Origin of the sequence: Pantoea sp. PNA 03-3 (assembly GCF_003201175.1) — a bacterium.
In the GTDB taxonomy this organism is placed as follows: domain Bacteria; phylum Pseudomonadota; class Gammaproteobacteria; order Enterobacterales; family Enterobacteriaceae; genus Pantoea; species Pantoea stewartii.
This window is the reverse complement of the sequence record NZ_QICO01000001.1, coordinates 115,344-230,686: the sequence shown is the minus strand read 5'-3', so window position 1 is coordinate 230,686 and position 115,343 is coordinate 115,344. Positions and strand designations below refer to the sequence as shown.

Genomic DNA, 115,343 nt, shown 5'->3' with positions numbered 1-115,343 from the left:
CACGACACGGTCCATAAAGCGGCGTGCCTGCTGTGCATTGACGCGGTCAATGTTGAGTTCGCCCGGCGTTTCAAACGCCTGGCGAATCGCATTTTTGGTGATCTCATTGAACACCACGCGGCTAAAGCGCTTATCGTCACCCCCGATCACTTCCCGCAGGTGCCACGCAATGGCTTCCCCTTCGCGGTCAAGGTCGGTTGCGAGATAGATATGGTCGGCGTTCTCGGCTAAAGCTTTAAGTTCCGCTACCACTTTCTCTTTATTGGGCAGGATTTGATAATCCGCTTCCCAGCCGTGATAGGGATCAACGCCCATACGACTGACCAGCGCGGCTTTCTCATCCTTCTTAACTTTTTTGGCTTTCTTATCTGTCGGGGTTTCAGCACTTTTTTTGGCGGTTGAACCACTGGTCGGCAGATCCCGGATATGGCCCACGCTGGATTTCACCACGTAGCCACTGCCGAGGTATTTATTGATTGTTTTAGCCTTTGCCGGGGACTCAACAATAACGAGTGCTTTACCCATATTTACCTTTACCTAATGAATACATCCTGCTCAACGGGAGAGGATTGGACGCCCTGAAAACCCATCGGGTTCAATATTGCTACGCCTGTTTGGTATTTCAAGACGTGGGGCTCAATCTCTGGTCAGTCGATTCTTTACAGTGCAACTTTATGATAAAAATCGCTTTTTCTGCCTGACTTAATCGCACTTCCCGGTGCAATATCCCTGGAATCAGAAACGCCCACACTGTACCTGATAAAATCTGTTACGCAACTTAATTAGCATCTGGTGTGAGGAAAGCCCTTTTTTTACTCCTGCTCACGATTTGTCGAACAGTGCAGTACGGAAGTAATATAGAAAGAATTATCAGACTGTCAAAAAGGCACAGACATATGCAGAATCTGACTGAGGGAGTGTCGTCCCAGGCACTGTTAGACATCGCTAACGCGATGCTCAGGGAACATGATGATTTTATCGCCGGTATGGAAGCTACTGCCGTCAGCCAGCAGGGCGACGTGCTGGTGTTTAAAGGGCCGTACTTTTTGGACGCGGAAGGCCTGCCGACCGCAAAAACCACGGCGGTGTTCAACCTGTTCAAACACCTGGCCGTTCTGCTGTCACCCCGTTATCACCTGGTATAAAAAACCCGGCCTGAGCCGGGTCGATGCATCACAAAAACCGTTTGTCGCTGCGCTGCCACCATTTAAGCATAATGCGCTCAAGCACCTGCCCTGCGCTTTGCGTCAGGCGATCGATTTTTGAACGACGGCGCACATACGTCACGCCCAGTACCGTGAATTTCGCCATATTCGCGATAATGAGATCGTCACTGGTCGAAATGCGATCGATCAGGCCCAGTCCAAGCGCCTGCCGGCCATACCAGTGCTCGCCGGTTGCCACCCGGTCAATGTCGAGGGAAGGACGCATTTCATGAACAAACTGTTTAAACAACAGGTGGGTTTCGTTCAAATCCTGCTGAAACTTTTCACGTCCTTCTTCGGTGTTTTCACCAAACAGCGTCAGCGTACGTTTGTACTGACCCGCCGTGTGTAACTCAACGTCAATGTCATTACGTTTCAACAGACGGTTGAAGTTAGGGATTTGCGCGACAACCCCGATGGAACCGATGACGGCAAAAGGCGCGGCCACGATGGTATTGGCCACACAGGCCATCATATAGCCGCCGCTCGCCGCCACTTTGTCCACGGCCGCTGTCAGGTTCAACCCGGCATCACGCAGGCGCTGCAATTGTGACGCCGCCAGGCCATAACCGTGAACCATGCCGCCCGGGCTTTCCAGACGCAGTAATACCTCATCGCCCGGCTGGGCAACCGCCAGAATGGCTGAAATTTCTTCGCGTAGCGATTTCACTTCACTGGCATCGATGCTGCCATTGAAATTAAGCACGTACAACGTGGGTTTAACGGTGTCGACATTGCCCTGCTTCGCGTCGCGTTTCTCTGCTTTCGCCTTCTGTTTTTCAGCCTTTTTATGGTTTTTTAACCACAGTTTTTGCGCCTGCGGTTTCATTTTCTCAAGCTGCAACGCCTCTTTCATCTTGTTGTAATCGTCATCTAACCGCGTTAATCGCAGTTGTCCGCCCGGGTGACGTTTACGCTGAGCGGCATGCACAACAATCATGACGATGGCAGCAATGGCAACGACCACCGTCACCGCTTTTGCTAAAAACAATCCATAACTCAAAAGAAGATCCATCGTGTCGCCTTATTAAACAGAGGATTACTGACAAACGCCTAGTTTAACGGGTTTATGCTACTGCGTCGCCTGAAATGCCAGCATCTGGCACAGATTGTCCCTATTGCTAATTGCGTCGTGCCCTGAATTAGGGCATAAAGCGAAAAACCCAGACGTTGCGGGAGGTTCCCAACATGCATTATCAACCGAAAGATGATCTACTTGCCCATCGTATTATCCTGGTGACGGGTGCTTCTGACGGCATTGGACGCGAAGCGGCCCTGACCTACGCACGCTTCGGCGCGGAGGTGATTTTACTGGGGCGCAGCGCTGAAAAGCTGCAGCAGACAGAAGCGTTGATAAACCAACTGAACAAGCGCCCTGCCCATTCGGTGGTATTGGATCTTTCAGACGCCACGCCGGCACGCTGTGCGCAGCTAGCGCAGGAACTGGCGCAAACATTCTCCCGTCTGGATGGTGTGTTACATAACGCCAGTATCTTAGGTGAGATTGTTCCGCTGGCCGACCTGGATCCGCAAATCTGGCAACAGGTCATGAAAATTAATGTTGATGCCACGTTTTACCTTACCCAGGCGCTATTGCCGTTGCTGCTCAAATCCGAAAGCGGCTCGCTGGTATTTACGACGTCAAGTGTGGGCCGTACCGGGCGCGCGGGTTGGGGTGCCTACGCGGTATCAAAGTTCGCCACAGAAGGCATGATGCAGGTGCTGGCCGACGAGTATAAAAATCAGGCATTGCGGGTTAACTGTATTAATCCTGGCGGTACGCGTACGAAAATGCGCGCCAGTGCGTTTCCTCAGGAAGACGCCGGTAAACTCAAAACGCCTGCCGATATCATGCCTCTTTACCTCTATTTAATGGGCGATGACAGCCGCCGTAAAACTGGTATGAGCTTCGATGCGCAGCCAGGCAGAAAACCCGGGGCCGCAGAGTAATGACCAGCGATCGTCATCAACAGCGGCAACAGCGTCTGAAAGAACAGGTGGATGCCCGCATTGCTGCCGCTCAGCAAGTCAGAGGCATTTTGATGGTGTTTACCGGAAACGGTAAAGGGAAAACCACCGCTGCGTTTGGCACGGCTCTACGCGCCTGCGGGCATGGCAAACGTGCCGCGGCCATTCAGTTCATTAAGGGAGAATGGCCCAACGGCGAACGCAACCTTCTGGCCCGGCACGGGGTGGAGTTTCAGGTAATGGCCACGGGTTTTACCTGGGAAACGCAAAATCGCCAGACCGACACAGCGGCCTGCCTGGCCGTCTGGGATCATGCCAGACGCATGCTGTCGGATGACACGCTTGATTTAGTGATTCTGGATGAAATCACCTACATGATCAGTATGGATTATCTGCCACTCGACGAGCTGGTAACCGCTCTGCAAGGCCGTCCTGCCCACCAAAGCGTCATCCTTACGGGTCGGGGTTGCCATCGCACCTTACTGGATATGGCTGACACCGTGACGGAAATGCGTCCGGTGAAACATGCCTTTGACGCCGGTATCCAGGCACAGCAGGGAATAGACTGGTAGCCTTTACCGCAGGCTGGCTGCCCTTATGCATCCGGCCTGCTTATCTTACGCTGTGCCCCCTCTGTACTTCCTTTTCCCTGTTTATCGGCCTGCATGCCCGCTTATTGTCATTGCAGCCTGGCACAGCTGGTCCTCAGGGCTTTTCCCGCTTTTATTTTCCATTCATGTTAATTTTGCGAAACGTTTTACGCGCCTTTTCCAGAAACCCTGCCTGAAAACCGGCGTCATCCGCCGCCGCCATGATTGATCTCAATCACATATTTTTACCGTTGAGAGACGTAAAACCGATCGGGATCACTCTTCAATGTTAAATAAATGATAAAAAATATTTAGCTTTAATATCATCCCATTGTGCGTGGTTAATCAAATCAACAGGTTAATCATTACCGTGCTAATCGATTCCATAATTAAATGTTCTTTCTGATAACAATTGAATAACTTTTGCCAATAAGAGGGCTCTTATTTTGCTGACCATACTGGGCTTTACGATGGTGGTTTGTTTCATGTATCTGATCATGACCAAACGCATGTCAGCGCTAATCGCGCTCATTCTTATCCCGACGCTTTTTGCGCTTATCGGCGGGTTTTATCACGGACTTGGGGAAATGATGCTGAACGGGGTCAAAACGCTGGCTCCGACGGGTGTGATGCTGACGTTTTCTATTCTCTATTTCGGCCTGATGATCGATGCCGGACTGTTTGATCCGCTGGTGCGTTTCATCCTGAAAATTGTGCGTGGCGACCCGCTTAAAGTGCTGGTCGGTACCGCTGTATTAACCTTGCTGGTCTCGCTGGATGGCGACAGTTCCACCACCTATATGATTGCCATTGCCGCGTTTCTTCCCCTCTACCGGAAACTGGGCATGAATGTGCTGGCAATGACCTGCCTGGTTAACCTGGCCAGCGGCATCATGAACCTGTCGCCGTGGGGAGGCCCCACAGCCCGCGCGGCGGCCGCGCTGCGCATTGATGCGCTGGATATTTTCATTCCCATGCTACCGGCCATCCTTATCGCCTGTGTTGCTCTTGTCGGTCTGGCCTTCATGTTTGGGCTACAGGAACGTAAACGTCTGGGCGTCATGCGCATTAGCGACGACCATCTGAATAATATCGAACTGGGCCTGGGTGATGCAGACGAATGCGCAGCAAATCGCCGGCCCAAAATGTTCTGGCCAAACTTTATTCTGACCACGGTACTGCTGGTGCTTCTGGTGGTGGGTGCCATGCCCATCCAGATTCTGTTTATGCTGGCTTTTGCAATTGCCGTCATGCTTAATTACCCCTCGCTTGAGGAGCAAAAAGCCCGTATCGGTTCACACGCCAGTAATGTGCTGGCGGTGACTGCCTTGATTTTTGCGGCAGGTATTTTTACCGGCATACTGTCAGGTACCGGCATGGTGGACGCCATGGCGAAAAGTCTGCTGGCCTTTATTCCGCACAGTTTCGGACCTTATCTTGCGCTATTTACCGCCCTGATCAGTCTGCCGTTTACCTTTTTTATGTCCAACGATGCTTTCTACTTTGGCATTCTGCCTGTCATCGCGCAGACGGCCGCCAGCTATGGCATTTCAGCAGAAGAAATTGCCCGAGCCTCCATTGTGGGCCAACCCTTCCATCTGCTGAGTCCACTGGTGCCGTCGGTCTATCTGTTAGTCGGTCTGGCCAAAGTGGATATCGGTGACCATCAACGTTTTGCCATAAAATGGGGGATTTTGATTAGCCTGGTGCTGATGGCGGGCGGCTTAGTAACCGGCGCGTTTCCCCTCTTCCACCGGTAAGATGTCCGGGAGCGTCAGCCAGAAAGTAAAAAGCCGCAACAGACGATGTTGCGGCTTTTTTATAGCCTTATATCAACCCGGCAGGCACTCAGGTTGCGTTGCGTTTGCTACTGGCATTACGACGAGCGGGTCTGCCACTGGCCTGGCTGTGACGTTTCACGGCCCGACGAATCTGATTGGCTTTTGTACGACGGCGATCTTTCTCAACCGCCAGTTTGGTGACGGTTTCGTCATCCATTCCTACCAGATTGCGCAGATAATTGACCGCTGGCAGATCCAGTTCCATCCAGCCACCGCGTGGTACACCTTTTGGCAAGGTGATGTCGCCATAGCGGACACGCATCAAACGGCTGACCTGCACACCCACGGCTTCCCATAAACGGCGAACTTCACGGTTGCGTCCTTCAGTCAGGGTGACGTTGTACCACTGGTTGATGCCTTCTCCACCCGCAAAACGCAATGTTTTGAACGCTGCCGGACCATCTTCCAGTTGCACACCTTTACTGAGCTGACGAATTTTGTCATCGTCAACCTGGCCAAACACACGCACCGCGTATTCACGTTCCACTTCCCGGCTGGGATGCATCAGGCGGTTAGCCAGTTCACCATCCGTTGTAAAAAGCATGAGTCCACAGGTGTTCACGTCAAGGCGGCCAACGGCAATCCAGCGTGAACCGCGCAGGCGCGGCAGACGATCGAAGACCGTAGGCCGCCCTTCAGGATCGCTGCGTGTGCAGAGTTCACCTTCAGGTTTGTAATACGCCAGCACACGGCACACTTCTGTTGCAGATTCAGCAATCGATACCAGATGGCCATCAATACGGATTTTCAGGGCTTTATTGTTTTCGATGCGATCGCCGAGTGTGGCAAGCTTACCGTCAACGCTCACGCGTCCGGCCGCAATCATCGCTTCAATTTCACGACGCGAACCGTGACCGGCACGCGCTAAGACTTTTTGTAACTTCTCGCTCATGGAGCTACCTCATTGTCGCCTTCCCAGGCGTCGGATGGATTAGGTAATTAAACCCTTAAAATCAATAGGTTATATTTTCCTGTTGGCCCCATTATACAGCATGTCTGAGGCATTGTAACCCGTAATGTGCCGCCCGGAAGCGGCGTACGGGGCCTGGCTGCTGACCCGTGCCTTACGACACCTGTCCCGGGCGTGACGATCCCTACGCGCTCACGCCTGGTCCGGTTAAGATCTGGTCGAATTAGATGGCTGCGTTGCGTCCTGGTGATCGCGCGAGAAGATCATTATAAGCACACACGTTTATTTAGGGTAATTAAGTCAAATGACACAATCGTAGCAGGGGAAAATATTATCTGAATGTCACACTTGGTTACTTCATTTTAATTAATGTTACTTATCGCAGCTATTGGCTTTATTTCCGTCTTTACTCCCTCTTATAAATCATCTCCTGCCAAAACCGGTAGCGCATTAATGATTAAGTCTCCAGGTATCTGGCCTGATACTTTTCATTAACGGCTCACACTCAGTCGGCGCGCTAAACAGTTTTATTTTTGTGGCTGTTTACAAAAAATAAAAACAAAACACCGCTACTTAAGTCAAATAAAATCATTGTGGGCCCCGCCAGCCCTCTGTTAGCCCGTCTCGCATCTTCAATGCATCCTGTTTACTCTATTATCAACAGGTTGCGTCGGGAAAAGCTATACAACATAAAAATCACTGTACAATTTTATTCATCAGCCGATAATGAAAGAATAAGAAGGTGGTCATCACCCTGTTTTTTATCATTAAGTCCGCAATGACTTTTTTTTCTACCCTCGTAAAGTTAAAAAAAATTGGACTATTGCAATCTATTGCCGATAACACATTATGCGACCGGACAGTGAGCAGATTTTAATCCGTACGGTGTCAGTTATTTCTGACCCAGGCATTAAATTGCAGCACGCTAAAGGGTTGTTATTAATCTTAATACTGGCGCATCGGGAAACGCTGCGTTAATACGGCTCACGATGAGCTTTAATTTGCATGTCCTTAATCTTCACCAGGGATTTTACTGGCATGCTTAAGCGAAGACACCACCATGAAAAAACGTTTTGTAAGTTCAGCGTTGATTGCGTTGGCGCTGAGCGGTTGTTCCGTGGGCCATACCGAGTACAGCCGAACGGCAATGCAGCACGTGGATATGAGCGTGACAGGCATTCCGACGATTCTGGGTTTAGGCACGCTGGGCACCACTATTCCGTTGACGCCTGAATACAGCCTGACTGCCGCGCATGTGGCAAAATTTGCCGTGCAGCGCGTGAAGTCTTATCACCCTTACTGCGACCTTGCGATTATTTATCACAAGAATCCGCCGGATACGCTGGCTCACTTCCGCAGCACCGATATTGGCGATCACGTAAAGATGTACGGTTACAGCTATATTTCGGCGCTACCTGTTGAATCAAAGGGTGTGAATCTCGCACGCACCGCCATTCGTAACCTCTGGAATAAAAGTCCGTGCATCGCGATGGCTTCCAATGCTGGCGTGGTTCAGGGGATGTCTGGCGGTGGGGTCTTCAATAGTGACGATACCATCGGCGGCGTGATCGTCGGGTATTCCGATTCAATTAAAAATGGCCGTAGCGGGAAAGTGATACTGAAAGATGTGTCACTCTATATCCCTTACGGCCAGTTTAAAAACTGGTTACAGGCGACGATTCCTGACACCCGTAAAACCTGACGGTCTTACATAAAAGGCGTTGTGTCGCCAGCGCCTTCACGGACAATTTCAGGGGCATCACTGGTCAAATCAATCACGGTGGTAGGCTGCTGTCCCAGCGTGCCGCCGTCAATGATTAAGTCCACCAGCTTACCAATACTGTGCTGAATGTCTTCCGGATCAGATTCAGTGAAATCATTGCCTGGCAGAATCAAGGATGTCGACATCATCGGTTCATTAAGCGCTTCCAGTAAAGCCAGGGCCACTGGATTCGACGGGACACGTAAACCAATGGTTTTACGTTTCTCGTTCATCAGACGGCGCGGGACTTCTTTCGTCGCCTTCAGAATAAACGTGTAATTGCCCGGCGTGTTATTTTTAATCAGGCGGAACGCGCTGTTGCCCACCTGCGAATACACCGACAACTCAGACAAATCGCGGCACATCAGTGTGAAATTATGATGGCCATCCAGTTGCCGTATACGGCAAATGCGCTCCATCGCGCCTTTTTCTTCCAGACGACATCCCAGGGCATAGCCTGAATCGGTCGGATAAACAATCACGCCACCTTTGTTCAGGTACTCCACAGCCTGGTTAATCAGACGCGGTTGCGGATTATCCGGATGAATATGAAACAGTTGACTCATAAAAACCTCTTGTCACCTTTCCGTGCATTCAGCAGCCGGAGCCAGTGCGGGAAAGCGTTCCCAGACGGGTTCTACGGCTGCGGGTAACCACAGTTTGCGGCCTAACTCAATCCACGGGCAGGGTTGATGAAAATCAGAACCTTGCGATGCGGCCAGATCGTTATCCCGGGCGTACCCGGCTAACGTGGTACGCTCATCGGGTGCCTGCTGACATTGTGCCACCTCGATAGCATCACCCCCCGCAGCGCGAAAATACGCGATCAGGCGTTTCAGCCATTTTGCCGACAATCCGTAGCGTCCCGGATGAGCCAGCACCGCACAGCCACCAGAATGGTGAATGGCATCAATGGCTTGATTAATTGTACACCATTGCGGCGGCACGTAGCCGGTTTTGCCTCTGGCCAGATAATTTTTGAATACCTGCGCCATAGTGCTCGCTTTGCCAACCTCAACCAGATAGCGGGCAAAATGTCCCCGCGTGATCATTCCCCCTTCGGCTAAACGCAGGGCGCCCGCCAGTGCATCGGGAATCTGGGCTTTTTCAAGCCGCTCAGCAATGCGTTGGGCGCGTTCCAGTCGCGTCGTATACTGACCAGCGAGGAACTGCGTCATGACGGGATGATGAATATCGATATTTAATCCAACAATATGGATCTCATGATTTTCCCACAGCGTGGAAATCTCGACGCCGGCTATGACATTGACTGGCAACGAAGCACGTAATGCGGCCTGCTGTGCCTCGGCGACGCCCGCCACGGTATCGTGATCGGTAATGGCCAGCACACCTACGCGCATTTCAACCGCACGCTCGACCAGCGCCTGCGGGGATAGCAATCCATCGGAAGCCCGTGTATGACTATGTAGATCGTAAAGCGGAAAACGGGCGATATCGCTCAAAACAACTCCTGCTGGCGATGGAACAGGTCAGCATGATAACGATTTTATGGGTCACTGAAAAAGTGTATTGACATTTTTGTCACGAACCAGTTAACTAGTACACAAGTTCACCGCAGACGGGTATGTGTTTATGAAAATGGTTATTACGCTTTTCACTGGTTGGTGGCGCAATGTTTCCCGGTCGGGCGGCGTTGTCGTGCACACTTAGCGTAAACCTGTGCAGATACCTGAGCCCGCCAACAAGCGGGCTTTTTTTTGGACGACATTCAGAGAAATCATCATGCTCAATGCAAAACCTACAGTGAAGTTAATTACCGGTAACGCCCCTTATCGGGAAGATCCCGCCGCGGTTTTTCATCAGTTATGCGGCGCACGCCCGTCAACGCTGCTGCTTGAATCTGCGGATATCGACAGCAAGGAAAATTTAAAAAGTCTGATGATCATCGACAGTGCCCTGCGTATCAGCGCGCTGGGTAACTGCGTCACTGTGCAGGCCCTGTCTGATAATGGTCGGGCGCTGCTGCCGCTGCTGGACGAGGCGCTTCCCGCCGAAATCAAAAATGAATCGCGCCCTGATGGCCGGGTGTTAACATTTACGACGACCCACGATCAGCAAGATGAAGACTCTCGCTTACGCGCCCTGTCGGTGTTTGATGCCCTGCGTGTGATTCCGCAGTTAGTGAACTCGCCCGCCGATGAGCGCGAAGCCGTGTTCGTTGGCGGCCTGTTTGCCTATGATCTGGTCGCGGGTTTTGAGGACCTGCCGACGCTCAGCAGTGAGCAGCGCTGCCCTGACTACTGTTTCTATCTGGCGGAAACCCTGCTGGTGCTCGATCACCAGGCACACAGTGCCCGCCTGCAGGCCAGCCTGTTTTGTCCGTCCACCCATGAATTCCAGCGTCTGCAAAGCCGTATTGAACAGTTACACGGACAAATGCTGCAACCTGCACCTGCGTTGCCCGTCAAGCCGGTCGAAACGATGACGCTGACCACCAGCCAGAGCGATGAGGAATACTGTAATGTGGTGAGGAAGATGCAGGATGCTATTCGTATTGGTGAGATCTTCCAGGTCGTGCCATCACGTCGCTTCTCACTGCCCTGCCCGTCGCCGCTGGCCGCTTACGATACGTTAAAACGCAGTAATCCCAGCCCGTATATGTTCTTTATGCAGGATCAGGATTTTTCGCTCTTTGGCGCCTCGCCGGAAAGCTCGCTCAAGTACGACGCCGCCTCACGACAGATCGAAATTTACCCGATTGCCGGAACGCGTCCACGCGGTCGACATGCGGATGGCTCGCTGGACCGCGATCTGGACAGCCGTATCGAACTTGAAATGCGCACCGATCATAAAGAGCTGGCCGAGCACCTGATGCTGGTCGATCTCGCACGCAATGACCTGGCGCGCATTTGTCGTCCCGGAAGCCGCTACGTTGCGGATCTGACCAAGGTTGATCGTTATTCCTTTGTTATGCACCTGGTCTCCCGCGTGGTGGGGACATTGCGTGAAGATCTGGATGTGCTACATGCCTACCGCGCCTGCATGAATATGGGCACGCTGAGCGGCGCGCCTAAAGTTCGCGCCATGCAACTGATCGCTGAAGCCGAAGGCACCCGACGCGGTATTTACGGCGGCGCTGTCGGCTATTTCACCGCCAACGGTGATTTGGATACCTGTATTGTCATCCGCTCAGCCTACGTGGAAGACGGCGTGGCCACTGTACAGGCCGGCGCGGGCGTGGTGCTCGACTCTAACCCACAGGCCGAGGCCGATGAAAGCCGCAATAAAGCCCGCGCGGTGCTGCGCGCTATCGCCACTGCTCATCACTGCAAGGAGATCTTCTGATGGCTGACATCCTGCTGCTGGATAACATCGACTCATTTACCTACAACCTTGTCGATCAACTGCGCACCTTTGGGCACAACGTGGTGATTTACCGCAACAACGTACCGGCCGCTTTGCTGACTGAACGTTTGCAGAGCATGGACAATCCTGTCCTGATGCTGTCACCCGGCCCTGGCGCGCCGAAAGACGCGGGCTGTATGCCCGAACTGCTGCGTGCGCTACGCGGAAAGTTACCGATTATCGGGATCTGCCTGGGCCATCAGGCGATTGTGGAAGCGTATGGCGGCCATGTCGGTCAGGCCGGTGAAATTTTGCATGGCAAAGCGTCATCCATTAACCATGACGGCGAGGCGATGTTTGCCGGACTGAGTAATCCTCTTCCCGTTGCCCGTTACCACTCACTGGTGGGCAGCAATACACCAGACGAATTAACGGTCAATGCCAGCTACAACGGCATGGTGATGGCCGTCCGTCATGAACACGATCGGGTTTGCGGATTCCAGTTCCATCCTGAATCCATTTTAACCACTCAGGGCGCACGTCTGCTTGAACAGACACTTGCCTGGGCGCTGGCGAAGTAACAGGGAGAACGCAATGCAACCGATTCTGGAAAAACTTTACCAGTCGCATAGTCTGACGCAGGCAGAAAGCCACCAGCTGTTCAGCGCCATTATTACCGGCCAGCTTGAACCTACCCAACTGGCGGCGGCGTTGGTTGCGATGAAAGTCCGGGGCGAGAATCCGGAGGAAATCGCCGGGGCAGCCTGTGCCTTACTTGAAGATGCCAAACCGTTTCCGCGTCCGGATTATGCGTTCGCCGATATTGTGGGCACCGGCGGGGATGGCAGTAACAGCATTAATATTTCAACCGCCAGTGCCTTTGTCGCCGCTACCTGTGGTCTGAAGGTGGCAAAACATGGCAATCGCAGCGTATCCAGCAAATCGGGGTCATCCGACCTGCTGGCCGCTTTCGGGATTAACCTGGATATGCCCGCTGAGCTGGCGCGGCGCGCACTGGACGATCTGAATGTCTGCTTCCTGTTCGCACCGCAGTACCACACGGGCTTTCGCCATGCTATGCCGGTGCGTCAGCAGTTGAAGACCCGCACGTTGTTTAACGTTCTGGGGCCACTGATCAACCCTGCGCGCCCACCGTTAGCCGTTATTGGCGTGTACAGCCCTGAGCTGGTCTTGCCGATTGCTAAGACGCTGAAAGTATTAGGCTACCAGCGTGCAGCCGTGGTACATGGCGGCGGCATGGATGAGGTTGCCCTGCACGATGTGACACAGGTGGCCGAGCTGCGCGAAGGGGAAATCACCCGCTATCAGTTAAGTCCGGAGGATTTTGGTTTCGGATTTCATCCTAAAGACGCGCTGGCAGGCGGCACGCCCGAAGAAAACCGTGACATTCTGACACGTTTACTCCAGGGTAATGGCGAGCAGGCCCATGAGGAGGCGGTTGCCATGAATGTGGCCATGCTCCTGAAAGTGTTTGGTAATGAAGATCTCCGTGAAAATGCACAGCGTGCGCTTAACGCCATCCGTAGCGGTCAGGCTTATGAGCGCGTGGTGGCTCTGGCATCAAGAGGATAATCATGCAGGGTACAGTGTTAGATAAAATCGTGAAAGACAAAGCCGTCTGGGTTGAAGCGCGTAAGCAGCAGCAACCGCTGGAGAGCTTCCAGCCGCGCATTGTTCCTTCCAGCCGTAGTTTTTATGACGCACTGCAGGGCACCCGCACTGCCTTTATTCTGGAATGCAAAAAGGCTTCGCCTTCAAAAGGGCTGATCCGCGATGATTTCGATCCCGAAATGATCGCCGGGGTGTATCGCCATTATGCTTCTGCCGTTTCGGTATTAACCGACGAAAAATATTTCCAGGGCGACTTTGCCTTTTTGCCCGTCGTCAGTGCTGCGATTACGCAGCCGGTGCTGTGTAAAGACTTTATCATCGACCCTTATCAAATTTATCTGGCGCGTTTTTATCAGGCTGACGCCATCCTGCTGATGCTGTCGGTCGTGGATGATGAGCAGTATCGTCAGCTTTCCGCCATCGCACACAGCCTGCAGATGGGCGTTTTGACTGAAGTCAGCAATGAGCAGGAGCTGGAACGCGCTATTGCGCTGGAAGCCAAAGTGGTCGGCATTAATAACCGCGACCTGCGCGATCTGTCGATTGATCTCAACCGGACGCGTCAGCTTGCGCCGCGCCTGGGGCAAGGTGTGACCGTTATCAGCGAATCGGGCATCAACAATTACCGCGATGTGCGTGAACTGAGTCATTTTGCAAATGGCTTCCTGATTGGTTCGGCATTGATGGAAGAAGAGGATCTTCATGCTGCGGTGCGACGTGTCACCCTGGGCAGCAACAAGGTATGCGGACTGACGCGCCCTGAAGATGCCTGCGCGGCCTGTGATGCCGGCGCTATTTACGGCGGAATTATTTTTGCCGAGGGCTCGCCGCGTCAGGTGGATACCGAGAAAGCACGTGCCGTGATAGCCGGTGCCCCGCTTAACTATGTCGGTGTGTTCCGCAATGCGGCAATAAGTGACATTGTCACTAAAGTGGAATCATTGCAGCTGTCTGCTGTGCAGTTGCATGGCGATGAAGACCACGCTTATGTGGCTGCGCTTTATCAGGCACTGCCTGAACAGGTACAAATCTGGAAAGCGCTCAGCATCAGCGACGCGTTGCCAGAACGTAACTGGCCGCATATTGACCGTTACGTTTTCGATAATGGTCAGGGCGGTTCGGGCCAGACCTTTGACTGGTCGCTGCTACACGGGCAGGACCTGAAGAATGTTCTGCTGGCCGGTGGGCTGAGCGCGGATAACTGTGTGGAAGCCGCACAGTTGGGTTGTGCAGGACTCGATTTTAATTCCGGTGTAGAAAGCGCGCCAGGCATCAAAGATGCCAGCAAAATTGCGGCGGTGTTCCGAACGCTTCGCGCCTACTGACTGGACTGGCCCGCCTGAAGGCGGGCACACAAAAGGATAGATCCATGACTTTACTTAATCCCTATTTCGGCGAGTTTGGCGGCATGTACGTGCCACAAATTCTGATGCCTGCGCTGAAGCAGCTTGAAGAAGCCTTTGTCAGCGCCCAAAAAGACCCTGAGTTTCAGGCTGAATTTACCGACCTGTTGAAAAACTATGCCGGCCGCCCGACAGCCTTAACCCTGTGCGGTAACCTGACCAAAGGCACTCAAACCCGCCTTTACCTGAAACGTGAAGATCTGCTGCACGGCGGCGCGCACAAAACGAACCAGGTACTGGGACAGGCGTTGCTGGCTAAACGGATGGGCAAAAACGAGATTATTGCGGAAACCGGAGCCGGTCAGCATGGTGTGGCTTCTGCCCTGGCCTGTGCGCTGCTGGGCATGAAATGCCGCATCTACATGGGCGCCAAGGATGTTGAGCGTCAGTCACCTAACGTCTTTCGTATGCGCCTGATGGGTGCCGAAGTGATTCCGGTTCACAGCGGTTCCGCCACCCTGAAAGATGCCTGTAACGAGGCGCTGCGTGACTGGTCGGGCAGCTATGAAACTGCCCACTATATGCTGGGCACCGCGGCCGGCCCGCACCCCTTCCCGACCATCGTGCGTGAGTTCCAGCGCATGATCGGTGAAGAGACGAAAAAACAGATTCTGGAAAAAGAAGGACGTCTGCCCGACGCCGTCATCGCCTGCGTCGGCGGCGGCTCCAATGCGATTGGCATGTTTGCCGATTTCATCGAGGAAGAGAGCGTCAAACTGATTGGCGTTGAGCCAGCGGGCCACGGTATCGAAACCGGTGAGCACGGCGCACCGCTGAAACACGGCCGGGTCGGCATCTACTTCGGGATGAAAGCCCCGATGATGCAGACCAGCGAAGGGCAAATCGAAGAGTCCTACTCGATTTCTGCCGGCCTCGATTTCCCGTCAGTCGGCCCTCAGCACGCCCATCTGAACAGCATCGGCCGCGCGGACTATGTTTCCGTCACCGACAATGAAGCGCTGGCAGCCTTTAAAACGCTGTGTCGTGCGGAAGGCATTATCCCTGCGCTTGAATCCGCCCATGCGCTGGCCCATGCGTTAAAAATGGCGAAGGCGGAGCCGGAGAAAGAGCAGCTGATTGTGGTGAACCTTTCTGGTCGGGGTGATAAAGATATCTTCACCGTTCACGATATTCTGACTGCGCAGGGAGAAATTTGATGGAACGTTATGATCGACTGTTTACGCGTCTGGCGGCGAAGAAAGAAGGTGTGTTTGTCCCTTACATAACGCTGGGTGATCCTTCTCCTGAGCTATCGCTACGTATTATTGATGCCCTTGTTGAAGGTGGCGCCGATGCACTTGAACTCGGTATCCCCTTCTCGGACCCTCTTGCTGACGGACCGACAATTCAGGGAGCGGGCCTTCGTGCTTTTGCCGCTGGCACCACCACTACACAATGCTTTGAGATAATTGCGAGCGTTCGCCAAAAATATCCTGACCTGCCGATTGGCTTGCTGATGTATGCAAATCTGGTCTTTAATAATGGTATCGACGCATTTTATCAACGCTGTGAACAAGCGGGCGTTGACTCTGTATTAATTGGCGATGTCCCTGTGGAAGAGTCTGCTCCCTTTCGACAGGCTGCTATGCGTCATAATATTGCTCCTATTTTCTTCTGTCCGCCAAATGCAGACGATGAACTTCTGAGACAAATTTCTTCACATGGTCGTGGATATATCTACGTGCTTTCACGTGCTGGCATCACCGGTGCTGAAAATCGTGCTAATCTGCCTTTGAAGCATTTGATCGATAAAATGCGTGAGTACCATGCACCGCCTTCTCTCCAGGGCTTTGGTATATCCGAGCCCTCTCAGGTAAAAGAAGTCATTGATGCCGGCGTGGCGGGGGCTATTTCTGGTTCTGCCGTGGTAAAAATTATTGAGAAAAATTTAGCGCAGCCCGAAGTGATGCTGACTGAATTAAAAGAATTTGTCTCCCGCATGAAAGCCGCCACCCGCTAACAGCCTTCACCTTATGCCTTACCGCCCGGTAAGGCATGATTTCGCTGTTTTTTTTCGCTGTCCGTTTGCCCATTTCGGATTTTCTGCACCACAATTAACAGGCGCCGTTATGGTAACGACGTATCCTATTTGTGACAGGGAGAGAAGCAATGAAATGGTTTAAAGTGCTGGCAAGTGCCATGGTCGCGGCTGTTGTTGCATTAACACTCAGCGCCTGTGCGCCAACGCCAACGAAAGAAGGCACCGGCGGTTACATTGATGACACCGTGATTACCACCAAAGTGAAAGCCGAATTGTTAAAAGATGAGTCGCTGAAATCAACCGAAATCAACGTTGAAACCTTTAAAGGTAAAGTGCAGCTCAGCGGCTTTGTCAGCTCACCACAAATGGCTAACCGTGCCGTTCAGGTGACCCGAAGCGTTGCTGGGGTAAGATCCGTCGTAAATAACATGCAAATTAAATAACGCCGTTTTAAACCCAAAAGGGCCACGCATTGCGTGGCCCTTTTTTCTTCAGAAGCGATAACCTGCGCCAAAGAAGAATACCCAGGGGTCAACACGCATATGAATATTTTGCTGCTGATCGCCCGATTTAAATTTCACGTTCGTATCAATATCCATGTACCACAATGATGCATTCAGCAGCCAGTCACGGTTAATCTGATAATCCAGCCCTACCTGACCGGCAATGCCCCACGAGTCTTTCACACTGAGATCACTTAATCCCGCATCACGACCGGTCTGATTAAACGTTGCATCGTAAAACGTCGTGTAGTTAATGCCGACGCCGACGTAGGGTCGCGCTTTGCTTTGGCTGTCAAAGAAGTAGTACTGTGCCATCAGCGTTGGCGGCAATTGCCGGACCGTCGCCAGCGTGCCCGTTGGGCCAAGGCCAACTTTATGGCGGAACGGTGTGGCGGCCAGTAGCTCGACGCCAATATTGTCTGTCGCCATATAGGTAAACGTTAAGCCCAGTTGGGTATCATTACTGGCACTGAATCCACCCATACCCAGTACGTTATCCGAGCCTTCGTTAGGTCGAACGGTGGCGCTACCTGCGCGAATAAAAAAATCACCTGCCTGGTGGGCCAGTGCCAGTTGAGGTAACGCAAGCGCCAGCAGCATGGCGCATTTAGCCAGTTTCATAGTCACTCCTGTGAGAAAGTAAGATGCCTGCACTGAATCATTTTTTTGTGCGCACAGGTTTAGCGCGATTTTTTTATAAATGCATCTAAATCAAGACGGAAAAATGATTTAAAAAACAATGGATTGACTCAGATCAATTTTATGCCCGTATCCCGGACACAAATAGTGCTTGCCGAAAAAATGGAGCGGCATTACTTTGCTCATCTCCCCCTGTGATTTTGGTTCGATGCCTTAGAGGTGGCGGGCGATCAAATGAGTGAAACTACAAACCCCTGTATTAGCTGTGGTGCCTGTTGTGCCCACTTCCGCGTCTCATTTTACTGGGCTGAAGCCGACGATGCGGGCGGCCCCGTTCCCACAGAATTAACGGAACCTTTAAGTCTGATGATGCGAAATATGCGTGGGACGAACGATCGTTCGCCGCGCTGTATTGCGCTTGAAGGGGAAATCGGCCACTGCGTGTCGTGCAGTATTTATGAGAACCGCCCCTCGCCCTGCCGGGAGTTTGCTATGTCCGGCGAAAACGGGATTGGGAATGAAGGCTGCGATCGGGCCCGGGCACGCTATGGCCTTCCCGCACTGTTTCACCCATCTTTACCTGTTATGACAGAAAGTTATCCGGTTGCGGGTGCCAGCGAGCCGCCAGAACATGTACAATCGACGGGTTAATTAACCCGGTTCTTTCAAGGAGTGTACATGTCTATCACGGCAAGCTCGTTATACCGTGACACAGGAAATTTTTTTCGTCATCAACTGATTACCCTGGTGCTGATGTCACTGTTGACCGCGTTTGTCACAGTGATGCTTTTACATGCGTTCACACCGGGTGACGATCAAATGGCGATCCTGCAGCAAGGCGATATCAGCAGTGCCTCGCTGTTTGAAATGGTGCAGAGCATGTCGCCCGAACAGCAGCAGGTTCTGCTGCGTGCGTCTGCTGCGGGTACTTTTGCAGGCCTTGTCGGCAATACACTGCTGTTGGGCGGTATGCTGTGCCTGATTCCGCTGGTATCGTCTGGCCAGCGCGTGAGCGCGCTGCGTGCCATTGGTACATCCGCGCCTTTATTACCGAAACTGCTGCTGCTGACCTTTTTGATCACCCTGGTCGCCCAACTGGGTTTTATGGTTCTGGTGGTGCCTGGCGTGCTGCTTACCATCGTGCTCTCGTTGTCGCCAATCATTCTGGCAAATGAAAAACTGGGCGTTATCGCCGCCATGCGCGCCAGCATGCGCATGGCCTGGAAAAACGTCAGACTGATTGCGCCAGCCATTATTCTGTGGCTGCTGGCAAAACTGGCAGTGATGTTTTTCTTTACCTCGTTAGTGGTGCTGCCGATGAACGTGTCGACGGTGATTTTCACCGCTATCGGGAATCTGATTTCAACCCTGTTAGTAATTTACCTGTACCGGCTTTATATGCTGTTACGTTGATTGTCCGTGCGCCTTCGGGCGCACTGGCCGGGAATACCGCCTTAACTGGAATGACTATGAAGCAGTTACTCGACTTTCTTCCCCTTGTGGTTTTCTTTATTTTTTATAAGTTGTACGACATCTTCATCGCCTCAGGAGCCCTGGTTGTCGCGACCGGTCTGGCGCTGGTGGCAAGCTGGGTGCTCTATCGCAAGCTTGAAAAAATGACCATTTTTACGTTTGTGCTGGTGGCGGTGTTTGGCACGCTCACCCTGGTTTTCCATAATGATGAATTTATTAAATGGAAAGTCACGGTGATCTACAGCCTGTTTGCGCTGGCGTTACTGTTCAGCCAGTGGTTTATGAAACAGCCGTTAATTCAGACCATGTTGGGAAAAGAGCTGGAGTTACCCAACACCGTATGGCGCAATCTGAATATTGCCTGGGCCCTCTTCTTTTTATTGTGTGGTCTGGCGAATATCTATGTGGCATTTTGGTTACCTCAGTCAGTCTGGGTTAACTTTAAAGTGTTTGGGCTGACCGGCCTGACGCTACTCTTTACCTTACTGAGTGGGCTCTATATCTGGCGTAAAATGCCGCAACAACAGCAAAAATAAACCTGCTGCCCGTCTGTGCGGGCAGACTTTCTTTCATTCATTACATAAGAAAACAACGCAATGGACGAAAAACATAAATTGCCCCAGGGCGAAATGGTCATGCGGACGCTCGCGATGCCTGCGGATACTAACGCAAACGGCGACATCTTCGGTGGCTGGTTAATGTCGCAAATGGATATGGGCGGTGCCATTCTGGCAAAAGAAATCGCCGAGGGCCGTGTCGTCACCGTCAGAGTGGATGGCATGACCTTTTTAAAACCCGTCGCGGTCGGCGATGTTGTCAGTTGCTACGCACAGTGCATTCGCACGGGCAACAGCTCAATGACGATCAATGTGCAGGTATGGATTAAGAAAGTGTCGTCTGAGCCTATTGGTCAGACCTATTGCGCAACCGAAGCGGTCTTTATTTATGTTGCGGTGGACAATGAAGGCCATCCCCGTCAGCTGCCTGCGGGACGGGATAATCAGTCAGCCCCTGCCTGAGTGCGGTTCAGCCTGACATCGCAGACAGGCTGAATCTGAACCGGACCCGGGCGGGTCCGGGCCCGCTTAGCCGACTTCACGTTGCTGAAAAGCCTCACAAGCCTTATTCAAGGCTGGCCCCGCCGTTAATTTTAAACACAATATTCATCGTCAGACCGGTACCGGGCTTACCGCTTTGATAGCGCCACGAACGCATGGCCTGTTTGACGCTGCGCTCAAACATGTTGCGCGGTTCCGCAGACAGAATATCAATGTTGTCGACCCGTCCGTCACTGTCCACATCAAATTTCACTCTGACACGGCCTTCTACTCGCAGGGCCGCCGCGCGTGGCGGATAGGCTGGCTTGCTGATATTCAGCGCTTTTGGGCCGGTTGAGGCCGTCTGCGCAGGTGTTGCTGACGGTGTCGCTTTCAGCGCTGTCGCAGGCTTAGTCTGTGTTGCAGGCGCATCCTGCTTAAAGGGGTTGGCCTGGGGCTTCGCTTCCTCACGCGGTTTTACTTCGCGTTTTGGCTGTGTATGTTTGGGCTGGTGCCGCGGTCTGGGTTTTGGCTCAGGTTTGGGTTCCGGTTTAGGAATCGGCACTGGCTCAGCTTTAGGCGGTTCCGGGGCAGGTTTCGGCTCGGCCACAGACTCGGGGGCTGGCTGGGGTTCCGGTTCCGGTTCCGGTTGCGGTGTCGGTTGTGTGATTGCGGGTTCAGGCTGAACCTCGGGCGCGACCATTGTCACACTGATTGGCTGGGATGCTTTGGGCAGTTCTCGGGTTTGATGAAAAGACGCATAGAGAATACCGGCAATGACTGCACCATGGAGCACAACGGACAACATCATGGCGACAGGCGTGCGTTTCGGTAAAGGCATAGTCAGCGTGGTCATAACAATCGCAGTAATCAAATGAAGCCCTGATTTTAAATGCAAATAGCAATCAGTTTCAATAATCACCTTAGTGCCGGGCGAAAAAAGCCCCTTTAGCCTAATATGCTCAGCACGTTATTGACGCAAGGTTTCGTTTGCACTCTACTTAACTATCCCTTACCGTGTTGCAAAATTTATAGAGTCAATGGGAGCGCCCTAGTGCTTTACGTCATTTATGCTGAAGATAACGCCGATTCTCTGGAAAAACGCAACGCGGTGCGCCCCGCTCACCTTGCGCGTCTGAAGCTGCTGCATGAAGAAGGCCGTTTGATCGTTGCAGGCCCCATGCCTGCGGTTGACAGTAACGATCCTGGCGTAGCCGGTTTCACCGGCTCCACGGTGATTGCAGAGTTCCCGTCACTGGAAACGGCCCAGGCCTGGGCAGCGGACGATCCCTATATTGCGGCGGGTGTTTACAAACACGTCAGCGTCAAGCCGTTTAAGCGGGTTTTCTGAGCCCGCCGACAACACTGACGCTTCTACAGAGATAGTCTGAATGCATGCCATTATCATGGCCCTGCTGCTGGTCATCACCCTGCTTGTGGGTGGCGCGTTGTATCTGTGGCGAAAGCACGGCTGGCGAAACAAAAAGCACTTGATCGTCATGCTGATTGTACTGGCGGCAGCCGTCCAGTTGGTTAACGTCAACTTATTGATGACCGGACAGTAATTTAACAGCCGCTTCGCGCGGCTGCGTCATCAGAGATTTTGTGTGATAAACAGAATGGAACGACGTTGCTGTTGCGCCAGTTGATGGCGAATCCCGTGGATGCGTTTATAGCGGCGTGACTGCCCTTCCAGCCAGCGCGAACGTCGACGCTGCACCTGACGCAACATTCTCCAGCGGGCCACTTCGTTTCTGCTTCGTCTCATAACTTCCTCTCTGACATCTGACTCACGCGCACGCATTATAGAGATCTCTGCGCTAATGCCAAATCGGATCTCGCATTGACATACCACGATGATTAAGGGTTTCACTCCCTACCATCTCCACGTAAACTTCTCAGATTCAAGCGCGAACAGGATGTCCACTTAATGACGACGTTTTATACGCTTATCAGTTGGTTATTGGTATTTGGTTACTGGTTATTGATTGCGGGTATTACCCTGCGCATTCTGATGAAGCGACGAGCCGTAACCTCGGCAATGGCATGGCTGCTGATTATTTTTATTCTGCCACTGGTTGGCATTATTGCTTATCTGTCGTTTGGTGAATTGCATCTGGGTAAACGCCGGGCTGAACGCGCGCGAACGATGTGGCCCTCTACCGCCCGCTGGCTGAATGATCTTAAAAAGCGTACCGAAATCTTTGCCACCGATTACAGCGATGTCGCGCAGGCGTTATTTCAGTTGTGCAACAACCGTCAGGGCATCGCAGGGGTAAAAGGGAATCAGTTACAGCTGTTGACCAGTTCGGACGATGTAATGAAAGCCCTTATCAGGGATATTCAGCTGGCCCGGCACAATATTGAGATGGTGTTTTATATCTGGAATCCGGGCGGACTGGCGGATGAAGTCGCCGAATCCCTGATGGCCGCGTCGCGGCGCGGTGTTCACTGCCGCCTTATGCTGGATTCCGCAGGGAGCGTCGCCTTCTTCCGCAGCCCGTGGGTCGGGATGATGCGTAATGCGGGTATTGATGTGGTTGAGGCGCTACAGGTCAGCCTGCTGCGTGTCTTTCTGCGTCGTATGGATTTACGTCAGCATCGCAAAATGGTGTTGATTGACAACTATATCGCCTATACCGGCAGCATGAATCTGGTGGACCCGCGCTTTTTTAAACAGGACGCGGGCGTGGGTCAGTGGGTCGATCTGATGGCGCGTATGGAAGGGCCGGTATCAACCGCCATGGGGATCGTTTACAGCTGTGACTGGGAAATTGAGACCGGCAAGCGTATTCTGCCCCCACCGCCCGACCGCAATATTATGCCGTTCGAACAGGAAAGTGGTCATACCGTTCAGGTGATCGCTTCCGGTCCCGGTTTCCCCGAGGATTTAATTCATCAGGCGTTGCTTACGGCGGTCTACTCTGCCCGCGAACAGCTGATCATGACCACGCCTTATCTGGTGCCCAGTGACGATCTGCTGCATGCCATCTGCACGGCTGCGCTACGTGGTGTCAATGTGAGTCTGGTGGTTCCCCGGCACAACGACTCTCTGCTGGTAAGCTGGGCCAGCCGCTCGTTTTTTAGTGAGCTGCTTGAGGCCGGCGTTAAGATCTACCAGTTTGAAGATGGCCTGCTGCATACCAAAAGCGTGCTGGTCGATGGTCAGTTGAGTTTAGTGGGGACCGTAAATCTCGATATGCGCAGCTTATGGCTGAATTTCGAAATCACACTCGCCGTCGATGATGCCGGATTTGGCAGCGATTTGGCCTGCGTCCAGGACGACTATATTGCCCGTTCGCGCCTGCTTGACGCCAGACGGTGGGCAAAACGTGCCTGGTGGAAGCGGATTGTCGAACGACTGTTTTACTTCTTTAGTCCTTTACTGTAAAACGAGCGAAATTACGAACCGCCCTCAGATAAACGGGACCGAAAATGGATCTGAACAACCGCCTGACAGAAGACGAAACGCTGGAACAGGCCTACGACATTTTTCTTGAACTGGCAGGTGACAACCTTGACCCTGCAGACATTATTCTTTTCAATCTGCAGTTTGAAGAGCGTGGCGGCGCAGAACTGTTTGATCCGGGCGAAGACTGGCAGGAGCACGTGGACTTCGATTTGAACCCCGACTTTTTCTCTGAAGTGGTCATTGGTCTGGGCGAAGCAGACGGCGAACCTATTACCGATGTGTTTGCGCGCGTACTGCTGTGTCGGGAAAAAGATCACAAGCTGTGCCATATTTTGTGGCGTGAATAGTCTTCACCTCGTAACGAAAACGCCGGGCAACAGCCCGGCGTTTTCGTTTAAAGCGGATCCACCTTCAGGCAGGACACCGCATGGCGGAAGCTGCCTTCGAGCAGCGGCCGCGTTTTGGCGCATTCCGGTCCGGCAATCGGGCAGCGGGTGCGGAAAACGCACCCGGATGGCGGATTGATCGGCGACGGTAACTCCCCTTCCAGCAACTGAATCTGCTTATTTTTTTCCAGATCCGGATCGGGAATCGGTACGGCTGACATCAGCGCTTTGGTATAAGGATGCTGCGGATGGGTATACACCTCATCGTAGGTGCCCAGCTCCACCGCGTGCCCCAGATACATCACCAGTACGCGATCCGAGATATGCTTCACCACCGCCAGGTCGTGGGCGATAAAGATCAGCGACAGCCCCATTTCTCGCTGCAGTTGCTGTAGCAGGTTGACCACCTGCGCCTGAATGGACACATCCAGTGCAGAGACCGGTTCATCACAGATGATCAGTTTAGGCTCAAGAATCAATGCACGCGCAATGCCGATACGCTGACACTGACCGCCTGAAAACTCGTGCGGATACCGGTTAATCAGGTTAGGCAACAAGCCCACTTTCATCATCATCGTTTTGACGCGATCTTTGATGTCCTGGCGAGAAAGCTCAGGGTGATAGGTACGTAAGGGCTCGGCGATAATATCGCCGATGGTCATGCGCGGGTTAAGCGAAGCCAGCGGATCCTGAAATATCATCTGGATATCGCTACGCGCTTTACGCCACTCTTCCTCACTCTGCCCCAGCAGGTTACGGCCAAGCCAGGTGACACGGCCTTCCGTGGCTTTCACTAACCCGATAATCGCACGTGCCAGCGTGGATTTACCGCAGCCGGATTCGCCCACCACACCCAGTGTTTCCCCTTCGTACAGGCGCAGACTGACGCCATCCACGGCCTTCAGCGTTTTTGGCGGCTGCCAGAACCACTGCTTGTCATCCTTGATGTCGAAATGAACTTTCAGATCGGCAATTTCGAGTAGGACTTTTTTTTCTGCCAGGCTCATACGAGTTCCTCCACCGGCTTAAAGCAGGCGCGTAAGCGCCCTTCTGCAAACGGTAACAGCGGCGGTGCTTTGGAACAGATATCCATGGCATGCGGACAGCGCGGCTGGAACGGACAACCCTGCGGCAGACGCAGCAGGTTTGGTGGATTACCCGGAATGGTGGTCAGGCTTTCACCTTCTGCATCCAGTCTTGGCACCGCATTCAGGAGACCAATCGAGTAGGGGTGAGCCGGCTGATAAAACACATCGCGCGCGCGACCGTATTCCATGGTGCGGCCTGCATACATCACCAGCACTTTATCGCAGATCCCCGCCACCACGCCCAGATCGTGGGTAATCATGATGATCGCCGTATTGAACTCGCGCTTCAGCTCATTCAGCAGCGTCATAATCTGCGCCTGCACCGTAACATCCAGCGCGGTCGTCGGTTCATCCGCAATCAGCAGCTTAGGCCGGCACAGGAGCGCCATCGCGATCATCACGCGCTGACGCATCCCGCCCGAAAACTCATGTGGGTACATCTTCATGCGTTTGCGGGCTTCGGGCATTTTTACCGCGTCCAGCATTTTCACCGACTCTTCAAAGGCCTGAGCGCTGCTCATGCCTTTGTGCAGTTTCAGCACTTCCATTAACTGTTCGCCGACCCGCATATACGGATTCAGTGATGTCATGGGATCCTGAAAAATCATCGCGATTTGTTCAGCGCGCAGCCGGTTTAACTGTTTTTCCGGCAGATTAAGAATCTCTTTACCGTTGAACAACGCAGAGCCGCCAATGCGGCCATTGCTGGCCAGCAGGCCCATCAGCGCAAACGCGGTTTGCGATTTACCCGAGCCTGACTCACCGACAATGCCCAGGGTTTCCCCGGCACGCAGTGAGAAATTGAGATCGTTCACGGCGGTGACATCACCGTCATGGGTGCCGAACGTAACACGTAAGTCTTTCACTTCAAGCAACAGGTCGCTTCCCGCGCGTGCAGCCTGAGCAGGCTGAAATTCATGAATAGTCATCGGGAAACTCCTTAACGATCTTTGGGGTCGAGGGCATCACGCAGGCCATCGCCAATAAAGTTAAAACAGAACAGCGTGACCACCAGGAAAATGGCCGGGAACAGCAACAGCCACGGCGAAACTTCCATGGAGTTAGCCCCATCGCTCAACAGCGCCCCCCAGCTACTCAGCGGCTCCTGGGTGCCCAGGCCGAGAAAGCTCAGGAATGATTCGAACAGAATCATGCTGGGTACCAGCAGCGAGGCGTAAACCACCACCACGCCCAGCACGTTAGGCACGATATGGCGCGTCACGATTTTCCAGGTCGAAACGCCGCCGACATGCGCCGCTTCAATAAACTCTTTGCGCTTCAGGCTCAGAGTTTGTCCACGCACGATACGCGCCATGTCCAGCCACGACACCATACCGATAGCAGCAAAAATCAGCAGGATGTTACGGCCAAAGAAGGTGACCAACAGAATGACGAAAAACATAAACGGGAAGGAGTTAAGGATTTCCAGAATACGCATCATCACGGAGTCGATTTTTCCACCAAGGTAACCGGCAATGGAACCGTAGAGCGTTCCCACCACCACGGCGATCAGCGCGGCGGCAATGCCCACCATTAACGAAATACGACCGCCAATGGCGACGCGCACCAGCAGATCACGCCCCGATGAGTCGGTGCCAAACCAGTGTCCGGACGTGGTATCTGGCGGCGATGACATCATTCCCCAGTCGGTATCGAAATAGGAGAACGGTGACAACATGGGCGCGAAAATTACAAACAGCGTGATTAACATCAGCACCATCAGGCTGATTAACGCGGCCCGGTTATGAATAAAACGGCGACGGGCATCCTGCCACAGGCTACGCCCTTCGACTTCCAGTTTTTCACTGAATGCATCAAGAGCTTCGCTATTTTTCTTACTTAACATCATGGCGAACTCCAGAATCAGTAGCGAATTTTCGGGTCGATAACGGCATAGAGCACATCGACGATCGCGTTAAACAGAATGGTCAACAGCCCCACCAGAATCGTCAGGCTCAGTACCAGCGAGTAGTCACGGTTAAGCGCGCCGTTGACAAACAGCTGACCGATACCGGGCAGTCCGTAAATAGATTCAATCACCATAGAGCCAGTAATAATGCCCACAAATGCCGGTCCCATATAGGAAATAACCGGCAACAGTGCTGGCTTGAGCGCGTGACGTAAAACGATACGACGTAACGGCAACCCTTTGGCTCGCGCGGTACGGATAAAGTTGGAATGCATCACCTCAATCATTGAGCCACGAGTGATACGCGCGATACTGGCAATGTAAGCCAGGGATAACGCCACCATCGGCAGCAGCATATAGTTCCACTGTCCACCGTTCCAGCCGCCACCCGGCAGCCATTTCAGCGTAATGGCGAAAATCAGGACTAACAGCGGGGCAACCACAAAACTCGGTATGACCACGCCGGTCATTGCCACCCCCATGACGACGTAATCCCACAGGGTGTTTTGCTTCAGCGCGGCGATAACCCCTGCCGTCACGCCCAGTACCACGGCCAGGATAAAGGCAGCCAGGCCCAGTTTGGCCGACACCGGAAAGGCATGACCAACCAGGTAGTTCACCGAATAGTCTTTATATTTAAACGAGGGGCCAAAGTCGCCATGGGCCAGTTGAATCAGGTAATCAACATATTGCTTGCCAATGGGATCGTTGAGGTGATATTTCGCCTCGATATTCGCCATCACCTCTGGCGACAGCGTACGCTCACCCGTGAACGGACTGCCGGGGGCCAGTCGCATCATAAAGAAGGAGATAGTAATAAGGACGAAAAGCGTCGGGATGGCTTCAAGTAACCGACGCAAAATGAATTTTAACATTGCCGTACCTACCAGGCTGGTGCTTCACATTGCATTAAAAAATACAGGCGGCGCTCATGGCGCCGCCGCTGTTCTTGGTGTTCTGTTAGTGCTTAATGATGTACAGGTTTCTGTCTGCGACGTTATCCAGCGGATCTTTACCGGTATAACCACCGACATACGGTTTCACCAGACGGGTGTTCACGTAGTAGTACAATGGCACGATGGCAGAGTCTTTATCCAGCTGCTGCTCAGCTTTTTCATAGTCAGCCGACCGGGCTTTATCATCGGTTGTGGCCAGGGCATCTTTCATCAGCTTGTCGAAGGCCGGGCTCTTGTAGTGCGCGGTGTTGTTACTGCTGTCAGACAGCATGGTATTCAGGAACGACGTCGGTTCGTTATAGTCTGCACACCAGCCTGCACGTGCAACGTCGAAGTTGCCCTGATGACGCGTATCCAGGAAGGTTTTCCACTCCTGGTTCTCCAGCTTCACTTTCACACCCAGATTTTTGGCCCAAATCGACGAGGCGGCAATGGCCAGTTTTTTATGCAGATCGGAGGTGTTGTACAGGAGCGTAAACGTTAACGGTTTGTCTGCCGTGTAACCGGCTTCAGCCAGCAGCTTTTTGGCTTCAGCATTACGTTTTTCCTGTGACCAGGTAAACCACTCTGGCTTCACCAGCTCCATACCATCTGTTGCAGGTGGCGTGTAGCTGTAGGCTGGCTTCTGGCCCTGCGCCAGCACTTTATCCACGATAATGTCGCGGTCGATACCCAGTTTCAATGCGGCACGTACGCGCGGATCGGTGAAAGGCGCTTTCTGGTTATTAATTTCGTAATAGTAGGTGCACAGATAAGGGTCAACATGCAGCTCTTTACCGTTGTCACGCTGTAATTTTTTGAACAGCTCAATCGGCAGATTGTTATAGGTCATGTCACTGCCGTTATCAGAGAAGTAACGGTTAACATCACTGACTTCTGACGAAATGGGCAGGAAGGTGACTTTGTTCAGCACGGTATGCGCGTTATCCCAGTAATCAGGGTTGCGCACAACGGTAATACGTTCGTTAATGACGTGAGATTCCAGCTTAAAGGCACCGTTGCTGACGATATTTTCAGGCTGGGTCCACTTATCACCGAATTTCTCAATAACCGCTTTGTTTACCGGCGACATTGAGGAGTGAATCAGTAATTTATAGAAATACGGAACCGGCTCGCTCAGGGTCACTTGCAGCGTATGATCGTCAAGCGCCTTCACGCCCAAATCTGTTGGCGGTTTCTTACCGGCGATAATATCGTCAACGTTGGCCAGGTGACCGTATTGCAGATAGCTGGCATAAGGAGACGCGGTTTTCGGATCGGCCAGACGCTGCCAGCTGTAAACGAAATCCTGAGCAGTCACCGGCTCACCGTTTGACCATTTGGCATTTTTGCGCAGATGGAAGGTCCAGACTTTAAAGTCTTTATTATCCCAGCTCTCTGCCACGCCAGGAATCGGATGGCCGTTGGTATCACTGATCACCAGTCCTTCAAACAGGTCACGGCTGACGTTCGATTCCGGTACGCCTTCAATTTTGTGCGGATCCAGCGACTGAACCTCGCTACCGTTTCCTTTTACCAGCTCTTGCTTCGCGGCCAGCTCAACACCGGCAGGGACCGTGGCGGCGATAACGCTGTTGGCTGTGAGCGCACTCATCGCTGCAAAGACGCTGGCAGCAATCAGGGTTTTCTTCGTGATGTTGTTCATTCTTAACTCCAGTTTTTTTATTTTCACCGAGGGTGTTTGCGACCTCAGTGTTCCCCGTATTCGGGCCCCGGTGTTTTCACCTGGGGAGCATTGACCCTGTAGCGTGGTCAGCACGGTAACGCCCTTCCCGGCTGTGCCGCCGGATAAGCGCGTTATCAGTGTTGTTTAATGAAATAATATTTCAGATCTGTCATGTCCTGCGGATCGTGGCCGGTAAACCCGCCAACCCAGGGTTTAACCAGCCTCACGCTGACGCGGTAGTAAACTGGCACAATTGCCGAGTCTTTGTCGAGTTGTGTTTCAGCCTGCTGATACAATGCCGCGCGGTCAGCATCCTTTGTGACGCTTAGCGTGTCTGCCATAAGCCGATCAAAGGCCGCACTACGATAAAACGCGGTATTGGTCGACGACTGACTCAGGAACATATTCAGGAAAGTAGAGGGCTCGTTATAATCCGCGCACCATGTGGCCCGCACCACGTCATACTGTGCCTGATGACGTGTTTCCAGCAGCGTTTTCCATTCCTGATTTTGTAAGGTGACCTGCGCCCCGAGGTTGCGCTGCCACATTGACGCTGCAGCAATCGCCTGGGTTTTATTTTGATCGGAGGTGTTATAAAGCAGCGTAAAACGCAAAGGATTTTTACTGTCGAAACCCGCTTCCGCCAGCAGTTTCTTTGCCGCCTCATTGCGCTGCGACTGGGACCAGGTCATCCATTCCGGTGTGGCTAACGCGGCCCCATTGGTATAGGGCGGTGTAAAACTGTAAGCCGGAATCTGGCCCTGCCCCATAATCTTTTTGGCGATAATGTCGCGGTCCAGCGTCATCTTTATAGCCGCGCGCACGCGCGCATCAGTAAAAGGCGGCTTTTTGTTGTTGATTTCATAATAAAACGTACACAACAAGGGGCTGACTTTGACTTCGTCGCCGATGTCCTTACGCAGCTTCGCGAACATATTGGGCGGGATGGCGCTGTTGGTCATATCCAGGCCACCGCTGCGATAGCGGTTGATGTCGCTGTTCTCAGAACTGATCGGCAGAAACGTCCCCTGCTCAATCACGGTTTGCGCGTTGTTCCAGTAAAGCGGATTGCGCTTCAGGACAATTTTTTCGTTGACGACCCAGTCACTTAAGGTATAAGCACCATTACCAACATAATGCCCGGGTTGAGTCCACGCCTCGCCCCATTTCTGGATAGCGGGCGCATACACGGGTTTCATGGCCGTATGCGCCAGCATGGCAATCAGATAGGGAACGGGCTCTGTTAAAGTGACCTGTAAATGGTGATCGTCAATCGCTTTTACGCCCAGTTGGTCTGGTGCCGCTTTACCCGCAATAATCTCGTCGGCATTGGCAATATGCGCCGCCTGCAGATAACTGGTGTAAGGAGATGCAGTTTTCGGATCGGCCAGGCGTCGCCAGCTGTAAACAAAATCGTTAGCCGTTACCGGTTCGCCGTTGCTCCATTTTGCATCGTTGCGCAGCGTGAAGGTCCAGATTTTTCCTTGCTGATTTTCCCAGCTCTCAGCCACACCGGGGACAACCTTACCGTTATTATCTGTATTAACCAGCCCGTCCAGCAGATTCAGGATAATATTGGATTCCGGCACACCTTCCGTCTTATGCGGGTCAAGCGAGGCCACTTCGGAGCCATTATTAATGACAATTTGCTGCTGTGGCGATAAGGTCACGCCGGCGGGTACGCTGGCCGCACAGACGGGTAAAGCAGTCATCACACCTAGTGCCAGACAAGACCAATATTGCTGAGCGTTCATTTACCACACCTTGTTGACCTGCCCGTTTTTATTCTGCAATCCCGTCTGCATCAAGAAAAAAATCTTGCTATTTCGACCTTCGGGAAAACATGCTCAATGCGCCGAAAATTAGCAGAAGCTGAATGACGGCGCCAAAACTAAATAGTTAAAATGTTATCTGTTTCTCTTTTATCATGAGATTTTTCCCAGTGGAAGTGTTAATTTTTAGCCTAAAAATACATTAACCTACTGAATTATAAAAATATTCATAGATTTGATGCTATTCTAACCAGAATATTACATTCACCGATTTTGACTGCGTTGTTGTAGCGTCATTCTTTCCCGGTGTGCCATTTAAAAAGGCATTAATGGGCCTTTACCAGCATTAATCATGCCAACATGCATCGTCAAAGCAGAATATAAGGTGAGATTGATGACAGGAAGGCCAGGCGCGTACTATCGGGACGCGCACTGAGTATTAGGGAAAGTGATAACCCGGAGGGGATATACAGCGGTGCAAATAATTGCCCGTTTAGAGTGCAATATTGTGTCGTATTGCACTCTTTTGATGCCTGCCTTTTTATGCTTGTTAAAATAAGTGGGTATTCAGCTTACCAGCCCTGGAAAAATCGCTTTAATGCCCGTTACCACAAATTCGATGCCCAGCGCCATTAACAGCAGCCCCATGATACGGGTGATGACGTTGATGCCCGTTTGCCCCAGTACTCTGACCATAATGGGGGCGGCACGAAACAGTAACCAACAGCTGAAGGCAAAAATGGCCACTGCCACGGTAAATCCCAGCAGATTAAGCCAACTGTGATAGCGCGTACTCCAGACGATGGTTGAGCTGATTGCGCCGGGCCCGGCCATCAGTGGTAAAGCCAGCGGAACAACGCCAATACTTTCGCGAATCGCAGTTTCTGTTTTTTCCTGCTTGTTTTGTTTATCTTCGCCCAGCTTTCCGCTGATCATCGACATCGCTATCGTGACAACCAGAATGCCCCCGGCAATACGGAAAGAATCAATTGAGATGCCAAACACATGCAGAATGGCATCCCCTAAAAACAGCGACGTCCAGAGAATAATGGCCACAGCAAGGTTTGCGGTGAGATTCGTTTTATTACGTTCTGCCACGCCCTGATAACGCGTCATGCTGATAAACACCGGAATGATGCCAATGGGATTCACCAGTGCAAACAGGCCTACGAAAAACTTGATATAGCCAGAAAGATCTAACAGCGCAGGATTCACGGTTCACTCCACATCCCAGATGAAAAACGCGCCTAATGTAAGGTAAAAACGCCGCGCACGCCAGTTGAAGCGAGAGTTATTTATTCTGTTAATTTACTTACAGTTTAGGGCGTTAAACCAGCCATTCCACAAAGGCTGGCAGATGTTACTTTTGTTACCGCTTTTAACCTCATCGCCCTCCCCCTCATGAACCGCAGGCTGAAAGGTGTCAGCTGTGGTTTAAATTGATTTGGATCATCATTGCTGTCCCCTAAACCCGATACTCTTTTGTTGTCAGCCACGATACCACCGGAGAAAAAGAATTCTTTTAGTAAACAACTGAAAAACGGCACTTTCACGCCCCGTGATTGAGCGGTTTTTACCCTGGCTATACTTTCCGTTCAGGCTTGTTTCCTAAAAAAGTTTAACTTCCTCAGGAGATCACAATGGCCGTTACTAATGTCGCTGAACTCAATGCACTGGTTGAACGGGTAAAAAAAGCCCAGCAAGCGTTCGCCAGTTTTTCTCAACAACAAGTCGATGCTATTTTCCGCGCAGCCGCACTGGCCGCTGCCGATGCCCGTATTCCCTTAGCGAAGATGGCGGTCGCAGAATCGGGCATGGGCATTGTCGAAGACAAAGTCATCAAAAATCACTTTGCGTCCGAATATATTTATAACGCCTATAAGGATGATAAAACCTGCGGCGTACTGGAAACCGATGATACCTTTGGCACCATTACGATTGCCGAACCCATCGGCCTGATTTGTGGGATCGTCCCGACCACCAACCCCACCTCTACCGCCATCTTCAAAGCTCTGATCAGCCTTAAAACCCGCAACGGTATTATCTTCTCGCCGCATCCTCGCGCCAAAGATGCCACCAATAAAGCCGCCGATATTGTGCTGCAGGCCGCGATTGCTGCTGGCGCCCCTAAAGACATTATCGGCTGGATAGATGCGCCCTCTGTTGAGCTGTCGAATCAGCTGATGCACCACCCGGACATCAATCTGATCCTTGCCACAGGTGGACCGGGCATGGTGAAAGCCGCTTACAGTTCCGGCAAACCGGCTATTGGTGTCGGTGCCGGGAATACACCTGTCGTGATTGATGAAACGGCAGATGTTAAACGCGCGGTGGCGTCCATCCTGATGTCGAAAACGTTTGATAACGGCGTGATTTGTGCCTCAGAGCAGTCCGTTATTGTTGTCGATGCGATCTACGATGCCGTTCGGGCACGTTTCGCCAGTCATGGTGGCTACCTGCTGCAGGGCCATGAACTTCAGGCGGTTCAGAATATTATCCTGAAAAATGGCGGCCTCAACGCCGCGATTGTGGGCCAGCCCGCAGTAAAAATTGCTGAGATGGCGGGCATTACGGTACCAACCGATACCAAAATTCTGATTGGTGAAGTTGAACGGGTCGACGAATCCGAACCTTTTGCCCATGAAAAACTGTCGCCAACGCTGGCGATGTACCGGGCTAAAGATTACGAAGACGCCGTCAGTAAAGCGGAAAAACTGGTCGCCATGGGCGGCATTGGCCACACCTCCTGCCTGTACACGGATCAGGATAACCAGTCCGCACGTGTCCACTATTTTGGCGACAAAATGAAAACAGCCCGTATCCTGATTAATACCCCCGCTTCTCAGGGTGGGATTGGCGATTTATATAACTTCAAACTCGCGCCTTCGTTGACGCTGGGTTGTGGCTCCTGGGGAGGTAACTCAATTTCCGAAAACGTCGGACCTAAACATCTGATCAATAAGAAAACTGTCGCCAAGCGAGCTGAAAATATGTTGTGGCATAAACTTCCGAAATCTATCTATTTCCGTCGTGGGTCATTGCCTGTCGCCTTAGAAGAGGTCGCCACCGACGGCGCGAAACGTGCATTTGTTGTGACTGACCGCTTCCTGTTCAATAACGGCTATGCCGACCAGGTTACCCGCGTCCTGAAATCCCACGGTATTGAAACGGAAGTGTTCTTCGAGGTCGAAGCAGACCCAACACTGAGCATTGTTCGCAAAGGCGCAGAGCAAATGCACAGCTTTAAACCCGATGTGATCATTGCGCTGGGCGGCGGCTCGCCAATGGATGCGGCGAAGATCATGTGGGTGATGTATGAGCATCCCGAAACCCACTTCGAAGAGCTGGCATTACGCTTTATGGATATTCGTAAACGTATCTATAAGTTCCCGAAAATGGGCGTCAAAGCCCGCATGGTAGCCATCACCACTACCTCCGGCACCGGTTCAGAAGTGACCCCGTTTGCGGTGGTCACGGATGATGCCACCGGTCAAAAATATCCGCTGGCAGATTATGCACTGACCCCGGATATGGCCATTGTGGATGCGAACCTCGTAATGGATATGCCGCGTTCACTCTGCGCCTTTGGCGGTCTGGATGCGGTTACCCATGCACTGGAAGCCTATGTTTCCGTTCTGGCGAATGAGTATTCTGATGGTCAGGCACTGCAGGCGCTTAAGTTGCTGAAAGAGAACCTGCCCGCCAGTTATGCCGAAGGCGCCAAAAATCCGGTTGCGCGTGAACGTGTGCACAATGCCGCCACCATCGCCGGTATTGCCTTTGCCAACGCCTTCCTCGGCGTATGTCACTCGATGGCCCATAAACTGGGTTCCGAGTTCCATATTCCCCACGGACTGGCTAACTCGCTGCTGATTTCCAACGTCATTCGTTATAACGCAAATGACAACCCGACCAAACAGACTGCATTCAGTCAGTATGATCGTCCACAGGCGCGTCGTCGCTATGCGGAAATCGCCGATCATCTTAGTTTGACCGCCACAGGCGATCGTACTGCTCAGAAAATTGAGAAACTGCTGGTCTGGCTGGATGAAATTAAAACGGAACTGGGTATTCCCGCCTCGATTCGTGAAGCTGGCGTGCAGGAAGCGGATTTTCTGGCGAAAGTGGACAAACTGGCTGAGGATGCGTTCGACGATCAGTGTACCGGTGCTAACCCACGTTATCCGTTAATTGCTGAACTGAAACAGATCATGCTGGACAGTTACTACGGCCGCAAATTTGTTGAGCCTTATGCCCAGGTTGAACAGCCGCTGAATCAACCCGTCAGCGATATCAAAGCCGCTAAAAAGGTCAAAAAAGCCTAATCAGGAACAAGCCCGTTAGCGCGGGTGCGCCATCCCCCTTGTGGCTCGGTCACAAGGGGGTTTTTTATGGCTGTTGAGGATAAGCAGGCTGTTCGGCCGCTGTCAGTGAATGTGCAATAGTGCAATCGCTACCACACATGGACAGACAGTCACCCAGGTCGCCATAAAGATAAAAAGACGAATGAGGTTCGCCAGGAAAGACTTTTGCGACCACGTGAACCTGAGGTGAGGAACAGGATTACGCGACTGGCGTTTGCGCGCCGTGGATAGCCTGCAAACAGCCCTGCTCAATCGCTTTTTTATAGTGCTTACGGCACACCGAGATATAGCGCTCATTGCCGCCAATCACCACCTGCTCCCCTTCCCGGAAGGGTTTGCCTTCGCTGTCGAGACGCAGCACCATGCCCGCTTTACGTCCGCAATGACATACGGTTTTAAGCTCCACCAGTTTATCGGCCCAGGCCAGCAGATACTGGCTACCGGTAAACAATTCTCCCAGAAAGTCGGTTCTTAACCCATAACACAGCACCGGAATATCCAGATTATCCACCACGTCAGACAAGGCCTTCACCTGTTCCCGGGTCAGAAACTGACTTTCATCCACTAACACACAGTGTACGGGCTGGCGCGCATGCTCTTGTGCAATTTCCACATCCAGCTGGCTTTCGGCATTATAAAGAACGGCCGGTGATGACAAGCCAATGCGTGAACTGACTTTACCGGTACCAAAGCGATTATCAATCTCAGCGGTATAAACCAGGGTCCGCATACCGCGCTCCTGATAATTATAGGAAGACTGCAAAAGCGCGGTTGATTTACCCGCGTTCATTGCCGAATAGTAGAAATAGAGTTGAGCCATTGGCACGGTATCCCGGTGTGGATGAAAAAAAATAAGTGCGATTTTACCATATCTGACCGGCAATGCCGTGTTGATTTTCAGCCCGTTACGTTCAGACGAGAGCCAGCGTCGGGTATTGCCTGTTCTGCAACGGCAGCGCATTATTTTTGACTATATGAATATTAAAGACAGTATAGCGTTAAGCTTTATTTTCATTGAACCGTGTCAGGGCTTTATAGGTTGCCGGTTAAACATCAACGTTTCATTGGTCCTTACATCGCGCTTTATCTGGCGGAATTTATAATTTAATAAATTCACCTTTGAACTTTTAAAGCTAAAAATTAATTTAATGTTGAAGTTATTTCCCCCCACCACTACTATTAGCGGGCAGAACAACTCTCCTATTCATTATTCAGAGATCAGGACAATGAGCGAAGCACTAAAAAATCTTAATAATATCCGCACGCTGCGTGCCCAGGCCAGAGAGTGTTCTTTGGAAACACTGGAAGAAATGCTGGAAAAGTTTGAAGTCGTAGTAAATGAACGCCGCGATGAAGCGTCACATTCTAAAGCAGAAACGGAAGAGCGTGCGCGTAAACTTGAGCAATATCGCGATATGCTTTTAGCGGATGGAATCGATCCCAATGAGTTATTCAACGCATTGTCAGAGTCCAAAACGTCTGGCAAAGCCAAACGTGCTGCCCGCCCTGCCAAATATCAGTTTGTTGATGAAAACGGGGAGACCAAAACCTGGACCGGTCAGGGACGTACACCAGCAGCAATCAAAAAAGCCATGGAACAACATGGTAAGCAGTTAGACGACTTTTTGCTGTAAATCCTGGCGTGCTTTAGGCTTTGCTGGCTTCATTTTAGCGACCTGATTACCAATACCAGAAAAAAAAGGAAGCGGTCGCTTCCTTTTTGTTTTTATACCGAATAAAAGTTTCGGTACCAGTCAACAAAACGTCTGACACCCTCATCCACGCCTGTTTGCGGTTTAAAGCCGACAGCGTTAAATAAATCGCTGGTATCTGCGCTGGTAGCTAACACGTCACCGGGTTGCATTGGCATCAGATTTTTATTTGCCGTTACACCTAATGCTTTTTCAATCGCTTCAATATAGCGAATCAGGCTCATCGGCTGGCTATTGCCTAAATTGTAAATACGATACGGCGCTGAACTCGACGCAGCAGACCCGCTCTCTACCGTCCAATTTTCATCCGGCTGCGGAATACAATCCTGCAGACGAATAATGGCCTCGACAACATCATCGATATAGGTGAAATCGCGTTGCATTTTACCCTGGTTATAGACATCAATTGCCTCACCCGCAATCATAGCCCGGGTAAATTTAAACAAGGCCATATCGGGGCGTCCCCAGGGACCGTATACAGTGAAGAAACGTAAACCGGTGGTGGGTAACTGATACAGATGCGAATAGGTGTGCGACATCAGCTCATTGGCTTTTTTGGTCGCGGCATACAATGACACCGGATGATCGACACTGTCTTCCGTAGAGAACGGCAGCTTACTGTTCAGTCCATAAACGGAGCTGGACGACGCATAGAGCAGATGTTCAACACGATGATGACGGCACCCTTCAAGAATATTCAGATGCCCAATAACATTGGCATCCACATACGCATGCGGGTTTTCAAGGGAATAGCGCACACCAGCCTGAGCGGCCAGGTGGATAACGCGCTGAAATTTGTGCTGTTCGAAAAGTGCTGCAATGGCCTGACGGTCGGCCAAATCGGTTTTAACAAACGTAAAAGATGGGTTGTCGCCGATCAAATCAAGACGGGCTTGTTTGAGGCTGACATCATAATAGTCATTCAGGTTGTCAATACCGACAACCTGGTGACCGGCGGCCAACAGGCGTTGGCTCACATGGAAGCCAATAAAGCCTGCTGCGCCGGTTACCAGAAAATTCATAAATCCCTCATTAATCACACAGCCTGGATGGACGCTCCGCGGCCAATAGCGTAATAAACGAAGCCGCGTTTGCTGAGACGCTCTGGATCATACAGGTTACGTCCATCAAAAATCACGGGTTGTTTCAGTGCATTTTTGATCACGTCGAAGTCAGGGGCACGGAAATTTTGCCACTCAGTGCAAATTACCAGGCCATCTGCGCCCTGTAATGCTGATTCTTTGGTGCCCATCAGCTTCAAATCGTCGCGGTGACCGTAGATGCGTTGTGCTTCATCCATCGCTTCCGGATCGAAAGCCTGTACAGACGCACCTGCTTCCCACAGCGCTTCCATCAATACACGGCTCGATGCTTCACGCATATCGTCGGTATTCGGTTTGAACGACAGTCCCCACAGCGCAAACGTCTTCCCTTTCAGATCGTCACCAAAATGACGTTTGATAAAGGCGGGCAGCTTAGTTTTCTGGCTGTCATTGACGTCTTCCACCGCTTTTAACAGACGTGGTGTATAGCCAATGGATTCCGCCGTACGAATGAGCGCCTGCACATCTTTCGGGAAACAGGAACCGCCATAACCGCAGCCAGGATAGATAAAGTGATAGCCGATACGTGAGTCAGAACCAATCCCCTGGCGCACTTTTTCGATATCCGCACCTAAACGTTCCGCGAGATTGGAAATTTCATTCATAAAGCTGATTTTGGTCGCCAGCATACAGTTGGCAGCGTACTTCGTCAGCTCTGCACTGCGAATATCCATCAGGATCATACGATCGTGGTTGCGGTTGAAGGGCTCATAGAGCTCACGCAACAGTTCCACGACAGCATCGTTATCCGTGCCGAAAACGATGCGCTCGGGACGCATACAGTCAGCAACCGCCGCCCCTTCTTTCAGGAACTCGGGGTTGGATACCACATCAAAGCTGATATTGGCATCACGCGCCTGCAGGGTTTCCGTCATGACCGCACGGACTCTGTCAGCCGTTCCAACCGGTACGGTAGATTTATCGATGACCACTTTATGATCGGTCATATGCTGAGCAATGGTGCGTGCCACGGCAGTAACATATTTCAGATCGGCCGAACCATCTTCATCAGGCGGTGTGCCTACGGCGATAAACTGCATCACGCCATGGTTAACGCCCAGTGCAGCATCGGTGCTGAACTTCAGGCGACCGGATTCATAGTTAGACTTAACCAGCGGCGTCAGGCCCGGTTCAAAAATAGGAATCTGACCCTTTTTGAGGTTCTCAACCTTTTTTTCATCGACATCAATACAGAGAACGTCATGTCCGACTTCGGCCAACACCGCAGCCTGAACCAGACCGACATAGCCGATACCAAATACAGTGACTTTCATTACGCTATCCTGTGTTTTAAATTTTTAATCGCTAACGGTTTTATTGAGCCACTCAGAGAACTCTTTGCCCAGCACCGGATGGCGAACACCATATTCGACGAAAGCCTGCATGTATCCCAGTTTGTTACCGCAGTCATGGCTGACCCCTTTCAGGTGGTAAGCTTCAACGGTCTCTTTTTCCATCAGCATGGCGATAGAATCCGTGAGCTGTACTTCACCGCCTGCGCCTGGAGGCGTTTTTGCCAGCAGTGGCCAGATATCTGCGGACAGAACATAACGCCCCACCACAGCCAGATTAGAAGGCGCTTCAGACGCTTTTGGTTTCTCAACCACACCGACCATCGGTGCGCTGTCGCCCGGGTTCAGTTCTGCGCCCTTGCAGTCAACAACACCATAAGCGGTTACATCACTGACAGGCTCAACCATGATCTGGCTGCGGCCAGACTCTTCATAACGGCTCAGCATTTCTGCCAGGTTATCTTTGGTTGGGTTTGACTCATATTCGTCGATGATCACATCAGGCAGGATGACGGCAACAGGCTCATCGCCGACCAGCGGGTGCGCGCACATTACCGCGTGGCCCAGGCCTTTAGCGATGCCCTGACGGACCTGCATGATGGTCACGTGTGGAGGACAGATGGACTGAATTTCATCCAGCAGCTGACGCTTAACGCGTTTTTCCAGCATCGACTCCAGTTCGAAACTGGTATCAAAATGGTTTTCAATGGCGTTCTTAGACGAGTGGGTTACCAGCACAATTTCATTGATACCCGCAGCAATACACTCGTTAACGACATACTGAATTAACGGCTTATCAACCAGCGGTAACATTTCTTTTGGAATCGCTTTCGTCGCAGGAAGCATACGCGTACCCAAACCTGCTACCGGGATTACCGCTTTTTTAACTTTGGTCTTATAGGCAGACATCAAAATACCTCTCTTATAGGCCGTTCAAGTTTTAATGCTTGATATGTCGGTTTAAATTCGGAAATGAGTATATCAGTTACTCGCGAACGGATTTATCCTGGAAGGCATCTATCCGTAGAATTTAAGACTATTACCCAAGTGTAAAGCTAACTTCTGGCACTGTCTTGCGGGTAAGTATAAATTACCCTTCGGTGTTTATTGCTCAGACGATAACATCAGTCGTATACGGCCCCCGGCGCCCCAAATATGGCACTGCCAGTCGTCCGCACGCTGGCTAATCTGGTTAATATGCGTACTGCCCATAGTGCCAAGCGGAACGCCATTACTGAGTTGAATTTGATGGGCCTGAACATGTAATGTGGCATTCAGGCCAGCAGAAACCAGCACCAGGTTTTTTAATCCGCGATGGTAGTACCCAACTAACAGAGGGAACTGTCCGGTTAAATTCGCCTGCCGTAGCAGCAGATTAACCTGTCTGAGTAAACTGCCTAACTCAGGTAATCGCTGTTTCTGTCCTGATAACTGTTCTTGTAATAATCCGTTAAACAGGGCGCGCAATAATAAAGCCGCCAGCACGCCGTTGTCGCCCGCACGGGTGACATCGAGACAATAAAAAGCCAAATCTTTGTCAGATAACGCCGCAATATCCAGCACCAGCCCGGGCTGCTCCGCCATGGTTAACTGGCGATAATTTACCCGACAATGGGCAATGCGCTGCTGGACCGGGGGCTGCAGTTCTTTCAGTAATTTTGCCGCAGCGGAAGGATCGCGCACCAATGCATCCCAGTCCTGAAACAGCTGTTCATCTTCCTCGACTTTAGAGGTAAACATCGACGGATAGAGGCATTCGTATACCGCTTCACGGAAACGTTCAAAATTCTTCAGGGGTTTTAGCAACACATCCTGTACGCCCAGACGTAAAACCTGCGCGATGTCAGACATATTTTCGGTCGCGGAAATTATCAGAATGGGCAGTGTATTGCCGTGGCTGCGCAGATGTTCGACAAACTGAATTCCGTTCATGCGCGGCATTTCCAGGTCACAAATCACCAGTTCGACGGCATGTTTATCCAGTTGCTCAATAGCTTCCAGACCATCTTCAGCCTCAACAGTGACAGCCCCCATTGATGTTAAAAACTGGTTTAAAAGCGAACGGAAAACGGCCTCATCTTCGACAATGAGTATCTTTTTGCCGATCAGTGGTTTTTCCATTCCATCCCCCTGCGTACCCGATAAATCAATAGTGGTTCATAAAACGCAGTTGCGCCTTTCAGAATAGACCGAAGTAACATCTGTGCGTGAACAACCAGATTATCTTCTACGGACCAGCGGTAATAATTCATCCATTTGTTTCTCAACGGCAACCTTCCCAGCCGCAATTGCTTCTTCCGCACGATGAAAATCCAACGTGGATATTTGTGGACAAAATGGCTGGATAAGCACATCAGGCGGATCGCCTGCCATCCGGTTTCGCTTCAGGCGATTTTCCAGCACCTGGATGGACGTGGCCATGATCTCCATGGCGCCCGGCATTTGCGAGGCCCGGCGCTGCGTAAAATTGACCAGACGCTGTCGCAGTTTCCCACGCCAGTCGAGATTGAGCGCCACAGCCGCCGCATGTTCTTCTGAACTCTGGGGCGTCAGCGCCATCGCATTCTGCGGCATCAGATGCGCGTCGTGCTGAAGATCGACAGCAATCACGACATCCGCCCCCAGCGCGCGCGTCAGGGAGATCGGTACCGGATTCACCACCGCACCATCCACCAGCCAATATCCATTGTAGCCGACGGGCGGTAATAAACCTGGCATACTGCAGGACGCACGTACCGCCTGATGTAATTCACCCTCGGTCAGCCACAGCTCGCGACCGGTACTTAAATTGGTTGCCACCACACCAAACGGCTTTCCGCACGATTCAATCGCGTCGTGCGTAATGAGTTGCCGGACATGGTTGAATACCCGTTCTCCGCGTAACAGTCCGCCTCGCTGCCAGGACAGATCCATCAGACGGATGACATCCCAGTAGCTAAACGCACTCACCCACTTTTTCATGTGCGGGAGACGATGATTGACGTAAGCTGCGCCCACCAGTGCACCGATGGAACAGCCTGCCACGACATCAATGTTGATACCTGCGCTCTCCAACGCTTCGATAACGCCAATATGCGCCCATCCTTTGGCGGCACCGGAACCCAGAGCCAATCCAATTTTTTGCTTTCTCATCTTACTCGGGTCCTGGCGTCAATACATGGCATCACACGCGTGGGTCGGATAAAGTAAACGATATCATTAACAATCACTGTTATTAACAGGAGAATGTGTGTCCGAATCTTGCCCATGCTGTAGCGGCAAGCAGTATAGCCTATGTTGTCAGCCCTTTGTTAAAGGAACAGAAATTCCCTTATCAGCTGAACAACTTATGCGCTCCCGCTACTGCGCTTATGTCAAACAAGACGTCGATTACCTCGTCGCCACCTGGCATCCCACCAGCCGCGTTCCGGCGCTGGCTGACTTAGTGACTGAAAGTTTCGCGGGTACTGAATGGCTCAGCCTGAACATCACACGTTGTGATGAGGGGCGCCACAAAGACGAATCTTTCGTCACTTTTTTTGCACGTTTTGCTGAAAACGGTGTTAATCGGGCGATGTACGAGCGTTCACGCTTTCTTCGCGAGGACAGTCGCTGGTACTATGTCGACGGAATGACGCCCGCCATCGGGCGCAACGATCGCTGTCCATGTGGCGCCGACAAAAAATACAAAAAATGTTGCGGTTAAGGCAGTTGCCTGCGTAACGGTTTTACCCTTAATGCTTTGACAGGACTCTGATTGAGATGCAAGCGCAAACCATGCAAAGAAAAGTTTTACGAACCATTTGTCCCGATGCAAAAGGTCTGATCGCCAAAATCACCAATATTTGTTACAAGCACGAACTGAATATCGTGCAAAACAATGAGTTTGTTGATCATCGCACCGGGCGTTTTTTCATGCGCACAGAGCTGGAAGGGATTTTTAACGACAATACTTTACTGGCCGATCTTGACAGCGCCCTTCCTCAGGGCTCGGTACGTGAACTGCACAGCGCAGGCCGTCGCCGCGTCGTTATTCTGGTCACCAAAGAAGCCCACTGCCTGGGCGACCTGCTGATGAAGAGCGCGTTTGGCGGGCTGGATATGGAAATAGCCGCCGTCATCGGTAACCATGAAACGCTGCGCTCGCTGGTCGAGCGTTTTGATATTCCGTTTGTGTTGGTCAGTCATGAAGGGCTTTCGCGTGAAGAGCATGATAATAAGATGGCGGACGAAATTGATCGTTACCAGCCAGATTATGTGGTGCTTGCCAAATATATGCGCGTGCTGACGCCGGGCTTCGTCCAACGCTACCCGAATCAGATCATCAATATTCATCACTCGTTCCTGCCTGCCTTTATCGGCGCACGCCCTTATCACCAGGCTTATGAACGCGGCGTTAAAATCATTGGTGCGACGGCGCACTACGTTAATGACAATCTGGATGAAGGTCCGATCATTATGCAGGACGTCATCAACGTCGATCACAGCTATACAGCAGAAGAGATGATGCGTGCCGGACGTGATGTAGAAAAGAATGTGCTGAGCCGCGCGTTAGATAAAGTGCTGGGTCAGCGTGTGTTTGTTTACGGCAACCGCACGATTATTCTTTAACCGCCACGGGCGCTGGACTGGCTGACATTCCAGCGCTACGCGTAAAAAGTGGGCAAACGGTTCGTGATTTGCCTGAGTCCGCTTTACAGTCTGAATCCATTTGGTATGATGCGCCCCGCTTCAGAGCACAACAATTCAGTCCCTGGTGGGATTCCCGAGCGGCCAAAGGGAGCAGACTGTAAATCTGCCGTCACAGACTTCGAAGGTTCGAATCCTTCTCCCACCACCATCTGAATCTGCTGCCTGAGCCTACAAATCATCCCCGGTGGGATTCCCGAGCGGCCAAAGGGAGCAGACTGTAAATCTGCCGTCACAGACTTCGAAGGTTCGAATCCTTCTCCCACCACCATCTCGCATTTAGCAACTTCATTCCGACATGCAACTCAGTCAGCCTGTTCTGCGAGGAAAGGGATAAGACCTTTGTTCAGCGTTCGCGTCGGGCACCGCGAGACAACGCGCATTAGCGCGGCCCGTAGGGTGAGGCGCAACGCGCCGAATCATCCTTATCCACCCCTCTCTTCCCTTTAGCACGTCATGCCGTTATAAAACTGTTCTGCGCGGAGAAAGATAAGAGCCTTTGTTCAGCGTTCGTGCCGGGCATCGCCTGAGAAAACGCCTCTGGAAACCACTCTGGTTTTCTGTTCCCGCTGACCATGGGTCGTGCTCTCTCGCCCGTGCTGTCCACCACTCGCTGAAATTGCCCTGCTCTGCCATGACATTTCCGGCAAAAATCGCTACCATCCTGCCTATCATTCGCTGAAGGTTATCTCATGAAATTTATTTCATTCAATATTAACGGCTTGCGGGCACGTCCCCATCAACTCGAAGCACTGGTCGAGAAGCATCAGCCTGACGTCATTGGTCTGCAGGAAACGAAAGTCCATGATGATATGTTCCCGCTCGAGGATGTGGCTAAGCTGGGCTACAACGTGTTTTATCACGGTCAGAAAGGCCATTACGGTGTGGCACTGTTGACCAAGGTTCAGCCGGTCTCCGTGCGTCGGGGGTTTCCGGGCGATGGCGAGGATGCGCAGCGTCGCCTGATCATGGCTGAAATCCCCAGCCCGATTGGCGATATTACCGTGATAAATGGCTATTTTCCGCAGGGCGAGAGCCGCGACCACCCGACAAAGTTTCCGGCCAAAGAAAAATTTTACCGCGATCTGCAAAGCTATCTGAGCGAGAGTCTTACGGCGGATAAGCCCGTGCTGATCATGGGCGATATGAATATCAGCAGCACCGACCTGGATATTGGGATTGGCGAAGACAGCCGTAAACGCTGGCTGCGTACCGGTAAGTGTTCTTTCCTGCCCGAAGAGCGGGAATGGATGGACAGGCTGTTAAGCTGGGGGTTGGTCGATACCTGGCGTGCGCATAATCCCGATACCTGTGACCGTTTTTCCTGGTTCGATTACCGTTCTAAAGGGTTCGATGACAATCGCGGTCTGCGCATTGACCTGCTGCTGGCCAGCACCGGGCTGGCCTCGCACTGCATTGAGAGCGGTATCGACTACGATATTCGTGGCATGGAAAAACCCTCTGACCATGCCCCGGTCTGGTCAACCTTCCGCTTCTGATAGCGCTGACGCGTGGTGCGCCCGCCCACCACGCGTTTTCTATTTCACTATTTTCCAGATCAGATTGTTCGTCCCCAGCGATTTTTCGTCACGCGCGCACTGTAACAGGACGCCTTCTGATTTCACGACTGCGCCCTCGGTATAATTACGGTTTTCGAAAATACAGCACTGCATACAGTTCTGCTGATTATTTTGTCCCTGAGTCCAGGCTTCCCGCGGCATATCAACAATCACATCCGTATTAGTTCCGCCTGTAGACGGATGATAATTCGCCTGGGCCGGCCCACAGACAATCAGTGCGGCCAGCATGAGCAGTGCAGTTTTACGCATTATTCGGTTTCCTTAGTTTTACGCCGTGCTTTGCGCTGCGGACGTTTTTGTCCGGTGGACGGTAACCCACGAAACGCCTGTCCCGACGGTTGCTGCCGTGCCTGATGAATAAGCCCACTCAGCGTGTGCACCAGCGGTTGCATAAACTCATCATAACGGCAGGCCTTTTCACTAATCCGTGTCAGTGTCGATTCCCACTGGGCGGTCATGTCCGGCCGGGCTGCCAGATCCGGTAACGAATGGATCAACGCCTTACCCGTGTCGGTAGAATGAATATAGCGCCCTTTCTTCTGTAAAAATGACCGGCGGAACAATAATTCTATGATCCCCGCGCGCGTGGCTTCCGTTCCTAAACCATCGGTCGCACGAAGCACTTTCTTTAATTCTTTATCCTGAACAAAACGCGCGATACCGGTCATGGCTGACAGAAGCGTGGCATCCGTAAAATGGCGAGGTGGCTGCGTTTGCTTGGCCAGCACTTCGCCGTGCTCACACAGCAGGACGTCCCCTTCCGCCACGACCGGCAGCGGCATGCCGTCATTTTCTTCATCACGCTCTTTACTGCCCAGCAAAGCACGCCAGCCCGCCTCAGCCAGAAAGCGGGCCTTCGCCACGAATTTACCGCCCGCAATATCCAGTTCAATAGTGCATTTACGAAACATCGCATCCGGGCAGAACTGCATCAGATACTGACGCGCGATCAGGCCATAAACCTGCTGTTCATTGTCATTCAGCCTGACAGCGCTGGCGCGTACTGTGGGAATAATGGCATGGTGCGCATCCACTTTTTTGTCGTCCCAACAGCGGTTTTTACGATCGGCATCAAACTCCGCAGGCGGCGTCAGATCGGGCTGGTGAACCTGAATGGCATTCAGCACTGCGTGACGACCAGCAAAATGCTCATCGGGCAAATAGCGGCTGTCGGAACGGGGATAGGTAATCAGTTTGTGGGTTTCATACAATCGCTGACAAATATCCAGCACCGCCTGCGCGCTCAGGCCAAAGCGTTTTGCCGCCTCAATCTGCAGTGCCGAGAGCGAAAACGGGAGTGGCGCAGTGTCGCTTTCGCGCTTATCACTGTATGCGGTGACACGCGCAGGTTGACCGGTAATGCGGGCAACCACATGCTCTGCCAGACTCCGCTTGAGTAAGCGCCCTTCTTCATCCTGCCAGGGCTCACAGGCTTCACTGGGGACCCAGTTGGCAACAAAGCGGATGTCATCTGGCGTCACGATATGCGCTTTAACTTCAAAATAGTCTTTCGGCACAAAGTTTTCGATCTCTTCGTCGCGGCGCACCACCAGCCCCAGCACGGGCGTTTGCACCCGCCCCACCGACAATACGCCATCGTAACCGGCATTACGGCCCATTAACGTCCAGGCGCGGGTCATGTTGATGCCATACAGCCAGTCCGCCCGGGCGCGAGCCAGGGCGGAAACACACAGGGGGATAAACTCACGGTTTTCACGCAGGCGACTGACTGCGCGTTCGACCGCCTGAGGATTGAGATCGTTGATCAGGCAGCGCTGCACCTTACTGCGTTTCTCGGCGGGCAGTTGCAGGTAATCCAGCACTTCGTCCACTAACAGTTGCCCTTCCCGATCCGGGTCACCGGCGTGAACCACTTCGTCCGCCTGCGCCAGCAACCCCTCAACCACTTTAAGCTGCTTAGCGACAGAGGGCCGCGGCTGCAGGCGCCACTTTTCAGGAATAATGGGCAGATCGGCCAGTGACCAGCGTGCATAACGGCCGTCATAAGCATCGGGCTGCGCCTGCTCAAGTAAATGCCCTACGCACCAGGTGACGACCTGATCATTGCCACAGGCAATGAATCCCTCACCGCGGCGGTGCGGTTTAGGTAACACATCGGCAATGGCCCGTCCAAGGCTGGGTTTCTCTGCTATAAACAAACGCATTAAATCGGGTAATCCTTAACGTCAGCGAACAACAATGATGGCAGCGCCTGCCCCGTGCACGACGACAGTGCAGGATCACGGCCTGGCGCCATCGGATGCAGGCAGCCGGTTTCCCCGGACACAGCACGCTGCGCTGCCAGTGAAGACAGCGCTATAGTAGCCTGGCGGCACGCTGCTGATAAGCGTGCCGGATCTGCGAGGAAACGCTTCGCTCATTACGTGCGCAGTTTACCGCGCATCGCGCGGTTCAGACAGGTTCAGAAATAGCGGACGAAGGGTGCCGTGTCGGGATGAACCACGGTGGTGCTGGACTTAAGCTGCGGCGTGCCCAGATAGAGGAAGCCCACAATCGCGTCCTGCTCACGGCAGCCGAACGCCTCACGCACCTGCGGATCGTCGGTCCAGACGCCGCTCCGCCAGATGCCATTAAAGCCCTGGGCGACAGCAGCCATCTGCATCGCCATCACGGCACAGCTGGCAGAGGCGATTTGTTCCCAGCGCGGTACCTTGTGATTGATCTCGCAGTGCGCCACGACGGTGATGATCATGGGCGCACGGAACGGCGCCTGACTGGCTTTATTGATGGCTTTCTCATCCATCTGGTTGTCCCGCGCCGCTTTTTCCAGTAGCTGACTCAGGCGATCGCGGCCTTCATTTTCAACAATAATAAATCGCCAGGGTTGCAGGCCGCCGTGATCGGGTGCGCGCATGCCCGCGCGCAGGATGTTATCCAGCGCTTCACCGCTGGGGGCCGGTTCCGCCAGACGCGAGGCCGAACGACGATTAACCAGTAATTCTAGTGCGTCCATGTTTTTCTCCTGACAGTAAAAGCACGGGTAATCCTGGCACAAGTGGATTTTTTGTAACAGTCCAGGGTGATTTCCTGCTGACTTTTGTTTCGCTGCTCTTTAGGATGAGGTCGTTAACGGAGACCTGGCCCGCCTGGTGGCTATTTCCGGCTATATCAAAATGGAGAATGTGATGCGCACACTGTGGCGAATAATTGCGGGTCTGTTCCGCTGGACCTGGCGAGTGTTGAATTTTATCAGGGAATGTATTCTCAACCTGTTTCTGGTTTTCTTAATTATTGTCTGTGTGGGGATCTGGCTTCAGATCAGCGGCTCAGGCAGCCGTTCCTCCGCCCCGGTACAGCAAGGTGCGCTAAAAGTGGATTTGACCGGTGTGCTGGTCGACAAACCCTCCGTCAGCAACCGTCTGAGCAAAATTGGTCGTCAGTTATTAGGCACCAGTAGCGATCGTCTGCAGGAAAACTCCCTGTTTGATGTAGTGGATGCTATTCGTCAGGCCAAAGGTGACAGCAATATTAAAGGTCTGGTTTTAGACCTGCGTGATTTTGCTGGCGGCGATCAGCCTTCTCTGCAATATGTAGGTAAAGCGTTACGCGAGTTCCGCGACAGCGGTAAGCCTGTTTACGCCTTAGGCGACAGCTATAGCCAGGCGCAGTACTACCTTGCCAGCTATGCGACGAAAATCTATCTGTCGCCACAGGGCACCGTTGATTTGCACGGCTTTGCCACCAACGGTCTCTACTACAAAACGTTGCTCGACAAGCTGAAAGTCAATTCACACGTTTTCCGCGTGGGCACCTATAAATCAGCCGTTGAGCCCTTCCTGCGTGACGATATGTCGCCAGCGGCGCGTGACGCAGATAGCCGCTGGATTGGCCAGCTCTGGCAAAATTACCTGAATACCGTGTCTGCTAACCGCCAGATTACGCCTGAGCAGCTGTTCCCTGGCGCTGCCGCTATTATCGCAGGTCTGCAGGCCGTTAAGGGCGATACCGGAAAATATGCGCTGGATAACAAACTGGTCGATGTGCTGGGCTCACGCGCTGACGCGGACCAGGCGCTTATCCAGGCATTTGGCTTCGATAAGCAAAACAACGATTACCGTAACGTCAGCATTTATGATTACAACGTTAAACAGGATGCCAGCCAGCAAAAAGGCAACATTGCCGTGATTCTTGCCAGCGGTGCCATCATTGATGGTGATGAAACACCGGGTAATGTGGGCGGCGATACGACAGCGGCGCAGATCCGCGATGCGCGACTGGATCCCAAAATCAAGGCCATTATTTTGCGGGTGAACAGCCCGGGCGGCAGCGTTACGGCGTCCGAAGCGATTCGTTCGGAACTGGCCGCAGCGAAAGCGGCAGGCAAACCGATTGTGGTCTCCATGGGCGGTATGGCAGCCTCGGGCGGCTACTGGATCTCGACGCCAGCCAGCTACATTATTGCCAGCCCCAGCACGCTGACCGGCTCTATCGGCATCTTTGGCGTGATTAACACGCTGGAGAACAGCCTGGCCTCGATTGGTGTGCATACCGATGGCGTCGCGACCTCACCCCTGGCAGACGTCGCAAGCACCAAAGCGCTGCCTGAGGTAGTGCAGCAACTGATGCAGTTGACCATTGAAAACGGCTACCACAACTTCGTGGGACTGGTGGCGACATCGCGCCATAAAACACCGGAACAGATCGATGCCATCGCGCAGGGGCACGTCTGGACGGGCAGCGATGCCAAAGCCAATGGTCTGGTCGATGCGCTGGGCGATTTTGACGATGCGGTGAAAAAAGCGGCTGAGCTGGCGAAGGTTTCCCAGCCAGAGCTTGACTGGTATCAGGAAGATCCCGGCTTCCTTGACGTGATGCTGAATCAGATGAACGCGTCTGTTCAGGCTGTGCTGCCTGACACGATGAAAGCCTGGCTGCCTGCGCCCATGTACGATGTGATGAGCGCGATGAAGAATCAGCCCGGCCTGTTTGACCATCTGAACGATCCGCAAAACCGCTATGCCTTCTGCCTGAACTGCGGCGAAGTGCGATAAACCTCTCAGCCCGACTGCTTGTCGGGCTGCTTTTCCCTGCTGTTCCCCTTATACTGCCCGTTTTACGGCAAGTCTGAGTTTACCTATGCAAAAGAAAAATATTTACGTTGCCTACACGGGCGGTACCATCGGTATGCAACGTTCTGCTCAAGGTTATATTCCGGTTTCTGGTCATCTGCAGCAGGAACTGGCGAAGATGCCTGAGTTCCATCGCCCGGAAATGCCTGACTTCACGATTCATGAGTATCAGCCTCTGATTGACTCTTCTGACATGACCCCGCAGGACTGGCAGTCGATCGCCGAAGATATCCGGCTGAACTATGATCGCTATGATGGTTTTGTCATTCTGCACGGCACGGATACCATGGCATTTACCGCCTCTGCCCTGTCGTTTATGCTCGAAAATCTGGCTAAGCCGGTCATCGTTACGGGCTCACAGATTCCGTTAGCCGAACTGCGTTCCGATGGCCAACAAAACCTGCTTAATTCCCTTTACGTCGCTGCGAATTATCCCATCAACGAGGTGACGCTGTTTTTCAACAACACACTCTATCGCGGTAACCGTACCACTAAAGCGCACGCGGACGGTTTCAACGCCTTTGCGTCCCCCAACCTGTCAGCCTTGCTGGAAGCCGGGATTCATATCCGTCGTCTTAATACGCCGCCTGCACCTCAGGGCAAAGGCGAGCTGATTGTTCATACCATTACCCCGCAACCTATTGGCGTGGTGACAATTTATCCGGGCATCTCTGCAGATGTCGTGCGTAACTTTTTACGTCAGCCGGTTAAGGCGCTGATTTTACGCTCGTACGGTGTCGGTAACGCGCCGCAAAACGCCGAGTTTCTGTCTGAACTTCAGCAGGCCAGCGAACGCGGCATTGTGGTCGTCAACCTGACCCAGTGTATTTCTGGCAAGGTCAATATGGGTGGCTACGCCACCGGGAATGCTCTGGAGCACGCTGGCGTCATCAGCGGCTTTGATCTGACGGTTGAAGCGGCGCTGACGAAACTTCACTATCTGTTGAGCCAGGATCTGTCCAGCGATCAGATCCGCGCCAAAATGCAGCAGAACCTGCGTGGCGAACTGACAGACGACTAAGATGGAGTCAACGGCAATGAAACGGGCATTAATCATTATCGACATCCAGAACGACTTCTGCCCCGGCGGCCCAATGGCCGTCAAAGAAGGCGATCATACGGTCGAGGTTGCTAACCGCTACGCCCGTGCTTTTCATGAGAATGGTGAGTGCGTCGTAGCCCTGCAGGACTGGCATCCAGCCGATCACGGTAGTTTTGCTTCCGTATCCGGCGAACCTGTCTATACCCTCGGTGAACTCAACGGCCTGCCACAGATCTGGTGGCCGGATCATGGCGTGCAGCATTCTGCGGGGGCTGATTTTCATCCCGGACTTGATCGCAGCCTGTTCGACGCGGTTTTCCATAAAGGGCAAGATCAGGACGTAGACAGCTACAGCGCCTTTTTTGACAACGGACACCGACGCAAGACAGAACTGGACAGTTGGTTACGCGCACGCGATATCACGCATCTGGTCATGCTGGGCCTGGCGACGGATTACTGCGTGAAGTACAGCGTGCTGGATGCACTTGAACTGGGTTATCAGGTCGAGGTCGTGGCGGCAGGCTGCCGTGGCGTTAATCTCAACCCAGAAGACAGCGACATTGCGCTGGCGCAGATGGCGGCTCAGGGCGCCGTCATTATCTGAAAAAGGGCTGGCGTATAGCCAGCCCTTTTTGCTCTTCCATACGATGCCCGCCTGCGCGTGGCTGACTGGCGACTTACCGCACTATTAATGCAGATGAATGTGCGTGACGTCCGGTTCGATACCAAACTCTTCTTTTAACTGCTTTTTCGATTTGGTCACCATTTCGCCATTTTTGCCGATGGTCATATGCTGTGGTGCATCATTATTGCGCGCCTGCCACATCATAACCAACTGCAGGCTGTTATCACGCTGTTGCTGCGTCAGCGCCACTCCATCCGGCCATTTTCCGGTTTCAACAGCCGTCATCAGGCGTTCATAAATTTCGGGTGTCATAGCATCAAGCATGGCTTCAAGTTGCTGTTTCATTGTTAGCCCTTAATCTCGTCGCCTTGTGGACTGGTGAAGTTCAGCGAGGCTGAGTTCACACAGTAACGCTCACCGGTCGGCTGCGGCCCATCAGGGAAAACATGGCCGAGATGAGAATCACAGTTGCCGCAACGGATTTCAATACGCTGCATACCGTGCGAGTTATCTTCCAGATAACGAATAGCCTCATCGCTGACGGGCTCATAAAAACTCGGCCAGCCACAGCCTGAATCGTATTTCGTCTCTGAAAGAAACAAGGGCGCGTTGCACACCAGGCAGTGATAAATCCCTTCCTGCTTGTTATGCAGCAGCGCACCGCTGTACGGCGGCTCCGTGCCACGCTGTTGCGTGACATAGCGCTGCATCTCAGTTAACTGGGCGATTTTTGCGTCGGGTGCGGTTTCTTTAGGCATTTGAGCAATTCCGGGATGTCATTCTGAAAAAATCGACTAGTATTCTAACAAATGATCAACATTAGTCGGGTCTTTTTTTGTGCTCTGCCCTTCGGTCCGTATCTTACAAGGTGGATTTGTGATTTTGATCACCTTTTCTCTGGCATATCCCTATATATTCGGCGAAGGTTTCAACAGAGCACGATGTTCGCGGAAGCGCGCAAGCGGTTGCGCGTCAAATAATTCCTGTTCGGTGGATTGACCTGTCGCAACAATTGACACGATTCCGCTTGACGCCTGGTAAGGTTTTTGTAATTTTACAGCCAACCTTTTATTCACTAACAACTAGCTGGTGGAATATATGACTATCAAAGTAGGTATCAACGGTTTTGGCCGTATCGGTCGCATCGTTTTCCGTGCTGCTCAACAGCGCTCTGACATCGAAATCGTTGCTATCAACGACCTGCTGGACGCTGACTACATGGCGTACATGCTGAAGTACGACTCTACTCACGGCCGTTTTGACGGCACCGTTGAAGTACAGGACGGCGCTCTGGTTGTTAACGGTAAGAAAATCCGTGTTACCGCTGAGAAAGATCCGGCTAACCTGAAGTGGGGCGAAGTGGGCGTTGACGTCGTTGCTGAAGCAACCGGTATCTTCCTGACCGACGAAACCGCACGTAAGCACATCACTGCTGGCGCGAAAAAAGTGGTTCTGACCGGTCCATCTAAAGATGACACCCCAATGTTTGTTCGTGGTGCTAACTTCGACAAATACCAGGGCCAGGACATCGTTTCTAACGCCTCTTGTACCACTAACTGCCTGGCCCCGCTGGCAAAAGTCATCAACGATAAATTTGGTATCGTTGAAGGCCTGATGACCACCGTACACGCCACTACCGCAACGCAGAAAACCGTTGATGGCCCGTCTCACAAAGACTGGCGCGGTGGTCGTGGTGCATCACAGAACATCATCCCGTCTTCTACCGGCGCCGCTAAAGCGGTAGGTAAAGTGCTGCCAGAACTGAACGGCAAACTGACCGGTATGGCATTCCGTGTACCTACGCCTAACGTTTCTGTTGTTGACCTGACCGTTCGTCTGGAAAAAGCTGCGTCTTACAAAGAAATTTGTGCCGCTATCAAAGCCGCGGCTGAAGGCGAGATGAAAGACGTGCTGGGCTACGTTGAAGATGACGTGGTTTCTACCGACTTCAACGGCGAAGTTCTGACCTCAGTATTCGATGCCAAAGCCGGTATCGCGCTGAATGACAACTTCGTTAAACTGGTTTCCTGGTACGATAACGAAACCGGTTATTCAAACAAAGTTCTCGACCTGATTGCGCTGGTTGCTGCTAAATAAGGCAGCCAGACACGAGACAATAAGGGTGACTTCGGTCACCCTTTTTTTGATCCCTTCACTATGGAGTCAGGCATGCAAGACAAACTCTTTTCCCTTCCCGTGGTTAAACAAATCACGCCTTATCTGTCGCAACGTCAGGTGGGTGAACTCCCGGTTATCATTGTCAGCCATCCGCGTGTACGGGCGGCCGTGACCTTACAGGGCGCGCATCTGATTGCCTGGCAACCGAGCGGTGAGAAGCCCGTCATCTGGCTGAGCGATAAGAGCCCTTTCCTGCCTGGTAAGGCGATTCGCGGCGGTGTACCGATTTGCTGGCCCTGGTTTGGACCGGCAGGAGAGCCTGCCCATGGCTTTGCCCGAAATCAGTCATGGACGCTCTCTGCGCATGATGAAAACGAAGACGGCGTGCTGCTGACATTTGTGCTGGAAAGTACCCCACAAACGCTGAAGCTGTGGCCGCATGACTTTACCCTTATTGCCCGCTTCCGTCTGGGCCAGCATTGCGAAATTGAGCTGGAAGCCTACGGTGATTATGAATCGACAGCCGCGCTACACAGCTATTTTAACGTGGCGGACAGTGCGAGCGTTGAGGTCACCGGACTGGGTGAACATTACATCGACAAGGTCAAAGATAACCAGCCGGGTCAGAGCGAGGGTAAACAGCGCTTTACCGAGCGCGTGGATCGTATCTTCACTGCGCCAAAAGACTGTTCAGTTATCAACGATCTGGCTGGAAAACGGCAAATTGAAGTGTACCACCATCACCATAGTGACGTTGTCACGTGGAATCCTGGTGTGGCGCTGTCGTGTAGTATGGCGGACATGCCAAATGAGGGTTATAAAACGATGGTGTGTGTTGAAACCGCGCGCATCAGCAAACCGTTGCGCAGTGCAGGCGACAAGCCTGCCCGACTGGCGACGACAATACGTTTGAAAAATAAGGCCTGAGGCGCGTTCAGACCACATCCAGCGGCAGTTTGTGTTGTGGCGGCGGAAAAACCCTGTCGAGTCTGAGACAGTCCTCCTCGCTCAGGGTAATGCCCAGCGCAGCCGCATTTTCACGAACATGTACCAGTGAACCGGCTTTAGGGATGGCAAGGACATCGCCATCCCGAATCGCCCAGGCCAGCAGAAGCTGTGCCACGGTGATGCCTTTTTGGCGGGCAATTGCGTTCAGAGCGGGGTCGGTAAACAGCTGACTGCGTAACCGACCGGCCTGTGCCAGGGGACAATACGCCATGACGGGCATCGCGCGCTGGCGACAGAGCGGTAGCAAATCGTATTCAATACCGCGGGAACCCAGATGATAAAGCACCTGATTGGTGGCACAATTTTCGCCACCCGTTTCGGCCCACAGGGCGTCCATGTCCTCGCTGTCGAAGTTTGAAACACCCCACGCACGAATTTTGCCCTGCTGCTGCAAGGTCTGCATCGCGCTGATGGTTTCGTCGAGTGGCACACTGCCGCGCCAGTGCAAAAGATACAAATCAATTCGATCCGTTTGCAGACGACGCAGGCTGGCCTCGCAGGCGGCGATGGCATCCTGTTTTCCGGCATTCCATGGATAAACTTTCGATACCAGCAGGGCCTCATCACGCCGTCCCTTCAGGGCATCGCCTACCACTTCTTCGGCGCCACCCTCTGCATACATTTCAGCGGTATCCACCAGCCGCAAACCGGCATCCAGCCCTGCCTGAAGCGCACTGATTTCCTGTTGCCGGCTGGCGGGATCCTCCCCCATATACCAGGTGCCAAGACCGATTGCCGGAATCTGACGCTGACCTGCAATATCGATATATTTTGTCATCGGGTTCTCCTGCACTGAATGGGGGCATATGCACCCTGAGAGCGCACAGCCTGCACTCGCGGGGTGCGCCGCATCAGAAGGTATAGCTGACGCCTGTCCAGACCGTAAACTGTCCGCTTTTATCAACCATCGGACTGTCTTTGATTTCGCTGGCAAAGCGGGTGTAACGCCCTGAAAGACTGGCATTCCACTGCGGGGTAATGCTGTAGCTGGCGTTCATTTCCACATAAGGCGACCAGCTGTCATCCGGATGATAACGACGAATTCCGGTCCGATCGCTTTCGTTACCCGATACGCCATAGTAGTAGCGGTTTTGATTCGCGCTGTTCCACAATGCACCAATTCCCGGCGTAAAGGTAAAGTCGCCAAAGCTGAAACGGTAAAGATAGGTCAAATCCCAGACGATACCGTTGCTGTTGTTAAGCACATCGCCTAACAATGAGGTCCGTATGATGCCCCAGTCATCCGTGTGCCGGTAAGTCACCCCGCCCATCAACGTCATTCGGCGCTTATCCAGCCCCTTCATATCCCCCAGATCGTTGTCATCCGGGTCGTATTGCTGCGGCGAACCCAACAGCGACAGAGAGAGCTGATCCTGTGGGTCTTTCCACACGTAATAGCCACCCTGCAGCGTGTTAAACCAGAATTTTTCCCCTTCGTAATTGATGATGGGAACAGGCAAATAGCGGTCCTGTCCACCACGATAAGGTGACTGCGCATAAATCACTGATGCACCGAGCGATAAGGGTGCGGCTTGTACTGACTGGCCCAGAAAATAACAAGGGATAAGTGCAATAAGCACGTTAAGTTTGAATTGGTTCACAATTTATTCATTCCATAAATATAACAATCACACATAGAGTCTAACGCTTTTTACAGACTGAATTAACCTTATATCAAAATCATCTACCGCGTTTGCCGCAGAATGTGGCATAACCGGGTTGAAGGCATCACAGAACGGGGGTTAACTGAGGAAAAACGTTTCGCAACAAAATGATTTTGTTATTGATATGTGGCTCACTAATCAAAAATCTATGATGAAATTTCCTGAATGCCTTCTACAGTTAAACTTAATACCCGAGTTTTTGTACTTACCAAGTAACCATAAAAGTTGTGCATCCCGATAAGAACGATCAGGTTGGCATAAGGGTTGCTGTAGTAAACAGATTAATATCTTCCGGGAGCTGTACGAGCACTGATTATTGCTCCTTTACCTGTGCTAAAAACGAAAGGACGGGCATCGCTATGAATATATTCGATCACTATCGTCAGCGTTATGAAGCTGCCAAGGACGAAGAGTTCACACTGCAGGAATTTCTGACTATCTGTAAACAGGATCGCAGTGCATACGCCAACGCAGCAGAGCGACTCTTAATGGCTATTGGTGAGCCAGTAATGGTCGACACTGCCCAGGAGCCACGCCTTTCCAGAATCTTTTCTAACCGGGTTATGGGACGTTACCCAGCGTTCGAAGAGTTTTACGGTATGGAGGAAGCGATTGAGCAGATCGTGTCCTATTTGAAACACGCAGCGCAAGGCCTTGAAGAGAAGAAGCAGATTCTCTATTTACTGGGTCCGGTGGGTGGCGGTAAGTCCTCCCTGGCTGAGCGCCTGAAATCGCTGATGCAACGCGTCCCTATCTACGTGCTCAGCGCCGACGGCGAACGCAGTCCGGTCAACGACCATCCGCTGTGCCTGTTCAATCCGCAGGAAGACGCTAACATTCTGGAAAAAGAGTACGGCGTACCGCGTCGCTACCTTGGCACCATTATGTCGCCCTGGGCCGCCAAACGTCTGCATGACTTTGGCGGGGATATTACACGCTTTAAAGTCGTTAAAGTCTGGCCATCGATTCTTGAGCAGTTAGCCATCGCCAAGACAGAGCCGGGCGATGAGAACAACCAGGATATCTCTGCGTTGGTCGGTAAGGTCGACATTCGCAAACTTGAAAACCACGCGCAAAACGATCCTGATGCCTACGGTTACTCTGGCGCACTATGCCGGGCCAACCAGGGCATCATGGAATTCGTTGAGATGTTTAAAGCGCCGATTAAGGTTCTGCACCCCCTGCTTACTGCCACGCAGGAAGGAAACTACAACGGTACGGAAGGGATTTCAGCCCTGCCGTTTAACGGCATCATCCTGGCGCACTCAAACGAATCCGAATGGGTGACCTTCCGCAACAATAAAAACAACGAGGCTTTCCTCGACCGTGTTTACATCGTTAAAGTGCCTTACTGCCTGCGCGTGTCAGAGGAAATTAAGATTTATGAAAAGCTGCTGAATCACAGTGAGCTGTCCACTGCGCCTTGTGCACCTGGCACGCTTGAGACGCTGGCGCGCTTCTCTATCCTGTCGCGTCTGAAAGATCCCGATAACTCGAGCATCTACTCCAAAATGCGCGTGTACGATGGTGAAAGCCTGAAGGATACCGACCCGAAAGCGAAATCCTGGCAGGAGTACCACGATTATGCGGGCGTGGACGAAGGCATGAATGGCCTGTCGACGCGTTTCGCCTTTAAAATCCTGTCACGCGTGTTTAACTTTGACCATGCTGAAGTTGCCGCCAACCCGGTGCACCTGTTCTATGTGCTGGAACAGCAGATTGAACGTGAGCAGTTCCCACAGGATCAGGCGGAAAAATACCTTGAGCATCTCAAAGGCTATTTAATTCCTAAATATGCGGAGTTTATTGGCAAAGAGATTCAAACGGCTTATCTGGAATCCTATTCCGAATATGGTCAGAATATTTTCGACCGTTATGTAACCTATGCGGATTTCTGGATTCAGGATCAGGAGTATCGCGATCCGGATACCGGACAATTATTTGACCGTGAATCGCTGAATGCCGAGCTGGAGAAAATTGAGAAGCCTGCCGGGATTAGTAACCCTAAAGATTTCCGTAATGAAATTGTCAATTTTGTGCTGCGTGCAAGAGCGCATAATAATGGCAGAAATCCCAACTGGACCAGCTATGAAAAACTCCGTACGGTCATTGAGAAAAAGATGTTCTCCAATACCGAAGAGCTGTTGCCGGTTATCTCGTTCAACACCAAAACCTCTACGGATGAGCAGAAGAAACACGACGATTTTGTCGATCGCATGATGGAAAAAGGCTATACCCGCAAACAGGTTCGCCTGCTGTGTGAATGGTATCTGCGCGTGCGTAAATCGTCCTGATCAAAGTCTGTAAGCAAACCGGTGCGGGACAGCACCGGTCATATTAAGGTCGGGCCAGCCCGGCCTGCTTGCAATGTAGTTTGGGGGAACATCATGGCCTATTTTATCGATCGCCGACTGAACGGTAAAAACAAGAGTGCGGTTAATCGCCAGCGCTTCTTACGTCGTTACAAGTCGCAGATTAAGCAGTCGATTTCCGAGGCCATTAACAAACGCTCGGTAACCGACGTCAGCAGTGGCGAATCCGTCTCTATTCCCGTAGATGATATCAATGAACCCATTTTTCATCAGGGGCGGGGTGGACAACGTCATCGCGTTCATCCAGGCAATGATCACTTCGTGCAAAATGACCGTGTTGAACGCCCACAAGGCGGGGGCGGTAGCGGTTCAGGTCAGGGAAATGCCAGTCAGGATGGTGAAGGTGAGGATGAATTTGTTTTTCAAATTTCCAAAGATGAATATCTGGATCTGCTGTTTGAGGATCTGGCGCTGCCCAATCTGCGGAAAAATCAGCACCGCCAGTTGAATGAGTACAAAACGCACCGTGCCGGATTTACCTCGAATGGCGTTCCCGCCAACATCAGCGTGGTCCGTTCTTTACAAAATTCCCTGGCCCGACGTACTGCGATGACGGCAGGTAAGCGCCGCCAGCTCCATGAGCTTGAGGATGCCCTCAGCGAAGTAGAAAAGTCAGAGCCCGCTCAGTTACTCGAAGAGGAACGCCTGCGCAAGGAGATTGCCGAACTGCGCGCGCGCATTGACAGAGTGCCCTTTATTGACACCTTTGACCTGCGCTATAAAAACTTCGAGAAGCGGCCCGAGCCTTCCAGTCAGGCGGTCATGTTTTGCCTGATGGATGTCTCCGGCTCGATGGATCAGGCGACGAAAGATATGGCAAAACGCTTTTATATTTTGCTCTATCTGTTCCTCAGCCGGACTTATAAAAACGTCGAGGTAGTCTACATCCGCCATCATACTCAGGCCAAAGAGGTCGATGAGCAGGAGTTCTTCTATTCGCAGGAAACCGGCGGCACCATCGTCTCCAGCGCACTGAAACTGATGGATGAGGTTGTGAAGGAGCGCTACGATCCGGCGCAATGGAATATCTACGCCGCGCAGGCGTCGGATGGCGACAACTGGGCAGACGATTCACCGCTTTGCCACGAGATTCTGGCAAAAAACCTGTTGCCGGTGGTGCGTTACTACACTTACATTGAGATAACACGTCGCGCGCATCAGACCTTATGGCGCGAATACGAACATCTGCAGTCAATGTTCGACAACTTTGCGATCCAGCACATCCGGGAGCCCGAAGATATTTATCCTGTGTTTCGTGAGCTGTTTCACAAACAGGCAATGGAAGCCTGAGACACTAAGCCGACGCCCAGTCGGCTTTTTTTATTGTATTTATAACCTCTTAAAATGCGGTCTTGCCTGCTGCAAGCTATCTAACTCCCCTATTAGCCTTGTTAACTGGGATTATCCAGTGCATTAGCAATTAAGATAAATTGCAAAATGACAATGACAACTCATTGATAAAACATTATCTTGCAGACATAGCATGGATGTTTCTACACCTTAGTTAACATTGTCTGCCGTATCTCAGGAGACCGCGTTTGAACCACACTATTGTTTATAGTCTTTTCATTATTGGATCCGTGCTGGTTGCGTCGAGTATCTTGCTCAGTTCCTTTTCGTCCCGATTGGGCATTCCTATCCTGGTGATTTTTCTGGCGCTGGGCATGCTGGCCGGCATTGACGGTATTGGCGGCATCGCATTTGATAACTATCCGGCGGCCTACCTGATCTCTAACCTTGCCCTGGCAATCATCCTGCTGGACGGCGGCATGCGCACCAAAGCCAGCTCCTTTAAGGTGGCGCTCGGACCGGCCTTATCACTGGCAACCGTAGGCGTGATCATTACGGCAGGCCTGACTGGCATGGTCGCAGCCTGGCTGTTCAGGCTCGATATGATGCAGGGCTTCCTGATTGGTGCGATTATCGGCTCCACCGACGCGGCAGCGGTATTTTCCCTGCTCGGTGACAAAGGTCTGAATGAACGTGTCAGTGCCACGCTGGAAATTGAGTCCGGCAGCAATGACCCAATGGCGGTGTTTCTGACCATTACGCTGATCGAAATGATTGAGCAGGGACGAACCGGTCTGGACTGGATGTTCGTGGTGCATCTGATTCAGCAGTTCGGTCTGGGGATTGTCCTCGGTCTGGGCGGTGGCTGGGCCCTGCAGCAACTGATTAACCGCATGAATCTGGCTCCCGGCCTGTATCCCTTACTGGCACTGAGCGGCGGCATTCTGGTCTTTGCGCTGACCACCGTGCTGGAAGGCAGCGGCATCCTCGCCGTCTATCTGTGCGGCTTCTTACTGGGTAACAGCCCTATCCGCAACCGTTTCGGCATTTTGCAGACCTTTGACGGTATGGCCTGGCTCAGCCAGATCGGCATGTTTATCGTACTGGGATTGTTAGTCACGCCCTCCGACCTCTGGCATATCGCTGTTCCGGCGATGATTCTGTCCCTGTGGTTAATTCTGGTGGCACGTCCGCTGTCGGTGTTTATCGGCCTGTTACCGTTCCGTGGCTTCACGGCGCGGGAGCGTATCTTTATCAGCTGGGTCGGTCTGCGCGGAGCAGTGCCGATTATCCTGGCCGTCTTCCCGATGATGGCCGGTCTGGAGAATGCCTCGCTCTATTTTAATATTGCGTTTTTCGTGGTGCTGGTGTCCCTGATGCTACAGGGCACCTCGCTGGGCTTTGCGGCGAAGAAAGCCAAAGTGGTGGTTCCGCCTACCGCCTCTCCGATTAGCCGTATCGGGCTGGATATTCATCCGGAGAATCCGTGGGAGCAGTTCGTCTACCAGCTCAGCGCCGACAAATGGTGCGTGGGCGCGGCGCTGCGGGATTTACAGATGCCACGCGAAACCCGTATCGCCGCACTGTTTCGGGATAACGTGTTAATGCACCCCAACGGCGCAACGCGTTTAAAAGAGAATGACGTGATTTGTGTGATTGGCCGTGAGCGCGATCTGCCTGCGCTGGGCAAAATGTTCAGTCAGTCGCCGCCTGTCTCGCTGGATCAACGTTTCTTCGGCGACTTTATTCTGGATGCCGACGCGCGACTTCATGATGTCGCGCAGATTTATGGCCTTGAACTCGACGAAGATACGAACGCGCAACAGTCGCTGGGTCAGTTGATGATGAGTATGTTAGGCGGGGCACCTGTGGTCGGTGACCAGATAGAATGGAATCAACTGACATGGACGGTAGCGGAGAAAGAAGATAATCATATTGTTAAAATTGGCGTGCGCCCCAATGAAGACAAAGAATAATCTTATTTAAATAGCGCGGTTTAATTAGCTGAATTGCACTACGCTTTTATAACATTCAGTTAAAACGGGAGTTATCCATGAGTCACGTGGTTAAAATTGGTCGCTATGAAATTGTTGATGCGGAATTCAGCAGCGAAGACCCGGTGACGGTGAGTATTCCCTGCCACACCAATCCCGGCCTGAGTTATCAGCTTGACGGCTGGGATCAGGAAACCAGCGTACCGGCCTGGATCGACGGTAAAGAAGTGATATTAGCGATCGGTCATTACGATAAACAACAAGACCGCTGGGTATTAAAAAAACCCGCGTAAGCCCGGAGGATTACCGCCAGTCAGCCCGTTTGGCGGTAATTCCTAAAAATGGACCTGAATATCTCCGTGCATCACGCTTATCTCTGATACAATATTCTGCATATCAATAACTTAAACAAAACCCGCGCGATTATCCCCTGACTTTTTAAGAATTATTCCGTATTAACTCTGTCAAACATCTCCTGCATACTCTTCTCCAGTGCTGCATTTTTACGTGACTTGTCTCACGTTTAGAGAATCTGTTTTTTGCAGCGTCAATGGCTCTAATGACTGTAACAAACTGAAAACGTCCCGGTTTCGGGTTTTCAGTCGTTAACCCCTGAACGCGTACTTGATTCTGGTCAGGCCATCTTTTACTTCATTAAAGAGAGCAGGTTTTATGGCAAGTACAATTGTAATGAACAATGCGACTCGCTCGTGGAGCGGTCTTCGTAAAAATATTCTTGTAAAGCTTGCGTTAAGTTTTTCAGATCTCATTGCGCTGAATTTAGCGTTGTTTCTCTCTGCCGCGACCGTGCAGGGAATTTGGGGCGACCTTGATGCCTTTATTCCACCCCATCAAATTGAGAACCGTTTTATTGCGCAGTTTATTATGTCGGTGCTTTGCACCGGTTGGTTCTGGATGCGCCTGCGTCACTATACCTACCGCAAACCCTTTTGGTTTGAACTGAAAGAGATTGTTAAAACCCTCGTCGTGTTCTCTCTGCTGGATCTGGCGTTAATCGCCTTCTCCAAATGGGACTTCTCCCGCATGGTCTGGGTGTTCAGCTGGAGCTATGCCCTGCTGTTGCTGCCGTTAATGCGTGCAGGCGTGAAAAGCGCGATTAACCGGGCCGGACAATGGCAAAAAGAAACCATCATCATTGGCTCGGGCCGTAACGCTACCGAAGCTTACGCCGCATTACAAAGCGAGGAGATTCTCGGGTATAACGTTCAGGCGTTTATTTCCGTTGAAGACGCACCGCTGCAGCAGAGCGTTAATGGTGTGCCTGTTATCTCCGCCAACGATATTAACTGGCAGACCATCGACCGTGACAATGTGCAGTTCATTGTGGCAATGGAATACGAACAGCAGCCTGAGCGCGACCGCTGGCTGAAATTCTTGTCCAAAATGAACTGCCGTTCCGTGTCGGTTATCCCAACATTACGCGGTGTACCGCTTTACGGCACAGACATGTCCTTTATTTTCAGCCATGAAGTGATGATTCTGCGCGTCAGCAATAACCTGGCGAAGCATTCGTCACGCTTCCTGAAACGGGGATTTGATATTGTGGTAGCTTCGCTGCTGCTGCTCTTCCTGGCACCGGTTTTTGCCTTACTTTGCTATATGGTGAAGCGTGATGGCGGTAATGCCATTTATGGTCACGAGCGCGTGGGTCAGGATGGCAAGAAATTTAAATGTCTGAAGTTCCGTTCGATGGTCACCAATTCCAAAGAGGTGCTGGAAAACCTGCTGGCGACCAGCGAAGAAGCGCGTCGCGAATGGGACAAAGACTTCAAGCTGAAAAATGATCCGCGCATTACCCGCATCGGAGGCTTCCTGCGCAAAACCAGCCTGGATGAGTTACCTCAGCTCTGGAACGTGATTCGGGGTGAAATGAGCCTGGTCGGCCCACGTCCGGTTATCGAAGCGGAACTGGAACGTTATGCCGGCGACGTGGATTACTATCTGATGGCGAAGCCCGGGATGACCGGCCTGTGGCAGGTGAGCGGACGTAACGACATTGACTACGATACCCGTGTCTACTTTGATTCCTGGTATGTCAAAAACTGGGCGCTCTGGACGGATATTGCCATCCTGTTTAAAACAGCCGGTGTGGTATTACGCCGCGACGGCGCGTACTGATTTAGCCTGCGATGCCTGTTTCAGACAGGCATCGCCATTTCCCTGGTAATTCGCTTTCCTTTTGCTTTATTAATCATTACCCTCTTCCCTCGCTTTATCGTACGTTTACCCTCTGGTTGCTATGCAAAAATATACCCTGTTGCTGTTAAGCCTGGTGCTCCTGGCGCCTTTAGGCATCGATCTCTATTTACCCACGCTGCCGCAGATCGCAGAAGGTCTGTCAACACCGGTGACGCTGATACAAACAACGATCCCCCTTTTCCTGCTGATAATGGGACTGGGTCAGCTGGTGAGCGGCCCGCTGGTCGATAACTATGGGCGTAAACCTATTGCGCTGCTGGGCCTGACGCTCTACATAGCGGGCAGCGCCATTGCGGCCACCGCCACCTCCTTCCCGCTGTTCCTGCTGGCCCGCGTCGTACAGGGCTGTGCGGTATGTTGTAGTGCCGTCGTTGCGTTCAGCGGCGTACGCGACCGGTTAAGTGGTGATGATGCCGCCCGGGCCTATGGCTTTCTGAATGGCGCACTGAATATCGTGCCCGCACTGGCACCGTTGCTGGGTGGACTGCTGGCCAGCGCCTTTGACTGGCGCGCGCCCTTCTGGTTCCTGTGTACTTATGCCGCCGTCGTGATGCTGATGGTCATTATCTGGCTGCCGGAAACCCGTCCGGCCGATACGCTGCGTGTAAAAGGGCTTCCCGTAAATCAGTATGCCGCCATTTTTCGTCAGCCGCGCTTTCTGGCCTTTGCCTTTGCGAATGCGGGCGCACTGGGTATGGTGCTGACGTATGTTTCGCTGGCCCCCCACATTCTGATGACCGAGGGCGGCCTGTCGCCTCTGGCATTCTCTTTTGCCTTTGGCGCGAATGGCTTTTGGATCATGCTGGTGAGCGTGGTGGTAAACAAGGCGATTCGTAAGGCGGGCAGGCCATTTTGCCTGGCGATGGGTTGCCTGACCATGCTACTGGGTGCTGGCCTGCTGCTGGCCGGTATGACACTGCTGCCTGACAGCCTGCAGTCACACTGGGCGCTGTATATGTTCCCTGTCGCCGTGGCCGTGGCCGGACTGGCCTTCACCGTCGGCCCGGCCACCAGCTATGCGCTGGAACCTTACCAACAGCAGGCTGGTGTCGCATCGGCGTTACAGGGTTTTATTCAGATGGCAGGCGGTGCAGCGGGGAGTTTGCTTATTGTCGCCCTGCCACTGGCAGAGAAAATGTCGCTGGCGTTGATGATGCTGCTGGGTGCAGCGCTGGCGTTCCTCGCCTGGCGCTGCAGTAAAAATATGCACAGCCGGATTACAGCGATTAAATAACGTTTACCGGAACGCGTGGGGCCAGGGCACACATCAGCTCATAACCTACCGTTCCGGCCGCTTTTGCTACCTGATCGATTTTGACATTGTTTCCCCACAGCTCAACAGGTGAACCAATGCCCGCCTGTAGGCAGGGTGTTAAATCAACGGTAATCATATCCATCGACACCGCACCCACGACCTGCGTCAGCACGCCATCAACAAAAACCGGCGTCCCGTTGGGCGCATGGCGAGGATAACCATCGGCATAGCCACAGGCGACAACACCTATTCGCTGCGGCTGGGATGCCCGGTAGCGATAGCCATAACCCACGCCATCTCCGGCCTGAAGCTGCTGCACACCAATGATTTCACTGGACAGGGTCATCACCGGCTGAAGTCCACTGCTGGCCACGTCCTGCCAGTCACCGCTGGGTGACGCACCATACAAAATGATCCCCGGTCGCACCCAGTCCCGGTGCGCCTCAGGATGCCACAACGTACAGGCCGAATTGGACAGCGAGACCGGGCTGTCCAGCCCTTCGGTGGCGTCGGCGATTCGCTGTAGCGGCGCTACAATGCCGTCGGGATTCTCGGCATCAGCGAAATGCGCCATCAACGTAATATCCCCGACGTTTTCCAGCGCACGCAGTTTATGCCAGATGCCATTTACCTGTTCAGGGCGAAAGCCCAGTCGGTTCATACCGCTGTTTATCTTCAGGTAAATATCGACAGGCGCCGAGAGCGTCGCATTGGCCAGGGCATGAATCTGCCAGTTGCTGTGCACGCTGGTCGTCAGACGGTAACGATCGATTAAGGTCAGATCGTCAGGGTGAAAAAAGCCTTCAAGCAGCAGGATGGGTTTCTTCCACCCCTGCTCCCGCAGCAGAATGGCTTCTTCCATATTCAGTAACGCGAAGCCATCGGTGCTGGACAGACTTTCCCACACGCGGGCAATGCCATGGCCGTAGGCATTGGCTTTCACCACAGACCAGACACGTGATGCGGGGGCCGCACGACGCACAATGGCCAGGTTATGTCGCAACGCCTGTTGATTGATGGTTGCGACAATTGGACGTGACATACTTCCTCTCCCTGAAGGCTTAACGTGTAGCGTTAACGTTACGAAGCGGTGATCGGCTGGCCGCAAAACCAGGCAAATAACGGAAGACCGTGAGATCGTCCGATGCAATCGCTGGCGACGTGCCGGAAATGACATCAGCCAGTAACTGACCGGAGCCACAGGCCATTGTCCAGCCCAGTGTGCCGTGTCCGGTATTCAGATAAAGATTGGACAGCGGCGTCGCCCCGACAACCGGCGTACCGTCTGGCGTCATAGGACGCAGGCCTGTCCAGAAACTGGCCTGGCTGACATCACCCCCTTCAGGATAAAGATCTGTAACCACCATCTCCAGCGTTTCGCGACGCGCTTCAGGCAGTTTGGTGTTAAAACCCACAATTTCTGCCATACCGCCGACTCGAATACGGTTATCAAAACGTGTGACGGCCACTTTGTAGGTTTCGTCCAGGATGGTGGAGACGGGTGCCGCATCGGCATTCGTCACCGGAATCGTTAAGGAATAGCCTTTCAGAGGGTAGACCGGGATATCCACAATATTTTTCATCAACGCGGTGGACCAGGAGCCCAGCGCAACGACGTAGCTGTTGGCTTTAATCACCTCATCGCCGCACTTCACACCGTAAATCCGGTTACCGTCGCGCAGCAGCTGATCGATGGGTGTATTGAAGCGGAAGACCACACCGGCTTCCTCGGCCATTTTGGCCAGACGCTGGGTAAAAAGCTGGCAGTCGCCGGTTTCATCATTTGGTAACCGCAGACCGCCGGTAAGTTTATGCTGCGTCGCCGCAAGGGCAGGCTCAACGCTGGCCAGCTGATGCGACTCCAGTAATTCATAGGGCACGCCGGCCTCGCGCAGAACGGCAATGTCTTTGCTTGCGCTCTCGAATTGCTGTTGCGTACGGAATAGCTGGAGCGTGCCGCCCTGTCGGCCTTCATAGGCAATGCCCGTTTCGGCGCGGAGGGCCTTCAGGCAATCGCGGCTGTATTCAGCAAGCCGGACCATGCGACTTTTATTCTGCTGGTAGTGCTGCATGTCACAGTTACGCAGCATATGCCACATCCACTCAAGCTGAAAGCGGCTGCCATCCAGCCGGATGGCCAGAGGCGCATGACGCTGAAACATCCATTTCATCGCCTTAAGCGGCACACCGGGTGCAGCCCAGGGCGCCGCATAGCCTGGCGAGATCTGCCCGGCATTTGCCGCGCTGGTTTCCATGGCGGGTTGAGGCTGACGATCGATCACGGTGACCTGATGGCCGGCGCGCGCCAGATACCACGCGCTGGTTACGCCCACAACGCCACTACCAAGAATAACTACGTGCATAAGTCCCCCGCGAAAATAAAAAGCATAATCCACTATTCACCGGTTAACATTCAGAGTGATCACAAAGTGGAAACATCCTTTACACAATCCATCCATTTCACCTCTTTTTGCGCCTACAGGTAACTAAAATCATTTCACGCCCTCAAATTCAGAGAATTATGCGTCCTTTATTAAAAAATCAGGCATAAATGACACCAGTTCTGGTTAATTATGCCTTTCACAGGAGAATCCTTCATAATCTCCCCCTCTGAAAAAAGTCAGCATTTAATGCTGAAAAGTGACAGCTATTCAGTGTGTGGAGCTATTTAATCCCAGCGCGGTAAACCTGAAATGATTTTTCTGCCAAAGAATTCGTTTGAGTTCCCGGATCGGATAAGCGACAGTGAACTATCATTGATCTGTTCACTCAGTTTTTTTGGGTTCCTTTCTCAGGAAGAGCCTTAAATAAATCGTAACGGACAACGCGTCAGGGTGAGTCCGTTCGCCAAAACAGAGGTGCGCTATGACAACAATCTTTGACGATTCCATCATGGACAGCAAACGACTCAGCGACGGGCCCGACTGGACATTCGAGTTACTGGATGTCTATCTCGCTGAAATCGACCGCGTAGCGAAACACTACGGTCTGGATACCTACCCGCACCAAATTGAAGTGATTACCTCCGAGCAGATGATGGACGCCTACTCCAGCGTCGGTATGCCCATCAACTATTCGCACTGGTCGTTTGGCAAAAAATTTATTGAGACTGAGCAACGTTACAAGCATGGGCAGCAGGGCCTGGCTTATGAGATCGTGATTAACTCTAATCCCTGCATCGCCTATCTGATGGAAGAGAACACCATGACCATGCAGGCGCTGGTTATGGCGCACGCCTGCTATGGGCATAATTCCTTTTTCAAAAATAACTACCTCTTCCGCAGCTGGACCGATGCCAGTTCCATTGTGGATTACCTGTTATTTGCCAGAAATTACATTGCCGACTGCGAAGAGCGCTATGGCGTTGAAGAAGTGGAGCGCCTGCTCGATTCATGTCACGCCCTGATGAATTACGGTGTGGACCGCTATAAGCGCCCGCAAAAAATTTCCCTGCAGGAAGAGAAGGCCAGGCAAAAAAGCCGCGAAGAGTATCTGCAAAGCCAGGTCAATACCTTATGGCGCACCTTACCGCGGCGTGAAAAAGAAGCCGCGCATTTTGAAGCGGCGCGCTATCCTTCTGAACCGCAGGAAAACCTGCTCTACTTTATGGAAAAGAACGCGCCGCTGCTGGAGCCGTGGCAGCGTGAAATTCTGCGCATTGTGCGTAAGGTGAGTCAGTATTTTTATCCGCAGAAACAAACTCAGGTGATGAATGAAGGCTGGGCGACCTTCTGGCATTACACCATCCTGAATCACCTCTATGATGAAGGCAAAGTGTCAGAACGCTTTATGATGGAGTTCCTGCACAGCCATACCAACGTAATCTATCAACCGCCCTACAACAGCCAGTGGTACAGCGGTATCAATCCGTATGCACTGGGCTTTGCCATGTTCCAGGATATTAAACGTATTTGTCAGTCGCCGACGGAAGAGGATCGCTACTGGTTCCCGGATATTGCCGGTTCTGACTGGCTGAAAACCCTGCATTTCGCGATGCGTGAATTTAAAGATGAAAGCTTTATCAGTCAGTTCCTGTCGCCTAAGGTCATGCGTGACTTCCGGCTGTTCACTGTGCTGGACGACGACCGCAACAATTATCTGGAAATCGCCGCGATCCACGACGAGTCCGGCTATCGGGCCATTCGGCAGCAGCTTTCGGCACAGTACAACCTGAGTAATCTGGAGCCCAATATTCAGGTTTACAATGTGGACTTACGGGGTGATCGTTCCCTGACGCTGCGCTACGTGCCACAAAGCCGTGCACCACTCGATAAGAGCCGTCGGGAGGTGCTTAAGCACGTGCACCGCCTGTGGGGCTTTGATGTGATTCTGGAACAACAGAATGAAGATGGCAGCGTCGAACTGCTGGATCGCAATCCGCCGCGCAATGTTCCCCTCTAAAACAGGCATAAAAAAACCGGACGCGCAGTCCGGTTTTTTTTAGCGCTTAGCGCCTAAGTCGTTCGGCATACTCTTTTGCATCGAATGCCAGATATCTCCACTCTGGCGTCCGTAATGCCGGACACACTCCACGATTTCATCCTGAGTGGGCTGTTTGTCACACAGGTCGAGCAGTGTCAGATAAAACTCGCGGGCGACTTTACGGGCTTCCGGATTGGAGAAATAGTGCCGCCCAACGCGCGTATACAGTCCTTTCAACCCATTCAGGATCAGGCCATAAATCGGATTGCCCGAGGCGAACGCCAGGCCGCGAAACACCCGATAATCGAGTTCCGTGTAGCTGTCCACCTGATCGTCGGTTTGCGCGACGGCCTGCAGCACCTCACGCGCCTTCTCAGGATAGTGGCGCAGCGCGCGGCTGATAAAAATAGAAGAAATATTGGTGCGCACCGACAACAGGTTATCGATCAAAGCCGGTACACTATCGTGGTCCAGACGCGCCAGGGTTTCCAGAATGTTCAGACCCGACGTTTCCCAGAAATCGTTAACGCGCGTGGGCTTGCCATGCTGAATGGTTAACCAGCCGTCTCGCGCCAGGCGTTGTAACACTTCACGTAACGTTGTACGCGTTACGCCAATCAGTTCAGAAAGCTCACGTTCGGCAGGAAGGATCGATCCGGGTGGAAAACGGCTGTTCCAGATGCTTTCAATAATATACTCTTCAGCAAATCCGGCTGGACTCTGCGCCTTAATAACCATAACTGTGTGTTCTCATTGCTTTCTGGATCGTAATGGGCACTCATCATACCAGAGCGCCTATAGCGGATATAGCCTTGTCAACGATTAAAAATGCGGTTCAGCACAAAAATAAGACAGATTACCGTGCTGCGCCATACGTGCGAGGATGTCTTAGGTTAAGCCCTGAAAACCGCCTCGGGCAGCAGCGCGTTGATGAATAATCCGCCGAATGAGGCAGAAGGTGCCAGCCGCATTCGCGAACAGACAAAGAATTAATCTGGATCAGGGCCAGGTTAGGTTTGCACACGATTTTTTCTTACCACAGGATGGCGCGCCGCGTCTTTTGGTTTACACTGCGGGGCATTAACGTTTACAGGGAATGCACTATGTTGCGATATTTAAACCAATGTTCGCGGGGTCGCGGTGCCTGGTTATTATTGGCCCTTTCCGCTCTGGCGTTGGAACTGACAGCATTATGGTTTCAGCATGGTCTGGGCTATAAACCCTGCGTCATGTGTATTTACGTGCGTTGCGCGCTTTTTGGCGTGATGGGCGCAGGCATCCTTGGCTTCCTGATGCCACGTTCGCCGGTTCGACTGGTGGCGATTGTGTTATGGATATACAGCGCATGGGAAGGCCTGCGCCTTTCTTACGAACACACCATGATCCTGCTGCATCCGAATCCCTTTGTAACCTGTGACTTTGCCGCCCGCTTCCCCGCCTGGTTGCCGCTGGATAAATGGTTGCCATCGGTATTTGTCGCCAGCGGCGATTGTTCGGAACAGGCCTGGCGCTTCTTATCACTCGCCATGCCACAGTGGATGATCGGCATCTTCGCGGCTTATCTGCTGGTGGGTGTGCTGGTGTTGCTTGCTCAGCCGTTTAAACCTAAACGCCGCGACTTATTCGGTCGTTAATCCGTTAAAAGGCTGCCAGGGGCAGCCTTTATCGTCAGGACTTAGCCATTCCGGTCAGGGCGATCGATAATATGATCTTCCCAGTCGCGCACTTCACTTTCCCGCACTGCAATGTAACGTACAGAAATTCGCTGCGCATGCATCGCATTTTTTGAGCCCGTCAGCAGCGGATGCCAGGCAGGCAGCGGCTTCCCCTCGCCCAGTAAACGGTAGGCACAGGTGCGCGGTAACCAGTCAAAGGTGGTCAGATTTTCGCGCGTCAGCTTGATACAGTCTTCTTCATATTCAAAGCGACGCGCATAGTTACGGCACTGGCAGGTTTTGATGTTGAGCTGATTACAGGCGACATTGGTGAAATAAATTTCATCCGTGTCCGCGTCCTGAAGTTTGTTCAGACAACACTGACCACAACCATCACACAAGGATTCCCATTCCTCATCGCTCATTTGTGCCAGGCGTTTGTGTTGCCAGAAAGGGGGTTCAGTCATGATGATTGTCCAGATTTAGCGTAAACCGCACCTTATAAAGCGATCAGCACGCTGATGCAAGTTTTACAGCACGCGCGTACTGATTCCGTGACCGGCAAAGGAGACTTCCAGCGTGTCGCCTGACCGCATTGGGCCCACCCCTTCTGGCGTACCGGTCAAAATGACGTCGCCAGCATGTAGCGTAAAATACTGACTCATATGGGCAATCAGCGGCAGGATTTTGTGAATCATATCTGACGTATTGCCATCCTGACGGACTTCCCCGTTTACCACCAGCTTCAGATCGGTATTCTGGGGATCGCCCGTAAACTCCGCGACCGGTATGAAACCTGACAGCGGACAGGCGTTATCAAATGCTTTTGCTTTTTCCCAGGGTTGTCCGGCTTTTTTTAAGCCCGCCTGCAGATCGCGCAGCGTCAAATCCAGCGCCACACCATAACCGGCAATGGCTTTCGCCACGTGCGCTTCGCTGGCCTGTTTTAGCGTGGTGCCGATCAACACCGCCAGCTCGACTTCATGATGCACTTCACCAAAGGCATCAGGAATGGATAAAGGCTGCCGCAGATCGCACAAGGCCGAAGCCGGTTTAATAAAGATAACCGGTTCGGTCGGCGTCGCACTGCCCATTTCTTTAATGTGTTTCGCATAGTTGCTGCCCACGCAAACCACTTTGCTGACGGGATAATCTAACAAAGCGCCTTGCCAGTTACGATGCTGATACATGCTAATCCCCTGTTTCATGATGCCGGACGGTCAGTCTTCGACGATTAAAAAGCATACAGGGCAGCACCGCACAGCGCTCCCCTGCGTAGCCATTGCGATGATTTAACCTGACAGATGCGCAGGAATTGTCAACCTGCCCGCCAGGCTATTTGTGCGTCAGTACAGGAAAACGCGGTGCGGCAGGTTACCGGGAAGGGGAAAACAGCAGCGCTGCACAATTAATATTCAGCGCGGATGCAAAATATAAATTTGCTGTTCACTGCCGCACATCAATAATATTAACGGAACAATCCGAGTTAATCTTTTTTGTCCGCCTCAAGATGGGTTTTTAACAAACTTTCAATCGGCGGAGGAATTTGCAAATAATATCCCTGCTCGCTTAACCCCTGCTTAACTTTATTGATGTCGGCGTTGGCCAGCTTGTCGCGTTGGGCAAGGTTAATCACCATGGCCAATTGCGGTTTACCAAAGCCTTTCAACAGCGCGTCAGGCACGCGCGAAAAATCGTCTTTTTTTTCAACATAAAGATAAGTCTGGTCACGGACGGGACTTCTGTAGATCACACAAAACATATTTTTTACTCGAATTAACCCGCGCTGAGGCTTGTTTGAATATAGCGCTAACTATAACATGCTTGCAGTACTTCGAATATTCGCCGATCGCGCTTTAACGATGCTTTTATCATCGCTTAGCACAGGGTAGTAAAACAGGACTGAGTCGGGACAGATGCCGCAATCGCCAATCGAATTTAAGGGAAGCAGTTTTACCTTGTCTGTTGTTCATTTGCATCACCATGAGCCAGAGGTGATCCGCAAAGCGCTTCAGGACAAAATTGACCAGGCACCCGATTTCCTGAAAAACGCACCAGTGGTGCTGAATGTTGCGGCACTCAATGCCGCCGTAAACTGGAAACAGATGCTGCAGGCGGTAAGCGCTACGGGACTGCGTATTGTCGGTGTCAGTGGCTGCAAAGACGAGGCGTTGAAAAAGCTGATCGCCCGTGCCGGTCTGCCGGTGCTGGCAGAGGGGAAAGAGAGCCAGAAACGTGAGGAGCCAAAACCTGAACTCAAACTGGTTGCTGCGGAACCTCTGGCCGCGAAGACACGCATCGTCAATACACCGGTCCGTTCAGGCCAGCAAATCTATGCCCGTAATGCGGATTTGATTGTGACCAGTAGCGTCAGTGCCGGTGCAGAACTGGTCGCTGACGGCAATATCCATATTTACGGCATGATGCGTGGTCGGGCGCTGGCAGGCGCCAGCGGCGACAGAGAATGCCAGATTTTTTGTACCAACCTGTCCGCAGAGTTGGTTTCTATCGCCGGGGAGTACTGGATTATGGATCAGATCCCCGAAGAATATTTTGCTAAAGCAGCGCGGCTTTGCCTTCAGGATGGCGCGCTGACTATCCAGACACTTAATTAGGCCCCTTTTCTTTCGTTAAGGAAATCAATATTTATGGCACGCATTATTGTAGTTACATCCGGTAAAGGGGGCGTTGGTAAGACCACGTCAAGCGCGGCCATCGCCACCGGTTTAGCGCAGAAAGGCAAGAAAACGGTTGTCATCGACTTTGATATCGGCCTGCGTAACCTTGATTTGATCATGGGCTGCGAGCGCCGGGTTGTTTATGATTTCGTGAATGTTATTCAGGGTGATGCCACGCTGAATCAGGCCCTGATCCGCGACAAGCGCACTGAGCAGCTGTATATTTTGCCTGCCTCACAAACCCGTGACAAAGACGCGCTGACCCGCGAAGGCGTCGAGAAAGTCCTGAATGATCTTGCGGAGATGGAGTTCGATTTTATTGTTTGTGACTCCCCTGCGGGCATTGAAACCGGTGCGTTAATGGCGCTCTATTTTGCCGATGAAGCCATCATCACCACTAACCCGGAAGTCTCTTCGGTTCGCGACTCTGACCGTATTCTCGGTATCATTTCGTCCAAATCACGCCGTGCGGAAACCAGCCAGGAGCCGGTTAAAGAGCATCTGCTGCTGACCCGCTATAACCCGGGTCGTGTTAACCGTGGCGATATGCTGAGCATGGAAGATGTGCTGGAAATCCTGCGCATACCGCTGGTCGGCGTCATCCCGGAAGACCAGTCTGTGCTGCGTGCCTCAAACCAGGGTGAACCCGTGATTCTGGACGCGGAGTCCGATGCGGGTAAAGCCTATGCCGATACCGTTGAACGGTTGCTCGGTGAAGTTCGCCCCTTCCGCTTTATTGAAGAAGAGAAGAAGGGTTTCCTGAAACGCCTGTTCGGGGGATAAACCATGGCATTACTTGATTTCTTTTTATCCCGGAAGAAGAACACTGCCAACATAGCCAAGGAACGGCTGCAGATTATTGTGGCAGAACGGAGAAGGGGCGACAGTGAGCCCCACTATCTTCCGCAACTCAAGCGCGACATTCTGGACGTGATTTGCAAGTACGTGAAGATTGATCCGGACATGGTGACGGTTCAGCTTGATCAGAAAGGAGATGATATCTCGATTCTGGAACTGAACGTCACCTTACCTGAAACGGAAGACGTAACGAAATGACGCGTCTGGTTTCCTGAGATTCCCCTGCGCAGTAGCAGGGGAATTTTTTTATATCTCGGCAAGTATCTCGCTAATGCCGGGTTTCAGAAGCGCACCGCGCCAGCCTGCCAGCAGTTCGGGCTCACGGTTCTGTGGCTTTAATCCCCAGTGCTGACTCAACACCTGATTAATCTGTCGACGTGATGCCAGCAGTTCCTGACTTAATCCGCTCTGTTCACTGACCTGCTGTACCAGTGCTTTAATCGCTTTAAAAGCCCGTTTGTAATGCACGTGATCCACCAGATTCGCTAACGGCGGTGGTAACGCACTGTCCTCCAGCGCGGCGGCTTCAGCAACCCGCGCCAGCATTGCCCTGCCGTGAAAACGGATCTCGTGACCGGACAGGCCCAGATGGTCTAACTCCCCTTGCGAGCCCGGCAAAAAGCGCGCCACTTTCCACAGGTTTTCTTCACGCACCACAAAATTGACCGCCATGTCTTTTTCGCGGGCAACGTTAAGCCGCCATGCCGCCAGGCGCTGCAGCGCGGCCAGTTGACGCGGACGCAGTTGCCAGGCGTTGGTGATGTCCCGCCATGCGTCCTCGGGATCAAGCACATCTAAACGGCGCTGACACAGGTTTTCACATTCGCTCAGTGCCGCCGTCACGTTCCCCACCTGCTCCACCTGCGCCATCAGCTGATGCGCAATGGGCAGCAGGTAATGCACATCCGCTGCGGCGTACTGACACTGCCGCTCAGTCAGCGGACGGGCCAGCCAGTCGGTCCGGGCTTCACTTTTGTCTAATTCCACCTGAGTGAAATGCGCCACCATTGAGGCAAAACCCCAGGAAAGTGGCTGACCGCTGAACGCCGCCAGAATCTGTGTATCGATCATGGGCTGTGGCAGTACCCCAAAGCGGTGCAGGAACACTTCCAGATCTTCCCCCCCGGCGTGCAAAAATTTGGTCACGCGGGTATCCGTTAAGAGCGCAATAAACGGTGACCAGTCACGGACAGGTAACGGATCGATCAGGACTAACTGCTCGCCATCAAACAGCTGGATTAACCCCAGCTGAGGATAGTAGGTCCGGGTACGGACAAATTCGGTATCCAGGGCGACAGCCGTATGCTGGCGTGCTTTTTGACACACCTCGGCCAGGTGATCATCGTTATCGATCAGAGAATAGTTCACGTTCAGTTTCCACCGCAGCTGACAACGTGCGGTGCTCCATGTTAAAAGCAATAAAAACGCCGGACAGTGCCGGCGTTCAACCTGAATCCTGACGGCGAATCAGCTTGCGCTGGTTTTCACCTCGTCGCGCAGTTCACGACGCAGAATTTTTCCTACATTCGTTTTAGGCAGTTCCTCACGAAACTCAACAATCCTGGGCACTTTGTAGCCTGTCAGTTGACGGCGACAGTGGTCCAGCAGCTCTTCTTTGGTCAGCGACTGATCTTTCTTGACCACACAAACCTTCACCGCTTCACCGGACAACTCACTCGGCACACCAATGGCTGCCGCTTCACGCACTTTCGGATGCTGCATCAGGACATCTTCTATCTCATTAGGATAGACGTTGAAGCCCGAAACCAGAATCATATCCTTTTTGCGGTCAACGATGCGGATAAATCCTTCGTGATCAACGGTAACAATATCGCCGCTGTGGAGCCAGCCATTTTTCAGGACCTCTGCCGTGGCCTCCGGATGCTGCCAGTAACCCAACATTACCTGCGGCCCACGAATGCATAATTCGCCGGGCTCACCAGTGGGGACTTCATTACCGTTTTCATCCAGAATAATGACATCCGTTGAGGGAACCGGCAAACCAATACTGCCGGTGTGGCAGTTAATGTCGTAAGGATTAACCGACACCAGTGGGGAACATTCCGTCAGCCCATAGCCTTCCAGCAGATAGTGCCCGGTCAGTTTTTCCCAACGTTCCGCCACTGCTTTTTGCACCGCCATCCCCCCGCCCGCGGACAGACGTAACGTCGAGAAGTCAAGTTTGTTAAAATTATCGTCGTTGAGTAAGGCATTGAACAGCGTGTTCACGCCGGTTATCGCCGTGAAAGGATACTTCGCTATTTCTTTCACAAAAGCGGGAATGTCGCGCGGATTGGTGATCAATACGTTTTGCCCACCCAGTTCCACGAACAGCAAGCCGTTCACGGTCAGCGCAAAGATATGGTAGAGCGGCAAGGCCGTCACGACGCACTCTTTGCCGTCGCGGAGTAACTTGCCATACGTCGCCTTGGTCTGCTCAAGGTTTGCCTGCATGTTTCGGTGCGTCAGCATCGCACCTTTCGCGACGCCGGTCGTCCCGCCCGTGTATTGCAGGAATGCCAAATCATCATTACTGACCTGTGGACGTCGATACGGCATTGACGCGCCCGTTTCCAGCACATGGCGAAACGATATCGCCCCCGGCAAATGATACTTGGGCACCAGCCGCTTCACATACTTCACCACAAAATTCACCAGCGTGGCTTTTACCGGTGCCAGTTGATCCCCCATCCGGGTCAGCACCACATGTTTGACCGCCGTATCAGCGACGACTTTTTCCAGCGTATGTGCAAAGTTCGACACGATGACGATCGCACTGGCACCGCTGTCATTTAGCTGATGCTTCAGTTCACGCGGGGTATAAAGCGGATTGACGTTAACCACGACCATGCCGGCCCGGAGCACACCAAACAGCGCGACCGGATATTGCAGCAGGTTCGGCATCATGAGTGCGACGCGCGCGCCCGGTTGTAACCTGAGTTCGTGTTGCAAATATGCCGCAAACGCCCGGCTTTTCTCGTCCAGTTGGCGGTAGGTCATTTTTTGACCCATGTTGTAAAATGCGGGCTGTCCGGCGTAACGCACGACAGCCTGCTCAAATAAATCGACCAGAGACGTATAACGATCAGCATTAATTTCGGCAGGGACGTCTGCCGGGTAGCGTTTCAGCCAAACCTTATTCAAGGATTCACCCCGATAATCTTGTTGTGTACTCATCGCCGCCTCAACAATCGTATTTGTTAACAATATTTTAACTGATTGTACCAGTTTGCTCTTATTGGCATGTTGAGGTTGCGAAGCCCATCACTAAATTTCGTGTTGGTTAATGATGCAAATAAAAAGCCCGGTTGCGAGCACCGCGACCGGGCCTGTTCAAAACGGATGTCACACTATTGCGTGAGGATGGTCTCGACCTGAGCCGGACCGGGGTTGTACATGCCCCAGTAAGGATTCGGACCCCAGTAACCACCACGATGGCGCGTGGGGCCATACCAGATCCAGGGATCGAGAGGCTCTGGCGGTGACACGACCTGACGGGTCAAATGCCAGCGCTGGTAACCCCGAACGTCAACGACCACAAACGAGTAGTTTGCTTCGCCGATTTTACCGGGCTCCGTTCCCTTAATCGTGCCGAGAACGGTGACGTACTGGTCTTTGACATCCGTCGGGTCAACAAAACCGGGAATGTCGGCATAGATACGCCCTACCGAGCTGGCCCCCAGCACCGGGCGCGCGCCGTCATCCAGCGGCTGGGTCGCAATTTCCAGCCGGGTTTTGCCATTGCGGTTAATTACGTTGACCACTTTACCGCCAAAGCGCGACTCCTGGCCGACATAGAGGGCCGGATTGCTCATCACCCGCAGTAAATCCTGCTGGGGCAACGCTGAGTGACCTTTAATCGTATCCGGTACGGAAACACAACCACTTAACACCAGGGCGCAGACCAACATCACACCGGCAACGCCTCTACGACACATTGACATAGACATTCTCCTGAAGGTTGATGTTTAGAGTGCCCCGATAACAATAAGTTGCGTTGCCTGTCAGCGGCCCGGCAGTTTTTTCCATGCCACTTCATTACGCAGATAGGTTGGCTCAGCCTGTTCGGGCAACACGGTTTGCCCCTGTGCTAAGGCGCGCGCCGCCAGGGGCAACATGTCCTCAGCCGCTGGCAGCAAAACGCCGCTGTCTTTGAGCTGGAGTGCATGGCCCTGCTGCAGTACCGGCCAGGCCTGCCATCCGGTACCGGCGGTATACCACTCCCCGCTCAGCGCCTGCATTCGCTCCAACGCGGCCTCGGGCGTAAGCACGCTTTCCGTTGCTTCACCTTGCCAGATACCGTCCTCATCGCGCTGATATTCTGCCCAGTACACTTCACCCATGCGCGCATCAATCGCGGTGAGTACCCGACAGGCACCGTGCTGACGCCAGGCGCCCTGCGCCAGCGTGGCCAGGGTGGAAATACCCGCCATCGGTAACGCCGCGCCGAGTGCCAGCCCCTGGGCAATACCAATCCCGATACGCACGCCCGTAAAACTGCCGGGCCCGCGACCAAAGGCCAGCACATCGAGTTCGGTGAGTTCCAGTTGCTGAGCCTGCAGCAGCTCGGCGACCAGCGGCAAAATGCGCTGTGTGTGATCGCGCGGCGCAATTTCAAAACGTGCGTCACTCTCTTGCCCGTTAAGCAATGCCGCAGAACAGGCTTCTGTCGCTGTATCCAGCGCTAAAATTCGGACCGACATATCGACCTCTGAAGATTCAAAACGGCGCGCATCTTAGCACACAATTACGCGCCAGGTTGCTGATGAATAAAGGCAATAGCTTGCGCAAGATCACGCGTGCGTGGTGTGGGCGGCAGACTGCTCAGAAAAAGTGCGCCGTAGGGCCGTGACACCAGCCGCTGGTCGCAGATGACCAGAACGCCGCGGTCGTCCGTATCACGAATCAACCGGCCCACGCCCTGTTTCAGCGTAATCACGGCATCCGGCAGTTGCACATCGCTGAAGGGATCGCCGCCCCGGATGCGGCAATCTTCCATCCGGGCCTTAAGCAGCGGATCCTCTGGCGACGTAAACGGCAGCTTATCGATAATGACCAGCGACAGCGCATCTCCCCGCACATCCACGCCTTCCCAGAAGCTGCTGGTCGCCACCAGCAAGGCATTCCCTTTATCGATAAACTCTTTGAGCAACTGTCCTTTGCTGGTTTCGCCCTGCACCAGCACCGGCAATGTCATGGAGGCCCGGAACTCGGCGGCCAGCTCACGCATCATCAGATGAGAAGTGCATAAAAAGAAGCAGCGGCCTTTGTTCGCCTCGATCAGCGGCTTCATCATTTTTGCCAGCTGACGCGCGCCACCGGGGCGATTGGGCTCAGGCAGATTGCGTGGCACACACAGCAGCGCCTGCCGCGCATAGTCAAACGGGCTGTTGAGAATCAGGTTTTTTGCCTGACTGACGCCAAGTCGCTCGGCAAAGTGATCCATCTTTTCATCTACAGCCAGGGTGGCAGAGGTAAAAATCCAGGCCGCTTTACGGTTATCCATGACCTCGCGGAAACGTTCGGCAACCGACAAAGGCGTCAGCGCCAGCACAAAGTGACGCGATGTACATTCATACCAGTAGCTAAAGCCCGGTTCGCTGATGGCACGAATCCGTTTCAGTCGCGTGCGATAGAGCGCCGCGCGCTCAAAGGCCGCATCCAGCAGGGCAGAACGCCCAAGCGAAAGTTTGATCACGTCGTAACAGAGTTCCAGCGCATCATCCAGCAGCGTAAACATGCGCATGATGTTGTTATCGCTGAGGAGGTCGCGCAGATTGCCGCGGTAGCCCGGTTCTCCCAGCGTCAGGCGAAAGTCCTGGGCACACTGGGCCAGACGGTCAGCGGATTTTTGCAACTGCTGAACGTCCCGCACTTCCGTGCGGTAGGCGATAATGATGTCTTTGGCGAGATCGGCTAACTGACGACTCGACAGCTGCTGACCAAAATACTGACTGGCGATATCCGGCAGTTGGTGCGCTTCATCAAAAATCATGACGTCCGCTTCAGGGATCAGTTCCCCGAATCCGCCCTCTTTTACCACCAGATCGGCCAGGAAAAGATGGTGGTTGACCACGACGACATCGGCGTCCATCGCTTTTTTACGTGCTTTAACGACGAAACAGTCTTTATAAAGGGGGCAGTCGCTGCCCAGACAGTTGTCGTTGGTGCTGGTAACCAGCGGCCAGAGCGGACTGTCTTCGGTGACGCCGGCACAGGTGCTGATATCGCCATCCGGGGTTTGCGAGGCCCAGCTGCGGAGCGTGACAAAATCCGTGAGAGCCTGAACGCTCATATCGGCCCCGGTCGCGGACTGCTGCTCCATACGCTCCAGGCACAGATAGTTTGACCGGCCTTTAAGCAGCGCAGTTTTACCGGTAAACGTAAGCGCTTTCGCAATGGTGGGAAGATCGCGCGCGTAGAGCTGATCCTGCAGGGCTTTTGAGCCCGTTGACACGATCACCTTTTTCTTCGCCCGCAGCGCCGGGGCAAGATAAGCATAGGTTTTACCGGTGCCGGTCCCCGCTTCGACGACCAGTTCCCCCTGATTCTGTACCGCCTCGGTGACCGCCTGCGCCATTTCACGCTGGGCCTCACGCGGTTTAAAGCCCGCAATGCCTTTTGCCAGCGCGCCATCAATTGCAAAATCGTCTGCCACGTACCCTCTCAATTACGGCCGAAAACACTGTATATTATGTCAGCATTGCAGCCCCGAAGGAAATCACAAACGGCAGCATTCTGCATGAAGTCTGCTGACCGGATGCGTTCAGTCAGTCTGACGGGCCAGGCCGCCCGTTATCGTCACGGGCTGATGTAGAGCGCACCCGCAACCAGTATCGCCATCAGGACGACAAGCGTAAAAAAACCGTGTTTTGCGGTACGCGACATACCGACAAACGTGGCGATCACAATAAACAGCAGCGTCAGTGCCCCGAACATTACCCAAAAGAGATAGTGCGTATTGGCCATGCGTTAATCCTGATTGTTCTGAACAAGTAAGCGACGCTTTATACCACTTTTCGCTGACGGTTGCGCGACTGACGGCGACCGTCTTCTGCAAGGGATGACAATCGTACCGGGAATATGTCAGGCTAGGCGTTCAGAAAATCAGGAGAAGAAAATGAGCATTACGCGCGTTGATCCCGAACACCGTATGTCCGAAGCCGTTATTCATAACGACACCATTTATTACACCAGTGTGCCCGAAAACCTCGACGCTGATGCCGAGGCGCAAACGGCTAATGCGTTAGCGGTGATCGATGCCCTGCTGACGCGCGTAGGCAGCGACAAAAGCAAAATCCTTGACGCTACCATTTTTCTGGTCGACAAGGCGGATTTTGCCGCGATGAATCGCGCCTGGGATGCGTGGGTTTCACCCGATAACGCCCCGGTTCGCTGTACGGTCCAGGCCGGGTTGATGAATCCGAAGTATAAAGTTGAAATAAAAATTATCGCGGCCCGCTGATCCCGAGCCCCGGGCGTCAGCCTTCATCGTCCTCTTCGAAGCGCGCCCGGATCATTTCACCTGTATGGCTTTCACGTATCTCCTGTGCCACAACGGTAATCGCTTCACCGCTGGACATCCCTTCGGCCATTAACTGTTGAATGCGCTCTACGGCGCGCTGCTGCTGATCGTGTGAGAGTGCGGGTAATCCTGTCATCATCATTTTCTCCTGTTAAGGGCTGTCATTATTTCATGGGGAACAAACAGGTGCCAGTCAGGGAAAAATATGTCAGTCTAACGGCCTTACTGATGTCAAATTTCGTGCTCAATGATCGTTCAAACTCATAACCTGTGTTATTCGTCCGACGCTATCACCCACTATTTCTCGCGCATTGCGCATTTACCCTGGGCGATGCTGCTTTCGTCCGGCCAGGCCAGTCACAGTGATAACCGTTTTGATATTTTGACGGCGGACCCGCTTACCACCCTGACAACCCGTTGCAGCATAACAGAAATTCAGCAGGGCGATCGCGTTGAAACGCGTACTGACGATCCGCTCTCCTTATTACAACAGGAGTGTGACGCGCTGGGCGCTAAGCCACCGCGTCACCCCGATTTGCCCTTTCAGGGCGGGGCGCTGGGGCTGTTTGGCTATGATCTGGGGCGACGCTTTGAAACGCTGCCCGACACCGCCCTTCACGATCTGACTACGGCAGACATGGCCGTGGGCATCTATAACTGGGCACTGATTGCCGACCATCACCTCGGTAAACTCACCCTGGTCGCCCTGGACGATATCGCCTCGCGCCTTGCCTGGCTGGAAAACTGGCCCGAACGTGACACGGCGGCGTTTTCCCTTACCAGTGACTGGCGGTCAAACCTCAGCATAGACGACTACGCGGAACGTTTTAATAAGGTACAGGCCTATATTCAGGCCGGTGACTGCTATCAGGTCAATCTGGCACAGCGCTTCAGCGCCAGCTATCAGGGGGATGAATGGCGGGCATTTTGTATGCTCAACCAGGCCAATCGCGCCCCGTTCAGCGCATTTTTGCGCCTGCCCGACAGCGCCATTCTGAGCCTGTCTCCCGAGCGCTTCCTGGCACTGGATCAGCAGGTTATCACCACCCGTCCCATCAAGGGTACGCGTCCGCGTGCGGCCGATCCTGAGGCGGATGCGGCCCAGGCTGAAAGTCTGCGCACGGCGGCGAAGGACCGCGCAGAAAACCTGATGATAGTCGACCTGCTGCGCAACGATATCGGTCGGGTCGCCGTCGCGGGCTCCGTGCACGTGCCCGAACTGTTTGTGGTCGAGCCGTTCCCGGCAGTCCATCATCTGGTCAGCACCATTCAGGCCACATTGCCGGATCATCTTCATGCCTGCGATCTGCTGCGTGCCTGTTTTCCCGGCGGCTCGATTACCGGTGCGCCTAAAATTCGCGCCATGGCGATCATTGATGAACTTGAGCCTCACCGCCGCAATGCCTGGTGCGGCAGCATTGGTTATCTCAGTGTCTGCGGCAGAATGGATACCAGCATCACCATTCGTACGCTGATTGCTGAGCGTCAGCATCTTTACTGCGCTGCGGGCGGCGGCCTGGTCGCCGACAGTGATATGGCCTCGGAATATCAGGAAACGCTGGATAAGGTCAGTCGCATTCTGCCTGCACTGAAAAAAGGAGCCTGAATGGCGCTGACGCTGGCTGATTTTCGCACCCGTTTTCTCCTGCAGCAGCCGCTGCATAACGCCCAGCCGCTGTCGGGGCGACATGCCGCTGTGTTAATCCCCGTCGTTGCCCGTCAACAGCCCGGCTTGCTGCTGACGCAACGTTCGCACGCCTTACGTAAACATGCCGGTCAGGTGGCCTTTCCCGGCGGGATGCAGGATCACGACGACAGCTCACTGGTGGCGACAGCGCTGCGAGAAGCGCAGGAGGAAGTGGGCATCGCACCCGATCGGGTTGAGGTGCTCGGCTGCCTGCCTCCGGTGACCAGCAGCACAGGTTTTCAGGTCACACCGGTGGTCGGCATTGTGCCTGCAACCCTCGAATTGCGCCTTAATCCTGACGAGGTTCAGAGCGCCTTCGAAATGCCCCTGACCGAAGCGCTTCGTCTTAGTCGCTACGCCGAACTTGACTATTATCGTGCCGGCATTCGCCACCCGGTGTGGCTTTCCCATTATCAGGGCTATCTGGTGTGGGGAATGACAGCAGGCATTATTCGTGCCCTGAGCCAGCAAATTGCATTTTAGTTGAGGGCGAGCCCATTTCTGCGTCTGAATTCAGCCTTTTGCGCCATGTCACACTATAATTTTTTCTGGTGGAGTTAATTAGTTTATTTCATGCGAAAAGCAGCACGTTTACCCTGCCTCGCCGTTTACTATTAGCGCCATTAACTGCCACGGCAGTCTGCAAGTTTTAGTGAGGAGTGTCACCCATGATTTCGGTTTTTGACATGTTTAAAGTGGGCATCGGCCCATCCAGCTCTCATACGGTCGGTCCGATGAAAGCGGGTAAACAGTTTGTGGAGTTGTTGTCTGAACAAGGCAAGCTGCATGAGGTGACACGCATAGCGGTCGATGTCTATGGTTCCCTGTCGCTGACCGGTAAAGGTCACCATACGGATATAGCGATTATTATGGGCTTAGCCGGCGAATCGCCTGACAGCGTCGATATCGACGCCATCCCCGCGTTTATTAAGGATGTTCAACAACGTGAACGCCTGCCCCTTGCCAAAGGCGCGCATGAAGTCGATTTTCCGCGTGAAGGCGGTATGGTGTTCCGTAGCGAAAATCTCTCCCTGCACGAAAATGGCCTGCGCCTGCTGGCGTTCTCCGGCGACCTGCTGGTGCTGTCTAAAACCTATTACTCTGTCGGCGGCGGCTTTATTGTCGATGAAGAGCATTTTGGTCAGTCGGCCCTGGACGAAGTCACGGTACCCTGGCCCTTCCACTCGGCCAAAGAACTGCTGGCCCACTGTCGCGAGACCGGACTTTCCCTGTCCGGGCTGGTGATGAAAAACGAGCTGGCACTGCACTCACGTGAAGAGATCAATGCATATTTTGCGACCATCTGGCAAACCATGCAGGCCTGTATTGACCGTGGTCTGAATACCGAAGGTGTGCTGCCCGGGCCGTTACGGGTACCGCGCCGGGCGGCGTCACTGCGGCGTTTGCTGATCTCCTCAGCCAAACACTCTAACGATCCGATGGTGGTGATTGACTGGATCAACATGTTTGCGTTGGCGGTTAATGAAGAGAACGCGGCGGGCGGTCGGGTGGTGACCGCACCGACCAACGGAGCCTGCGGTATCGTCCCCGCCGTCCTGGCTTACTATGATCACTTCATTGAACCCGTCACGCCCGACATTTTTATTCGCTATTTCCTCGCCTCCGGTGCCATTGGCATTTTGTATAAAATGAATGCCTCTATTTCCGGCGCGGAAGTCGGTTGTCAGGGGGAAGTCGGCGTTGCCTGCTCAATGGCTGCGGCAGGTCTGGCCGAACTGCTGGGCGCCAGCCCTGAGCAGGTGTGCGTGGCCGCCGAAATCGGGATGGAACATAATCTGGGTTTGACCTGCGATCCGGTTGCCGGCCAGGTTCAGGTGCCCTGTATTGAACGTAACGCAATCGCCTCGGTGAAAGCGATCAACGCGGCACGTATGGCCCTGCGCCGTACCAGCGAACCGCGCGTCTCACTGGATAAGGTCATTGAAACCATGTACGAGACCGGCAAAGACATGAACGCGAAATACCGCGAGACATCACGGGGCGGACTGGCGATAAAAGTTCAATGTGACTAATCATTCAGTCTGTTTATTTTTAAATTGCGCCCGTTAAACAGTGCATTAGCAAGTCCTGCCTGATATAAATATTAACAACGCTAAAGCGACCCGACAGTCGCTTTAGCGCGTTCTTCTCAGCCTTTCATTTTACGCACCGGTCCTAAATTTGCTCCAGGCCGTGCCGATAACAACCCAGCTATATCTATTTTTCTGGTTTTGGGAAGGTGATTCTTGATGTTCATGGCCCAGCAATATGTTGGACAGTACAGACGTAAGCGTTTGCTTATTGCTGTGGTGATTGCTTCTATTGTTCTTACGTTAACGCTGGCTTTGCGCTATTTCGAAGAAAAATCACGGATTCAGCAGCGTGCAATTAGCTTTGCCGATAACGCGATTACGCGTTTTGATCGCATGTTTTCTCCGCTGGATGTGGCAGCCAATAACACGCTGGGTTTAGTGGGCATGCCCTGTGAGGACGCGCGTTTTCCCTTAATCGAAAAGATTGCGTCCTTACAAACCGTGCGGGCGATTCTGCTGGTGAACGATGACTTACTGTACTGCTCCAGTATTTTCGGCTCACGGGATATCACCTTTAGTCAGACCTACCCTGAACTGGCGCTTAACGATAAGCGCATGATCCTGTCTACAGATGACTATCTGCTTAAAGGTTCGCCGGTCTTATTACTCTGGACGCCAACAACGCTGGATAACCGCTCAGGCATCCTGCAGGCCATCAACATTGAACTGATGAGCAGTTATCTGCTGGAACCGCAGTCGCCCTGGGTGGAACGCGCCATCTTTAACGTTAACGGCAAGAGCCTGGAATACGGCAATCCGCTTATTGAGTCGGCGGTCCCTTCGGAAGATGAAGTCACCTATAATGAAGCGTCACTGCGTTATCCCTACACGGTAACGCTTTATGGCCCTTCCCCATCCCGTCTGGCACTGGCCTCGTTGCCTTCTCAGTTGCCGCTGGCGCTAATGCTGAGTTTGTTAATAGGCTATGTCATGTGGCTGGCAACCGCCAACCGCATGAGTCTGAGCTGGCAAATCAGCTATGGCATCACCGCCAGGGAGTTTATTGTTTACTGCCAGCCGCTCATCAATGCCCGAAACGGTCAGTGTGACGGCATTGAAATCCTGCTGCGCTGGCATAACCCGCGCCAGGGCTGGATCCCGCCCGATGTGTTTATTCCGCTGACTGAGCGTCAGAATCTGATTAAGCCTTTAACCCGTTTCGTGTTAAATCGCGTTGTCGAAGCCTTGCCGGATCTGCCTCACAGCCCGGATTTTCACATTGCTGTGAACGTCGCCGCCAGTCATTTTCGTGACCGCGCCATTCTGGAAGATCTGCAAACTATCTGGTGGCCTGCCAATCCGGTGCCAAAGCTGGTCGTCGAGCTTACCGAACGTGATGCGCTGCCGGTGGTCGATCAAACGGTCATTTCACAACTGCATGAGATTGGCGTACGGCTGGCAATTGATGATTTTGGCACAGGCCACAGTTCACTGTCTTACCTGAAGGACCTGCAACCGGACGTGCTGAAGCTGGATAAAATCTTCACCGCCTCGATTGGCACGGATGCGATTAACGCGACCGTAACGGATATGGTGATCTCACTGGCGCAACGGCTGAATATCAGCCTGGTGGCGGAAGGCGTGGAAACCCCGGAGCAGGCTGACTATCTGCGCGACCGCGGCGTGGATCACCTGCAGGGCTACTATTTTGCCCGCCCCATGCCGCTGGAGGATTTCCCCGCGTGGCTACGGCAACATCAACTGACCAGCGACCTGTAGTGCCATGCCTGGGGTAAAAAAAACGCATCACAGTGTGTTGCGTTTTGCGTTTTCCGGGGAGGTTAACCTTCTTCGTCCTCGTCATGCTGCGGATCGCGCGTCACACGAACCAGATCAATGCGGTATTCTGTCGCTTCAATAATTTGGAAGTGAAGCGGCGCGATATCAATGACGTCACCCGGCTTCGGTAATTGTCCTTTCTGAGCAATCAGCAACCCTGCCAGTGACGCATGATCGTCGTCCGGTTTCACCAGCTCATGAAAATCAAGCAGCTGCTGGAGCGAGTGGAGATCGGTTCCCCCCTTCACTAACCAGCCGTCGCCGTCCATGATGATATCCGGCGTTTCGTCTTCATCCGGGAATTCACCTGCTATCGCTTCCAGCACATCCAGCGGGGTAATCAGGCCCTGTACCACACCAAACTCGTTGGTGACGATCACAAAGCTCCCTTTGGCACGACGCAGTACCCCCAGCAGGTTAATCGGATCGAGCGTTTCCGGCACCACGATAATCGGCGTGTTTGCCGCAAAGGTGGCAACATCCACACCATGATCCAGTGCGACCAGCAGCTCTTTGGCCCTGACAACGCCGATAATCTCGTCCAGTTCTCCCCGGCAGACCGGGAACAGGCTGTGCGGCGTGTCCAGCAACTGGATACGAATCTCGTCTACCGGACGACTGGCATCCACCCAGGAGATATCGCCACGCGGCGTCATGATGCTGCGAATTGAACGGGAAGCCAGCGTCAGTACGCCGTTAATCATATAGCGCTCTTCATCCTTAAAGGCTTCCTGTGGGATCGCGACGGCTGTCGCCTGCTCTTCAGGGCTGGCCGGGGCCGTCTGTACCCGGTTGCGGCCCCCCATCAGGCGCAAAATGGCCTCAGCGGTACGCTCACGCATAGGACGATGCGACTGATGGCGAAGAAAGTTGCGACGCGCAATCTGGTTAAACAGCTCGATCAGGATAGAGAAACCAATCGCCGCATACAGATAGCCTTTAGGAATATGGAAGCCAAACCCTTCCGCCACCAGCGACAGACCGATCATCAGCAGGAAACTGAGACACAGGACAACGACCGTAGGATGGGCGTTAACAAATTTTGTTAACGGTTTAGAGGCCAGCAACATCACAATCATGGCGATCACTACCGCCGTCATCATGACCGGCAGGTTATTCACCATCCCCACGGCCGTAATCACCGCATCCAGTGAGAAGACCGCATCAAGTATGACGATCTGTGCCACAACGGCCCAGAAGCTGGCATAGCTGCGGTTGCCGCTGTTTTCCAGCTGACGGTTTTCCAGCCGCTCATGCAGTTCCATCGTGGCTTTAAAGAGCAGGAAGATCCCGCCCGCCAGCAAAATAAGATCGCGTCCGGCGAAACTAAACCCGCCTACGCTAAACAGCGGGCGCGTCAGTGTGACCATCCAGGAGATCAGCGACAGCAGGCCCAGACGCATAACCAGCGCCAGCGAGAGGCCAATCAAACGCGCTTTATCGCGCTGCTTCGGCGGTAACTTATCGGCCAGGATGGCAATAAATACCAGGTTATCAATGCCGAGCACAATCTCGAGCACGATGAGCGTGAGCAATCCCGCCCAGATTGAGGGGTCGAACAGAAATTCCATTAGTGACTCCTGAAAAAGGATGTGATTACGCTAAAACGTACCAGCGTCTGATGACGTGACGATGAGCAAGGTGTAAAAGCAAAGAAAACGCGGTCTGGCGTAAATTGACGCGCTGAGGAGCGCAAAGACAAGGTTAAGCAACGTCGGTGACGGTCCATAAGGGTGGGCTGATGCCCATTACTCCTGAATAATTAACAGATCGCTAATGTATCAGTTCGGTCAACAAGGTCAAAAAATTTTCTTATTTTTACATTCTGTCATCACTTCGTTTATGCGCCATTAAAACGTAATTTCACGCTTTTATGCTGTAAATAGCCAACCGACATCACAAAATTTATTTTTTCGGTCACTAAAATAAATCCGGCATGCACGTAGTGAGTTGGTTATCCCTGCAATGTGGATATCGGGCCGGCAGGCTCAATAAAGAAGTCAGCATTGTTAACGCGATAATTCTTAACGGTTCCTCACCTTATGGAATCAACAAGCGAACGGAGGTAGCACGTGACCATTGCTCTGATCATTGGTACACACGGCTGGGCAGCAGAACAGCTGCTTAAAACGGCAGAGATGCTTTTAGGCGAACAGGAAAACGTCAAATGGATTGATTTTGTACCGGGCGAAAATGCAGAAACGCTGATTGAAAAATATCAGGCAAAGCTGGCCGAACTGGATACCTCAAAGGGGGTGCTTTTTCTGGTAGATACCTGGGGCGGAAGTCCTTTTAATGCGGCAAGTCGGCTGGTCATGGATCACGACAGCTATGAGGTCGTGGCCGGGGTGAATATTCCCATGTTAGTGGAAACCCTGATGGCGCGGGATGACAATCCAACCTTCGATGAGCTGGTGGCGATTGCGGTTGAAACTGGCCGTGAAGGCGTCAAAGCGCTGAAAGCCCAACCTGAAGTCAAACCCGCGCCCGTTGCTGCCGCACCGACTCCACCTCCCACCCCTGCCGCTGTCAGACCCCTCTCGCCTGACGAACACATGATTATCTGCCTGGCCCGTATTGATGACCGCCTGATTCATGGCCAGGTCGCCACACGCTGGACCAAAGAGACCAATGTCAGCCGCATCATTGTCGTCAGTGATGAGGTGGCAAACGACAATGTGCGCAAGACACTCTTAACCCAGGTCGCGCCGCCGGGCGTGACCGCGCACGTGGTTGGCGTCGATAAAATGGTGCGCGTCTGGAATAACCCCAAATATGCCCGTGAGCGCGTCATGCTGCTGTTCACCAATCCCACCGATGTCTTGCGGGTTGTGGAACAGGGCGTCGATATCAAAAGCGTCAACATTGGCGGCATGGCCTTCCGGCAGGGCAAAACGCAGGTCAACAATGCCGTGTCCGTTGATGAGAAAGATATCGCCGCGTTCCAAAAGCTCAATGAGCGCAATATCGAGCTTGAGGTACGCAAGGTTTCAGGTGATCCCAAACTGAAAATGATGGATCTGATAGCCAAAGTAGGCGCTTAACGGGCCAGCACTCTTTTCTATCCTGTAGAGGACACGAAGTATGATGGAAATAACCACACTTCAAATTATTTTGATCTTTATTATCGCCTGTATTGCCGGTATGGGATCCATCCTGGATGAGTTCCAGTTTCACCGCCCTCTGGTGGCCTGTACCCTGATTGGGATCGTACTGGGGGACATGAAGACAGGCATCATCATCGGCGGAACGCTGGAGATGATTGCACTGGGCTGGATGAACATTGGCGCGGCGGTCGCCCCTGATGCGGCGCTGGCGTCCATTATCTCCACCATTCTGGTCATTGCAGGTGGGCAAAGCGTCGGCGCCGGTATCGCGCTGGCTATTCCCCTCGCCGCCGCCGGCCAGGTGCTGACCATTATCGTGCGCACGTTGACCGTGGCATTCCAGCATGCGGCGGACAAAGCCGCAGAGAAAGGCAATCTTACGGCCATTTCGTGGATCCATGTCTCCGCCCTGCTGCTTCAGGCCATGCGCATCGCCATTCCTGCGTTGATCGTTGCGATTTCGGTTGGCACGGACGCGGTGCACTCTCTGCTCAGTTCGATTCCTGAAGTCGTGACGAACGGACTCAACATTGCGGGCGGCATGATTGTGGTAGTGGGTTACGCCATGGTCATCAATATGATGCGGGCCGGTTACCTGATGCCGTTCTTCTATCTCGGTTTCGTGACGGCGGCTTTCACCAGTTTCAACCTGGTGGCGCTGGGGGTGATTGGCGTGGTGATGGCCGTGCTTTATATCCAGCTCAGTCCGAAATATAACCGTACCGCCGGTGCGCCTGCGGCCTCGCCGTCAGCTAACGATCTTGACAACGAACTCGATTAAGGAACAGGTGACAACATGGTTGATATAACAAAAGTCGAAAAGAAACTGACGCCAGGCGATGTCCGTGCTGTTTTTGTACGCTCAAACCTGTTCCAGGGTTCCTGGAACTTCGAACGTATGCAGGCGCTGGGATTCTGTTTTTCTATGGTGCCGGTGATTCGCCGTCTCTATCCTGAAAACAACGATGACCGCAAGCAGGCGATAAAACGTCACCTTGAGTTCTTTAACACACATCCTTATGTTGCGGCCCCGGTCCTGGGCGTGACCATGGCGATGGAAGAGCAGCGCGCCAATGGTGCCGCAATTGATGATGGTGCAATAAACGGCATCAAAGTGGGCCTGATGGGGCCGCTGGCTGGCGTAGGTGACCCGATTTTCTGGGGAACGGTTCGTCCGGTGTTTGCCGCCCTGGGTGCGGGCATCGCAATGAGCGGCAGTTTGCTCGGTCCATTGCTGTTCTTCATCCTGTTTAACCTGGCCCGTCTGCTCACCCGTTATTACGGTGTGGCCTACGGTTACCGTAAAGGGATTGATATCGTCAGCGATATGGGCGGTGGCTTCCTGCAAAAACTGACCGAAGGTGCCTCTATCCTTGGGCTGTTTGTCATGGGCGCGCTAGTCAATAAGTGGACGCACGTCAATATTCCGCTGGTGGTGTCACGCATTACCGACCAGACCGGCAAGACCACAGTCACTACCGTCCAGTCGATTCTGGATCAGTTAATGCCCGGCATCATCCCGCTCCTGTTGACCTTTGCCTGTATGTGGCTGCTGCGGCGTAAGGTCAATGCCCTGTGGATCATCGTTGGTTTCTTTGCTATCGGTATCTTCGGCTACTGGATCGGCCTGCTTGGGCTGTAATCCTGACGCAATCGGGAGCAAGGCTCCCGATTTTTTTGGCGGTAACATCCACTGAAGCTCGAAAGGAAGCCCCATGTCATTGACGGACATCATCATCGCTCTCTGCATCGCTGCTCTGCTGGTGTTTGCGATCTACGACGAGGCGATTCTGCCACGACGTAAAGGCCCGACGTTGTTACGTGTGCCGCTGCAGCGCCGTCATAAAGCCGACAGCCTGATTTTTATTGGTTTACTGGTCATCCTGCTCTGGAACAACGTCACGCATCAGGGACCCGTGCTGACCACCACACTCTTGATGATGCTGTGCTTTTTGTCCTTCTGGCTGTTCTGGCTCCGCCGCCCCACGCTGGTCATGAAACGGGAGGGATTGTTCTTCGCGGGTATCTGGATCGCCTATTCCCGTATCCAGAGCATGAATCTGTCTGAAGACGGCATTTTAGTCATCCAGCTCGAACAGCGGCGCTTACTGATCGCCGTGCAGCAGCTTGACGATCTTGAGCGGATTTATCAAACCCTGGTCGAAGCGCGTTAGTCGCGTTGCCACAGGGTTATCACAAAATCCGCTTCGCAGTGAAACTGCGCGCTTTCGGCTAACGTCTGCCAGACGTCTGGCCGCGCGCGCCAGGCAAAGGGCGTCATCTGCAATAACGTGGTGGCGGCCTGTCCGGTAAGGGCCATCGGATAGGTTAACGCATGCCGGGCACGTTGCTGAAAGCCCTGATACACTTTCCCTTCCGGTGCGTGCAGCTGAACATCGCGATAGATCAGCGCTTTGAACTGCGCCAGATGGTGCGGGCCCGGCGTAACCGTTAACAGGTATCCACCGGGTTTGATGACGCGATTAAGCTCCGCTTCATTACAGGGCGCATAGATGCGAACCACTGCATCAAGGGAATGGTCCGCAAACGGCAGACGCTGACTGGAGGCGACACAGAACAGGACCTGCGGATAGCGCTTCGCCGCGAGCCGAATGGCCATTTTGGCCACGTCCAGGCCAAAGACCTTGCCCGCTGGCGCAAAGTTATCCGCCAGCGCACCGGTGTAGTACCCTTCCCCACAGCCTGTATCCAGGATCTGAGCGGCCGGTACCTGCAGATGCTGATTCAGCACGTCAACCACCTTGTCCCGCAGGGGCTGATAGTAACCGGCCTGCAGAAAGTCACGTCGCGCCTGCATCATCTCCGCGCTGTCGCCCGGCTCGCGGGAGCCTTTATGTTGAACGGGCAGCAAATTGACATAGCCCTCTTTCGCCTGATCGAACTGATGGCGATTTTCGCAACACCAGCTGCGTTCGGTCAGGTTCAGGGAAGAGTGACAAAGTGGGCAAATCAAGGACATAAGGCGCTCCGGCATCTATCGACGCGCAGCAGTGTACTCGACAGGGAACCCGAGCGAAAGCGTAAAAAAAGCCTCGGCCAGAAGGCCAAGGCTTTAATATCTGAGACCGGGCGCAGGGCACCCGTCTGAGGCGAAATCAGATAGCAGTAACGTTAACAGCTGCCGGGCCTTTCTGGCCGTCCTGAATTTCGAACTCAACGTTTTGGCCTTCGGCCAGCGTTTTGAAGCCGTTGCCCTGAATAGCAGAGAAGTGTACGAACACGTCTTTGCTACCGTCAGCTGGAGTGATAAAACCGAAGCCTTTAGACTCGTTGAACCACTTAACCTGACCTTTAATCTTTGCCATTTTACTAATTCCTTAAAGTGTTTATTTGCCCGGAGGCTAACCTACAGATAAAACAGAGACATTACTGAATGAGGCACTGATTAAAGTTCGGCAAGGAAGCGGTATTCAACGTCAACGTCTTTACTCGTAACTTCTTTACTGAAGATGCCATACATAAACAGAACTGTACCTCGTTTAACCCACGAATTGTTATCACATATCCGCTAAATAATGGCAAGCCATTTTTAATATGTCGATCGTTAGTTTTTGCATAATTGCAGGGTAGCTCCCAGAGAATGTACTTTATGGTACAAAATGCTGCGAACCGAAACCCAGCGACCGTCATAACTTCACGATAAAATAAAGGCTTCCTGCATCCCGGATGGGATAACGTACTACTTTTCCTGCTTTTATCATGATGTATGACAATAAATAAATTACATTGCACTAATATGGCAATAATGCACCAAATAAAGGAATGGATAAGGGGAACGGTAAACCCGGACGGCTTCATCTTGTACAGCTTTTATTATTTCGTACAAATATAAAAATTATTATTAGTAAAATCAAAAGTTGAGACTTCCCCTCCGCACTAATCATTTTCTTGACAGCTGACGTTTGAATTACCCCGCGCGCATAAAAGAAATAAAAAGCGAATACGCCGGAGCCTTGCCGTTTCACAAACACAGGGCCCCGTATTTCGGATTAGGTCGGATTGAGATCGCTCAGACTGTGGCTCGCCCCAATTTTCCAGGGCGCAAAATTTTGCTGACCCTCGCCGCTCTGCGCGAGTGCTCGCTGGAGTTCAGCCGGGGGCGCATCCAGTGACTCATCCGCCAGTTCGAAAACGCCCCAGTGAATGGGAAGGGTCAGTGGCTGACCTATCGCGCGCCACAACGCCACCGCCTGCTGGGGATCCATGTGTTGTGCCCCCATAAACCAGCGCGGAGCATAAGCGCCTATCGGCAAAGCGGCCAGATTAAAGGGGCCATAATGCTGCGCAATCGCCAGAAGACTGTCGCTGTAGCCGCTGTCACCGGAAAACCAAAACCGCAGCGAAGCGGTCCTGATCACCCAACCGCACCACAGGGTTCGGTTGCGATTAGTAACGGTGCGCATGCTCCAGTGGCGCGCAGGGACCGCATCAAACTGTATTCCCGCAAACACTTTATGTTGCCACCAGTCAAGCTCATGCACCTGTTTGACCCCATGACGCTTACACCACTCCGCCAGCCCCAGCGGCACCAGAAAAATAGTGTCCGGAAAGCGGCGCACAATCTGTTTGATGGTAGGCTTATCCAGATGATCGTAATGATTATGGGATATCAGGACGTAATCCAGCCGCGGTAACTGGTCAATGGCCAGCGGAGACGGCGTTTTACGTTCAGGCCCGATAAACGGCAAAGGGGAAGCCCGCCGGGACAGCGCGGGATCAATCAGAATATAGTGTTGGTTTATGCGCATCAGCAGCGCCGCATGGCCCAGCCACCAGAGACGGTCATCCTCCCCGTTCAGATCGGCAGGTTGCCACCACTGCGTAATAAACTGGTCATAGCCCTGACGAGGCGGATGGGGTAATCCCTGGGCTTTGCGTTCACGTCGCCAGCGCTGCAGGTCACCTTGCTGGCGGCTGTCGGGCTCAGGGTTACGAAACCCCTCAGCGGTGTGATGGGGTTTACTGCTGTCATACCAGGGATTTTTCCAGGCCATCCGGCCTCCATGCAGGGTTAACGTTCCGGGATTAAACGAATCAGTCCGTCGTTTTCCGACGGCGCTTCGGGGGACGGCTCATCTGCACCATTCTGCGCCTCAATCATCCGCCTCAGCAGTGCATTCTGTTTCTTTTGCTCTTCTAACAATGACGTCAATAACGCAACCTGTTCGTTCGCCCGAACGCTGGCGCGATTAACGTAAAACCACAGCATTAATGCCACAATCAGCGCCAGCAGAAAAACGCCGTAACTGATTACCGGTCCCGCATTCGCGGCTAACTCATTCATAACTGCCTCAAGATACCTGATGAAATCACAAAAAAAGAACGACCGTCTATTCTACTCCGCGCCGCCGCAAAAGATAATGGTGACGTCAGCGATATAGCGCTTTCTGCGCTTTCAGTTATCTCTGATCGCATCCTGCCTGAAAGCGAGGCATGCTAATCCTGTACATCATGTTAAGCAGCAGTCACTGGAACGCTGCGTGGGTATCATAAGGAGATACAATGAAACTCTTCATTCGGGCGATTATCGTTATCGGCATCCTCTGGCTGGCTATGCTGTTCACAGGTTACGGCGTGCTGGCGGGCAGCAACAAGAATGCCGCGGGACTGGGGCTGAAATGTAACTATCTGACCGCCAGAGGGATGGTGACCGCGCAATATCTGCATACAGACAGCGGCGTGGTGGGCGTGACGGATTGCCCGCTGCTAAAGAAAAGTAGCGAAGTGGTCGACAACGGATAACGGAGGAGCGGGCCAACTGGCCCGCTTTTTTTTAACCCCCGTCATTGCCGGTATAGCCCAGCTCTGACGAAAGACGTTGGCCCGCTTCACGTAACAGCGTCACATACTGTTGCTTGTTCGCGGCAGAAAAGCGCAGCGTGGGAAAGGAAAGGCTCAGTCCGGCGACGGCAACACCAAAGCGATCAAAAACGGGCACGGCGATGCAGCGCACGCCCACCTCCTGTTCTTCGTTATCCTCACCATAACCCTGTGCCCTGACCTGACCCAGTGCTTCGCGTAACGCGCCTGCGTCCGGTAAGGTGTTGGCGGTGTTAATAGTGAACGTCATACGCTCCAGAATGGCATTCACCTCCTCCCGACTGCGCCAGGCCAACAACACTTTTCCCAGTGCGGTGGAGTGCAGTGGATTGCGGTGACCAATACGTGAGGCCATACGCAGGTTATACAGCGAGTCAATTTTATGCACATAGACCACGCTGTCGTCATCCAGCGCGCCCAGATGGATTGTCTCTTTGGTCAGACGCGATAACTCGCGCATGTGTACATCGGCGCTGCGGATAAGATCGCTATGCTGCAACGCGTTGGATCCCACCTCAAACAGTTTCAAGGTCAGCGAATATTTCTCACTTTCCCCTTCCTGCGCGACATAACCTAATGCTTTCATGGTTTGCAGGAATCGGTAGACCGTACTTTTGGACATCATCAGCCGTTGTGCCAGCTCGGTAATACCGTGATCGCGCTCTTCGCTTAATGCCTGCAAAATCCCGAATACTTTTTGCACCGAAGAGACGGCATCCGGCTGTTTATCCTTTTCGTCAGCGGCCATTTGTCACCCTGAATACGTGTTTCAAAAAAACTGGAACAGAGTTGCAGTATAGAGTGACAGCGCCGATCCCGGCAATCTTCCGGGTTTGAAACATCTCTAAAATATATTTTTTCCGTGGGTACGATGCAATTTGGCGGCCAATTGATTAGCATGATGATATTCACACTCTTTAATATTAGCCTCTATGTCACTTTCCTCTTCTGACGGCGGACTCGCAGTACCCCAGCGCTACTGGGCTATTCTGACGATCGCCATCGGCCTTATCATGGCGGTACTGGATGGATCGATTGCCAATGTCGCGCTGCCAACCATCTCACGTGAGCTACAGGCCAGTCCGGCCCAGTCAGTATGGGTGATTAATGCTTATCAGATTGCCATTGTCGCCTCGCTACTGTCGTTGTCCTTTTTAGGCGATATCGTCGGCTACCGCCGCGTGTACCAGGCAGGGCTGGTGGTGTTTGCCATCACGTCGGTGTTTTGCGCCCTTTCGCCCTCCCTTCCCCTGCTTACGCTGGGCCGGGTGCTTCAGGGCCTGGGGGGTGCGGCGATCATGAGCGTTAACACCGCCCTGATTCGTATCATTTATCCCCCACGTTATCTGGGCCGCGGCATCGCGATCAACGCCCTGCTGGTGGCGATCTCGACGGCTGCCGGCCCCACGGTTGCGGCAGCCATCCTCTCATTTGCCAGCTGGCGCTGGTTGTTCCTGATCAACCTGCCCCTGGGCGTTGTCACGCTCTGGCTGGCGTTACGTTATCTGCCGGATAACCCGCAACGGGCCAAAACACAGAAGTTTGATGTCACCAGTGCGGTAATGAATGCGCTCTTTTTCGGCCTGCTTATTTCGGCGCTGGGTGGCTTTGCCCAGGGACAATCGATCTGGCTTATCGCAGGAGAACTTATCACGCTGCTTGTGGTGGGCTACTTTTTTATCCGACGCCAGCTGACGATGGCCGTGCCGTTGCTGCCGGTTGATTTGCTGCGCATCCCTATTTTTGCCCTGTCGATGTGCACCTCCGTCTGCTCTTTCTGCGCGCAGATGCTGGCGATGGTATCACTGCCCTTCTACCTGCAAAGCGTGCTGGGGCGTACAGAGGTCGAAACCGGTTTATTGCTTACGCCGTGGCCGCTGGCCACCATGCTGCTCTCACCGGTCGCGGGACGTTTAATTGAACGAGTGCATGCGGGCTTACTCGGGGGATTAGGGCTGGCCCTGTTTGCCATCGGGCTTTTTCTGCTGGCTCACTTACCTGCGAAGCCAGACGACATGGACATTATCTGGCGCATGATGCTGTGCGGGGCGGGCTTTGGCCTGTTTCAGTCCCCGAATAACCACACCATTATTACCTCCGCTCCGCGTCAACGCAGCGGTGGTGCCAGCGGTATGCTGGGCACGGCACGGTTGCTGGGTCAGAGCAGCGGTGCCGCACTGGTGGCGCTGATGTTCAACTGGCTGGGCAATGACGGCACCCATGCGGCGCTGTTACTGGCGGCTGGATTCTCAACCGCAGCGGCCCTGCTCAGTCTGTCGCGCATAAAAACACCGCGCGTACAGTGATAAAAAAAGGCGACTTCTCAGTCGCCTTTTTGCCGGGTTACTTCAGGTATTCGCCGCTACGCAGCGCTTCAATACGTTTATCTAACGGGGGATGCGACATAAACAGCTCGCTGAATGACTTCCCTTTACCGTTGATACAAAACGCCATCATGCTGCTGGGCTCCTGCGGCTCGTAGCTGGTTTTCAGGCGCTGCAGTGCCGCAATCATCTTCTCACGGCCCACCAGTTTCGCTGAACCGGCATCCGCATGGAACTCACGGTGACGAGAGAACCACATGGTAATGATGCTGGCAAGGATACCAAACACCAGTTCCAGCACCATAGAAACGGCAAAGTATACCAGCGGATTACCGTTGCTGCTTTCTTCCCCATCGCGGTTACCAGACATGAAGCCTGCCGCAATCTGCGCCAGAATACGCGAAACGAAAATCACAAAGGTGTTCACGACGCCCTGAATCAGGGTCATGGTGATCATGTCGCCGTTGGCAATATGCGCGACTTCGTGCGCCAGCACCGCTTCAGCCTCGTCGCGGCTCATGTTTTGCAGCAGCCCGGTCGATACAGCCACCAGTGACGCATTACGGCGGGCACCGGTTGCAAAGGCGTTGATGTCAGGCGCGTGGTAAATCGCGACCTGCGGCATCGCAATACCAACCTGCCGGGCCTGCTGGCTAATGGTCTCTAACAACCAGCGCTCGGTTTCGTTGCGTGGTTGTTCAATCACTTCACCGCCGACCGAACGCAACGCCATCCACTTCGACATCAGCAGTGAGACAAACGCACCGCCGAAGCCAAACAGACCTGCCATAATCATCAGGCCCTGAACACTGCTTGACTGAATTCCTGTCAGGCTGAGAATCAGCCCGAATACCAACATCACTGCCAGGTTGGTCAGCAGGAAAAGAGCAATACGCATCATAACGGTTAATCATCCTCAGTAGTTCATGCGCTCATGCGCGGATACATATCCTATGAGCATTGTGCGGGTTTTCAAGCGACCTTAACGTTTAAGTGCCTAAAAAGACATAACTTTACAATATGACATAACCTTTACCGCAACCCTACTGAATGCGCGCAGTACAACACATTAACGTAACGCATCCTTGCCAGACTTATCATAAAAAAAGCACCGCAGTGCGGTGCTTTTTATTAAACCAGAACGTATCAGTTGCTTTTCGCTGCGGACGCGTCGGGAAGCGTCTTTTCCAGCTGCGCCAGATCGTTGGCAATCTTGACGGTTTCATCCAGATAAGGATCGGGTTCTTTGTAATCCTTAGGCAGGTCATCCAGGCTCTTCAGCGGCTTTTTGCCTTCGGCCTGATAGCGCGCATTAATGCGTTCCAGACGCAGCGCATCGTCTTCGTGGTTCTCTTTCTCGCGTTGAGCAAGATTGAGCGACACGATATTGCGCTTGTCCTTCATGGCATTAAAGCGGGCAATGTCCTTCATGATGTACTGGAACTCACGATCTTTCGCGATACGTTCATCATGTTCTTTCGTCAACTGCGGCACCAGCGCTTTCACATCCCCGGTTTTCGCGTAGGTGGCAGCCGTGATGCTGTCCCACGGTAAGGCGTTATCTTCAAACTTCTCGCCTGTCTCCGCCGCTTCAACGCCGGTAGGCATCAGCAGATCGGGGGTGACGCCTTTACGCTGTGTACTGCCACCGTTAATACGGTAGAACTTCTGAATCGTGTACTGAACCGATCCCAGCGCAGGCCATTCCGGACGCAGCATCTGATCGTAAATGCGGTTCAGCGAGCGATACTGCTGAACGGTGCCTTTACCAAAGGTCGGCTCGCCAACAATCAGCGCACGCCCATAGTCCTGCATTGCCGCCGCAAAGATTTCAGAGGCAGACGCACTGAAGCGGTCAACCAGCACCACCAGCGGCCCTTTATAGTACACAATGCCGTCGTTATCGCTGTCCTGACGTATGCGACCGTTATTGTCGCGCACCTGCACCACGGGGCCACTTGGGATAAACAGGCCAGACAGTGAGACCGCCTCGGTCAGTGCGCCACCGCCGTTGGTCCGCAGATCAATCACGATGCTGTCGACATTCTGCTTTTGCAGTTTCTGCAACTGCACTTTGACATCATCGGTCAGGCCCACGTAGAAGCCCGGAATATCCAGTACGCCGACTTTCTGTTTGCCCACATTGTGAATACTCATCTTAACGGCGCGATCTTCCAGACGGATTTTCTCACGCGTCAGTGTCACAATGCGGGTTTTAGTACCTTTACCGGCAGGCAGGATTTCAAGGCGAACCTTACTGCCTTTCGGTCCTTTAATTTTGGCGACGACATCATCCAGACGCCAGCCAATCACATCTTCCATTGGCTTGCCTGGCTCACCGACGCCGACAATACGATCGCCAACGGTGATGGCTTTACTTTTCGCCGCCGGGCCACCTGCGACCATAGAATTGATCACGGTATAATCGTCATCCATCTGCAGTACGGCGCCAATCCCTTCGAGCGACAGGCTCATTTCAGTATTGAACTGCTCGGTATTGCGCGGCGACAGATAGTTGGTGTGCGGATCGATTTCGTGGGCAAATGCATTCATTGCCAACTGGAACACATCTTCGCTGTTGCTCTGTGCCAGGCGACGGATGGCGAAGTTATAGCGTTTGGTCAGCACGTCACGAATTTCTTTTTCGTCTTTACCGGCCAGCTTCAGGCTCAACTCATCGTATTTCACCTTGGCATCCCACAGCGCATTTAATTCGTTCTGGTCTTTCGGCCAGGGCGCTTTGGAACGGTCAATATCGATGGTGTCATTACCGGTAAAGTTCATCGGGCGAGCCAGGACCGTGAGCGCGTACTGATAGCGTTCGAAGCGGCGTTTCTGGGCCAGATTATAAAGATCGTAAAAAATATCCAGCTTACCGCTACGCAGTTCGTCACCCAGCTGTGTTTTCTTGCTGGCAAACTGTGCTACATCCGACGCCAGCAGCACGTTGTGGCTGTAGTCGAGCATGTTGAGGTAGCGGTCAAAAATTTTGGCGGAAAACGCCCCGTCCAGATCGAACTGACGATAGTGAGAACGCGTGAACCGTGAGGTGACGCGCTCGCTGACGGTAGGATCCTGGGGATCTTCATGCAACTGAGGAATTTGATCGGCACGAGTGATGTTCTCGGCGGCAAAGGAAGGGCCTGACAACAGCAGGCCCGCGATCAATCCAACTTTTAACAAGGTGTTCATGCCGGGGTCAGCCTCCGTTTCAGAACTGCAGGTGTTCTGCGCGCACAATCATTGCCATGCCGGAAGCGAGCTGTACCCGGACGCCGTCTTTAGAAACTTCCAGAACGGTTGCGTCCATTGCACTTTTGCCTGCTTTAACTTTAATACTCTGGCCGGGTTGCAAAGTTGAGGTATCAGTGATGGGTTTAGCCTGCTGCTGCTCCGGACGGGGTGCCGGTTTGCGATGCTGCGATGCAGTAGGACGCTCAGCAGACTGCGGACGCGGCTTACGCGCGGCGTCACCCTCTGCGGCTTTACGCGGAGCAGGTTTGCGTGGACGACGTGGCGCGCTGGCCCCTTCTTCGCCCTCACCGGCTTCACGACGCGCGGCCCGCTGCTGATCGCGTTGCGCCTGAACACGCGCTTTCGCGTCTTCCAGCTGCTTGCGGGCATGCTCAACGTGCTGCTCATCGAGAACACCGCACGGATTGCCGTCGAGATCCACGCGGGTCGCACTCGCTTTAATACCGTACAGATAGCGCCAGCTGGAGGTATAAAGACGTAATGCTGAACGTAACTGTGTTTTGCTCAGGTTCATTTCGCCCTGAACGCGCTCGACCAGATCCTGAAAGATACCGATTTTGAGCGGACGCGCTTCACCTTCAGCGCTAAAGCAGTGCGGAAAGCGCTCCGCCAGAAAGCTAATGACTTCTTTACTGCTATTCAACTTAGGTTGATTTTCCATGAAATTTCCTGATTACTACGGGTTTGCCGACCAGAGCAGGCATGAACAGGCGACATTATAATGACAACATCGCTAAATGCCATGCAATCCAGTCGATTAGCTACGCGTCAGCTGCAAATATTTTTCTAAGTCCGTGTTCGCGAGCACGTCGCAAAGCCCGTCAGTCAAGGCTACCAGCCCTTTTTCATCATCACTATCAAAGCGATTGTATTCCACACTGTCGATATCCAGCACGCCCACAACGTGACCGTTTACTTTCAGAGGAATCACAATTTCAGCATTACTGGCCGCATCGCAGGCGATGTGCCCCGGAAACGCATGCACATCATCTACACGCTGGACCTGATTTTGCGCCAGCGCTGTACCACAGACACCTTTACCCACGGGGATGCGCACACAGGCAATTTTACCCTGGAACGGGCCAAGCACCAGTGTGTCTGCTTCCGTCAGCAGGTAGAAGCCTGCCCAGTTCACGCCTTCGAGACGTTCATACAACAGCGCGCTAAAGTTACCCATCGCGGCGAGGAACGCCGTTTCTCCCGCCAGCAAGGCGCGCATATCGCGATCTAAATCGGCGTAAAAGGCAGTTTTGTTCATTATTCAACCGTTACCAGTGACATCCGGGCGGCTAACCACTCCGCCAGTTAAAAATAAGCACTAAAAATCCATAGCCATAAGGTGAATCATAGCGTTAGTTACTATAACCTTAACATTCTGTGGATCGAAGCGTGATACCCGAAACAGGTACACAGCAATGTCTTAACAACCCTTTGCGTAAATAACAATAAGCGAACCCTGCACTCTTTATGAAAATTCACGCGATTAGCGAGACATTGCCCCACGCACGTTATCAGCGTTGTCCGCAATGCGATACCCTTTTTTCCTTACCAGATGTGAAATCGCATCAGTCGGCACATTGCCCCCGTTGTAATGCGCAAATTGTCAGCGGCTATGACTGGTCGATGACGCGTCTGCTGGCGATGGCGGCCACCATGCTGGTCCTGATGCCGTTCGCCTTCAGCATGCCGTTGATTGATATCCGGCTGCTGGGTATGCGCATTAACGCCAGCCTGCTGGAAGGCATTGTGCAGATGACGCTGCAGGGCAACGTGTTAACGGCCTCCATGGTGGCGTTCTGTACTATCGGTGCACCCGTCACGCTTGTGGCCGGCATTGGCTACCTGGCGCTGGGCCAGCGTTTGGGCATGAATCTGCGCCCGGTTCTGCTGATGCTGGAGAAGCTGAAAGAGTGGGTCATGCTGGACATTTTCCTGATTGGCATCGCGGTGGCGTCGATTAAAGTTCAGGAATACGCCGATCTCGAAATGGGCTACGGTCTGGTAGCCTACATTGCCCTGACCGTCCTGAGCGTGATGACGCTGATTCATCTCAATATTGAGCAGCTATGGGAACACTTTTATCCGCAACAGCCTCAGGTGACGCGACGGGAGGATCTGCAGGTTTGTCTCAACTGCCATTATACCGATGTTCCCGACGCACGAGGCCGTTGCCCCCGCTGCCATACACCGCTCGACTTCCGTCGCCGTCACAGCCTGCAAAAATCCTGGGCTGCGCTCATCGCCTCCATTGTGCTGCTGATCCCGGCCAATCTGCTGCCCATTTCGGTGGTGTACCTCAATGGCTCGCGGCGGGAAGATACGATCTTCTCCGGCATTCTTTCCCTCGCATCCGGTAATATTCCGGTCGCCGCCATCGTCTTTATCGCCAGTATCTTAGTGCCCTTTACCAAGGTTCTGGTCATGCTGGCGCTGCTTCTCAGCATTCATTTTCGCTGCGAGCAAGGCCTGAAAACCCGCATCCGTCTCCTGCGTTTTGTAACCTGGGTCGGTCGCTGGTCTATGCTGGATCTGTTTGTCATTTCGTTAACCATGTCACTGGTCAATCGTGACCAGTTACTGGCTTTTACCATGGGACCTGCCGCGTTTTACTTTGGCGCGGCTGTGATCCTGACCATTATGGCCGTTGAGTGGCTGGATAGCCGCCTGCTCTGGGATGCACATGCAACAGGAAACGCCGACTACACCGACTAATGCTACGCTGCGTAATAAGCGTAAAATTTCCCCTTTTTGGCTGCTGCCCGTTATCGCCATGCTGATTGCGGGCTGGCTGCTATGGACGAATTTTCAGGAGCGCGGCACTACAATCACCATTAATTTCCAGACGGCAGATGGGATTGTGCCCGGGCGCACGCCTGTGCGCTATCAGGGCGTGGAAGTCGGTACCGTGCAGGGCATCAACCTGAGCGACGACTATCGCAAGATACAGATCAAAGCCAGTATCAAAAGTGATATGCGTGATGCGCTGCGTGAGAATACGCAATTCTGGCTGGTGACACCGAAAGCCTCGCTGGCCGGGGTTTCCGGCCTTGATGCGCTGGTCGGCGGTAACTACATCGGCATGATGCCGGGCGATGGTAAAGAGAGCGACACCTTCACCGCCCTGGATACGCAACCGAAATACCGTGTTAATACCGGCGAGCTGATGATCCACCTTCATGCACCGGATCTGGGCTCGCTGAATACCGGCTCACTGGTCTATTACCGCAAAATTCCGGTAGGCCGCGTGTACGACTACAGTATCAACGGTCAAAACAACGGCGTGTCAATTGACGTGCTTATCGAACGTCGCTTCGTCAACCTGGTGAAAACCAACAGCCGTTTCTGGAACGTGTCCGGCCTGAACGCCGATGTCAGCCTGAGCGGTGCCAAAGTGCAGCTGGAAAGCCTGGCGGCGCTGGTCAATGGCGCGATTGCCTTTGACTCGCCCGAAGGCGCGGAAGCCGCAAAGAGCGACCAGAATTACACCCTTTATCCTGACCTGGCTCACAGCCAGCGCGGTGTGCTGATTAGCCTCGACCTGCCCAACGGCGATAACCTGTCGGCTAACCGAACGCCGCTAATGTACCAGGGTCTGGAAGTCGGGACGCTCACCAAACTGAATCTGCAGGACGGCGGCAAAGTCACCGGCGAGATGACGGTTGATCCGTCTGTGGTCGGCCTGATGCGCGAAGGCACACGCATTGAAATGCACAGTCCGAAACTCAGCCTGACTGACACCAGCCTGAGCAGTCTGCTGACCGGCAATACCTTTGAACTGGTGCCCGGCGACGGTCCACCCGCACAGCATTTTACCGTGGTTGCGCCTGACAAAACGCTGCTACAGCAACCCAATGTGCTCACCGTAAAACTCAGCGCGCCGGAGAGCTATGGCATCGATGCGGGGCAACCGCTGATGTTATACGGTATGAAAATCGGCCAGGTCATCTCGCGCGATCTGGATGAAAATGGGGTGAATTTTGTTGTGGCAATTAATCCTGACCACCGGCAACTGGTGCACAGCGACAGTAAATTCATCGTGAACAGTCGTCTTGATGTGAAATTCGGTCTGGACGGCATGCAGGTGCTGGGAGCCAGCGCACGTGAATGGGTCGATGGCGGTATTCGTCTGGATCCCGGCAAGCGCGGCGCGCCAAAAGCCACCTATCCGCTGTTTGCGGATGCGGAACGTGCGGAGGAAGGTATTGTGGGTGACGGTCCGTCGACCACGCTGATGCTGACCGCGAAAAGTCTGCCGGATGTTCAGGCGGGATCTGTCGTGCTGTACCGCAAGTTCCAGGTGGGCGAAATCACGAAAGTCACACCGCGCGCGGATGCGTTTGATATCGCCGTTCATATCAAACCGGAATACCGTAAGCTCCTCACCAACGAAAGTGTCTTCTGGGCGGAAGGCGGCGCACGCGTGCAGCTTAACGGCAGCGGATTAACGGTGCAGGCCTCCCCGCTGAACCGGGCTTTAAAAGGCGCGATCAGCTTTGACAACCTGACCGGGGCGAAAGTGGATAAAGGCGTAAAACGCGTGCTTTATCCGTCCGAAACGGCCGCTCGCGCGGTGGGCAGCCAGATTACCCTGCACACTTATGATGCCAGCAAACTGTCCGCGGGCATGCCGATTCGCTATCTGGGCATTAACGTGGGTCAGATCGAATCGCTGTCGTTGAGTGATGACAATAATCAGGTGGTGGCCAAAGCCGTACTTTACCCTGAATACGTGCAGAACTTCGCGCGCGTCGACAGTCGTTTCTCCGTGGTGTCGCCCGAGATTTCGGCCGCCGGGGTGAATCATCTGGAGACGATCCTGCAGCCTTACGTTAACGTTGACCCGGGTAAAGGACGCGGCGCGCGGACCTTTGAGCTGCAGGAAAGCACCATCACCGACTCGCGTTACCTCAACGGCCTGAACATCTATGTGGATGCCACCGAAGCGGGTTCTCTGTCATTAGGGACGCCGGTCCTGTTCCGGGGCGTCGAAGTCGGTACCGTGACCGGCACCTCGTTGGGTAATATGGCGGATCGCGTGCAAATCGCCCTGCGCATCAGTAAGAAATATCAGCATCTGGTACGTAATAACTCGGTGTTCTGGCTCGCCTCCGGCTATAACCTGGACTTTGGGCTGATTGGCGGTGTGGTGAAAACCGGTACCTTCCAGCAATTTATCCGCGGCGGCATTCAGTTTGCTACGCCACCGACGGTCCCGCTGGCCCCGCAGGCGAATGCGAACAAGCACTTCCTGCTGCAGGACGAACCGCCGAAAGAGTGGCGTAACTGGGGTACGGCCATTCCTGACCCGAACCAACCTTAATCCTTCCAAAACGGGCAGCCAGGCTGCCCGTTTTCTTTCCGCGTGTTACACTCCCGCCTTTGCCTCAAAGAGAACTTATCCGTGTCCGACGCCGCTTCACGTTTTCCTGCCGATTTCCTTGACCTTATGCGCCAGAGCCTGCCCGATGAGGCCAGCCTGCAGCAGTTTATCGACATTAGCCAGCAGCCGTTACGCCGCAGCCTCCGAGTCAATACGTTAAAAATCAGCGTCAGCGCGTTTCTGGCCCAAACGGCTCAGTACGGCTGGCAGCTTACGCCGGTGCCGTGGTGTGAAGACGGCTTCTGGATCAGCCGGGAGGATGAAAGTTTACCGTTGGGTAGCGTGGCAGAGCATCTGAGTGGCCTGTTTTATATTCAGGAAGCCAGCTCGATGCTGCCGGTGACGGCGCTGTTTGATGCCTGTCCCGATGCACAGCATGTCATGGATATGGCGGCCGCCCCCGGCTCGAAAACAACACAGATTGCCGCCCGAATGCACAACCAGGGAATTGTCCTTGCTAATGAGTTCTCTTCCAGCCGGGTAAAAGTGCTGCACGCGAACATTACCCGCTGTGGCGTGACCAATACCGCGCTGACTCACTTTGACGCCCGCGTCTTTGGGCCTGCGCTGCCGGAACAGTTCGATGCGATCCTGCTGGATGCGCCCTGCTCTGGCGAAGGCGTGATACGTAAAGATGCGGATGCGCTGAAAAACTGGTCGCTTGCCAGCACCCACGATATCGCCCAGACCCAACGCGATCTGATTGACAGCGCGTTTCATGCCCTGAAGCCTGGCGGTACGCTGGTGTACTCCACCTGCACACTCAATCCGATCGAAAACCAACAGGTTGTGGCCTGGCTGCTGGCGCGCTACCCCGCAGCCGTCGAGGTTGCGCCGCTGACGACGCTGTTTCCAGGCGCAGAACAGGCAGCCACGCCCGAAGGTTACCTGCACGTCTTTCCTCAGCTATTTGACAGTGAAGGCTTCTTTGTCGCGCGGTTACGCAAAATCGCCTCTGTTGAGCGGCTGCCTGCGCCGACATACAAAGTCGGCAAGCTCCCGTTTACCCCCGTAAACCGCAAACTGGAAAACGATATTGTTCAGGCGGCCGCGAAGGTGGCGCTTCAGTGGGATGAGCGCCTGCAACTGTGGCAACGCGATAAAGAGATTTGGCTGTTCCCCGCCGACATCGTCCCGCTGTTAGGGCAGGTCCGTTTTTCGCGGATTGGCCTGAAACTGGCTGAAACCTTTGCGAAGGGTTATCGCTGGCAACATGAGGCCGTTGTCGCGCTGGCGTCACCACGTCCAGCGCAGACAGTCGAACTGAATGAGGCGGAAGCGGAAGCGTGGTTTCGCGGTCGCGATATCTACCCTGAAAACCCGCCCACCGTTGATGAGATGATTGTGACCTATCAGGCTCAGCCGCTGGGGCTGGCAAAACGGGTTGGTAGCCGGATTAAAAACAGCTATCCGCGCGAACTGGTGCGCGACGGTCGGCTATTCCGTTAAGCCGTCACATCCTGCAAGTGACACTGTCACGCATGCGGCTCTGTTTTGCTGATAGCAGCGCCAGAACCGTCGTTCAGCCCGGACGGACCTGCACAAGCGGCAGGCATCGCGCCGGCGCATTCTGGCGCGATGCATGCTGATAACTCAGGCGGTGCGCGCTTTCGCCGGATGGGTCAGCAATTTGGCGGCGGGCCGGATGGGACGTCGCACTAATTCTCCCCCGCAGTTGGGACAATGCCCCTGCAGATGCTGCTCAGCGCAGGTCGCGCAGAAGGTACATTCGAACGAACAGATGCGCGCATCACGCGATGCCGCAGGCAGATCGATATCACAACGTTCACAGTTTGGGCGCAGTTCTAACATGACATTCCCCCTTGCGGTAACGGCTTTCAGCGTGGCAAAACCCATACTGCTTGTCGAGGATTTTCATCGCCCGTAACGCTTATCCGTCAGAAGATGTGGAACCTGACGTGGCCCTGCTGCGGCTTTCATCGTCGCGCGCCTGGGTCACGTCGCCTTCGTCCTCATTCTCACCCTCGTCCTCTGCGCCCTCCTCATCACTGGTGACCATCGCCGCCTGAATCGCCTCGTCTTCCAGCACCGGGTTAAGCGCCGCGCCTAAAGGCGAGGTAGCCAGGCTGTCCGGTAACACCACGTGGGGCAAAGGTACCTCGGTAGTCGGTAACGGAAGCGGCGCTTTCTTCACATAGCTCAGCACAGCAATCAACAGGGTGCACACCGTGAAGAACAGATAAAGCATGTTACTGCCGAAAGGCTGCATCAGCGAGCCCACCAGCAACGGGCCGATACTGGCTCCGATACCAAACGCCATCAGCAGACAGGCCGTCAGTGAAACGCGCTGCTCCGCCGCCACCTGATCGTTTGCCAGCGCCACCTGCAAAGGATAGAGGGCAAACTGCACCATGCTGGCAAGAAAGGCGATGCCGAGCACCCAGTGAAATGACAGCCTGGGCAGCAACACCAGCGGCAAACAGGCCAGCGCCAGCAGCGCCGCAATATAAAACAGCAGCCGCTGACGATCGTAACGGTCGGACAGCCAGCTTAAAGGAAACTGCGATACCAGCCCGGCAAAGATCGTCAGGCTCATAAAAATACCGGTCTGCGCATCGCTGAATCCCTTGCTGCTGGCATACACCGGCGCCAGGCCATAAAAGGCGCCGACGACCATACCGGTTAATAAGGTGGTGCTGAGTAATTTAGGGATGGTGCGAAGAAAGTAGCCCAGTTCCATCGGCGCAGGTGACATCGCGCGAACATGCGTGCGCGTCGTCAGCGCAATCGGCACCAGACAGAGGGCAAAACAGAGCGCCACGATTAACAACGTCTGAAGACCAAAGTCACTTTGTAAGGTCAGCACCACCTGACCGCTACTTAAGCCAAGGTAGGTCGCCACCATATAGAAGCCAAAGATTAGCCCACGCTGTGACGATTCCGCCTGGTCGTTAAGCCAGCTTTCCAGCACCATATACTGGCACATCATGCACAGCCCGATGATCAGGCGCAGGAAAACCCAGAGGGGGATAAAATCTGTCAGCCCGTGTCCGATCACTGACGCCGTAATAATGCCGGCACAGGCTACATAGGCACGAATATGACCGACGCGCGCAATCAGGTTGTGGCCCACCTTGCCACCGATCACCAGGCCAATATAGTTTGCCGCAATGATGGCCCCAATCAGCGCACCATTAACCTGATCATGGGCCAGACGCAGTGACACGTAGGTAGTGAGTAACCCTGAGCCCAACAGCATCAACAACGTGGTGGTGTAAAGCGGCAGAAATGTTCTGAGAATTTTTCGCATACGACTCCCTGTCCACAACAGTCATTGGTGTCCTGTAAAGTTTAAAGATAGTTGAATTTGCCCCGCTTTAGGTCGGGACAATTCCGACAGTAAACTCCCGTTGTCACGTGGACGGCAGTGATGACACATTTCCCTGTCCCCGGATGTATCGTAGGCCTCCGGCAAAACCTGACTGGCTGTGGACCATGTTTACGCGGCCGGGTTTTCCGTCAGCCATAAAAAACCCGTTAACCTGGCGGCTAACGGGCTGTGGGTTCAGGCGCTGGGGAACGTAATGTTGCTGCCCGGTGCCTCTCGATGCAGATGAATAAAGTTCAAGTGGCGCTCATACTGATCGAGTATATCGATGATCACCTGCTCTTTGCTGTAATCCATCAGGTCATTACCCTGACTGCCCTCCAGCAGGAACGTCTCCAGCCGGTAATAGGTAGATTTCCCGCTGCGCGCGCGGTAGGTAAAGCCCGGAATGGAATACTGCTGTGGCCAGACCTGATAGAGGAAATCCTGCTCCTCGCCCAGTTGTACGCGCAGGTCCAGATAACCCAGAGGATGCTCCCCGTCGGCGGCCACGCGGTCCAGCGTGACGCGCGCGCCACGCAGCTCCAGCTCTTTTGCCACGTCCTCCATGGCGGGAAAGATCGTGTCATCCATCATTTTCAGGGTGTAGCGCGAGCCAGGATAGTTCATCAGACGCGACAGACGTTTTTTCCAGGTCAGGCGGTCAGTGGCATGTGCCAGATAAGGCGCCGTATCCCGCGTCGCACTCACGCGGCGATAATCTTCCACCTTGAGCGATTTATACAGCCCTGCCATCACGAAGAAGATGACGAAACTGAACGGCAGCCCCATGATGACCGTGGTATTTTGCAGCGCCGTAATGCCGTTGGTCATCAGCATACTCAGCGTCAGGACGCCGATGGCGACTGACCAGAATATACGCAGCCAGTTCGGCGCATCACTGTTGATGTCTTTCAGTTTGGAGGTGAAATTACCCAGCACTAGCGAACCGGAATCCGCCGAGGTCACATAGAACAGCATACCGGTAATGGTCGCGACGGAAGCACTCAGCTTGAAGGCCGGGTACTGCGCCAAAAGACTGTAGAAACCGCGTTCCGCATGGCCCATCACTTCCTGTGCAAAACCCGCATCGCCATGAAGGATTTCATACAGGGCCGCGTTACCGAAGACCGACAGCCACAGTAGCGTAAAGGTAAAAGGAATCACCAGCGTACCGAGCACAAACTCACGGATGGTACGGCCACGGGAGATACGTGCCAGAAACAGGCCCACGAACGGCGACCAGGCCACCCACCAGGCCCAGAAAAACAGGGTCCAGCTGTTCATCCACTCTGTTGGCCGGTCAAAGGCAAACGTATTCAGCGTCATGCCCATAAAGCGATTGATGTAATCCCCTACGTTGAGCACCAGTGCGTTAAGCAGGAAGCCGGTATTGCCAGCGAACAGGACGAACAGAATCAGGCCGAGAGCCAGCGCCACATTCAGTTCCGATAAAATACGAATGCCTTTGTCAACGCCCGACGTCACGGAAATGGTGGCAATAATCACCGACAGAATAATCAATGCCGTCTGCGCCGTTAATCCTTCCGGAATATCGAACAGGACCTTCAGCCCATAGTTTAACTGCACCACACCAATTCCCAGCGTGGTAGCGATACCAAAGATCGTCCCAATTACCGCGGCAATGTCTACGCTGTGGCCGATGGGACCGTTAATGCGTTTACCAAAAATGGGATACAGGGCGGAACGGATGGTTAAGGGCAGATTGTAGCGGTAGCTGAAATAGCCAAGGGCAATCCCCATCAGGGCGTACATTGACCAGCCGGTTAAGCCATAGTGGAACAGAGTCCAGACCATCGCCTGACGGGCCGCTTCAAGCGTTTGCCCTGCCCCTTCCGGCGGCTGCATATACTGCGAAACCGGTTCCGCCACCGAGAAAAACATCAGGTCTATCCCGATACCGGCGGCAAACAGCATTGCCGACCAGCTCAGTATGCTGAATTCCGGTTTCGACTGCTCAGGCCCGAGTTTAATGGAGCCAAAACGGGAACAGGCGATATACACCACGAACACGATGTAAAGCGTGGCGGCCAACATGTAATACCAGCCAAACGCTTCGGACACCCAGTTTACCGCCCTCAGTATCCAGTTGGCGGCTTCGCTGCTGAATAAAATAGTGATGAGTGAAAAGGTCAGAATCAATCCTGCGGAGGTGTAGAACACCACGGGGTTGATTCTGTCTTTTTCACTCGCTGGTGGACTCATCATCGTTTACCTCTGGTTGTTGGCTTATCAATTTTGCAAGAGTTCAAACCGGTAAAAACATCCGGTGTCCCGAGGGGTAAGTGTTTTTTACGCTTCGTTTCCTGCCGTTACATTCTGGTCAAAACTAACGAATCTGCCACACTTACCGCTTCACTTACTCAACTTTTAAGACACAGCATCCTAACAAGGTTTCTATTTATATTGAACATCCAATCAAAAAAAGATTAAATAGGGGACTGATTTTGGGTGGGAGCGAACGCAATGCCAAAGGTAGGGATGCAGCCAATACGACGTCGACAGCTGATCGATGCGACGCTGGCAACGATAAATGACGTAGGTATTAATGATG

109 protein-coding genes, 2 tRNA genes, 1 other RNA gene, 2 pseudogenes and 1 other annotated feature (2 of these 115 cut by a window edge) are annotated in these 115,343 nt (G+C 53.1%); of the genes and pseudogenes, 58 read left to right on the top strand and 56 right to left on the bottom strand.

The features are described from left to right. Positions 1 to 525, bottom strand: the beginning of a protein-coding gene (gene topA / locus C7433_RS01070) for a type I DNA topoisomerase (RefSeq protein ID WP_006119337.1). Its footprint begins 2,073 nt before the window's first position; 525 of the gene's 2,598 nt are visible here — the first part of the coding sequence; its start codon is at positions 523 to 525; the stop codon falls past the left edge of the window. A 371-nt stretch (positions 526 to 896) separates the two neighbouring features. Here topA and C7433_RS01065 point away from each other — a divergent pair, with 371 nt between their 5' ends. Further along, positions 897 to 1,145: a DUF2498 family protein gene (locus C7433_RS01065; protein WP_039340191.1), complete on the top strand. Its 249-nt coding sequence runs from the start codon at positions 897 to 899 to the stop codon at positions 1,143 to 1,145. 28 nt (positions 1,146 to 1,173) lie between these two features. Here C7433_RS01065 and sohB read toward each other — a convergent pair whose 3' ends face one another. Continuing rightward, positions 1,174 to 2,220 carry a protease SohB gene (gene sohB, locus C7433_RS01060; RefSeq protein ID WP_006119340.1) on the bottom strand — a complete coding sequence of 349 codons (1,047 nt, stop codon included), beginning with the start codon at positions 2,218 to 2,220 and terminating at the stop codon, positions 1,174 to 1,176. A gap of 173 nt (positions 2,221 to 2,393) precedes the next feature. On the opposite strand from sohB, the gene C7433_RS01055 reads away from it, so the two are divergent. The 3 genes from C7433_RS01055 to C7433_RS01045 all read left to right on the top strand — a co-directional run bounded on the left by C7433_RS01055 (position 2,394) and on the right by C7433_RS01045 (position 5,523). Further along, complete coding sequence (locus C7433_RS01055) at positions 2,394 to 3,155, top strand: YciK family oxidoreductase (RefSeq protein WP_006119341.1); 762 nt, start codon at positions 2,394 to 2,396, stop codon at positions 3,153 to 3,155. Next, the gene (gene cobO, locus C7433_RS01050) at positions 3,155 to 3,745 is read left to right on the top strand and encodes a cob(I)yrinic acid a,c-diamide adenosyltransferase (RefSeq protein ID WP_039340187.1); all 591 of its coding nucleotides are present in this window, start codon (positions 3,155 to 3,157) and stop codon (positions 3,743 to 3,745) included. The genes C7433_RS01055 and cobO overlap by 1 nt, the downstream gene beginning before the upstream one ends. A gap of 464 nt (positions 3,746 to 4,209) precedes the next feature. Beyond that, the gene (locus C7433_RS01045; RefSeq protein ID WP_039340186.1) at positions 4,210 to 5,523 is read left to right on the top strand and encodes a CitMHS family transporter; all 1,314 of its coding nucleotides are present in this window, start codon (positions 4,210 to 4,212) and stop codon (positions 5,521 to 5,523) included. A gap of 88 nt (positions 5,524 to 5,611) precedes the next feature. Here the strand turns inward: C7433_RS01045 and rluB are convergent, their stop codons facing one another. Then, positions 5,612 to 6,496: a 23S rRNA pseudouridine(2605) synthase RluB gene (gene rluB / locus C7433_RS01040; protein ID WP_006119347.1), complete on the bottom strand. Its 885-nt coding sequence runs from the start codon at positions 6,494 to 6,496 to the stop codon at positions 5,612 to 5,614. A 1,078-nt stretch (positions 6,497 to 7,574) separates the two neighbouring features. Between rluB and C7433_RS01035 the strand changes: the two genes are divergently transcribed. Further along, the gene (locus tag C7433_RS01035; protein WP_006119348.1) at positions 7,575 to 8,216 is read left to right on the top strand and encodes a hypothetical protein; all 642 of its coding nucleotides are present in this window, start codon (positions 7,575 to 7,577) and stop codon (positions 8,214 to 8,216) included. Positions 8,217 to 8,221: 5 nt separating this feature from the next. Here the strand turns inward: C7433_RS01035 and C7433_RS01030 are convergent, their stop codons facing one another. Together C7433_RS01030 and C7433_RS01025 are read right to left on the bottom strand one after the other, a co-directional pair. Further along, complete coding sequence (locus C7433_RS01030) at positions 8,222 to 8,842, bottom strand: L-threonylcarbamoyladenylate synthase (protein ID WP_039340183.1); 621 nt, start codon at positions 8,840 to 8,842, stop codon at positions 8,222 to 8,224. A gap of 12 nt (positions 8,843 to 8,854) precedes the next feature. Next, positions 8,855 to 9,739, bottom strand: a complete 885-nt coding sequence (locus tag C7433_RS01025; protein ID WP_006119350.1) for a PHP domain-containing protein — start codon at positions 9,737 to 9,739, stop codon at positions 8,855 to 8,857. Between the two features lie 154 nt (positions 9,740 to 9,893). After that, positions 9,894 to 9,996, top strand: a sequence feature (Trp leader region). Between the two features lie 23 nt (positions 9,997 to 10,019). Between C7433_RS01025 and C7433_RS01020 the strand changes: the two genes are divergently transcribed. The 6 genes and pseudogenes from C7433_RS01020 to C7433_RS00990 all read left to right on the top strand — a co-directional run bounded on the left by C7433_RS01020 (position 10,020) and on the right by C7433_RS00990 (position 17,041). Continuing rightward, entirely contained in the window at positions 10,020 to 11,582 is a 1,563-nt protein-coding gene (locus C7433_RS01020; RefSeq protein ID WP_054633693.1) for an anthranilate synthase component 1, read from the top strand. After that, positions 11,582 to 13,175, top strand: a pseudogene (gene trpD, locus C7433_RS23805) (bifunctional anthranilate synthase glutamate amidotransferase component TrpG/anthranilate phosphoribosyltransferase TrpD). Before C7433_RS01020 ends, trpD begins: the two are co-directional and overlap by 1 nt. A gap of 2 nt (positions 13,176 to 13,177) precedes the next feature. Further along, positions 13,178 to 14,539, top strand: coding sequence for a bifunctional indole-3-glycerol-phosphate synthase TrpC/phosphoribosylanthranilate isomerase TrpF (gene trpCF, locus C7433_RS01005; protein WP_033741841.1), 1,362 nt, complete (start codon positions 13,178 to 13,180; stop codon positions 14,537 to 14,539). 44 nt (positions 14,540 to 14,583) lie between these two features. Next, positions 14,584 to 15,774, top strand: coding sequence for a tryptophan synthase subunit beta (gene trpB / locus C7433_RS01000; RefSeq protein ID WP_033741842.1), 1,191 nt, complete (start codon positions 14,584 to 14,586; stop codon positions 15,772 to 15,774). Continuing rightward, positions 15,774 to 16,577: a tryptophan synthase subunit alpha gene (gene trpA / locus C7433_RS00995; protein WP_054633692.1), complete on the top strand. Its 804-nt coding sequence runs from the start codon at positions 15,774 to 15,776 to the stop codon at positions 16,575 to 16,577. Before trpB ends, trpA begins: the two co-directional genes overlap by 1 nt. A gap of 149 nt (positions 16,578 to 16,726) precedes the next feature. Further along, on the top strand, positions 16,727 to 17,041 hold the full coding sequence (locus tag C7433_RS00990) for a BON domain-containing protein (RefSeq protein WP_006119359.1): 315 nt from the start codon (positions 16,727 to 16,729) through the stop codon (positions 17,039 to 17,041). Between the two features lie 48 nt (positions 17,042 to 17,089). Here the strand turns inward: C7433_RS00990 and ompW are convergent, their stop codons facing one another. Continuing rightward, on the bottom strand, positions 17,090 to 17,722 hold the full coding sequence (gene ompW / locus C7433_RS00985; protein ID WP_039342995.1) for an outer membrane protein OmpW: 633 nt from the start codon (positions 17,720 to 17,722) through the stop codon (positions 17,090 to 17,092). 252 nt (positions 17,723 to 17,974) lie between these two features. Between ompW and C7433_RS00980 the strand changes: the two genes are divergently transcribed. Genes C7433_RS00980 through yciA form a run of 4 tightly spaced genes read left to right on the top strand, consistent with a single transcriptional unit; the run spans position 17,975 to position 20,232 of the window. After that, positions 17,975 to 18,391 carry a YkgJ family cysteine cluster protein gene (locus C7433_RS00980; RefSeq protein WP_033741845.1) on the top strand — a complete coding sequence of 139 codons (417 nt, stop codon included), beginning with the start codon at positions 17,975 to 17,977 and terminating at the stop codon, positions 18,389 to 18,391. Between the two features lie 27 nt (positions 18,392 to 18,418). Then, positions 18,419 to 19,153: a YciC family protein gene (locus C7433_RS00975; protein ID WP_039342998.1), complete on the top strand. Its 735-nt coding sequence runs from the start codon at positions 18,419 to 18,421 to the stop codon at positions 19,151 to 19,153. Positions 19,154 to 19,209: 56 nt separating this feature from the next. After that, positions 19,210 to 19,749, top strand: coding sequence for a septation protein A (locus C7433_RS00970; RefSeq protein ID WP_033741849.1), 540 nt, complete (start codon positions 19,210 to 19,212; stop codon positions 19,747 to 19,749). Between the two features lie 60 nt (positions 19,750 to 19,809). Next, positions 19,810 to 20,232, top strand: coding sequence for an acyl-CoA thioester hydrolase YciA (gene yciA / locus C7433_RS00965; RefSeq protein ID WP_033741850.1), 423 nt, complete (start codon positions 19,810 to 19,812; stop codon positions 20,230 to 20,232). A gap of 103 nt (positions 20,233 to 20,335) precedes the next feature. On the opposite strand, the gene tonB is transcribed toward yciA, so the two are convergent. Continuing rightward, positions 20,336 to 21,106 (bottom strand): TonB system transport protein TonB, encoded by a 771-nt coding sequence (gene tonB, locus C7433_RS00960; RefSeq protein WP_110267804.1) that lies wholly within the window; start codon positions 21,104 to 21,106, stop codon positions 20,336 to 20,338. A gap of 198 nt (positions 21,107 to 21,304) precedes the next feature. Here tonB and C7433_RS00955 point away from each other — a divergent pair, with 198 nt between their 5' ends. Together C7433_RS00955 and C7433_RS23690 are read left to right on the top strand one after the other, a co-directional pair. Next, on the top strand, positions 21,305 to 21,601 hold the full coding sequence (locus tag C7433_RS00955; RefSeq protein WP_006119366.1) for a YciI family protein: 297 nt from the start codon (positions 21,305 to 21,307) through the stop codon (positions 21,599 to 21,601). 40 nt (positions 21,602 to 21,641) lie between these two features. Continuing rightward, complete coding sequence (locus tag C7433_RS23690; protein ID WP_006119367.1) at positions 21,642 to 21,815, top strand: hypothetical protein; 174 nt, start codon at positions 21,642 to 21,644, stop codon at positions 21,813 to 21,815. Between the two features lie 29 nt (positions 21,816 to 21,844). Here the strand turns inward: C7433_RS23690 and C7433_RS23495 are convergent, their stop codons facing one another. Next, a complete protein-coding gene (locus C7433_RS23495; RefSeq protein WP_006119368.1) occupies positions 21,845 to 22,018 on the bottom strand; it encodes a YciY family protein in 174 nt (57 codons plus the stop codon). 162 nt (positions 22,019 to 22,180) lie between these two features. On the opposite strand from C7433_RS23495, the gene cls reads away from it, so the two are divergent. Both cls and C7433_RS00945 read left to right on the top strand, forming a co-directional pair. Next, the gene (gene cls / locus C7433_RS00950) at positions 22,181 to 23,641 is read left to right on the top strand and encodes a cardiolipin synthase (RefSeq protein WP_033741857.1); all 1,461 of its coding nucleotides are present in this window, start codon (positions 22,181 to 22,183) and stop codon (positions 23,639 to 23,641) included. 44 nt (positions 23,642 to 23,685) lie between these two features. Next, positions 23,686 to 24,009 (top strand): HI1450 family dsDNA-mimic protein, encoded by a 324-nt coding sequence (locus C7433_RS00945; protein ID WP_006119371.1) that lies wholly within the window; start codon positions 23,686 to 23,688, stop codon positions 24,007 to 24,009. Between the two features lie 47 nt (positions 24,010 to 24,056). Here C7433_RS00945 and oppF read toward each other — a convergent pair whose 3' ends face one another. The 8 genes from oppF to C7433_RS23610 form a co-directional block, all read right to left on the bottom strand. After that, positions 24,057 to 25,055, bottom strand: coding sequence for a murein tripeptide/oligopeptide ABC transporter ATP binding protein OppF (oppF, locus tag C7433_RS00940; RefSeq protein WP_039343011.1), 999 nt, complete (start codon positions 25,053 to 25,055; stop codon positions 24,057 to 24,059). Continuing rightward, positions 25,052 to 26,065: an ABC transporter ATP-binding protein gene (locus tag C7433_RS00935; RefSeq protein WP_006119374.1), complete on the bottom strand. Its 1,014-nt coding sequence runs from the start codon at positions 26,063 to 26,065 to the stop codon at positions 25,052 to 25,054. Before C7433_RS00935 ends, oppF begins: the two co-directional genes overlap by 4 nt. A gap of 11 nt (positions 26,066 to 26,076) precedes the next feature. Then, positions 26,077 to 26,985, bottom strand: coding sequence for an oligopeptide ABC transporter permease OppC (oppC, locus tag C7433_RS00930; protein ID WP_006119376.1), 909 nt, complete (start codon positions 26,983 to 26,985; stop codon positions 26,077 to 26,079). A 14-nt stretch (positions 26,986 to 26,999) separates the two neighbouring features. Further along, on the bottom strand, positions 27,000 to 27,920 hold the full coding sequence (oppB, locus tag C7433_RS00925) for an oligopeptide ABC transporter permease OppB (RefSeq protein WP_006119378.1): 921 nt from the start codon (positions 27,918 to 27,920) through the stop codon (positions 27,000 to 27,002). An 85-nt stretch (positions 27,921 to 28,005) separates the two neighbouring features. Next, positions 28,006 to 29,646 (bottom strand): oligopeptide ABC transporter substrate-binding protein OppA, encoded by a 1,641-nt coding sequence (oppA, locus tag C7433_RS00920; protein WP_039343014.1) that lies wholly within the window; start codon positions 29,644 to 29,646, stop codon positions 28,006 to 28,008. A 155-nt stretch (positions 29,647 to 29,801) separates the two neighbouring features. Continuing rightward, complete coding sequence (locus C7433_RS00915; protein ID WP_039343018.1) at positions 29,802 to 31,421, bottom strand: ABC transporter substrate-binding protein; 1,620 nt, start codon at positions 31,419 to 31,421, stop codon at positions 29,802 to 29,804. A gap of 585 nt (positions 31,422 to 32,006) precedes the next feature. Then, entirely contained in the window at positions 32,007 to 32,654 is a 648-nt protein-coding gene (locus C7433_RS00910; RefSeq protein ID WP_006119393.1) for a YchE family NAAT transporter, read from the bottom strand. 104 nt (positions 32,655 to 32,758) lie between these two features. Continuing rightward, on the bottom strand, positions 32,759 to 32,986 hold the full coding sequence (locus tag C7433_RS23610; RefSeq protein ID WP_158281335.1) for a hypothetical protein: 228 nt from the start codon (positions 32,984 to 32,986) through the stop codon (positions 32,759 to 32,761). Positions 32,987 to 33,079: 93 nt separating this feature from the next. Between C7433_RS23610 and adhE the strand changes: the two genes are divergently transcribed. Continuing rightward, entirely contained in the window at positions 33,080 to 35,764 is a 2,685-nt protein-coding gene (adhE, locus tag C7433_RS00905; RefSeq protein WP_110267449.1) for a bifunctional acetaldehyde-CoA/alcohol dehydrogenase, read from the top strand. A 238-nt stretch (positions 35,765 to 36,002) separates the two neighbouring features. Here the strand turns inward: adhE and tdk are convergent, their stop codons facing one another. Next, entirely contained in the window at positions 36,003 to 36,623 is a 621-nt protein-coding gene (gene tdk, locus C7433_RS00900) for a thymidine kinase (RefSeq protein ID WP_006119396.1), read from the bottom strand. Positions 36,624 to 37,029: 406 nt separating this feature from the next. On the opposite strand from tdk, the gene hns reads away from it, so the two are divergent. Further along, positions 37,030 to 37,437 carry a histone-like nucleoid-structuring protein H-NS gene (hns, locus tag C7433_RS00890; protein WP_033741865.1) on the top strand — a complete coding sequence of 136 codons (408 nt, stop codon included), beginning with the start codon at positions 37,030 to 37,032 and terminating at the stop codon, positions 37,435 to 37,437. Positions 37,438 to 37,529: 92 nt separating this feature from the next. Here the strand turns inward: hns and C7433_RS00885 are convergent, their stop codons facing one another. The 5 genes from C7433_RS00885 to rssA form a co-directional block, all read right to left on the bottom strand. Beyond that, positions 37,530 to 38,537, bottom strand: a complete 1,008-nt coding sequence (locus C7433_RS00885) for an NAD-dependent epimerase (protein ID WP_054687697.1) — start codon at positions 38,535 to 38,537, stop codon at positions 37,530 to 37,532. A 14-nt stretch (positions 38,538 to 38,551) separates the two neighbouring features. Then, positions 38,552 to 39,892: a UDP-glucose/GDP-mannose dehydrogenase family protein gene (locus C7433_RS00880; RefSeq protein WP_110267448.1), complete on the bottom strand. Its 1,341-nt coding sequence runs from the start codon at positions 39,890 to 39,892 to the stop codon at positions 38,552 to 38,554. A 24-nt stretch (positions 39,893 to 39,916) separates the two neighbouring features. Next, complete coding sequence (galU, locus tag C7433_RS00875; protein WP_006119401.1) at positions 39,917 to 40,819, bottom strand: UTP--glucose-1-phosphate uridylyltransferase GalU; 903 nt, start codon at positions 40,817 to 40,819, stop codon at positions 39,917 to 39,919. Between the two features lie 195 nt (positions 40,820 to 41,014). Further along, complete coding sequence (rssB, locus tag C7433_RS00870) at positions 41,015 to 42,031, bottom strand: two-component system response regulator RssB (RefSeq protein ID WP_110267447.1); 1,017 nt, start codon at positions 42,029 to 42,031, stop codon at positions 41,015 to 41,017. Positions 42,032 to 42,130: 99 nt separating this feature from the next. Then, positions 42,131 to 43,042, bottom strand: coding sequence for a patatin-like phospholipase RssA (gene rssA / locus C7433_RS00865; protein ID WP_039343037.1), 912 nt, complete (start codon positions 43,040 to 43,042; stop codon positions 42,131 to 42,133). Between the two features lie 97 nt (positions 43,043 to 43,139). Here rssA and C7433_RS00860 point away from each other — a divergent pair, with 97 nt between their 5' ends. The 6 genes from C7433_RS00860 (at position 43,140) to xthA (ending at position 46,077) form a co-directional block, all read left to right on the top strand. Next, positions 43,140 to 43,595, top strand: coding sequence for a YchJ family protein (locus C7433_RS00860; RefSeq protein WP_006119404.1), 456 nt, complete (start codon positions 43,140 to 43,142; stop codon positions 43,593 to 43,595). Between the two features lie 56 nt (positions 43,596 to 43,651). Continuing rightward, the gene (gene purU / locus C7433_RS00855; RefSeq protein WP_006119405.1) at positions 43,652 to 44,500 is read left to right on the top strand and encodes a formyltetrahydrofolate deformylase; all 849 of its coding nucleotides are present in this window, start codon (positions 43,652 to 43,654) and stop codon (positions 44,498 to 44,500) included. Between the two features lie 144 nt (positions 44,501 to 44,644). Continuing rightward, positions 44,645 to 44,729, top strand: a tRNA-Tyr gene (locus C7433_RS00850). Between the two features lie 35 nt (positions 44,730 to 44,764). Continuing rightward, positions 44,765 to 44,849: transfer RNA gene (locus C7433_RS00845), tRNA-Tyr, on the top strand. Between the two features lie 41 nt (positions 44,850 to 44,890). After that, positions 44,891 to 45,017: non-coding RNA, RtT sRNA (locus C7433_RS00840), on the top strand. 253 nt (positions 45,018 to 45,270) lie between these two features. Then, the gene (gene xthA, locus C7433_RS00835) at positions 45,271 to 46,077 is read left to right on the top strand and encodes an exodeoxyribonuclease III (protein WP_054633684.1); all 807 of its coding nucleotides are present in this window, start codon (positions 45,271 to 45,273) and stop codon (positions 46,075 to 46,077) included. Positions 46,078 to 46,116: 39 nt separating this feature from the next. Here xthA and C7433_RS00830 read toward each other — a convergent pair whose 3' ends face one another. The 3 genes from C7433_RS00830 to C7433_RS00820 all read right to left on the bottom strand — a co-directional run bounded on the left by C7433_RS00830 (position 46,117) and on the right by C7433_RS00820 (position 49,132). Further along, positions 46,117 to 46,407, bottom strand: coding sequence for a YnjH family protein (locus C7433_RS00830; protein WP_006119407.1), 291 nt, complete (start codon positions 46,405 to 46,407; stop codon positions 46,117 to 46,119). Next, on the bottom strand, positions 46,407 to 48,323 hold the full coding sequence (locus tag C7433_RS00825) for a DNA topoisomerase III (RefSeq protein WP_110267446.1): 1,917 nt from the start codon (positions 48,321 to 48,323) through the stop codon (positions 46,407 to 46,409). The genes C7433_RS00830 and C7433_RS00825 overlap by 1 nt, the downstream gene beginning before the upstream one ends. Positions 48,324 to 48,580: 257 nt before the next feature. Continuing rightward, entirely contained in the window at positions 48,581 to 49,132 is a 552-nt protein-coding gene (locus C7433_RS00820; protein WP_006119410.1) for an NAD(P)H nitroreductase, read from the bottom strand. Between the two features lie 172 nt (positions 49,133 to 49,304). Between C7433_RS00820 and sppA the strand changes: the two genes are divergently transcribed. The 3 genes from sppA (at position 49,305) to pncA (ending at position 52,894) form a co-directional block, all read left to right on the top strand. Continuing rightward, a complete protein-coding gene (gene sppA, locus C7433_RS00815) occupies positions 49,305 to 51,170 on the top strand; it encodes a signal peptide peptidase SppA (RefSeq protein WP_110267445.1) in 1,866 nt (621 codons plus the stop codon). An 85-nt stretch (positions 51,171 to 51,255) separates the two neighbouring features. Continuing rightward, on the top strand, positions 51,256 to 52,269 hold the full coding sequence (gene ansA / locus C7433_RS00810; protein ID WP_033741878.1) for an asparaginase: 1,014 nt from the start codon (positions 51,256 to 51,258) through the stop codon (positions 52,267 to 52,269). Positions 52,270 to 52,285: 16 nt separating this feature from the next. Beyond that, entirely contained in the window at positions 52,286 to 52,894 is a 609-nt protein-coding gene (gene pncA / locus C7433_RS00805) for a bifunctional nicotinamidase/pyrazinamidase (protein WP_006119415.1), read from the top strand. Between the two features lie 84 nt (positions 52,895 to 52,978). Here pncA and C7433_RS00800 read toward each other — a convergent pair whose 3' ends face one another. Further along, complete coding sequence (locus tag C7433_RS00800; protein WP_110267444.1) at positions 52,979 to 53,260, bottom strand: YeaC family protein; 282 nt, start codon at positions 53,258 to 53,260, stop codon at positions 52,979 to 52,981. A gap of 2 nt (positions 53,261 to 53,262) precedes the next feature. Continuing rightward, the gene (gene msrB, locus C7433_RS00795) at positions 53,263 to 53,673 is read right to left on the bottom strand and encodes a peptide-methionine (R)-S-oxide reductase MsrB (RefSeq protein WP_006119417.1); all 411 of its coding nucleotides are present in this window, start codon (positions 53,671 to 53,673) and stop codon (positions 53,263 to 53,265) included. 340 nt (positions 53,674 to 54,013) lie between these two features. Here msrB and gapA point away from each other — a divergent pair, with 340 nt between their 5' ends. Further along, positions 54,014 to 55,012 (top strand): glyceraldehyde-3-phosphate dehydrogenase, encoded by a 999-nt coding sequence (gene gapA, locus C7433_RS00790; RefSeq protein ID WP_006119418.1) that lies wholly within the window; start codon positions 54,014 to 54,016, stop codon positions 55,010 to 55,012. Positions 55,013 to 55,084: 72 nt separating this feature from the next. Beyond that, a complete protein-coding gene (locus C7433_RS00785; protein WP_039343042.1) occupies positions 55,085 to 55,960 on the top strand; it encodes a D-hexose-6-phosphate mutarotase in 876 nt (291 codons plus the stop codon). Between the two features lie 7 nt (positions 55,961 to 55,967). On the opposite strand, the gene C7433_RS00780 is transcribed toward C7433_RS00785, so the two are convergent. Both C7433_RS00780 and C7433_RS00775 read right to left on the bottom strand, forming a co-directional pair. Next, positions 55,968 to 56,819, bottom strand: a complete 852-nt coding sequence (locus C7433_RS00780) for an aldo/keto reductase (RefSeq protein WP_110267443.1) — start codon at positions 56,817 to 56,819, stop codon at positions 55,968 to 55,970. Positions 56,820 to 56,892: 73 nt separating this feature from the next. Then, a complete protein-coding gene (locus C7433_RS00775) occupies positions 56,893 to 57,642 on the bottom strand; it encodes a MipA/OmpV family protein (RefSeq protein ID WP_006119421.1) in 750 nt (249 codons plus the stop codon). 422 nt (positions 57,643 to 58,064) lie between these two features. Between C7433_RS00775 and yeaG the strand changes: the two genes are divergently transcribed. The 6 genes from yeaG to C7433_RS00745 all read left to right on the top strand — a co-directional run bounded on the left by yeaG (position 58,065) and on the right by C7433_RS00745 (position 66,815). Then, complete coding sequence (gene yeaG / locus C7433_RS00770) at positions 58,065 to 59,999, top strand: protein kinase YeaG (RefSeq protein ID WP_006119423.1); 1,935 nt, start codon at positions 58,065 to 58,067, stop codon at positions 59,997 to 59,999. A gap of 93 nt (positions 60,000 to 60,092) precedes the next feature. After that, positions 60,093 to 61,367, top strand: coding sequence for a YeaH/YhbH family protein (locus tag C7433_RS00765; protein ID WP_006119424.1), 1,275 nt, complete (start codon positions 60,093 to 60,095; stop codon positions 61,365 to 61,367). 248 nt (positions 61,368 to 61,615) lie between these two features. Further along, positions 61,616 to 63,343, top strand: coding sequence for a potassium/proton antiporter (locus C7433_RS00760; protein WP_033741886.1), 1,728 nt, complete (start codon positions 61,616 to 61,618; stop codon positions 63,341 to 63,343). 77 nt (positions 63,344 to 63,420) lie between these two features. Beyond that, positions 63,421 to 63,654 carry a DUF1480 family protein gene (locus tag C7433_RS00755; RefSeq protein WP_033741887.1) on the top strand — a complete coding sequence of 78 codons (234 nt, stop codon included), beginning with the start codon at positions 63,421 to 63,423 and terminating at the stop codon, positions 63,652 to 63,654. A gap of 379 nt (positions 63,655 to 64,033) precedes the next feature. Then, the gene (gene wbaP / locus C7433_RS00750) at positions 64,034 to 65,500 is read left to right on the top strand and encodes an undecaprenyl-phosphate galactose phosphotransferase WbaP (protein ID WP_033741889.1); all 1,467 of its coding nucleotides are present in this window, start codon (positions 64,034 to 64,036) and stop codon (positions 65,498 to 65,500) included. 121 nt (positions 65,501 to 65,621) lie between these two features. After that, positions 65,622 to 66,815, top strand: a complete 1,194-nt coding sequence (locus C7433_RS00745; RefSeq protein ID WP_110267442.1) for a multidrug effflux MFS transporter — start codon at positions 65,622 to 65,624, stop codon at positions 66,813 to 66,815. Here C7433_RS00745 and dadX read toward each other — a convergent pair. Together dadX and C7433_RS00735 are read right to left on the bottom strand one after the other, a co-directional pair. Next, complete coding sequence (gene dadX, locus C7433_RS00740) at positions 66,808 to 67,878, bottom strand: catabolic alanine racemase DadX (RefSeq protein WP_110267441.1); 1,071 nt, start codon at positions 67,876 to 67,878, stop codon at positions 66,808 to 66,810. The two genes, C7433_RS00745 and dadX, sit on opposite strands and share 8 nt — an antisense overlap. A 19-nt stretch (positions 67,879 to 67,897) precedes the next feature. Then, positions 67,898 to 69,199 (bottom strand): D-amino acid dehydrogenase, encoded by a 1,302-nt coding sequence (locus C7433_RS00735; protein ID WP_110267440.1) that lies wholly within the window; start codon positions 69,197 to 69,199, stop codon positions 67,898 to 67,900. A gap of 502 nt (positions 69,200 to 69,701) precedes the next feature. Here C7433_RS00735 and C7433_RS00730 point away from each other — a divergent pair. Continuing rightward, positions 69,702 to 71,237, top strand: a complete 1,536-nt coding sequence (locus tag C7433_RS00730) for a SpoVR family protein (protein ID WP_033741895.1) — start codon at positions 69,702 to 69,704, stop codon at positions 71,235 to 71,237. A 39-nt stretch (positions 71,238 to 71,276) separates the two neighbouring features. Here C7433_RS00730 and fadR read toward each other — a convergent pair whose 3' ends face one another. Next, entirely contained in the window at positions 71,277 to 71,996 is a 720-nt protein-coding gene (gene fadR / locus C7433_RS00725; protein WP_033741897.1) for a fatty acid metabolism transcriptional regulator FadR, read from the bottom strand. A gap of 365 nt (positions 71,997 to 72,361) precedes the next feature. Between fadR and dsbB the strand changes: the two genes are divergently transcribed. Further along, positions 72,362 to 72,892 carry a disulfide bond formation protein DsbB gene (gene dsbB / locus C7433_RS00720; RefSeq protein ID WP_039343052.1) on the top strand — a complete coding sequence of 177 codons (531 nt, stop codon included), beginning with the start codon at positions 72,362 to 72,364 and terminating at the stop codon, positions 72,890 to 72,892. 41 nt (positions 72,893 to 72,933) lie between these two features. On the opposite strand, the gene C7433_RS00715 is transcribed toward dsbB, so the two are convergent. The 3 genes from C7433_RS00715 to C7433_RS00705 all read right to left on the bottom strand — a co-directional run bounded on the left by C7433_RS00715 (position 72,934) and on the right by C7433_RS00705 (position 74,675). After that, on the bottom strand, positions 72,934 to 73,380 hold the full coding sequence (locus C7433_RS00715) for a YcgN family cysteine cluster protein (protein ID WP_110267439.1): 447 nt from the start codon (positions 73,378 to 73,380) through the stop codon (positions 72,934 to 72,936). 63 nt (positions 73,381 to 73,443) lie between these two features. Then, positions 73,444 to 74,103 carry a fumarylacetoacetate hydrolase family protein gene (locus C7433_RS00710; protein WP_006119442.1) on the bottom strand — a complete coding sequence of 220 codons (660 nt, stop codon included), beginning with the start codon at positions 74,101 to 74,103 and terminating at the stop codon, positions 73,444 to 73,446. 296 nt (positions 74,104 to 74,399) lie between these two features. Continuing rightward, positions 74,400 to 74,675 (bottom strand): YcgL domain-containing protein, encoded by a 276-nt coding sequence (locus tag C7433_RS00705; RefSeq protein WP_006119443.1) that lies wholly within the window; start codon positions 74,673 to 74,675, stop codon positions 74,400 to 74,402. A gap of 154 nt (positions 74,676 to 74,829) precedes the next feature. Between C7433_RS00705 and minC the strand changes: the two genes are divergently transcribed. Genes minC through minE form a run of 3 tightly spaced genes read left to right on the top strand, consistent with a single transcriptional unit; the run spans position 74,830 to position 76,647 of the window. Next, entirely contained in the window at positions 74,830 to 75,528 is a 699-nt protein-coding gene (gene minC, locus C7433_RS00700; protein ID WP_006119444.1) for a septum site-determining protein MinC, read from the top strand. 33 nt (positions 75,529 to 75,561) lie between these two features. Next, positions 75,562 to 76,374: a septum site-determining protein MinD gene (minD, locus tag C7433_RS00695; RefSeq protein WP_006119445.1), complete on the top strand. Its 813-nt coding sequence runs from the start codon at positions 75,562 to 75,564 to the stop codon at positions 76,372 to 76,374. 3 nt (positions 76,375 to 76,377) lie between these two features. Further along, on the top strand, positions 76,378 to 76,647 hold the full coding sequence (gene minE, locus C7433_RS00690) for a cell division topological specificity factor MinE (protein WP_006119446.1): 270 nt from the start codon (positions 76,378 to 76,380) through the stop codon (positions 76,645 to 76,647). Positions 76,648 to 76,695: 48 nt separating this feature from the next. On the opposite strand, the gene rnd is transcribed toward minE, so the two are convergent. The 6 genes from rnd to C7433_RS23685 form a co-directional block, all read right to left on the bottom strand. After that, the gene (rnd, locus tag C7433_RS00685; RefSeq protein WP_110267438.1) at positions 76,696 to 77,817 is read right to left on the bottom strand and encodes a ribonuclease D; all 1,122 of its coding nucleotides are present in this window, start codon (positions 77,815 to 77,817) and stop codon (positions 76,696 to 76,698) included. Positions 77,818 to 77,916: 99 nt separating this feature from the next. Continuing rightward, positions 77,917 to 79,593, bottom strand: a complete 1,677-nt coding sequence (gene fadD / locus C7433_RS00680) for a long-chain-fatty-acid--CoA ligase FadD (RefSeq protein ID WP_146212552.1) — start codon at positions 79,591 to 79,593, stop codon at positions 77,917 to 77,919. Between the two features lie 206 nt (positions 79,594 to 79,799). Further along, entirely contained in the window at positions 79,800 to 80,393 is a 594-nt protein-coding gene (locus C7433_RS00675) for a Slp family lipoprotein (protein WP_039343060.1), read from the bottom strand. Between the two features lie 60 nt (positions 80,394 to 80,453). After that, complete coding sequence (tsaB, locus tag C7433_RS00670) at positions 80,454 to 81,152, bottom strand: tRNA (adenosine(37)-N6)-threonylcarbamoyltransferase complex dimerization subunit type 1 TsaB (protein WP_006119451.1); 699 nt, start codon at positions 81,150 to 81,152, stop codon at positions 80,454 to 80,456. Between the two features lie 44 nt (positions 81,153 to 81,196). Beyond that, positions 81,197 to 83,107 carry an ATP-dependent DNA helicase gene (locus C7433_RS00665; RefSeq protein ID WP_110267436.1) on the bottom strand — a complete coding sequence of 637 codons (1,911 nt, stop codon included), beginning with the start codon at positions 83,105 to 83,107 and terminating at the stop codon, positions 81,197 to 81,199. A 143-nt stretch (positions 83,108 to 83,250) separates the two neighbouring features. Beyond that, on the bottom strand, positions 83,251 to 83,418 hold the full coding sequence (locus C7433_RS23685; protein ID WP_006119453.1) for a hypothetical protein: 168 nt from the start codon (positions 83,416 to 83,418) through the stop codon (positions 83,251 to 83,253). A gap of 151 nt (positions 83,419 to 83,569) precedes the next feature. Between C7433_RS23685 and C7433_RS00660 the strand changes: the two genes are divergently transcribed. Beyond that, complete coding sequence (locus C7433_RS00660; RefSeq protein WP_006119454.1) at positions 83,570 to 83,914, top strand: RidA family protein; 345 nt, start codon at positions 83,570 to 83,572, stop codon at positions 83,912 to 83,914. A gap of 16 nt (positions 83,915 to 83,930) precedes the next feature. On the opposite strand, the gene C7433_RS00655 is transcribed toward C7433_RS00660, so the two are convergent. Next, a complete protein-coding gene (locus tag C7433_RS00655; protein ID WP_006119456.1) occupies positions 83,931 to 84,113 on the bottom strand; it encodes a YoaH family protein in 183 nt (60 codons plus the stop codon). 108 nt (positions 84,114 to 84,221) lie between these two features. Here C7433_RS00655 and pabB point away from each other — a divergent pair, with 108 nt between their 5' ends. The 4 genes from pabB to C7433_RS00635 all read left to right on the top strand — a co-directional run bounded on the left by pabB (position 84,222) and on the right by C7433_RS00635 (position 89,473). Next, complete coding sequence (gene pabB, locus C7433_RS00650; RefSeq protein ID WP_110267435.1) at positions 84,222 to 85,580, top strand: aminodeoxychorismate synthase component 1; 1,359 nt, start codon at positions 84,222 to 84,224, stop codon at positions 85,578 to 85,580. Next, positions 85,581 to 86,144 (top strand): CoA pyrophosphatase, encoded by a 564-nt coding sequence (locus tag C7433_RS00645; RefSeq protein WP_006119458.1) that lies wholly within the window; start codon positions 85,581 to 85,583, stop codon positions 86,142 to 86,144. It abuts the gene before it with no gap. 185 nt (positions 86,145 to 86,329) lie between these two features. Beyond that, a complete protein-coding gene (locus C7433_RS00640; RefSeq protein WP_033741913.1) occupies positions 86,330 to 87,694 on the top strand; it encodes an L-serine ammonia-lyase in 1,365 nt (454 codons plus the stop codon). 216 nt (positions 87,695 to 87,910) lie between these two features. Next, positions 87,911 to 89,473 (top strand): EAL domain-containing protein, encoded by a 1,563-nt coding sequence (locus C7433_RS00635; protein ID WP_033741915.1) that lies wholly within the window; start codon positions 87,911 to 87,913, stop codon positions 89,471 to 89,473. 62 nt (positions 89,474 to 89,535) lie between these two features. Here the strand turns inward: C7433_RS00635 and C7433_RS00630 are convergent, their stop codons facing one another. Beyond that, on the bottom strand, positions 89,536 to 91,104 hold the full coding sequence (locus C7433_RS00630) for a TerC family protein (protein WP_054633672.1): 1,569 nt from the start codon (positions 91,102 to 91,104) through the stop codon (positions 89,536 to 89,538). Between the two features lie 501 nt (positions 91,105 to 91,605). On the opposite strand from C7433_RS00630, the gene manX reads away from it, so the two are divergent. From manX to C7433_RS00610, 4 genes are all read left to right on the top strand, one after another. Next, positions 91,606 to 92,577 (top strand): PTS mannose transporter subunit IIAB, encoded by a 972-nt coding sequence (gene manX / locus C7433_RS00625; RefSeq protein ID WP_039343077.1) that lies wholly within the window; start codon positions 91,606 to 91,608, stop codon positions 92,575 to 92,577. Between the two features lie 43 nt (positions 92,578 to 92,620). Then, on the top strand, positions 92,621 to 93,421 hold the full coding sequence (locus tag C7433_RS00620; RefSeq protein WP_033742216.1) for a PTS mannose/fructose/sorbose transporter subunit IIC: 801 nt from the start codon (positions 92,621 to 92,623) through the stop codon (positions 93,419 to 93,421). 15 nt (positions 93,422 to 93,436) lie between these two features. Then, positions 93,437 to 94,282, top strand: a complete 846-nt coding sequence (locus C7433_RS00615; RefSeq protein WP_110267434.1) for a PTS mannose transporter subunit IID — start codon at positions 93,437 to 93,439, stop codon at positions 94,280 to 94,282. Between the two features lie 73 nt (positions 94,283 to 94,355). After that, complete coding sequence (locus tag C7433_RS00610) at positions 94,356 to 94,814, top strand: DUF986 family protein (RefSeq protein ID WP_033741922.1); 459 nt, start codon at positions 94,356 to 94,358, stop codon at positions 94,812 to 94,814. On the opposite strand, the gene rlmA is transcribed toward C7433_RS00610, so the two are convergent. The 5 genes and pseudogenes from rlmA to C7433_RS00585 form a co-directional block, all read right to left on the bottom strand. Then, positions 94,811 to 95,620, bottom strand: coding sequence for a 23S rRNA (guanine(745)-N(1))-methyltransferase (gene rlmA / locus C7433_RS00605; protein ID WP_006119468.1), 810 nt, complete (start codon positions 95,618 to 95,620; stop codon positions 94,811 to 94,813). The two genes, C7433_RS00610 and rlmA, sit on opposite strands and share 4 nt — an antisense overlap. A 136-nt stretch (positions 95,621 to 95,756) precedes the next feature. Next, complete coding sequence (cspE, locus tag C7433_RS00600) at positions 95,757 to 95,966, bottom strand: transcription antiterminator/RNA stability regulator CspE (protein WP_001062678.1); 210 nt, start codon at positions 95,964 to 95,966, stop codon at positions 95,757 to 95,759. 36 nt (positions 95,967 to 96,002) lie between these two features. Continuing rightward, a pseudogene (locus tag C7433_RS00595) lies at positions 96,003 to 96,121 on the bottom strand (DUF2627 domain-containing protein). Between the two features lie 529 nt (positions 96,122 to 96,650). Further along, entirely contained in the window at positions 96,651 to 97,655 is a 1,005-nt protein-coding gene (locus C7433_RS00590) for an MBL fold metallo-hydrolase (RefSeq protein WP_110267433.1), read from the bottom strand. A 17-nt stretch (positions 97,656 to 97,672) separates the two neighbouring features. Beyond that, positions 97,673 to 97,945, bottom strand: coding sequence for a YebO family protein (locus tag C7433_RS00585; RefSeq protein WP_006119471.1), 273 nt, complete (start codon positions 97,943 to 97,945; stop codon positions 97,673 to 97,675). Positions 97,946 to 98,163: 218 nt separating this feature from the next. On the opposite strand from C7433_RS00585, the gene C7433_RS00580 reads away from it, so the two are divergent. Continuing rightward, complete coding sequence (locus C7433_RS00580) at positions 98,164 to 98,403, top strand: YobH family protein (protein WP_033741931.1); 240 nt, start codon at positions 98,164 to 98,166, stop codon at positions 98,401 to 98,403. 31 nt (positions 98,404 to 98,434) lie between these two features. Here C7433_RS00580 and kdgR read toward each other — a convergent pair whose 3' ends face one another. Next, positions 98,435 to 99,229, bottom strand: a complete 795-nt coding sequence (gene kdgR, locus C7433_RS00575) for a DNA-binding transcriptional regulator KdgR (RefSeq protein ID WP_006119473.1) — start codon at positions 99,227 to 99,229, stop codon at positions 98,435 to 98,437. A gap of 184 nt (positions 99,230 to 99,413) precedes the next feature. Here kdgR and C7433_RS00570 point away from each other — a divergent pair, with 184 nt between their 5' ends. Further along, positions 99,414 to 100,787, top strand: coding sequence for an MFS transporter (locus C7433_RS00570; protein ID WP_110267432.1), 1,374 nt, complete (start codon positions 99,414 to 99,416; stop codon positions 100,785 to 100,787). A gap of 37 nt (positions 100,788 to 100,824) precedes the next feature. Here C7433_RS00570 and htpX read toward each other — a convergent pair whose 3' ends face one another. From htpX to C7433_RS00550, 4 genes are all read right to left on the bottom strand, one after another. After that, the gene (htpX, locus tag C7433_RS00565; RefSeq protein WP_033741934.1) at positions 100,825 to 101,706 is read right to left on the bottom strand and encodes a protease HtpX; all 882 of its coding nucleotides are present in this window, start codon (positions 101,704 to 101,706) and stop codon (positions 100,825 to 100,827) included. Positions 101,707 to 101,951: 245 nt separating this feature from the next. Then, a complete protein-coding gene (gene prc, locus C7433_RS00560) occupies positions 101,952 to 103,997 on the bottom strand; it encodes a carboxy terminal-processing peptidase (protein ID WP_033741935.1) in 2,046 nt (681 codons plus the stop codon). Between the two features lie 19 nt (positions 103,998 to 104,016). Then, on the bottom strand, positions 104,017 to 104,721 hold the full coding sequence (proQ, locus tag C7433_RS00555; protein ID WP_110267431.1) for an RNA chaperone ProQ: 705 nt from the start codon (positions 104,719 to 104,721) through the stop codon (positions 104,017 to 104,019). A gap of 96 nt (positions 104,722 to 104,817) precedes the next feature. Then, positions 104,818 to 105,318 (bottom strand): GAF domain-containing protein, encoded by a 501-nt coding sequence (locus C7433_RS00550; protein ID WP_033741940.1) that lies wholly within the window; start codon positions 105,316 to 105,318, stop codon positions 104,818 to 104,820. Positions 105,319 to 105,527: 209 nt separating this feature from the next. Between C7433_RS00550 and yebS the strand changes: the two genes are divergently transcribed. From yebS to rsmF, 3 genes are all read left to right on the top strand, one after another. Further along, a complete protein-coding gene (gene yebS / locus C7433_RS00545) occupies positions 105,528 to 106,772 on the top strand; it encodes a membrane integrity lipid transport subunit YebS (RefSeq protein ID WP_033741942.1) in 1,245 nt (414 codons plus the stop codon). Further along, complete coding sequence (locus C7433_RS00540; protein WP_110267430.1) at positions 106,741 to 109,380, top strand: PqiB family protein; 2,640 nt, start codon at positions 106,741 to 106,743, stop codon at positions 109,378 to 109,380. Before yebS ends, C7433_RS00540 begins: the two co-directional genes overlap by 32 nt. Positions 109,381 to 109,461: 81 nt before the next feature. Beyond that, on the top strand, positions 109,462 to 110,889 hold the full coding sequence (gene rsmF, locus C7433_RS00535) for a 16S rRNA (cytosine(1407)-C(5))-methyltransferase RsmF (protein ID WP_110267429.1): 1,428 nt from the start codon (positions 109,462 to 109,464) through the stop codon (positions 110,887 to 110,889). A 144-nt stretch (positions 110,890 to 111,033) separates the two neighbouring features. On the opposite strand, the gene C7433_RS00530 is transcribed toward rsmF, so the two are convergent. The 3 genes from C7433_RS00530 to C7433_RS00520 all read right to left on the bottom strand — a co-directional run bounded on the left by C7433_RS00530 (position 111,034) and on the right by C7433_RS00520 (position 114,997). After that, positions 111,034 to 111,252, bottom strand: coding sequence for a DUF1272 domain-containing protein (locus C7433_RS00530; RefSeq protein ID WP_054633659.1), 219 nt, complete (start codon positions 111,250 to 111,252; stop codon positions 111,034 to 111,036). Between the two features lie 79 nt (positions 111,253 to 111,331). Next, positions 111,332 to 112,711: an MFS transporter gene (locus C7433_RS00525; RefSeq protein ID WP_039343111.1), complete on the bottom strand. Its 1,380-nt coding sequence runs from the start codon at positions 112,709 to 112,711 to the stop codon at positions 111,332 to 111,334. Positions 112,712 to 112,966: 255 nt separating this feature from the next. Next, positions 112,967 to 114,997, bottom strand: a complete 2,031-nt coding sequence (locus C7433_RS00520) for a choline transporter (RefSeq protein ID WP_054633657.1) — start codon at positions 114,995 to 114,997, stop codon at positions 112,967 to 112,969. A 258-nt stretch (positions 114,998 to 115,255) separates the two neighbouring features. On the opposite strand from C7433_RS00520, the gene betI reads away from it, so the two are divergent. Continuing rightward, positions 115,256 to 115,343 carry the beginning of a transcriptional regulator BetI gene (gene betI, locus C7433_RS00515; RefSeq protein WP_006120302.1) on the top strand. Its footprint extends 506 nt past the window's final position, so 88 of the gene's 594 nt are visible here — the first part of the coding sequence; it begins with the start codon at positions 115,256 to 115,258; its stop codon lies off the right edge, out of view.

Coding starts and splice junctions, on each gene's coding strand:
- C7433_RS23495 (WP_006119368.1), bottom strand. CDS start 22,018: ATGAGACGAAGCAGAAACGAAGTGGCCCGCTGGAGAATGTTGCGTCAG.
- htpX (WP_033741934.1), bottom strand. CDS start 101,706: ATGATGCGTATTGCTCTTTTCCTGCTGACCAACCTGGCAGTGATGTTG.
- ansA (WP_033741878.1), top strand. CDS start 51,256: ATGCAAAAGAAAAATATTTACGTTGCCTACACGGGCGGTACCATCGGT.
- rluB (WP_006119347.1), bottom strand. CDS start 6,496: ATGAGCGAGAAGTTACAAAAAGTCTTAGCGCGTGCCGGTCACGGTTCG.
- cobO (WP_039340187.1), top strand. CDS start 3,155: ATGACCAGCGATCGTCATCAACAGCGGCAACAGCGTCTGAAAGAACAG.
- pncA (WP_006119415.1), top strand. CDS start 52,286: ATGAAACGGGCATTAATCATTATCGACATCCAGAACGACTTCTGCCCC.
- C7433_RS00620 (WP_033742216.1), top strand. CDS start 92,621: ATGGAAATAACCACACTTCAAATTATTTTGATCTTTATTATCGCCTGT.
- cls (WP_033741857.1), top strand. CDS start 22,181: ATGACGACGTTTTATACGCTTATCAGTTGGTTATTGGTATTTGGTTAC.
- C7433_RS01030 (WP_039340183.1), bottom strand. CDS start 8,842: ATGAGTCAACTGTTTCATATTCATCCGGATAATCCGCAACCGCGTCTG.
- prc (WP_033741935.1), bottom strand. CDS start 103,997: ATGAACACCTTGTTAAAAGTTGGATTGATCGCGGGCCTGCTGTTGTCA.
- C7433_RS00660 (WP_006119454.1), top strand. CDS start 83,570: ATGAGCATTACGCGCGTTGATCCCGAACACCGTATGTCCGAAGCCGTT.
- dsbB (WP_039343052.1), top strand. CDS start 72,362: ATGTTGCGATATTTAAACCAATGTTCGCGGGGTCGCGGTGCCTGGTTA.
- sppA (WP_110267445.1), top strand. CDS start 49,305: ATGCGCACACTGTGGCGAATAATTGCGGGTCTGTTCCGCTGGACCTGG.
- C7433_RS00570 (WP_110267432.1), top strand. CDS start 99,414: ATGTCACTTTCCTCTTCTGACGGCGGACTCGCAGTACCCCAGCGCTAC.
- C7433_RS00635 (WP_033741915.1), top strand. CDS start 87,911: ATGTTCATGGCCCAGCAATATGTTGGACAGTACAGACGTAAGCGTTTG.
- trpCF (WP_033741841.1), top strand. CDS start 13,178: ATGCAGGGTACAGTGTTAGATAAAATCGTGAAAGACAAAGCCGTCTGG.
- C7433_RS00655 (WP_006119456.1), bottom strand. CDS start 84,113: ATGATGACAGGATTACCCGCACTCTCACACGATCAGCAGCAGCGCGCC.
- wbaP (WP_033741889.1), top strand. CDS start 64,034: ATGGCAAGTACAATTGTAATGAACAATGCGACTCGCTCGTGGAGCGGT.
- C7433_RS01065 (WP_039340191.1), top strand. CDS start 897: ATGCAGAATCTGACTGAGGGAGTGTCGTCCCAGGCACTGTTAGACATC.
- sohB (WP_006119340.1), bottom strand. CDS start 2,220: ATGGATCTTCTTTTGAGTTATGGATTGTTTTTAGCAAAAGCGGTGACG.
- hns (WP_033741865.1), top strand. CDS start 37,030: ATGAGCGAAGCACTAAAAAATCTTAATAATATCCGCACGCTGCGTGCC.
- dadX (WP_110267441.1), bottom strand. CDS start 67,878: ATGTCACGTCCAATTGTCGCAACCATCAATCAACAGGCGTTGCGACAT.
- C7433_RS00580 (WP_033741931.1), top strand. CDS start 98,164: ATGAAACTCTTCATTCGGGCGATTATCGTTATCGGCATCCTCTGGCTG.
- ompW (WP_039342995.1), bottom strand. CDS start 17,722: ATGAAACTGGCTAAATGCGCCATGCTGCTGGCGCTTGCGTTACCTCAA.
- C7433_RS00820 (WP_006119410.1), bottom strand. CDS start 49,132: ATGGACGCACTAGAATTACTGGTTAATCGTCGTTCGGCCTCGCGTCTG.
- minD (WP_006119445.1), top strand. CDS start 75,562: ATGGCACGCATTATTGTAGTTACATCCGGTAAAGGGGGCGTTGGTAAG.
- trpB (WP_033741842.1), top strand. CDS start 14,584: ATGACTTTACTTAATCCCTATTTCGGCGAGTTTGGCGGCATGTACGTG.
- cspE (WP_001062678.1), bottom strand. CDS start 95,966: ATGGCAAAGATTAAAGGTCAGGTTAAGTGGTTCAACGAGTCTAAAGGC.
- rssB (WP_110267447.1), bottom strand. CDS start 42,031: ATGGAAAAACCACTGATCGGCAAAAAGATACTCATTGTCGAAGATGAG.
- xthA (WP_054633684.1), top strand. CDS start 45,271: ATGAAATTTATTTCATTCAATATTAACGGCTTGCGGGCACGTCCCCAT.
- C7433_RS00945 (WP_006119371.1), top strand. CDS start 23,686: ATGGATCTGAACAACCGCCTGACAGAAGACGAAACGCTGGAACAGGCC.
- trpA (WP_054633692.1), top strand. CDS start 15,774: ATGGAACGTTATGATCGACTGTTTACGCGTCTGGCGGCGAAGAAAGAA.
- C7433_RS01035 (WP_006119348.1), top strand. CDS start 7,575: ATGAAAAAACGTTTTGTAAGTTCAGCGTTGATTGCGTTGGCGCTGAGC.
- gapA (WP_006119418.1), top strand. CDS start 54,014: ATGACTATCAAAGTAGGTATCAACGGTTTTGGCCGTATCGGTCGCATC.
- purU (WP_006119405.1), top strand. CDS start 43,652: ATGCAAGCGCAAACCATGCAAAGAAAAGTTTTACGAACCATTTGTCCC.
- minE (WP_006119446.1), top strand. CDS start 76,378: ATGGCATTACTTGATTTCTTTTTATCCCGGAAGAAGAACACTGCCAAC.
- C7433_RS00630 (WP_054633672.1), bottom strand. CDS start 91,104: ATGGAATTTCTGTTCGACCCCTCAATCTGGGCGGGATTGCTCACGCTC.
- C7433_RS00980 (WP_033741845.1), top strand. CDS start 17,975: ATGAGTGAAACTACAAACCCCTGTATTAGCTGTGGTGCCTGTTGTGCC.
- oppB (WP_006119378.1), bottom strand. CDS start 27,920: ATGTTAAAATTCATTTTGCGTCGGTTACTTGAAGCCATCCCGACGCTT.
- rlmA (WP_006119468.1), bottom strand. CDS start 95,620: ATGTCCTTGATTTGCCCACTTTGTCACTCTTCCCTGAACCTGACCGAA.
- C7433_RS00615 (WP_110267434.1), top strand. CDS start 93,437: ATGGTTGATATAACAAAAGTCGAAAAGAAACTGACGCCAGGCGATGTC.
- C7433_RS00785 (WP_039343042.1), top strand. CDS start 55,085: ATGCAAGACAAACTCTTTTCCCTTCCCGTGGTTAAACAAATCACGCCT.
- kdgR (WP_006119473.1), bottom strand. CDS start 99,229: ATGGCCGCTGACGAAAAGGATAAACAGCCGGATGCCGTCTCTTCGGTG.
- C7433_RS00705 (WP_006119443.1), bottom strand. CDS start 74,675: ATGTTTTGTGTGATCTACAGAAGTCCCGTCCGTGACCAGACTTATCTT.
- C7433_RS00935 (WP_006119374.1), bottom strand. CDS start 26,065: ATGACTATTCATGAATTTCAGCCTGCTCAGGCTGCACGCGCGGGAAGC.
- C7433_RS00525 (WP_039343111.1), bottom strand. CDS start 112,711: ATGCGAAAAATTCTCAGAACATTTCTGCCGCTTTACACCACCACGTTG.
- tdk (WP_006119396.1), bottom strand. CDS start 36,623: ATGGCTCAACTCTATTTCTACTATTCGGCAATGAACGCGGGTAAATCA.
- adhE (WP_110267449.1), top strand. CDS start 33,080: ATGGCCGTTACTAATGTCGCTGAACTCAATGCACTGGTTGAACGGGTA.
- C7433_RS00585 (WP_006119471.1), bottom strand. CDS start 97,945: ATGAATGAGTTAGCCGCGAATGCGGGACCGGTAATCAGTTACGGCGTT.
- C7433_RS00825 (WP_110267446.1), bottom strand. CDS start 48,323: ATGCGTTTGTTTATAGCAGAGAAACCCAGCCTTGGACGGGCCATTGCC.
- C7433_RS00780 (WP_110267443.1), bottom strand. CDS start 56,819: ATGACAAAATATATCGATATTGCAGGTCAGCGTCAGATTCCGGCAATC.
- C7433_RS23690 (WP_006119367.1), top strand. CDS start 21,642: ATGCATGCCATTATCATGGCCCTGCTGCTGGTCATCACCCTGCTTGTG.
- fadR (WP_033741897.1), bottom strand. CDS start 71,996: ATGGTTATTAAGGCGCAGAGTCCAGCCGGATTTGCTGAAGAGTATATT.
- C7433_RS01055 (WP_006119341.1), top strand. CDS start 2,394: ATGCATTATCAACCGAAAGATGATCTACTTGCCCATCGTATTATCCTG.
- C7433_RS23685 (WP_006119453.1), bottom strand. CDS start 83,418: ATGGCCAATACGCACTATCTCTTTTGGGTAATGTTCGGGGCACTGACG.
- C7433_RS00640 (WP_033741913.1), top strand. CDS start 86,330: ATGATTTCGGTTTTTGACATGTTTAAAGTGGGCATCGGCCCATCCAGC.
- C7433_RS00765 (WP_006119424.1), top strand. CDS start 60,093: ATGGCCTATTTTATCGATCGCCGACTGAACGGTAAAAACAAGAGTGCG.
- msrB (WP_006119417.1), bottom strand. CDS start 53,673: ATGCCTAAAGAAACCGCACCCGACGCAAAAATCGCCCAGTTAACTGAG.
- C7433_RS00880 (WP_110267448.1), bottom strand. CDS start 39,892: ATGAAAGTCACTGTATTTGGTATCGGCTATGTCGGTCTGGTTCAGGCT.
- C7433_RS00590 (WP_110267433.1), bottom strand. CDS start 97,655: ATGGCCTGGAAAAATCCCTGGTATGACAGCAGTAAACCCCATCACACC.
- C7433_RS00990 (WP_006119359.1), top strand. CDS start 16,727: ATGAAATGGTTTAAAGTGCTGGCAAGTGCCATGGTCGCGGCTGTTGTT.
- oppC (WP_006119376.1), bottom strand. CDS start 26,985: ATGATGTTAAGTAAGAAAAATAGCGAAGCTCTTGATGCATTCAGTGAA.
- C7433_RS00915 (WP_039343018.1), bottom strand. CDS start 31,421: ATGAACGCTCAGCAATATTGGTCTTGTCTGGCACTAGGTGTGATGACT.
- yebS (WP_033741942.1), top strand. CDS start 105,528: ATGAAAATTCACGCGATTAGCGAGACATTGCCCCACGCACGTTATCAG.
- yciA (WP_033741850.1), top strand. CDS start 19,810: ATGGACGAAAAACATAAATTGCCCCAGGGCGAAATGGTCATGCGGACG.
- pabB (WP_110267435.1), top strand. CDS start 84,222: ATGATCGTTCAAACTCATAACCTGTGTTATTCGTCCGACGCTATCACC.
- yeaG (WP_006119423.1), top strand. CDS start 58,065: ATGAATATATTCGATCACTATCGTCAGCGTTATGAAGCTGCCAAGGAC.
- C7433_RS00715 (WP_110267439.1), bottom strand. CDS start 73,380: ATGACTGAACCCCCTTTCTGGCAACACAAACGCCTGGCACAAATGAGC.
- C7433_RS00520 (WP_054633657.1), bottom strand. CDS start 114,997: ATGATGAGTCCACCAGCGAGTGAAAAAGACAGAATCAACCCCGTGGTG.
- C7433_RS00710 (WP_006119442.1), bottom strand. CDS start 74,103: ATGTATCAGCATCGTAACTGGCAAGGCGCTTTGTTAGATTATCCCGTC.
- minC (WP_006119444.1), top strand. CDS start 74,830: ATGCCGCAATCGCCAATCGAATTTAAGGGAAGCAGTTTTACCTTGTCT.
- C7433_RS00830 (WP_006119407.1), bottom strand. CDS start 46,407: ATGCGTAAAACTGCACTGCTCATGCTGGCCGCACTGATTGTCTGTGGG.
- C7433_RS00550 (WP_033741940.1), bottom strand. CDS start 105,318: ATGAACAAAACTGCCTTTTACGCCGATTTAGATCGCGATATGCGCGCC.
- C7433_RS00885 (WP_054687697.1), bottom strand. CDS start 38,537: ATGAATTTTCTGGTAACCGGCGCAGCAGGCTTTATTGGCTTCCATGTG.
- C7433_RS00610 (WP_033741922.1), top strand. CDS start 94,356: ATGTCATTGACGGACATCATCATCGCTCTCTGCATCGCTGCTCTGCTG.
- proQ (WP_110267431.1), bottom strand. CDS start 104,721: ATGGAAAATCAACCTAAGTTGAATAGCAGTAAAGAAGTCATTAGCTTT.
- C7433_RS00800 (WP_110267444.1), bottom strand. CDS start 53,260: ATGAAACAGCAACTTGAAGCCATGCTTGATGCTATGACACCCGAAATT.
- C7433_RS00675 (WP_039343060.1), bottom strand. CDS start 80,393: ATGTCAATGTGTCGTAGAGGCGTTGCCGGTGTGATGTTGGTCTGCGCC.
- rssA (WP_039343037.1), bottom strand. CDS start 43,042: ATGAGAAAGCAAAAAATTGGATTGGCTCTGGGTTCCGGTGCCGCCAAA.
- C7433_RS00540 (WP_110267430.1), top strand. CDS start 106,741: ATGCAACAGGAAACGCCGACTACACCGACTAATGCTACGCTGCGTAAT.
- C7433_RS00975 (WP_039342998.1), top strand. CDS start 18,419: ATGTCTATCACGGCAAGCTCGTTATACCGTGACACAGGAAATTTTTTT.
- oppF (WP_039343011.1), bottom strand. CDS start 25,055: ATGAGCCTGGCAGAAAAAAAAGTCCTACTCGAAATTGCCGATCTGAAA.
- tonB (WP_110267804.1), bottom strand. CDS start 21,106: ATGACCACGCTGACTATGCCTTTACCGAAACGCACGCCTGTCGCCATG.
- C7433_RS01020 (WP_054633693.1), top strand. CDS start 10,020: ATGCTCAATGCAAAACCTACAGTGAAGTTAATTACCGGTAACGCCCCT.
- C7433_RS00645 (WP_006119458.1), top strand. CDS start 85,581: ATGGCGCTGACGCTGGCTGATTTTCGCACCCGTTTTCTCCTGCAGCAG.
- C7433_RS00730 (WP_033741895.1), top strand. CDS start 69,702: ATGACAACAATCTTTGACGATTCCATCATGGACAGCAAACGACTCAGC.
- tsaB (WP_006119451.1), bottom strand. CDS start 81,152: ATGTCGGTCCGAATTTTAGCGCTGGATACAGCGACAGAAGCCTGTTCT.
- C7433_RS00755 (WP_033741887.1), top strand. CDS start 63,421: ATGAGTCACGTGGTTAAAATTGGTCGCTATGAAATTGTTGATGCGGAA.
- C7433_RS00530 (WP_054633659.1), bottom strand. CDS start 111,252: ATGTTAGAACTGCGCCCAAACTGTGAACGTTGTGATATCGATCTGCCT.
- C7433_RS00735 (WP_110267440.1), bottom strand. CDS start 69,199: ATGCACGTAGTTATTCTTGGTAGTGGCGTTGTGGGCGTAACCAGCGCG.
- C7433_RS00970 (WP_033741849.1), top strand. CDS start 19,210: ATGAAGCAGTTACTCGACTTTCTTCCCCTTGTGGTTTTCTTTATTTTT.
- galU (WP_006119401.1), bottom strand. CDS start 40,819: ATGTCTGCCTATAAGACCAAAGTTAAAAAAGCGGTAATCCCGGTAGCA.
- C7433_RS00745 (WP_110267442.1), top strand. CDS start 65,622: ATGCAAAAATATACCCTGTTGCTGTTAAGCCTGGTGCTCCTGGCGCCT.
- oppA (WP_039343014.1), bottom strand. CDS start 29,646: ATGAACAACATCACGAAGAAAACCCTGATTGCTGCCAGCGTCTTTGCA.